The organism is Leminorella grimontii (genome assembly GCF_039789245.1).
In the GTDB taxonomy this organism is placed as follows: Bacteria; Pseudomonadota; Gammaproteobacteria; order Enterobacterales; family Enterobacteriaceae; genus Leminorella; species Leminorella grimontii.
Window position 1 is genome coordinate 3,152,672 of record NZ_CP146357.1, and the last position, 115,343, is coordinate 3,268,014.

Genomic DNA, 115,343 nt, shown 5'->3' on the forward strand with positions numbered 1-115,343 from the left:
TGAAGGCCTGGCCGTTGCCGGCCCGGTTTATGCCGCTACCGGCTCGAAGTCGTCCGCTCTGCTGTGGGCCGGGCTGTCCGGCGTAGCGGAAATCGTCGGCGGCCTGTTTGCCTTTTTCCTGCTGGGGCCGAACGTTTCGCCGATTATCATGGCCGCAATAATGTCCGCCGTTGCGGGCATCATGGTCGCCCTGTCGGTCGATGAGCTAATGCCGCTGGCCAAGGAAATCGATCCCAACAATAACCCAAGCTACGGCATCCTTTGCGGCATGTCGGTCATGGGCCTTAGCCTGATGATGCTGCAGATCTGGACGATATAGAAGATAACTCAGGGGTATAGATAGACAAAAAGCCGCAGCTGCGGCTTTTTGTATTTACAGCGCTCGCTTACCCTGCCTTTTTGGCATGCAGCGCGATATAGGCCACCAGGTCTTCAATCGTTACGACCGGCATGTTGTGCTTTTTACCAAACTCAACCACCTGCGAACCGTTAGCCATGCTGCCGTCGTCGTTGGTAAGCTCACACAGAACGCCCGCGGGCTTAAAGCCGGCCAGCGTTACCAGGTCGATAGTCGCTTCAGTATGGCCGCGACGGGTCAACACGCCGCCAGGACGAGCGCACAGCGGGAACATGTGGCCCGGGCTGTGCAGGCTGGCCGGGGTCGCGTCGTCGGCAATCGCTGCTTTGATAGTCGTTACGCGGTCTTTGGCGGAAACGCCGGTAGTGACGCCTTCAGCGGCTTCAATGCTGATAGTGAACGCAGTTTGATAACGGCTGGAGTTGGCCGGCACCATCATCGGCAGCTTCAGGCGATCGCGCGTCTGTTCGTCAATGCAAAGGCACACGATGCCGCTGCCGTGGCGAATGGTCAGCGCCATTTGCTCAACGGTCATGGTTTGTGCGGCAAAAATCATGTCGCCTTCGTTTTCGCGGTTCTCGTCGTCAAGCACCATGACGCCGCGGCTTTCGCGCAGCGCGGCCAGCGCCGTTTCAACGCGCTCAATCGGAGTACCAAATTCGGAAAGTAGAGTCTGATTCATGGTAAAAATAACCTCTTAAAAATTGTGGATTACCAGAATCAGGGCAGCTTAGGAAGTCGGCAAATAGCCGAAATAACGAGAGGCAAGCGAACGCTTGACCCGTTACCGTTACTCTCTCCCATCCGGACTATAACCGTCGGCCCCGGAATTACACCGAGTCTGCTGACCTTTGGTTTGAATGAGCCAGGCTATACCAAACCAAAGCGCTCGCGGGCTTCCATAAAATCGACATTCTATGGTTTACCGCCGGTGGGGACTTTCACCCCGCCCTGAGAATAAGCGAAGCTACTATAGCGCTTATCACAGGCAGGAGCAACGTTTGCGAAAACGCAGACACCGAATCAGTAAATGGTTATACTCACATCAGGCCGCGTCCCGCCGCCGTTGAACGCTGAGAAAAGAGACGCCATCAACTTCATAAAGGATAGCCCGATGATCGATCCGCAAAAAATTGAACAAATCGCCAAGCAGATTCACGAGTCCATGCCGAAAGGCATTCGCGAACTGGGCGATGAAGTCGAAAAGAAAATCCGTCAGGGACTACAAAACCAGCTCGCCAAGCTGGACGTGGTAAGCCGTGAAGAGTTCGATATTCAAACTCAGGTGCTGTTAAGAACCCGCGAAAAGCTAACCGCGCTGGAAAAGCGCCTTGCGGAACTGGAAGCAAAAAGCCGCGAAGAGTAACGCCTTTTTCGACGCCTAGCGAAGTCCTGCTCCGTTAGGCGTTCTTACGTTCGAAAGCCTTCTTGCCTCTCGGTAGAACAAGCCAGAGCGCCGCAAATACCGCTACCGCATACAGCACCTTCCAGCCAATCATCGCTAAAAGCAACAGGCACAGCACGCTGCCAAGTATCGACATCAGCCTGGCTCGCCCCTTCAAAAGCCGACAGCCCGACAGCATGCACAGCAGATAGATAAAGACGAAGATGCCGTTGGCATAAACGATAAGGGCATCCAGAGGAAGCGCCAGCCAATGCGCCAGCAGAGAAGAAACCAGACAGCACGCCAGAACGACCGTTAAAGCATTGAGCGGGGAGTGCGAGCGGGAAAGCTGCGCCAACCAGGCCTTGGGGCGATGCTCATAGCTCTGCGACCACACCAGCCGGGCGAAGCTCTGGGTGTAGATATTCAGGCTGGCGAAGCAGGCCAAATAGCCAATAATGCAGGCAATCCACAGCCCGTGGCTGCCGAACAGCTTCACCACGATAGACGGTAGCGACGCCGCGGCGGCCATCTCGCCGCCAAACGCGCCGAACGCCAGCACCGCCACGGTGCATCCCCAGTACACTGCGCCCGCCAGCAGCAGGCCAATAAGCAGCGCTCGGGGGAAGTCCCGCTCGGGGTGACGAAACTCCGCCGCAAGGTGAGCAAACGCCTCAAGCCCAACGAAGCACCAGAACATCACCGCCAGAGCGTCAAACAGAGCCCCGCCGGACATCGACGCGGGCGCCGGCCAGGCGACGGTGGTCGGCGTAATGCCGCCGCGCCACCAGATGGCGACAATCATCGCCACGATCAAAACGGCAATCAGCACCTGGACGTTGGCGCTCGAGCCAGCGCTACGCATGCCGAGCAGCCAGATTATCAGAAGCGTAGCTACCTGCACCATCAGCAGGCCGAACTCGCTAAAACCAAAGGCCGCCTGCCAGAAGCCGGAGGCTATTTGCAGCGCAGCGGGCAGGCCGACGGGAATGACGGACAAAAACAGCCATCCGGTCACCTTGGCCATGTGCGGGCCAAACGCCAGGCTGACGAAATGCGCCGCGCCGCCGGCGTTAGGAAAGTGACGCCCCAAAGAGGCAAACGCGATGGCAATCGGAAATACCAAAACGATCAGAATCGGCCACGCCCACAGGCTGCCTCCGCCGGCGACCTGCGCCGCCAGCGCCGGAACGGCGAACACGCCGGTCCCCAGTAAAGACGTAGACAGTAGCCCGATACCCTGAACCAGCCCCAGTTCCTGCTTTAATCCGCTCATATCGTGGCGTACTAACCGCGCTCCCTGATAGTTTTAATAATGTTGCTGGTCGAACATCCATCCTCAAAGTTCAACACCCGAACGTCACCGCCTGCGGCCCAAACCTCTTTGCTGCCGGCAATGTCTTCCGGCCTGTAGTCGCCGCCCTTCACTAGCAGGTCGGGAAGAACGTCGGCGATCAGACGCTGCGGCGTATCCTCTTCAAAAGAGACCACCCAGTCAACGGACTCCAGGGCGGCCAAGACGATCATTCGCTGCGCCAGCGGGTTGACCGGCCTGGTCTCCCCTTTAAGCCTGCGGGTCGACGCATCGCTGTTAACCGCGACAATGAGCCTGTCCCCCAGCTTGCGGGCGTTAGCCAAATAGGAAACGTGCCCGGCGTGCAGAATGTCAAAACAGCCGTTGGTCATCACCACTCTTTCGCCGCGGCGGCGGGCGTTAGCGACCGCCTGCTTAAGCTGGGCCTCGTCCATAACGCCAAAGCCGGTGTCGGCGCGGCCGCGGATCGCGTTTTCTAACTCAATAGGGGAAACGGTCGACGTCCCCAGCTTGCCGACTACCACGCCGGCCGCCGCATTGGCCATAAAGCAGGCCTCTTCCAGAGAAAGCCCGGAAGCCAGGCTGGCGGCAAGTACGCCGATAACCGTATCGCCGGCGCCGGTAACGTCATACACTTCCTGCGCCTGCGTCGGCAGGTGGAACGGCTCTTTCCCCGGCTGCAAAAGCGTCATGCCGTTTTCCGAGCGGGTAACCAGCAGCGCGCTGAAATCAAACCGAGCAATCAGCTCCATACCGCGCGCCACCAGCTCTTCTTCGCTCTTGCAGTGCCCTACCACCGCCTCAAACTCCGACAGGTTCGGCGTCAGCAGCGTCGCGCCGCGATAGCGTTCAAAATCAGAACCCTTCGGATCGATAAGCACCGGCACGCCCGCCTTGCGTCCCAGAGCAATCAGTGACTGGACGCAGTTCAGCGCGCCTTTGGCGTAGTCCGAAAGCACCAGTGCGCCCAGCTTGGGCAGCGCCTGCTGCACGCGATCGAGCATCGGCTGAGGGTCTACGTTCTCAAACCCTTCTTCAAAGTCCAGACGCAAAAGCTGCTGGTTGCGCGACAGCACGCGAAGCTTAGTGATGGTTGGGCACGAGGGCACCGTGACAAAGTCGCAGCGCACGTTGACGTCGCTCAGGCGCGTGCTCAGCACACGGGCCGCTTCGTCCATCCCGGTTAGCCCCACCAGGCGGGAACCGCCGCCCAGCGCCGCAATATTCATCGCCACGTTCGCCGCGCCTCCGGGCCGGTCTTCCACCGTATTCACCTTAACGACCGGTACCGGCGCTTCCGGCGATATGCGGCTGGTCGGCCCGTGCCAATAGCGGTCAAGCATAACGTCGCCCACCACCATAACGTTGGCGCGACTAAAATCGGGTAACATGACTTTCATCCCAAACTCCAAAAACGAGGACAGCGTGAATGGCAAAAGTTTATCATAACCTCGCCTAACGCTGCGCTTCTTTAATTATTTGAACGCGTCATGCTTAGATTCCGGGTGCGCCTAAACAATAATCAATTTGGCCCAAAATAGGCATTAAATGAAAATATAGTTACACTAAGCGGACTGTTTTCAATAAACTTTCGTTATGGCAAAGAATCACGTTCACCCACACTTTACTCACGACCTTTTGCATCCGCGCTACTGGACTCTGTGGCTGGGCATCGGTGCGCTATACGCCGTTACGCTATTGCCCTATCCGGTTATCAACGCCTTAGGCAGAAGAATTGGTCGTCTAGCTATGCGCCTGATGAAGCGAAGAAAGGCAATTTCGCGTCGTAATCTTGAGCTTTGTTTCCCTGACGACAGCGAGTCACAGCGGGAAGAATGGCTGATTCGAAACTTTGAATCGACGGGCATGGCCATTTTAGAAACCGGCATGGCCTGGTTTTGGCCAGACTGGCGCATTAAGCGCTGGAGCAAAGTTCAGGGCTACGACTACCTGCTGAAAGCAGCGCAGGAAAAGCGCGGCGGCATCGTTATCGGCATCCACTTTCTCACGCTGGAGCTGGGGGCGCGAATTATCGGCCTTTATACGCCAGGCGTCGGCGTTTACCGCCCGCACGACAACCGTCTGATGGACTGGCTGCAAACCTGGGGCAGGCTGCGCTCCAACAAATATATGCTCGACAGGCGCGACATTAAGGGCATGATCCGCTCGCTAAAGCAGGGCGAGCTGCTGTGGTACGCGCCGGATCACGACTACGGCCCGCGCAACAGCGTATTTGCGCCGTTTTTCGCCGTTGAAAAAGCGGCCACCACGATCGGCACCAGCATTCTGATGCGCGCGGCAAATCCGCAGCTCATTCCCTTTACGCCAATGAGAAATCGCGACAACAGCGGCTATACGGTGGTTATTGACGCGCCGCTGGAAGGCTTCCCGATGGACGACCAAACGGCAGCGGCGGCCTTTATGAATCAGGCGATTGAAAAGCAGATCGCCATCGCGCCAGAGCAGTACATGTGGCTTCACCGCAGGTTCAAAACGCGCCCGGAGGGCGAGCCTTCGCTGTATAAGTGCGCCTGACTACCAGGGGACGGATACCGTCCCTCTGCCTGTTTCCGCCTAAAAACGGTACCTGACGGCCAACGACGCGGACGTGTCGCTATATCCATCGTCGCCCAACCGCTGTCCTATATTTCCCCATAAATCCCATCGGGCGCTCAATGCGCCCTTGACGCCGACTTTTAGCTCGCCAACGTTGCGATCGCCCTGCTGCCGAACCGCTACGCCGTCCAAGGCTACCGCCGTCGGTTTTCGGTTATACAACCAGTTGGCCTCGACATAGGCGGTAAACCGCGCCGCATCGCCTCTATCCTCACGGCTTACGCCTCGGCGAGAAAGCTCGACGCCGACCCGCGTCTGGAGCGCATCATCGTTCAGGCTCTTAACGACGGTGCCATTACTCTCCGTATGGTCGTCGGCCTTAATGCCGCTCCACACTGCCTGAAGCTGAGGCGTCAGCGCCAGCTCGCCGGTTGCGCTTTCGCTAACGACGTAGCGATAGCCGGATTCCACCGACGCGCTGTAGCCGTTAATGTTATAGCGCTCATCGGATAACCCCTGACCGCCCACGCTGGCCTTGAACCAGCTATACTGCAGCCAGGCGTCAAGGTAAGCCCCGCGCTGCGCTGCGGCGTTCTGCCGCCAGGTGCTGTAAATGCCGGTTGAATAACCGTTCAGCGAACCTTTGGCGTCATAGCCGCTCATCGTCGATCCGGTACTGCTGCTGGTATGGCCGTACCCCGCCATTATGCCGCCGGACAGGCTGCCTTCACCACCGACCGGCAAGGAAAACAGGTCGCCGCCGCCCTGAACGACATAGCGATTAGTCTGAGTTCGCAACTGCCCGCTATCATCGCGAGAACGCGTATGGCCGCCAACCTGCCGTAGCCACATGCCGCCGTTTTTCTCACCGATGTTTCTATCCGTCAGGCGAAGCGCAAACAGCGTACCGGCGGCTGCGGCGTTAGCCACATAGCTTCCTGCTTCCGGCCTGACGACGGCGTCTTGCTGATTAAGAACCGAACGCAAATACCAGTTTCTGTCGTTCTCGCTCGGCGTTCCCCGATAGAGAAAGTAGTCATAGGCACCGGCCACGGGGCGATTGGCCAACGTAAAGACGCCGTCCGACTTCCCTGCGACGGATACAATCTGGATGCCGTTAACCGTATGTCCGCCCTTTCCCCCCGCGTTATTCACCACAACCGACGTGCTGCCGCCGCTGTCGCCTAAAATAACCAGCCGGTCGGTCGCCGAATCGTCGCCCGCCAGCGCCGCGCTCAGCGCTAACGCACCGCCTTCGCCAAGGTAGTTGCCTTTCACTATCAGGCGGCTGTCGGGGTCTACGCTCGCCATCACAATCCGGCCCGCGTTATTTAAATCACCGCCGACGGTAAAGCTGCCGGTTTGCCGATCGGCAAATTCAGGCAGCGCATCGGCCACCGCCAGCGTCCCTCGGTTGTTAACGCTGCCGTTCACCTGCCCGTAGCCACCGAGCGTTGCACCGGCCAAAACGTCTATCTTGCGGCTGTCCAGCGTAACGTCGGGATGGCCGTCGTCGCCGACAATCAGCGTCCCTTCGCTGACCGTGGTGTCGCCCTGATAAGACTGGCTTTGGCTGAACGTTAGCGCCCCGGTGCCCATCTTATTTACTACGCCTTCGCCGCTGACAGCGCCAAGATACCGTACGTCGTCAGCGCGATTGAAGGTCAGTATGCCGTGGTTGACGATATTTCCGGCGACGCTGCCGCTATTGCCGCCGGCGCCCAGCCGCAGCTCGCCGCCGTTAATGACGGTATCGCCGCTGTAAGTGTTGTTGCCGGTAAGGGTAAGCAGATTGCTTCCCGCCTGCGTTACCTGCCCGCTGCCGCTAATCGTACCGCCGTAGGTCAAATCGCTGCTGCGATTAAAAACCAGCGCCGCGTCGTTGACGATGTCGCCGATGACGCCGCCCGTCGAGCCGCCTTCGCCGAGCTGAAGAACGCCTTCAGCTACCGTAGTCGTTCCGACAAAGTCGTCGTCTGCGCTTAAAATCAGCGTACCGTCGCCGGTCTTTTTCAAACTACCCAACCCGCTAATTTGGCCGGAAAACAGCGTCGTTCCCCCTTCGTTGTGCTGCGTCAACAGCCCTTGACCGAGGATTATCCGCCCGGAACCGTTCAGTTGATGGATAAGCTGATCGGCTTCGCCGGTTATCAGCATAGCGCCGTCACTAATTTGCACCCGCGCGCTGTCGGCAACGGCATTTTCTGCCTCCAGCCGCAAAATGCCGCCCTGAATCAGGGTGTCGCCGGTATACTGGTTTTGCTTTGACAGCACCAGTGTGCCCTGCCCGGCCTTGGTCAAAGACTTACCGTCCCAGCCCGTGGCGCCGTTTTCCGCGACGTCCAGCAGCACGACGCCCAGATTAAAAAACTCCCGCTGGTCGCTTAGCGTAAAGGTGCCGTGCGCCTTTTCCGGCGTGCTGGTATAGCCTTCATACCAGGTCAGGCTCAGGCCGATATCGTAGTTCTGCCGAAGAGGATCTACGCCGCCGGTAAACGTCACGTAGTCAACCGGCGACGCTGCGCCGCCCATGCTGATGGAGGAAAAGTCGCCGGACAGCCGTCCCGGCGCGGAGGTGCCTATCACCTGAAACGCCGCCCGTCCCATACTCGCCACGTTGTTGGTTGGCGATAGAGAAAGCACGCCCAAAACAAACGTCGAGTCGCTCCCCAACGCGGCCGAATTGGCGCTGATAATAGGTTGAGAGACGCCGGAATTACCGTCGGCCAAAAGGCTTAATTGGCCGTTCATCGTAAACTGGCCGCCAACGTCCAGGCGGGCGCTTCCCTCTATCGAAGTCGTCGCGCCGCTTTGGGTAACGACGTCGCTAATAACGGAGAATTCTCCCTGCTGGGCAAACGCCAGCTCGCCGGAGTTAACCTCCACGCGGCCCATGGAGGAGTTATCCCCGGTCAACATTGCGGCAGCGCTGCCGTCCTGAATCAGCGTTCCGCCGCCGGCAAACGTATTGCCCATGGAGCCGGGAGAGAGAAAGCTCAGCGTTAGCGTGGCATCGTTTGTGACTACGCCGCTACCCAGTGCGTTTGCGCCGTTAAGAATAAGCGCGCCGCCATTAATCCACGTTCCGCCGCTATAGTCGCTGTCGCCTGAAAGCGTTAGCGCCCACGTCCCCTCTTTAATAAATGCCCCGGTTCCGGAGATTGCACCGGCAAACAGCGCATCCGTACGCGCGTCCACCGTTAGCGTAGCGCTGCCTAAAACAACGCCGCCGCTCCCGGTCAAATCGCCTATGCGCTGGGAAAAGCCGTTCAGATTCAGCGCGCCGTCACCGTCGATAGACACGTCGGAGCCACCGAGCGCGTTCGCAATGCCGGTTTCCACCGTTCCCTGATTAATCAGCGTTGGCCCACCGTAGGCGTTCACCTGAGAAAGCACCAGCGTTCCCGCCCCCTCTTTAGTTAACGTTTTGCCGTCCCAGCCGCTGGCAAAGACGCCGCTGCGGTCGCCCAAGGCGACGTCGACGTTAAAACGATCCGCGGCGTTCGCCAGCGTAAAAATGCCGTTGCCGTTTTGCTCATCGGCAAGCCAGGTCAACTCAAAGCCCACGCTGTAGTCCTGTCCGTTAGCGCTCTTTCCTCCATAAAGCAGAACGTAGTCAACGCTGCTGTTCGCGCCGCCCAGATTAACGGAAGCGAAATCGCCGCTGATGCCGCCCGCGGCGGCAGTATGAATCAGGGTGTATTGCGTCGACGTTAGCGCACTGGCGGTATTCGGCACGTTAGGCCCCAAACCGGTCACGTTTAACGCGCCGTCGAGGCTAGCGATATTGGCGTTAATCAGCGGATCGGCGCTGCCTAAAGCCAGATTTAGCGTTGAGCCGGACGACTGGGTAAATTGCCCGTTCACCGCCAGCGACGCCGTATCGGACAGGCGGGTGGCCGCACCCGAGGCGGTCATATAGTTGCCGGCGGTGGTAAAGACGCCGCTTTGCGCTAACGCCAGCTCACCGCCTAAAACGCTTAAGTTTTGTACGCCGGAACCTGCTCCGGTCAACGACAGCGAACCGGTACCCGCTTTAGTAAACGTGCCGTCGCCGCTGAGGGTTCCGGTTACCGTATTCGTTGACGACGTCGTCACTATCCCGCCCTGGCTGCCAACAGTCACGTTATGGTTCAGGCTGAAAGAGTCCAGCAGCGACAGCGTCGCATTGGCATGGTTTAGGGTGACGTCGCCGGCGTCATTGCCAAGGCTCTCGCTGCGCCCTATCGCCAGCGTCCCCGCGTTGATTAGCGTTCCGCCGCTGTAGGTGTTCACTCCCGTTAGCGTAATCAGCCCGTCGCCGGTTTTCTCTAACGCATAGCCGCTACCGCCGTCGCCAATCGTTCCGCTAATAGTGCCGGTATAGCCGGAAAATACCGCCGTCACGCGCGCATCGCCGGTCATCGTCACCGGGCCGGTGACATTCGGGCCGCTGTCGAGGCGCAAAGCGCCGAGTCGACCGAATCCCGGATCGTCCCACCCTTGTCCTTCAATATACAGGGCGCTGCTAAAGTTCCCTGAACTGCCGAACCACAGCGTGCTGTTGTTTTCTACAAAATAGTGCGCCAGGGGCGCCGGGCTGGACGAACCGATGCGCAGGCGCACGTTGTTGCCGACGACGATGTTGCCGTAAAACTCGCTGTCGCCGTTACTAAACGAATAGTAGGACTCGCCCCTTACGCCGGTGCCTTTAAACAATAAAACGCCGCTGCCGAAGACGCGATCCGTTAAGTCCAGAGCGCCGTCAGAACGGAAGAAAGAGACGACGCCGTCAGCCTGAATGTGCGCCTGCTGTAAATCCCCCACGATCCCGCCGTCGCCTATTTGAAGCTCTGCGCCCAAGGCAACCTCCACGTTGCCGCTATTTGCATTCAGATTCCCCGTCAGCGTCAGCTTTCCCTGATTAACGGAAATGGAGGGAGATGAATTTCCCATATACACATCTCCCGCCAGAGTCCATGCCAGTCCGTTCATTTCTAATGACGAAAAGCCCGAAATCACGCTGCTTACGCCGCCGATACTGCCGCTTCCCGCCAAAACGATGCGGTTACCGGTCCCGCTGCTGTTGACGTCGCCGACAACCGTAGCGCCGTCGTCCAACAGCAACAGGTTGTTATTACCGCTGATATCAACGGCGGTTCCCGCCGTTCCTAATATCATTCCCTGATTAATGACCGTATGGCCGCTGGAAGCGATATGTACGCCGGCGTTTCCGGCAATGATGCCGCTACTTTGGTTAGTAAACGTAGAAGCGGTATCGGTCGTTATCTCAAGCCCCACGCCCGACCCCTCAATGCGTCCCGCATTGCTTAACGAATAGCCGCCGGACGAAAACAAAATCCCGGTGCTGCCAACAATGGAGCCTCCCGCCTCATTAACGATTGAACCGCCGTTAAGCAGGGCTATACCGACGCCGCCGGCCGAAATGCTGCCGCTGTTGGTAATTTGCGCCCCATTGTTGGTTGCTGAAAGCAGGTGAATGCCGTCTGCTGCGGCAACCACGCTGCCCTGAACGTTCAATTGCCAATTTTGCGAGCTATCGCCGTCAATGCCGTTGCCTGCAGCGGTCTGGATGAGTGAACCGTTCGGCAGCACAAAGTCAAACTCGCCGGGAGCGAACGACTGAAGCGTAATCGTGGAGGAAGAAGAAGGAAGCGCTGTTTCAGCACCAACGAGAGGCGAAGCAAAGCCGATTGAAATCAGCACCGCCAGCGCTAAAGGCGATACTGCGAAAGCCGCTGATAAATCGGTCCTGTTTATACGTTTTTTACCTTCATAACTATGCCGCATTGTTTATCCAGAGATAAAAAGCTCCATATATGAAGCGTAGATACAATGAGGGGGTTTTCAAACGGCGGCAGATAAAAAAGCGAAGCCCGAATAGAGAGTTAGTTTTTTGTTGATAAAAAAGCCTCTGATTACAGAGGCTCATTTTGGAAAGGTTATAAAACGCTTTTCACCTCGCTAGGCTAAGCGAATGCAGGTGCCCTTTTCTTCGCGAACGATCGCCAAGGCGTCCTTCAGCGCACCGATAAACGCCTTTTTGCCCGTCTTCTCCACGAACTCAATGGCCGCTTCGGCTTTCGGCCCCATGGCGCCGTCCGGCGCGGCGAAAGGCCTCAGCTCGTCAGGCGTAACCTGGCGCAGCGCTTTGGCCTGCGGCGTGCCCCAGTCCTGATAAACCGCATCGGCGTCGGTCAGGATCATCAGGTACTCCGCGTTCAGCTCACGCGCTAGTAGGGAAGCGACCAAGTCTTTGTCGATCACCGCCTCAACGCCCCTGTATCCCTCTTCCCCTTCAATCATGGGAATACCGCCGCCGCCGCAGCAGATAACAATATGTCGCTTATCGAGCAGCAGCCTGATGGCTTCGCTATCCTGAATGCTTTGCGGCGCAGGAGAAGGCACAACCCGACGCAGGTAGTTGCCGTCAAGCTTCATCTGCCAGCCGTACTGGCGCTCAAGATCCTTCTGGCGCTCCGGCTCGTAGACCGGGCCAATATACTTGCTGGGCGTGTCGAAGGCAGGATCGTTTTTATCGACCACGACGCGCGTCAATATCGTCGATACCGGGCGCGCATTCGCATTTTGCGACAGCCGCTGCGCCAGCATATAGCCGATCATGCCCTGACTTTCCGCGCCGAGAATGTCCAGTGGATAAGACGGCACCGCTTCATACGCCAGGTTTTGCAGCGCCAGTAGCCCAACCTGCGGCCCGTTGCCGTGCACAATCACAATGCGATAGTGTTCGGCCAGCTCGCCTATTGCGCTGGCTATCTTAGCGATACTTTTATACTGATTATCGGCGGAGAGTACTTCTCCCCGCTGGAGTAACGCGTTACCCCCTAAAGCAATCACTAGTGTTTTCATTTGAGTGCTCTTTTTATAAGTCCGTTTTGTTGAGAAAGGCATAACATCAGCCAATTGATAAACAATCCTAATCAAGCTCAGCGGATATTCCGGCCGAAAATACACTGTGCTAATATAGCCACCGTGCTCGGCCGGAAGGGCGCCTGTATTAAGCTTGGGTGTGCGGCGGGCCTAGCCCTCCTACGGGCCGTTATGAAGCCCTTCGGGTTTCACCCATCAGTGCCAGCGCAAGCGCTGTTCAAACTGGCTTTGCCGGTTTGTCGTTGGCTTACGCCAAGTCGACCCCAACGGACAACGCCTTTAGGCGTTGAACAACACAACGTGTTGGCCCGTAGGGCGAGCGAAGCGAGTAACCCTCTCCCGCCGTTTGACGCCGTAAATCATTTAGAACCTATTTAGCTAAAAACTAGCCTTCCTATTTCACCGAACTCTCTATCAGCCCACTCAGAGTGATAGAGAGTCTAAGGACAAGCCGCTTACGCCTTGATGTTCATCTTCTCGGCCAGCGCTTCGAGCGCCTTCTCGAAGCAGGCTAACGGCGCGCGTACGGTGCCGGCGCCAATCTGGCCTACGCCCGCTTCGCGGTGGGCGATGCCGGTGTTGATAAGCGGCGTAATGCCGGTTTCAACAACGCGAAGCACGTCCAGACCGATACAGGCGCCCTGGAAATCCCAGGTAGGAATTTGCAGCATTCCATTACGCTCGAGGTAGATTTCGCCCATTTCTTCCGTCACCTCCAGCGCGGCGCTAATTCCGCCGCCGGCGCCGACAAACCGGGTAACGCCCGGAGCGGCAACCATGGCCGCGCCGCCGATGCCGAAGGTTTCCGTAATGGCGCTATCGCCGATGTCCGGGTTGGCGTCCGCCTGGCTGTACCCGGTAAAGAACAGGCCTTCCGGGGTATTAACCGGCGCGGTGAACCAGCGATCGCCTAATCCGCTAACCTTGATGCCGAAGTTTTCGCCGTTGCGCGTCATCACCGTCACGACGCTGCCTGCTTCTATTTGTGCGCCCGCGTCCATTGCGGCCTTACAGTAGGCCATCGCCAGATTGAGGAAGAACTGGTCCGTCACGCTCAGGAACTGCATCACTTCCGCCAGCTGCGCTTTTTCGCGCGCAAGCAGGGTGATTTTCGGCGCCAGGGTGCGCATCAGCAGCGCCGAAGCGGCGATGTTACGCTGGTGGAATTCGTCGCCCATCGTAATGGCCTGCGCCATCACTGCGGTGAGGTCAATCCCGCCTTCAATCGCCTGCAGCGCTTCGCTGAGCACCGGCGCCAGCGTATCGCGCATCCAGCGAAGGCGAGCCTGTACCTCTTCGTTGTAGGCGCCAAAGCGCATTACCTTACCGATGCCTTCGTTCAGGTTGCAGTAGGAGCGGTTGCCGTGAACCTTGTTCTCCACCACCAGCATCGGCATATTGGCTGAAGTAATGCCGCCCATCGGCCCTACCGCGTCGACGCTGTGGCAGGGTAAAAACTCAACGCCGCCGCCGTTTAGCAGGCTCAGCGCCTCTTCCTCGGTTTTTGCCCAGCCTTCAAACAGGCAGGCGCTGATGCAGGCGCCGCGCACCGGGCCGCTCATTGCCGCCCAAGTAACCGGCGGGCCCGCGTGCAGCAGCTTGCGGCCTTCCTGCAGAGTAGGAATAACCTGCTTTGCCGGCTTTACGTCCAGCCAATGGGGACGCGCTTCTTTGATACGCTCGATGACCGCTGCGTTAGCTTCTTGAATAGATGCGTACATAAAAAAGACCTCTTATTGCATTTGTTTTAATAGGTTGGCCAGCTTGCGGTTACCGCCAGCGATAGGGGCCCACTGGTAGTGCACAACGGGTACGCCGGCAGACTGCAAATCTTCGGCAAAGCTACGCAGTCCGGCGTTAATGACGGCCACGCCGTTTAACAACGGCGCCGACTCATCGGCCTGACGATTCCCTTCGGACTCGATAAGACCGTGGCTCAGCATGGCGGCCTCCGGCAGGGTATCGACGACGGCAATTCCCGCCGCCCGCAGCGCCTCGATTTGCGCCGATCTGACCTGAGGATCCTGTTCGGTCCCGGTTACCGTCGCGATAACGGCCAGAGGATTCGCTTCCCCACGGCGATCGCGGGCCTTGTTCACCGCGTCAACCAGAGAGCCGGTTGGGTCCTGCTGTGCGCCATAGCCAATTACAACGTCCAGCAGAAGAACGCCGACGTCGGGGCGATTCGACAGATTGACGATTTCCTGATTGCGGGTTGAGGGGTCGATCATCGGGTGAGGTTTGCCCTGCGTGTAGAAGTCATCGCCCAGGTCGATAATCTTATGCCCGTCGGCGTCCAGCATCGTGCCGCGATCGTGTTTACTGTCGACCTCAGCGCCAAGGCGCTCGGCCAGCAGCATGGCCACCTCAACGGCCAGCGTGCCGCCGGTATACAGCCCGACGATCTTTTTACCCTTCACGGCAGGAAGGCTTTCCGCCTGCTCCTGAACGCGGGCCAGCGCGGCCGCCAGGCGCGCCGCTTCGTCCAGCGTATCGGCCAGATAAACGTTGCCATCGCGCGTCTCGCCGTGCTTAACGCCCAAAAACAGCGTAACGATGGGCTTGTTGATTTGCTTCATCGCGCTGAATACGCGCTGTCGCACGGCTTCGGCCGGCGGTTTGGAAACGAACAGCAGCACTTTGCTTTGCTCGTCCTTGGCCAGCATGTCCAGCGCGGTCAAAGCGCTGATGCCGCCGACGTCGGCGGAAAGGTCGCGACCACCCAGACCTATCGCATGGCTAATGCCTTGCCCGGCCAGCGCAATCTGAGAGGCCAGCTCCTGAATCCCGGTGCCCGACGCGCCGATAATGCCGATCCGCCCCTTAGGCAAAACGTTGGCAAACGCCAGCGGCGCGCCGGCGATCATCGCCGTTCCGCAGTCCGGCCCCATGACGATAAGCCCTTTATCGCGCGCTTTGGTTTTCAGCGCGACTTCCTGCTCGATAGACACGTTATCGGAGAAAATCATCACGCTTTTGCCGCGATCCAGCGCCTTGTCGGCCAGCTCGGCGGCGTATTCGCCGGCAATGGAAATCAGCAGCAGGTTCGCGTCGGGCAGCTTTTGCTCCGCGCTGTCCCAGCGGCGCGCTTTTAGGAGAGACTTGCCGCCCTTCTGCCCTTGCGCAATCGCAGCCAGCGCTTCGTCCAGCTGTTCGCTGACGTACTGCGTCAACGCGCCGTCGCCGTTGTCCTCAGCCTTGATGGCCACGCAGATGTCGTTCGGCGTCGCTTCATCGAACATCGCGTGCCAGAAGCCGGTATTGGTCAATAACGACTTGTTGGCCGGCGTCCCCATCATTACGGAAACTTCATCAACGCGAGGAAGCTCGCTTAACTTCCGGGATATCAGCATCAGGCTGACCGAGTCCTGAAAACTGCCCTTTTTTATAAAAGCATGGATCATAGATAGGCCCTTTATCGTAAACTAAAACATGAACCCAATATTTTCTGCATACGTCATCCAGAGGTATAAACAGGAATAGGTTTTTATTCTAATTAATAGCTTGGAATTAATTCCCCCACAGGAAAAACCAAAACGCTTAATAAAAATTAAAACCCATTACGCGACAGAAAAAATTCAAACCTGCGACAACTCACTAAGTTGGCTAAAAAGCTATATAAAAAAACCGCTCATCAAAGTGAGAGCGGTCACACTTCGGTTATTATAAAAAAAATGTATCAAATCAGTAGCCGATTATTTAATTAACTAAGAGGAATCCATTTATTAAGTTATTTTAATAATCCCACATTCATTTAATGAATTTTTTTTCCAATTCCGTAACGCCAATGTTGATCACATTATTTCACTCTTTTTATCGCAATTATCGGCACAGCGTTTTTTACCATGCAAAAGGATGACCCTGTAATGAGAATCTCCCGACAGAAGCTTCATCAGTTGATAAAAAACAAAATTGCCGCCGCCGGGCTCTCGCCTGAACACGCGGATACGGTTGCGGACGTTCTCGTACACGCTGACGCGAGAGGCATACATTCCCACGGCGCGGTTCGCGTCGAATACTACGCCGAGCGCATCAGCAAGGGGGGAACCAACGGCGCTCCCCACTTTACGTTTGAGAAAACCGGCCCCTGCAGCGGCACCTTTGACGGAGACAACGGCGCCGGGCACGTAGCGGCCAAGCTTGCAATGGAACGCGCCATTGAAATGGCTCAAGAACAGGGCGTGGCCGTCGTGGGGGCCCGTAGAATCGGCCACAGCGGCGCGCTGTCCTACTACGTTCAGCAGGCAGCAAGGGCCGGCATGATTGGCGTTTCCGTATGCCAGTCCGATCCGATGGTCGTTCCCTTCGGCGGCGCAGAAGCCTACTTCGGCACCAACCCTATCGCCTTTGCCGCACCGGGGGAAAACGACGATATCATCACCTTTGATATGGCGACTACCGTACAGGCATGGGGAAAAATACTGGATGCGCGCGCTCGCCGAGTCGCCATTCCCGAAAGCTGGGCCGTCGACGGTCAGGGCGTTCCCACAACCGATCCCATGGAGGTCAAAGGGCTGCTGCCGGTGGCTGGCCCCAAGGGTTACGGCCTGATGATGATGGTTGACGTGCTGTCCGGCATCCTGCTGGGCCTTCCCTTCGGCAAGCACGTCAGCTCGATGTATCACGACCTTTCCCAAGGCCGGGAACTGGGGCAGCTGCACGTGGTTATCAACCCGGCGTACTTTACTTCGGCTGACGCATTTAGAAGCCACATCAGCCAGATGATGAGGGAACTGAACGCCGTGAAGGCCGCGCCGGGTACGGAGAAAGTGCTTTACCCCGGCCAAAACTGTGACATCGCCGAGCGAGAAAGCGATATTCACGGCATTGAGATTGTTGACGATATCTATGAATACCTGATATCTGACGCACTTTATAAAAATTCTTACGACCACAAAGATCCGTTTGCTTCATAACGCAATGCGAAGGTTAACCCCATTATTATTGCGGTTATTTTAAACGGTTAATATTAATTAACGGACATCGTCGAAAATATGGCCTAAAAAAAGCAGTGATAAAAAATTCTGGCCTCGATAAAAAATCAATAGCAAGGAGTTCAACGCCATCATCACAAGAAAATATTCTCCCAACGGGAGAGTGGGCGCAAAAACGAAAGAAATAATTAGCTTTTAAAGAACATTTAAGAATAGTGTGGTTATATAAATATCGTTGAGGATTCATTATGGATAACGAAGTAAAAAAAGAGCTTTTCCCCTATTGGATTAGGCTCGTCATAATATTTTTTCTCGGCTGGATCGCAATCTATGCGGGCCGTTCTGTATTAAACCCCATCATGCCCCTGATTCAGGCCGAATTCGGCCTGTCAAAGGGCAACCTCGGACTTATCAGCAGTCTCTTTTTCCTTACCTATACCGTGCTTCAAATTCCAGCCGGTATCTACGGAGACAAAATCGGCCGAAAGAAGATCATGGTTCCCGGCTTTATGCTGTTTGCAGCCTTTATCGCTTCCGTCAGCATCTCTCCAAGCTTCATCATTTTCATCATCTTTTGGATGATGACCGGCGCGGCTCAGGGAGCGTACTACGGCCCGCAGTACGCACTGTCCTCTGAAGCTATCCCGAAGAAGTGGATTACGCTTGGCAGCGCCGTCATCGGCAGCGGCATGTCGTTCGGCATCGCGTTAGGCTACTACCTGTCGAGCACCATGGTAGACAGTTTCCACACGTCCTGGAAAATGCCGTTTTTGGCGATTGCAGTACCTATTTTTATCGTTGCTCTGCTGATGCTGTTCTTTATCCGTGAAAACGCACAGCCAAAAGGTCCTCAGGCCGCGACGGCCCCCAAAAGCGACTTCCGCTTTACGGATCTGTTCAAAAACCGCAACCTGATCATGGCCTATATCACCATTTTCTGTTCGATATACGGCTTCTTCGTCATCATCACCTGGCTGCCCTACTACCTGCAAAAAGAGCGCGGGATGGACATCGTTCACGCGGCCAGCATCGCGTCGATCGTTCCGTGGATTTCCATTATCGGCACGCTGATTTGCAGCTACGCCTCCGACAAGCTGGGTCGCAGAAAGCCGGTGGTGCTGTTTATGATGCCGCTGTCGCTTTTAGCCATCTTCGGCATCGTTTATTCCAGCTCTGAAGCCGTGCTTATTGCCGTGCTTATCCTGTACGGGTTTATCGGCAAAATCAGCCTCAACCCGGTGCTGGTGGCTCTCGTCGCGGACAACGCCCCGAGAGCGGCGCTGAGTACCGCCTTCGGCCTGTATAACTTCTTCGGCATGGCGGCGTCTATCTTTGCCCCGGTCGTTACCGGCTTTATCGCAGACAGCACCGGCAGCCTCAACGCTGGTTTCTACTTCGCGGCCGTAGTGACCGTGGTCGGGATTATCGCCATGCTGTTCGTTAAAGAAGGGGAAAAGCAGGCCTAAGCTGCTTATGCCGCCAAGCCACGATGCGCCCGACGCCGCTTATCGAGTCTGGGCGCATCGCAGCAGGCGGAAAAGATAACGTATGCAAGGCAATCATTACGATGACTCAGCTTTCCACTCTGGCTTATAGCCACGCGGCGCCCCACGCGTCGGGTTTGGCTACCTGCATCGGCGTTTACAGCAAGGCAATCAACCTGCTGACCGAAAGCGGCGGGCTTCTGACGCTTCATGACGCTACTCACGGCCTGAGCCCCGCGGGTTGGCTATTGGCAGACGCGGATTTCCATACGATAAGTAGAAAGATACAGCCCCAGTCCATCGTCCGCTTAAGCGCTGAAGGGCTGGAATCTGACGGATTTCTCCTAAGGCGCGCCGGGCGTCGGCTAAACTTGCGATTAAACGCCTCCGCCATGCCGCTACACGCCGAACGCCTACGGAGCGTCCTATGTCATCTTCCTAAGGAAACCGGCCTCTACGGCCCCCTTCACCGCCTCGCCACCGCTCCGCTTAGCGCCGAGCTAAAGCGCATAGTCGCACTGTTTTCACAATCGCTGTGCGGCCAACGGGTAGACTGGAGTTCCTATATCGGCATGGGGCCAGGGCTGACGCCCAGCAGCGACGACGTGCTGGTCGGCATGCTGGCGGCAGCCTACGGCTATACGCCCAGCGCGCACGCGCTGCGCCGCTGCCCGCTCTTCGCCCACGCTCAGCCGCTAGAACGGCTGACGACCCACGTCAGCTGCGCCTATTTGCATCACGCCGGCAAGGGCTATTTTTCAACGCCGCTGCGGCGTGCGGTGTTCGCACTGCGGCAAAATGGCAGGGATATGGCTGCCGTTGCCCGGCTGCTGTCGCACGGCCACACGTCGGGAGCGGATACGCTATTGGGCGTCTGGCTGGGCGCGACGGCGATTGAACAGCTGCCCTCCGGTTTTTCCCTCTAAGGCTGCCCTTGGGCAGCGCTAATGGGGCTGTCGATTCGGTATAAAAAATCCTGAACGATAGGGCTTCGCTCTTCAAACAGCGACACGATCTGCTGAGTAACCTTCCCCATCGTCGCATCTTTCCAAGCCAGACACAGCGGTGAGGGCTGGCGATAGTGGGGCACGTCGCGCTGAATAAGGCTACCGTCATCCAAATAGGGCTGGCACAGCGCCTTGGGTAAAAAACCGACCCCCAACCCGCGCAGGTGGCAGGCCAGCTTGGTATGAAGGTTCGGCACTTTGATATCCCTCTGCCCCGGAAGCAGCCAGGCAACCCGCTTGGGCAAATTGCGCGACGTATCTTCGATATTAATCGCCGGGTAGGCGCGCAGCTGGTCTTCCGTCAGGCTGCCGGTCACTTTTGCCAAAGGGTGATGAGGGGCGATAACAAACACCCAGTTCAGCTCGCCGAGCTGTAAAATGTTGATGCCGTTATCCAGAGACTCCCAGCCGGTGGCGCCGATGGCGATTTGATAGCCGTCATTAAGCAGCGTATCCCAAACGCCCATATACACCTGACGGGAAATCTGAACCTGAGTAAACGGGAAAAGCTGGTTCAGATGGCTCAAAAGCTCCGCCGCCGCCACCGGGCTGTACAACAGGTTGTTCACCACAATGTTGACCTGACGCTCAACCCCGTCGTTAATCTGGCGCAGCTCTTCCGACATGCCTTCCAGCCAGGTATTCCAGCGGTAGCACTGGGCCAGCAGGTACTCTCCGGCGGAGGTCAGCGAGACGGAGCGCGTAGTGCGGTGAAACAGCGGCGTTCCAACCCGTTCCTCCAGCATTTTGATGCGGTAGCCGATGGCCGCAGGCGTCTTGTGCATCGCTTCGGCGGCTTTAGAAAAGCTGGCGCTCTCTGCGACGTTGATAAAAGAACGGATAGTTTCCCGATCGAGCATCGTTACCTCGGCTCATGGATGGCTACGCCGCTTAGAACGCCTGATAAAGATCAGATACCGAGCAAAGCGCCGCAGCCCGTGATTAACTGGAACCTGCTATTGTATCCTGATATAAAAATGACGCGGTGATCCGCGTCATAAATCGAAATTAACCTTATGAATAAAAAGGGATTTGTATTACCTATGGCTGTATTACCTATCGTTTTCTAACAAATTTCAAAAACTACATGGCTCCCGGAAGCTCCTGCCGCCTGATAAAACGCTTTCAAATCGCAGAAGTTTTGCCAAAGGTAATCATAAAGTTCCTTTTCAACTTCACCTTCGCGCAACGGATAGACTTCATCCGCCATCATCGCGTCAAAATCAAACCTGTCGGTAAAAGCCCCGCTGTCAATCGCGGCAAGCCCATCGGCAGCCGCTTTTACCTGTAGAGGCGTCAATATCGCTGCCATTGTTGCCCTTTCCACGTGCTCTACCTCATCACAGAGCGGGATGACATAGCCAAGCGGAGGTTCCCCATCCGCAATATCCCCGGTCAGCAAATAGTGAATAAGCTCCCAGCTTTTATCAATGTCGCAGTCGACCGCGTCATAGGGGAAATCGTCACCGTCGCGATAACGCTCGACTTCTTCTTCCGTCATTTTTTTAAATAAGCCAATCATGCCCATTGTATTATCCTTATACCGCGGCCTTACTACGTTAACGCAACATATTGTGGACGCGCGTTAAAACCACTCGCCTTGCAAATACCCCTTAAGCTCGCCCTCCGGCGATTCGCTTGCGCGGGTGACTCTCAGCTCTGAGTTTTTATCCACAAAGGTAAATGCTTCCTCCGGCAGCACGTCCCGCAAGGCGTAGCCCATGAGAGGATGCCAAAACGCCAAGTCCTCAGCCCCAGAGCACAGCCTGCCTCGATAGGTATAGTTGGAAAACGAATCGCTGTCCTCAATCAAAAAGTGCTCCTTATCGATATATCCCGTATAGACAGGCGGCCTTCCGTCCTCACAGGGCTTATCGCCGTAGCGAATGACCCACGGCTCACCGCTGCTTACGGCGAACACGACTTCTTTTTTCAGTTGGCGATAAACATCCGCTCGAGCCGTTTTCCACTCCGGGCTGCCGACGTTTTTTTCCACCCAGTCGGCGGCGCTTATCAGTTCCGACGGCGCAAGCAGCCTGAACGCCTTACCGCTTTCTTTTCCCGTACCCGTAACCTGCCAGGCGTGCCCTTCATGGGCCAGTTCAAGATAATACGAAGGCAGCTTTACGCCCAGGCGGGCCTGTGCTTTGGCTATCTCTTGTGGCGAGAAGTCGGCGTCCACCATTTTAACGGCCAGCCCCGCTCCGTGACGGTTGAGCTGCGCTACCGTTTTCTGCCAGACGTCATAGAATTCCGCCATCGTTTTGGCTTTCGCCATCTCTTTTTTCAAGAAATTATTCGGCAACAGCGCGCCGCCGCCCGTTACGGTGAGCGAAGCGCCGCCTTCCATCAGCGCCTCGCCGGAGATTTTATAGGGGACAATCGTCGTTATCGGCGGCAGTGCGACTTCGTTGGTCGGCGTATCGGCATCGACCTTGAGGCTGAAGGCGCTTCCGTTCAGTTCCAAAATAAGCGTTTCTCTCACCTGATCGTCGCCCAGCCCGTTGGCCACGTAGACACCCTCATGGTGCTCCTCGGTCGCCGTCGGCACATCCCGTGAATCCCAGCGCTGCAACACGTTGTACCAGATGTAGGCCATACCCGAGCCGACGATAAAAAACAGGCACAGCGCGGCGCCTATCAGGATATTTTTTTGCGTTTTAGTCATTTGATTCAATCAATTCCGTGTGATTATTTTTAAACTACTCAGGTCGGCGTATCGACCTCGTCCCATTCTGCGTCTTCAAATCGCACCAGCCAGTTCAGGGCATGGTGGCGTTCGCTGATGACGCTGCCGGACAGGTTGGCGGGAACGACCTCCCCTTGCTGCCCCGCCTCGCGGATAGCCCAGTGCAGGCGATAGCACAAATCCAACGCGTCTAAAATTTCATCCGCCGGGCGAAGCCGAGCGGCGTCGATAAAGCTTTGCGTATCTTCGGCCAGAATAAGGTCCGTTACCCCATCAACGTCGCAAATCTCGGTCGGCAGGGAAAGTTTGTCTATCTTGCCTAAGCTCCACAACAGCAGCGCCAGAGCTTCGTAGCGCCACACCGCGTTGATGACGTCCTGCTCCTGCGGAGACGGCTCCGCCATAAAGCGCGCCTCTTCGGGGCTTAACAGCGATGCGGCGAGCGGCAGGCGAGAATAAATATTCTCAATATTATCGCCTTCGTCCTGAGAAAGACTTAACGCCCGCGCCGCGACGGACAGCAAAGCCACGCAGCGCTCGGCCACCTCTTTCGCCGAACGCAGCACCGCTTCGCCCTCCCCCATCACCGGCGGCAGTGAATTGGCGACGCGCACGCCCAACTTCTGGCAGTATGCGTCATTACTCGCCTTTCGGGCCAACGCGTCAGCAGGATAGGGCACCGAGCCGGTAATATCGCCCTCCCCTGGGGTCGCCAACAGCTCGCCCTCAGGAGATATCACCGAGCCGTCATTACAAAAACAGATGCCGTTCACCTGGCGCATCCAGTCGAAAAACGCGTCCGTATTCTCTTCTTCAATCTCTAGACTGAACTGGGTTTGAACGCGGCCAATGTGCTGCAGCAGGTGATACAGGTGAGCCGTCATCTGACTGCCGCTTTTCTCATAAACATAGCCCTGAAATCCGTTTAAATGCGGCTTAAGCTCGGGGTCAGAGCGATCGCGACGATGGTTGAGACGATGCGGGAAAGCGGGCGCCGACGGCGTATGCAGCGTGGAGTAGACGTTGAGTAGGAGCGCCATAGAAATAAGTCCTTTTAAACTGAATTCCGCTATTGGTGGAAATAACCCGGCGTTAAACCGCGTAACTTTACTGGAAATACCTTAATGAGTTTCGCTGAAAAATGCTTTCCATATCGATCCTCAACAGACAGTCGTTCGCGATGCGGATAAACGCCATTCCGTCCTCATCGACAGTTTCTACCGCTGCGCGAATAAGCAGTAATTCATTTTCAATACAAAAGCCCGCTTGAATTCAGGAAAGAAAGCATCGGAGCGCTTTATTGCAGACTTCGCAATGGGTTAATAGAGAGACTCATTGAAATGCCCTATAACCACTGGCAGTATGTGCGAGAATATCATTTCATCAAGGACGATTACTATGACAAAACGAACTAAAGCTCCCTTTTCTATGCTGCTGCTTATGGGGCTTTTCACGCTTGCAGGCTGCGGCCAAGACGAAAGCGCTACCAGCAATAATCCAACGCTGTCCTCCGAGCGCGCCGCTTTCCAGACCAATATTATCAACACCAGCTTTGTTGGTGACGGCGTGCCGGCCACTCCCCCTAAAGAGATCTTTAACCTGATAAGCTACCCGGCAAAAGATGGCCAGATGGCAGCCTACGTCACGCCCAACCCTCAAGACGGTAAAAAGCATCCGGCGGTTATCTGGCTTATCGGCGGCTATGGTGGAATCGGCAACGATGACTTTTTCTGGCAGCCGCAGCCCAGAGACAACGACCAAACCGGCAGCGCCTTCCGTAAGGCGGGGCTCGTTATGATGGTGCCAAGCTTTAGGGCTGAAAACGCTAACCCAGGCCGCTACGAAATGTTCTATGGCGAGCTGGACGATCTGGAATCGGCCCGCGCCTGGCTGGCCCAGCAACCGTATGTCGACTCGCAGCGCATCTATTTAGTCGGCCACAGTACCGGCGGCACCAGGGCGCTACTGGCCAGTGAGCTTTCCTCGGCTTATCGCGCAGTATTTTCCCTCGGCGGCATTCCCGATTTGAAAAAGCGAATAGAGGGAGGGCGTATGATGGTCAACGTTCCTTTCGATCAACGTAACGCTCAGGAGTTCAAACTGCGTTCGCCGCAGTTCTTTGTCACCTCCATCACCACGCCAACCTTCTATTTTGAAGGGCAGGAATATTACTGGAGCGAGTTTGACGATATGGGCGACGTCGCTAAGCGGAAAAACGTTCCGTTCTACACATACATGCTGCGCGGCGGCGATCACTTCAACATTATTTCGCCCGTAACGGAAGCTATTGCAGAAAAGATCCTCGCCGACGGCGGAGAGAAGACCAATATTACCTTCGATAAAGCAGACATTAGCCGCATCGAAAAAAATATTGGCCGGTAGTTTTTAATAGCCCCGGGAAACTGGGGCTATAGCACAGGGGGAAGATCCTCTTCTCCCTAAACCACCGCCGTCAGCTTTATTGGTGGAAATAGATCCCCATACGCTCCTGCGGTACGGTAATTTCCCAGCGAGAGCCGACAACAGGCGAAAATGCCTCTTTCGTATCTAGCATCAACAGACAGTCGTTCGCGACGCGGATAAACGCCATTCCATCTTCATCGACGGCTTCTACCGCTGCGCGAATAAGCAGTAACTCATTTTCAATACAAAAACCAAGCCACTCCCCATCATATGGGCGACAGCTGTCGCAGGATAGCGGCCAGTCAACGTCAAACTCCACGTAAAAAACGCCGTTCGGCAAGGGTTCGGCTCCGCCTCGCCAATAGCCGACGCCTTCGCCATAGGGGGAATCAAAGGTGATAAGAACGCCTTTTTCATTCTGCGCAATCGTCCTAACGGCGACATTCATTCTTCGTACTCGTTGTTATGAACAACGGTTGTAGCACTCGACGACGGCAATATCCCTACCACCACACCCTGAGCAATAAACCCACCTTCCCACAGGCGAAACGTCGTTCCCACACGCACATGGTGAAAAACCTCATCGGGTGAAAGAAAGATCATCGGCACCGCATGAACGGTCTCTCCCAAAAACGCGCCGCGCCCGAGTTCATCAAACAATATCCGGCAATCGTAGCCGTGGGAGGAAAGCGCCTCAACGCTCTCGAAAAAGACCGGGCAGCCGTAGCGTATCGCCGGGATATCTCCTTTTCTTCCGCTTTCGGACGCGGGAAAAAATCGGATATTCGCAATAAGCCTGTTCACACTGAGCCCTCTGTCAACGTCCCTACTCCCCAAGCCACCGCCGCCAGCTCTCTTTAACCTGCGTCCGCTCAGGGATAAAGGCGTCCATCGCGACTTTTCCGGACGTTTCCTGCAGCGCCAGACGGTGGATTTCGTCACGCATCGTCACGTAGGCGCGGGTCAGGGCCATCGCCTCTTCCTCATCCATAATTCCGTGGTTCGCCATCAGCTCGAAGATCCTGACGTTGTCCGACCAGCGGGTCAGCTTTGGCGTGTCGTGGGCATAGCGCAGCACCAGATACTGGGCGATAAACTCGATATCGGTAATGCCGCCTTCGTCGGCCTTCAAATCGAAAAGATCCGCTGACTTGCCGCCCAGATGGACGCGCATCTTCTCGCGCATTTCCCGCACGTCCCGCTTGAGCGTTTCCTCATCGCGCGCAAGGCAAAGCGTCTCGTGGCGAACGCGGTCGAACGCCGCTTGCAACTGAGCATCGCCATAGACCAGCCGGCTGCGCACCAGCGCCTGATGTTCCCAGGTCCAGGCTTCGCTGCGCTGATACTCTTCAAACGCCGCCAGCGTCGTCACCAGCAGGCCCGATTCGCCGGAGGGCCGCAGCCGGGCATCGACCTCATACAGAATGCCCGACGCCATGCGGGCGCTGAACAGGTGCATAATACGCTGCGCCAGCCGCAGGTAGAACTGTCGACCGTCGATGCTGCGCGGGCCGTCCGTCGCCACGTTGTCCGGGCAGTCGTTAAGAAAAACCAGATCCAAATCGGAGCTGTAGCCCAGTTCGATGCCGCCCAGCTTGCCGTAGCCTATCACCGCAAACCCTAGTCCGTCTCTCTCCTGCAGGTGCGTCGGCTGGCCGTAGCGAGCCGTCATCTGGAACCACGCCTGCCTGACGACGGCGCCAATAATGGCTTCAGCCAGGTAGGTGAGGTGATCGCTGACCTTCATCACCGGCAGCGCGCCGGCGATATCTGCCGCCGCGGTGCGCAAAATGTGGGTCTGCTTAAACTGGCGCAGCGCTTCCAGCCGCTGCTCTTCGTCCTCTTCCGGCACGCGCAGCAAAAACTGCCGCAGCTCGTCGCGGTAAGCGCTCAGCGGGATGGCCTGATACAGGGAACTGACGTCCAGCAGCTCGTCAAGCAGGATCGGGTAGTTCGCCAGCTGCTGCGCCACCATCGGCGACGCCGCGCACAGGCGAATCAGGTGCGTCATGGCCGACGGGTATTCAACCAGCAGCTCCAGATAGGTGGTGCGCGTCACGATGCAGGCAATCAGGTGAGTCAGCCGCGGCAGCAGGCTATCGGCGTCGTCCCGCTGGCAGACTTCCGCCAGCAGCCTTGGCATCAGGCGATCCAGCACGTCCCTTCCGCGCTGGCCGACGGCTCGCTTGTCCAGATCGTGGCGAAACGCGTTCAGGTGTTCGCCGACGCCCCGCTGCGCCTCACCGCCAAGCTTCGGCATCAGAGACGCAAGCTCTTCCTCGCTCAGCTCGTCTTGCCAGAGCGTGACATACCCCTGAGCGCTCCGCTCCTCTTCCCCCTCAGACGCGTCCTCGCCGATAAGCGAGCTAAACACTTCGCGCACCGCCTGCGTATGCCGATCCAGCACGCTCATCATCTCGGCCCAGTCGCTGCACCCCATGCCGTAGGCCAGCCGTGCGCGGTTTAGCTCATCGGTCGGCAGAGTTTGAGTTTGCTTATCGTCAATCGCCTGCAGCAGGTTCTCCAAGCGGCGCAGGTAAAGGTAGCTATCCCTGAGCGCATCGGCCTGCTCTCTCGACAGCAGCTCGAGCTCGGCGATGGCCTCAAGGGTCGGCAGCAGCGCGTTCCCCTGCAGTTTGGGCTCCCGCCCTCCCCGAATAAGCTGAAAAACCTGAGTAATAAACTCGATTTCCCGAATGCCGCCCGCGCCGAGCTTAATATTGTCGGCCAGGCCGCGACGGCGGACTTCGCGGGCGATCATGCCCTTCATGCCGCGCAAAGACTGAATCACGCTAAAATCGATATAGCGACGGAACACGAACGGGCGCAGCATCCGCTTAAGCTCTTCGGCGTAGGCTTCCCCCGCGTCTCCCAGCACGCGGGCCTTGACCATCGCGTAGCGCTCCCAGTCGCGCCCCTGCTCCTGATAGTAGTCTTCCAGCGCGCTAAAGCTGAACACCAGCGGGCCGCCGTCGCCGAACGGGCGCAGGCGCATGTCGACGCGATAGACAAACCCTTCCATCGTCACCTGATCCAGCGCCTTAATCAGGCGTTGGCCAAGGCGAGTGAAGAACTGAACGTTGTCGAGCTCGCGACGCCCGCCTCGGGTCTCCCCGTTTTCCGGGTAAGCAAAGATAAGATCGATGTCGGAAGAGAAGTTAAGCTCGCCGCCGCCCAGCTTTCCCATCCCCAGGATCAGCAGCGGCTGCGCTTCTCCCTGCGCGTTGACCGGCGTGCCCCATTCGCGGCAGCACTGCGCGTAAAGCCAGTCCCGCGCGCCAATAATAAGCGTTTCGGCCAGTTCGCTCAGCTGTGCCAGCGTCTTTTGCGTAGAGCACAGCGACAGGCTTTGTGCCCAGGAAATGCGCATCAGCATTTGGCGACGAAACAGGCGCAGCGTTCGCATCAGGGACGCTTCGTCCGTCACCTCAGCCATCGCGGCCCCAAGCCACTCAAGGTAGCGCTCCAAGCCGTCATCCTGCGGCGCAATGCGGTACAGCTCATTCAGCCAGTCTGGTCGGAACGTCAGGCTTTCGCTGACAAAGTCGCTCAATGCCAGCGCGACGCCGTCTTCCGGCGTGAGGTTCGGCAGTTCAGACGACAGCGCCAAAAGCGCCTCTTGCCGCTTCAGGCGCTGCGTTTCAAGTAATGGAGGAAGCGATTGCATGGCATTTCCTTAATTAAAAAGGGGCTCAGGCGCGCCCGTCGCCGCTTAACCAAAATCCAGGCTGCGCCAGCGCCCGGAGCCGATGCGCTTCGCGATCGCCCGCACCGTCATAAAGCAGCTGCCAGGCGTCGATATAGCCCGCCGCCGCGTCGGGATAAGCGCCGGACAAAAGCCAAAACGCGATAATCATGCGTTCAAGGCGAGGCTTACGGTCTTTGTATTCGTCCGGCGTCAGCGGCGCGCAAAACGCCTCTTTAAGCTCGGCGCGACAGCGAGACAGCATCACGTCGGCAAAGCGCTTGAAGGAACCGTTCAGTTTTTTCTCGTCGCGCTCGTCGATAAACGCGCGCCACCGTTGGCCGAGCATCCAGTCCATCAGCTCAAGCTTCAGCGCCAAATAGCCTTCGCCATAGCAGACGTCGCTGGCCGCATGGCGAGCCGACAGCCTCTCTTCCAGCGCCAGCAGCCGCTCTCTGAGCGCGCTCGACGCCTTGCGCGGGATCATGCCGCCCACCAGCGCTATCGCCTGCCGAACGGCCACCAGCGCGCGCCTGACTTCCTGCTGCGCGTTTGCGTGCCCTTCAAACCAGCTGGCTTCGTTGCGCTGCCAGTGAGCAAGGGCCCACTCCAGAGCGGCGCAAAAACCCTGTTCAACCGTCGCTCTCGCCGGGAGCGCCAAAAGGCCAAACGGCGCCGGCATCAGCTCGGCGCTCCCTTGCGAAAGCCGGTATCCTCGCGCCGCCTTACTCAGGCTACCCAAACGAACGCCGGTCGCAGACGCCAGCCTTTTCGCCAGCGCTAAAACGTCCTCAACGCGCCCCGCTTTCAGCTCCATCTCCAACTCACAGATAGGCTCTCGCTGTTCACCGGCCCGAACTTCTCCGAGATCCAGCGCGACCTCAATCTGGCTTTCGCCTTCATTCACCAGCCAGGCTTCGCGGGTAAAGTCTGTAGTAAACAGCGCGCCCAGCACGCCCTCAAGCCCGGATGCGCTTATTCCTTCAGGCCACGCGCTTTCGGGCAGCAGGCCTATCTCCAAGCGTTCACTCTTTAACGGAACGTTATGCTCCGCCCGATGAGAAACGCCGCCGACATGACTGCCGCCGGACTTCAGCGTCATTTCAAAGCGCCCGTCGTTTCCCCGAACTCGCAGCCCTACCCGATGGCGGCGCAGCAGGCCGTCGGCGGTGTCATAATAGGTGTTGGACAAACGCAGCGTTTCGCGGCTCTGCACGGGCCAGCCCGCAACAAGGACTTTCAGCGCCTCAACGGTCGTCGGTTCGACGATAAACTTCAGTTCGACTTCAATACTCATAGGCCCATTTCCACTGCCGTCACGGCATGCTTATACCCGTCATGCAACTCGAAATATTTAGGGTATATATTTAAACGATGCTTTCAGTGTAACAATTTCCACCGTTTTTCAGGAGAATAACCGCCACAGGAAAGTGATTAATCCTATTTACGCGGTTAACCGGGTTTTACATTTGCACCGCGCCCCTGAAATCTCTACTATCCATAGCTATGTTATTTCGCAACAGAAGATAAAAAAATACTGACGATGCTTAAATTCAAACGATTCTCGACGCTTCTGCTGATATCGCTCAGCATCGCCTCTTTCGGCGCCGCGGCGGCCGAAGTTCGCTATATTTCGGACGACCTTATCACCTACCTGCGCGGCGGCCCATCAGACAACCATCGGATCACCGGCGCGATTAACGCGGGTGAAAAAGTCCAGTTGGTTAGCGTCAACAACGACACCAAGTACGCACAAATTACCGACGCCAAAGGCCGCACCGCCTGGCTTCCCCTGTCGCAGTTGAGCACTGAGCCCAGCCTGAGCGAAAAGGTGCCGGCACTTGAGCAGCAGGTCAAAGATCTCACCGACAAGCTTGCCAATATCGATAACAGCTGGAACCAGCGCACTGCCGAAATGCAGCAAAAGGTCTCCAGCAGCGACGGTATCATTAATGAACTAAAGCAGGAAAACCAAAAGCTGAAGGAAGAGTTGGCGGCCGCACGCAAAAGCGTCAGCGACATCAGCCTACAGCTTGACGACAAACAGCGCACCATTATTCAGCAGTGGTTCATGTACGGCGGCGGCGTCGCCGGGCTGGGCCTGCTGTTAGGACTGGTTCTACCGTACCTGATCCCGCGTCGCAAGAAAGACCGCTGGATGAACTAAACGCAGAATGCTTGTCGAAAACGATAGTAACGCCGGTGCCCTTTGGCCGGCGTTTTTATTCAATGTCTGAATACGCTCTTCGCGCGGAGGCGATGTGAAAACCTATCTCGTTGGCGGTGCCGTCCGCGATGCTCTGTTGGGACTGCCCGTTCATGAACGCGACTGGGTGGTAGTCGGCGCTACGCCCGAACAAATGCTGGCGCTAGGCTATCAGCAGGTGGGAAAGGACTTTCCGGTCTTTCTGCACCCCGATACGCACGATGAACACGCGCTGGCCCGCACCGAGCGCAAAACCGGTGCAGGCTATACCGGCTTTAGCTGCTACAGCGCGCCGGACGTCACGCTGGAACAGGATCTGCTTCGCCGCGATCTCACCATCAACGCTATCGCGCAGGACGCAGACGGCGCCCTTATCGATCCCTACCACGGGGAGCGCGATATTGAGCAAAGGGTGCTGCGTCACGTCTCGCTCGCCTTTAGGGAAGACCCCGTGCGCGTACTGCGCGCGGCCCGCTTTGCCGCGCGTTTTGCGCCGTTGGGCTTCACTATCGCGCCAGAAACGCTGCAGTTGATGAAAGAGATCGTCGACGCCGGTGAAATCGCCCACCTTACGCCCGAACGGGTCTGGAAAGAGACGGAAAAGGCGCTGAAAACCGATGCGCCCCAGACGTTTTTCCAGACGCTGCGCGACTGCGGCGCGCTGGCGGTGCTGTTCCCCGAACTGGACGCCCTGTTTGGCGTTCCCGCGCCGGAGAAGTGGCACCCGGAAATAGACACCGGCGTCCACGTTTTGATGGTGCTTGAGATGGCTGCGCGCCTAAGTAAGGACGTCGACGTGCGCTTTTCCGCACTCCTGCACGACGTGGGCAAGGGGCTGACGCCGCCGAACCTTTGGCCTCACCATCCCGGCCACGGCACGACGGGGATCCGGCTGGTGGAAGACATCTGCCAGCGCTATCGAATTCCCAACGCGACGCGCGAACTGGCTCGACTGGTGTCTGAATTTCACGATCGGATCCACTCCGTCTACAGGCTGTCTCCGGAGGCATTGCTCGAGCTGTTTGATACCGTGGACGTCTGGCGCAAGCCGCAGCGCTTAGAGCAGCTTCTGCTCGTTAGCGAAGCCGACTACCGGGGGCGTACAGGGTGGCAGGAGAAGCCCTATCCGCAGGCGGACTATCTCAACGAAGCCTATCGCGTGGCCTGTGCCGTCAGCGTAAAAGAGATCGTCGCGGCGGGATTTAGCGGTATCGCGATAAAAGACGAATTAACCCAACGGCGCATCGCTGCGCTCCGCGCCTGGATAGACAGCCAACCGCCCATTCAGGCATAAGTAAACAAGTTCGGCTATCCTTACGAATGATAGAGATTAAATGGATTGTGTCTCGTCCTGCTTGCATGCCGTTCCCAACATTGGGAAGCGGCAGCGCAGACAGCGTAAATTTATTTAACCTTATCGGTAGGTGCCGCCATGAATCCTTTGTACCCAACAACGCTCCTCGCAGGCCTTGTCCTGAGCGCTTATGCCTTCGCTACACAGCCCGCCAACTACGACACGCGCTTTCTTCTGTCGGCGCACGTTCCTGAAAGCGCGACCATTACCGATGCTCAGGGCGTCCCCGTCACTGAAATCGCATTGAGCTTAACCCCTTCCGGCAGCCAACACGCCGCGCCCGCAACGCTATCGGCCGATACTCTGGCGGTAAAACCGCTGCGCATATGGAGCAACAGCACCGAAGCCGAACGAGTAAGGATCACCATAGACGATGGTCAATCGGCCACGGGCCAACGCTTTTCGCTCAATGGCTATGGGCGCAATGGGCCTGAGAAAATGGAATATACCGTGTCGACGGTCGACGATTCCGGGAAAAAAACCTTTCTCTACAGCGGCGCACAGCACGACTACACGCTGACGCCCATGAGCACTCATGCGGAAAAAAGCATTGCCTTCGTTTTTGAATCGTCGCGCGCCTATGGCGGCTATACGCCGGGAAACTATAGCGGCATCGCTTACGCCAGCGTCGCCGTCCTGCCCTGACAGGCCCTATGCCCGGCGCACGTTCGCGTCGCCGGGCATAGAGCGCATTTAGAAAAACACAAAGTAAATCACGCCCGCCACGAAGAAGCGATAGATAGCGAACGGAATAAAGGAAAAGCGCTTAATCAGGCTCAGGAAGGTTTTAATCGCCGCCAGCGCGACCAAAAATGCGGTGACAAAGCCCACGGCGAACATCGGCAGATCGCTCCACGCCAGATGCCCAATGCTCTTGTACATCACCAGAATGGTTGCCCCCAGCATCATCGGCACCGCCAGGATGAACGAAAACTCCGACGCGGCGTAGCGGCTGACGCCAATCAGCATGCCGCCGGAAATAGTCGCGCCGGAGCGGGAAAATCCGGGCCATAGCGCCAGACACTGAAAGCAGCCGATAATGAAAGCCTGACGGTAGTTCACGTCGTCCAGCCCTTCCGCTCTCGGCTTTTTAGGCTTGAGCAGCTCGGCGGCGATCAGCAACAGGCCGCCCGCAATCAGCGCATACATCACGGTTTTCGCGCCGAAAAGATGTTCTTTAATGCTGTCGTGAAGCGCAAAACCGGCCACCACAGCGGGCAGCATGCCGAGAATAATATGGATAAGCGTCAGGCGGCCTGTTCCCCTTCCTTCATGAGGCACCTCTTTTTTACCGAAGTGGATGCCGATAAGCCCAAACATCCGGCGCCAAAACACCACGACGACGGCCAGAATAGAACCCAGTTGAATCACCACTTCAAACGTTGACGCCGTATCGCCGGAGAAGCCCAGGTACTCGCCAACGATGATCATATGCCCCGTAGAAGAGACCGGCAGAAACTCGGTTAGCCCCTCAACAACGCCAAGAATAAACGCGACGACGAGATCGTGTAAGCCATCCATCAAAAAAACACCTTATGAAAGAAAAAAGACAAAAAAAGGGGCCTTTCAAAAAAGACCCGTGAACGTTTTATCCGTCAATCTCTGACAGGCCGCCGGGCAGTTAGTTCAAGCGATGCGCGCTTCGCGCGAGCCGCGTTCAATCACGACGCCAACGCTTGCCGCTCTCGCGACCGCGCCCGGCTTGTCGAGGCGAATTCTAACCCAGGGAATGGAAAAACGGTGCATTAAAAGTTTTGCCACCTCTTCCGCTACGCGCTCAATCAGCGCAAAGCGGCCTCCCTCAATCAGCTCAACCACCGCATCGCTGACCTCAGCATAGTTTAAACAGTCAGCGACGTCGTCGCTGGCCGCCGCTTTTTTATTGTCCCAGCCCATTTCGATATCGAGCACCAAACGCTGCGTAATGGTCTGTTCCCAATCATAAACGCCAATGGTAGTAAACGTTTCAAGTCGTTCTATAAAGACGGTATCCATGATTTGACTCTCTGTTTTTTCAATTAAGACGTACCACTTCTTATCGAATGTGCGTATTATCCACAGTTATCAGGAGTAAAACGACAACCGTAATATGAGGAGCGAATTTATGAGTGCTATCGCGCTTGGCATGATCATTATCGCTTATCTGTGCGGCTCGATTTCCAGCGCAGTGCTGGTGTGCCGAATCGCAAAGCTGCCCGACCCTCGGGAAAACGGCTCCGGCAACCCCGGAGCGACCAACGTTTTGCGCATCGGCGGCAAAGGCGCTGCGGCCGCCGTACTTATTTTCGACGTGCTCAAGGGGATGCTCCCCGTCTGGGCCGCCTACAAGCTGGACCTTCCCCCGTTTTCACTAGGGCTGGTGGCTATCGCTGCCTGTCTGGGACACATCTACCCCATCTTTTTCCACTTTAAAGGCGGTAAGGGCGTTGCCACTGCCTTCGGCGCCATCGCGCCCATCGGCTGGGATATCACCGGCCTGATGACCGGCACCTGGCTTCTCACTCTACTGCTTAGCGGCTACTCCTCGCTGGGCGCGATTATTAGCGCGCTGATAGCGCCGTTTTACGTGTGGTGGTTCAAACCCCAGTTCACCTTTCCCGTCGCGATGCTCTCCTGCCTGGTGCTTATTCGCCACCACGACAACATTCAGCGCCTGTGGCGCGGGCAGGAAAGTAAAATTTGGGACAGGTTCCGCAAAAAGAAAAACGGCGACGCGTCTGATAAAGACGAATCGCCGGAATAACCATTCTCAAGCCGCCGCAACCGGCGGCAGCTGGTCCAACGGCCAGCGCGGGCGGACGATGACCGGAAGGCTGGCGTGCTCTCCCGCCTTCAGCCTGACCATGCCTGCATAAGCAATCATTGCGCCGTTATCGGTACAAAATTCCGGACGCGCGTAAAACACTTCTCCGCCTCGCGCGGCCATCATCTCCGCCAGCTTTTTACGCAGCGTGCGGTTGGCGCTGACGCCGCCCGCCATCACCAATCGGGTAAAGCCGGTTTCATCCAGCGCGCGGCGGCACTTAATCGCTAGCGTGTCCACCACCGCGTCTTCAAACGCTCGGGCGATGTCCGCCTTGCTTTGCTCATCGTCTCCCGACTGGCGAACGGTGTTGGCAGCATAGGTTTTCAGGCCGGAAAAGCTGAAGTCCAGCCCCGGACGGTCGGTCATGGGCCGAGGAAAAGTAAAGCGACCGGCGGTTCCCGCCTGCGCCATTTTAGACAGCATCGGGCCGCCCGGATAGTCGAGCCCCAGCAGCTTAGCGGTTTTGTCGAACGCTTCGCCCGCCGCGTCGTCAATGGACTCTCCCAGCAGGCTATACTGCCCGACGCCCGTCACGCTGATGAGCTGAGTATGCCCGCCGGAAACCAGCAGCGCCACGAAGGGAAACTCGGGCGGATTGTCTTCCAACATCGGAGCCAGCAGGTGCCCTTCCATATGATGCACCGCCACCGCAGGCACGTTCCAGGCCATCGCCAGCGACCGACCGATGGTCGCGCCGACCAGCAGCGCGCCGATAAGCCCCGGCCCCGCCGTATAGGCCACGCCGTCAATATCCGCCGGGGTAAGCCCAGCCTGCTTCATCGCGGCCTGGATCAGCGGCACCGTTTTGCGCACGTGATCGCGCGAGGCCAGCTCAGGGACAACGCCGCCGTAGTCGGCGTGCAGCTTGACCTGGCTATAGAGCTGGTCGGCCAAAAGCCCCCGCTCGTCATCATAAATGGCGACGCCGGTTTCATCACACGACGTTTCAATTCCCAAAATGCGCATAGCTCATTAACCCGCAAGACTTCAAAAAAACAGCGACGATCATAGCATAAGGAGCGGAGGACTTAACGGCAGCTTGTGTAAAAATGCTACTTGATAGCGACAGCCGCCTACCGATTCCGCTAAACTACGCGCCAAACGTGCTAAAACACGCTGAAAGACGCCCGTCCAAGCAGTTGCAATTTGAAGTATGACGGGTATACGCTTTTCGGCGCCCGTTCCATTCCAAACAACCACTTGATCGAGACTGAAATGACGAAAGCCTACAGAGTGAACCGCAAAATCGCCTCTCTGGCCCTATTGAGTACGCTGGTCATTGCCGGCTGTAGCTCGACGGATCCCAACGCGAACCTTCCCGCTGCGGCAAAAACGACCGCCGGCGCAGAACAAGGCGCGATGTACACAGTAAGCAGCGCTGGCCCGGCAATGTCGATATCCGCTGGGCAAAACAACGGCAGCTACCTCAACGCACGCCGCTCGCTCGTCAACGGCAAGCTCCCCGACAGGCAGTCAATTCAGCTAAACGACTGGGTGAACTTCTTCCCTTATAGCTACCCGCAGCCTCAGGGGCGCATCCCCTTCTCGGCTTCAAGCGAAATCGCCAACACGCCGTGGAATTCAGAAACCAAGCTGCTGCGCGTCGTAGTAAAAGCAGACGATATTCAGGCAGCAGAGCGCCGTTCAGCCAATATCGTCGTTCTGGTCAATCCGGATGACACCGATCTTTCGCTGGTAAGGCTAAGCCTGACCAAGCTGGTAAATCAGCTGACGCCGCAAGACAGCCTGGCGATTCTGACCTACGCCGGCGACAACGGCATCCTGCTGGCGCCGACGCCCGGCAGCAGCAAGGATAAAATGCTGTCCGCTATCGACAATATTAAAAGCGGCCGGGCCGGTAAGGGCAGCGAATCGCGCCTTGCGCAAGCCTACCAGTTAGCGAAAGAACACTACGTCGCCAACGGCGTTAACCGCGTGATTCTGGCGGGCGGCAGCGGCTTTAACGCTGGCTTCAAAAACGTGATGCAGGCGCAGAGCTTCTTCTCCGACGCTCAGACTGCGGATATTTCCTTAACGACGCTGGGCTTCGCGGTTAACCGCTTTGCGCCTTCCGCGCTGGCGGAGCTGGCGACTATCGGCCACGGCGTCTACGGCTACATCGACAACGAGCGCGATGCGGAAAAAACCTGGGCCGAGCAGCTTCGTTCAACCCAAACGCCGGTAGCCAAAAATTTCCTCATGACGGTGGAATTTAACCCGAGCTTCGTAAAAGCCTATCGCCTGCTGGGTTATCAGCCGACGAACGCGACAGACGAAGGCCAAGGCGTTGTCGTTACCGGGCAAGCCCTGACCGCGCTGTATGAAGTGGTTCCGGCCGGCAGCAACGGCGGTTGGGAAGGCGAAACCTTTACGCCTAACGCCAATACCTATCTGCGTCCGACGCAGGAAATGGCCATGGTACACCTGCGCTATCAGCAGCCTACCGAACAGAGCGCCCCGCAGCGCATTGAGCTGCCGGTACCCAGCTCGCAGATGAGTACCTCGCTGATGCAAAGCAGCAAAGACTTCCGCTTTGCCGCTGCGGTAGCCGCGTTCGCGCAGCAACTGAAGTATAACGGCGCAGCTACCGGCCAGTTCACGCTGGACGATACGCTGAAGCTGGCCAAAGCAGGTAAAGACGACGACAGGTTCGAGCTGCGCGGCGAATTTATCCAGCTGGTGGAAAAAGCGCAGGAAGCCCTGCCGAAAAATTCGCCAATCAAAGGCCAAAGCCAGAACTAGAATAAATAAAAACCTTGCCGATTCGAACGGCGCAACGGTGAGAGAATCCGCATCGGGGGTTTACAAACACCCCCGGTTCGAAGTAGAATTCCGCACCATTTTGAATATCGCTGGTGATAACGTCAGCAGCAAACCGATTTCTTATTGAGGTGAAAGGTACATGCCGGTAATTAAAGTACGTGAAAACGAGCCGTTCGACGTTGCGTTACGTCGCTTCAAGCGTTCCTGTGAAAAAGCGGGCATCCTGGCAGAAGTTCGCAGCCGCGAATTCTACGAGAAGCCGACCACAGAGCGTAAGCGCGCTAAAGCGTCTGCAGTAAAGCGTCACGCCAAGAAACTGGCTCGCGAAAACGCACGCCGCACCCGCCTGTACTAATGCATTCCGGCTTTCTGCCGGGCACGCGTTGACCGCGCAGGTTGGTGTCGCATCGGTCGTTATTGCGAGACTTGTCGCGAAACGTAGCCGCACTTCCTTAAGGAAGGCCAGCTAACCGACTGCAAGCATGCCGTGCTTTCCATAAGGAAGCGCGGCTTGTTCTCATTTATGGACTTACGATTTTGAGGCTGAATGGCTGGACGAATCCCACGCGTGTTTATCAATGACCTGCTTGCCAGAACCGACATCGTCGACCTTATCGACGCTCGGGTAAAGCTGAAAAAGCAGGGCAAGAACTATCACGCCTGCTGTCCATTCCATAATGAGAAAACCCCTTCTTTTACCGTTAACGGCGAAAAGCAGTTTTATCACTGTTTCGGCTGTGGAGCCCACGGCAACGCCATTGATTTTTTGATGAACTTTGACCGACTGGAGTTTGTCGAAAGTATTGAAGAACTGGCCGCCATGCACAGCCTCGAGGTTCCCTATGAGGCAGGAAGCGGCACCAGCCAGCTAGAGCGCCACCAGCGGCAAAATCTTTATCAGCTGATGGACCCTCTGGCAACGTTTTATCAGGAAGCGCTCAAGCTTCCTCAGTCCCAAAACGCGCGCGACTATTTGGCCCAGCGCGGCCTGAGCGATGAGGTTATCTCGCGTTTCGCCATCGGCTTTGCGCCGTCGGGTTGGGACAACGTACTTAAGCGCTTTGGCCGTGCGCAGGAAAGTCGTGAGCTTTTAAGCAACGCCGGCATGCTGGTGACCAACGACAACGGCCGCACCTATGACCGCTTTCGCGAGCGCGTCATGTTCCCCATCCGCGACAAGCGCGGGCGGGTGATTGCCTTCGGCGGGCGCATTTTGGGCAGCGGTACGCCCAAGTATCTGAACTCGCCGGAAACGGAAATTTTCCATAAGGGCCGCCAGCTGTACGGCCTTTATGAAGCCCAGCTCAGCCACCCCCAGCTCAACAGGCTATTGGTGGTGGAAGGCTATATGGACGTCGTCGCGCTGGCCCAGTACGGCATCGACTACGCCGTAGCCTCGCTGGGGACGTCGACGACGGCGGAGCACATTCAGCTGATGTTCCGCTATACCGACAGCGTGATTTGCTGTTACGACGGCGACAATGCAGGGAGAGAGGCTGCCTGGCGAGCGCTGGAAACGGCCCTGCCCTATTTGAACGATGGCCGTCAGCTGCGCTTTATGTTCCTGCCGGAAGGCGAAGACCCGGATACGCTGGTGCGTAAAGAGGGCAAAGAGGCGTTTGAACGGCGCATGGAGCTGGCACAGCCCTTATCGACGTTTTTATTCGACACGCTGCTGCCGCAGGTGGACCTCAGCACCCCGGACGGGCGTGCTAAACTTAGTACACTGGCGTTGCCCCTTATCGGTAAAGTGCCTGGCGAAACGCTCCGCCTCTATCTACGCCAAGAGCTTGGTATGAAGCTCGGCATTCTGGACGACGCGCAGCTTGAAAAGCTGATGCCCAAGCAGTTGGATACGGAGCAGACAAAGCAGATGCCGCAGCTCAAACGCACCACCATGCGTCTGCTGATCGGGCTTTTGATTCAGCGCCCGCAAATGGCGACGCTGGTGCCGTCAACCGATGGGCTTGAGCAGTCGGAACTGGCCGGCGTGCCGCTGTTTATCGAACTGGTGAAAACCTGCCTGTCCCAGCCGGGGCTGACGACGGGGCAGCTTCTGGAGCTTTATCGAGGCAATAAGTTTAGCCAGCAGCTTGAAATGCTGGCCATGTGGAACCACATGATCGTTGAAGAGATGATCGAAGACACGTTTTTAGATTCTTTAGCTAAACTATATGACTCCATACTGGAGCAGCGGCTGGAAACGCTGATCGCCCGCGACAGAACCCACGGTCTGACGGCGGAAGAACGAAAAGAACTTTGGTCGTTGAACGTCGCTCTGGCAAAAAAGAGCTAGGTTCAGCGAACGTAATACCCTGAATGATTCAGGTTGCACGACGGGTATACAGCATTAACGGCTTAAGTGCCGCATAGAGCAGGAAGCGAATCCTGCGTTGAAGCTGTTTAAGGCCGCAGCTGATAAAAACGGCCCAATCGCTTATGATGACCGGCTTAGCCGATAAAAACTTACTACTCTGAAGTGTGGATACCGTCTTATGGAGCAAAACCCGCAGTCACAGCTTAAGCTTCTTGTTACCCTAGGCAAGGAGCAGGGCTATTTAACCTACGCTCAGGTTAACGATCACCTGCCGGAAGATATCATCGACTCCGATCAGATCGAAGATATCATCCAGATGATCAACGACATGGGCATTCAGGTTATGGAAATCGCGCCTGATGCCGACGATCTCATGCTCGCTGAAAACACGGCGGATACCGACGAAGATGCAGCAGAAGCCGCCGCTCAGGTGCTTTCCAGCGTAGAATCCGAAATCGGGCGCACCACCGATCCCGTTCGTATGTACATGCGCGAAATGGGAACCGTTGAGCTGCTTACCCGCGAAGGCGAAATCGACATCGCCAAGCGCATTGAAGAAGGTATCAACCAGGTTCAGTGCTCCGTCGCCGAATATCCGGAGGCTATCACCTATCTGCTTGAGCAGTACGATCGCGTAGAAACCGGTGAAACCCGTCTGTCGGACCTCATCACTGCCTTCATCGATCCCAACGCGGATGAACTTGGCCCGGCCGCTACCCACGTCGGTTCTGAGCTGTCCAGCGAAGAGCAGGACGATGACGACAGCGATGATGACGATGAAGACGGCGAAGATTCTGATTCCGACTCTGATGAAGACATCGGCATCGATCCGGAAATGGCGCGCGAGAAGTTCGCCGAGCTGCGCGACCAGTATGAAGCGACCCGCAAGGCTATCAAAGCCCACGGCCGCAGCAATGCGAAGGCGCAGGAAGAGATAGTCAAGCTTTCTGACGTATTCAAACAGTTCCGCCTGGTGCCCAAGCAGTTTGACTATTTAGTCAACAACATGCGTCAGATGATGGACCGCGTGCGCACTCAGGAGCGCCTGATCCTCAAGCTGTGCGTTGAGCAGAGCAAGATGCCGAAGAAGAACTTCGTCAACATGTTCGCCGGCAACGAAACTAACCTTGAATGGTTCAATGGCGCGGTCGCCATGGGCAAACCGTGGTCTGAAAAGCTCAAAGAGGTTGGCGAAGAGGTCGAACGCAGCATTCAGAAGCTGCAGATGATTGAAGAAGAGACCGGATTAACCATCGAGCAGGTCAAGGACATCAACCGCCGCATGTCTATCGGTGAAGCCAAGGCTCGCCGTGCGAAGAAAGAGATGGTTGAAGCCAACCTGCGTCTGGTTATCTCTATTGCCAAGAAGTACACCAACCGTGGGCTGCAGTTCCTCGACCTGATTCAGGAAGGCAACATCGGCCTGATGAAGGCGGTAGACAAGTTTGAATACCGCCGCGGCTACAAGTTCTCGACCTATGCCACCTGGTGGATCCGTCAGGCCATCACGCGTTCGATTGCCGATCAGGCGCGCACCATCCGTATTCCGGTGCACATGATCGAGACAATCAACAAGCTTAACCGCATCTCTCGCCAAATGCTGCAGGAAATGGGCCGCGAGCCGCTGCCGGAAGAGCTGGCCGAGCGCATGATGATGCCGGAAGACAAGATCCGCAAAGTGCTGAAGATCGCCAAAGAGCCTATCTCCATGGAGACGCCGATCGGCGACGACGAAGATTCGCATCTGGGCGACTTCATCGAGGACACCACCCTCGAGCTGCCGCTGGACTCCGCGACGTCCGAGAGCCTGCGCTCGGCCACCCACGAAGTGCTGGCCGGCCTTACCGCTCGCGAAGCGAAGGTGCTGCGCATGCGCTTTGGTATCGACATGAACACCGACCACACGCTGGAAGAGGTAGGCAAGCAGTTTGACGTTACTCGTGAGCGTATTCGTCAAATTGAAGCGAAAGCGCTGCGCAAGCTGCGTCATCCGAGCCGCTCAGAAGTCCTGCGCAGCTTCTTGGACGACTAAGCGACCGCGCTCTCGCACTTTGTTAATACAAAGGCCTCCAGCTCGCTGGGGGCTTTTTTTATCTATTAAGGAAGTTAGTTTATGCAACAGGGAAACTACACGCTCGACGCGCTGCAGCAGTCGGTGCGGGCCGGCAAGCGCTTCAAGTACCTCTATTTCTGGGGCCACCGCCCTTCCCCCAGCGGCGCGGTAACCGCCTCCTGCTTTAGCCAGTGGTGGCCGTCGCCGTTTGAGGTCGACGGCGTCACCTACGCCAGCGCCGAACACTGGATGATGGCGGGCAAGGCCAGGCTGTTTGGTGACGAAGCTATTCTGCCCCGCATTCTGAACGCCAAATCACCGGCAGAGGCAAAAAAGTTCGGCAGGCAGGTAACGGGCTTTAATCAACAGGTTTGGGAAGCGCGCTGCTTTGAGATGGTGTGCGAAGGCAACTTCCACAAGTTCAGCCAGCACCCGGCGCTGGGCGCGTTTCTCGTCGGCACTCGCACGCGCGTGCTGGTTGAGGCCAGCCCCGTCGACCGCATTTGGGGGATCGGCCTGGCTCAGGACGATGAACGCGCCGCTAACCCTCTGCGGTGGAACGGCACTAACCTGCTCGGCTTCGCGCTGATGGCGGTCAGGGACAGGCTTGCGGGCATTGATGCAACAACTAGATAAATCAGTTGCACAGAAAACCCGCAGGCAAACGCGGCAAGTGTAGATTTTTCACCGGGTTTTACCGTATAATCGCCGCCTACTGGCCCCTTAGCTCAGTGGTTAGAGCAGGCGACTCATAATCGCTTGGTCCCCCGTTCAAGCCGGGGAGGGGCCACCAGATTTTAGACCTGCGTTTACGCAGGTTTTTTTATATTCCCTACTACTTTTTATCAGCCAAATAGAATCTATATTGCCCCTGCCAACCTTGTGTTTTTGAGGTGGTGAAGAATATCCCGCCAGTATACGTACGCTCCTGATATAGCGTCACCAATAAGCTATTATTATCTTTCCGAAGGACCGCCATATTGAAAACACCAACGGTCGTTTCATACATGGGATACGTATATCTATGTTTTATAACCAATCGCCCATTCTCGCAATAATATGAAATAATAAAATTTTTCAGCAAGCGGCCATTGTCTAGAGCAAACGTTACATTCACACCTTCTTCATCAACTTTTAGTACAAGAGGCGTTTTTATTCCTAACGTGGAAATATCTATAGCGTCACCGGTACGTTCATCGAAAAGAAAGTAATCATTAATTAATGATGCCAAATTATCGGCGTCATAAAGAGAACGACCAACTGGCTTACTTATTATCGTACCCTGGCGTAAAAACTCCCCATCAACTACCGGACACTGTACCAGCTCATGAAGTAAAGGCTTTTCAGGATTAATGCCGTCTACCGAAACGCTACAGCCTGAGAGGAGCAGCAGGCACAGCGTAAGAGACGACTTTATACTCCAGCCAAATTTAAGTGGAAACACAGCTGCTATCATCCCTAAATTTACTATGTTGTTTAAGTAATGAACCCGCTAGAGTGAATATCAGTAACTCAGAGCAACTAGCTGCCCGGGCTTTTTCAAGAAAAGAATAAAGTGTTCACTATTAAATAACCGATAAAATCTCACCGCCAGCGCTCTGACATAGTCAGCATGTTTTTCTTTAGGGATATTGCCGTAGCGCATATCCAGAAAGTAGGGATCGTCATCAATATAAGCGAAGTCATCATATACTCGGTTCCAATGCCAGACCACCTTATTTATCGATGAACTATCACACTCTAAATACCAACCTGAAAAATATTTAGCCACTTCAAACCATAGCTCTTCATCGGAATTGGCAAAAGCAATCTTCTTAAAAGCCCTACGCACGTAATAATAATCGGCCTCATCCCTCTCTGGGATTGAAACCCCAACTTCCCTTAAGTACGCATAAAAATAGCGTGAAACGTCATACCAGTCTAATTCGGGATCCAGCCCAAAAGAAGCCAATATCAGTAAGTTCTCAGACGCGTTTCCCTTTATCACCTGCTGCTCGGCCCAGTCGGTATATTCACGAAGATGGATATCTTGTATATCTCGCACCGCCATGCCGCACAGGTCTTTTAAATCGATTAAACATACATCCATAATTAAACCATTCGCCGCTGTCTTAGGGCCCAAAGCACCTAAGGTTCCCTTTTCCAAACAGTGACATCGCTCGACGTTGCGCACACCAGAAATTCACCACACCAGGAAAAACCGACGGCGCGAATATAATCCGAAATAAACCGGACGCACCCTTCTTGAAAAGAGGAAATAAGCGCCGCTTTTCCCGGAGGGCAAAGGATAACGTCTTCAACGGGCCAGTCAGGAGCAACTCTTTCCAGCGACTCACCGTAGCGGTTAACAAAAGGCAATCCACCGCCACACAGCCCGGAAATATGAATGAACTCGTCTTCAACGCGACCTATCCCTTGGCAAACCAGATTAACGGGATCGTACCAATCGCCATATTCTTCATAGTCGCGGGCAATCTTTTCGCCCGTCATGCAATTGATCAGGCCGCGCCCCGAAGAGGAAATAACAAGCAGATCGTTGGTTCTTTTTGAAAACCCAACTTCGGTTAATCCGCCAACGGCTATCGTCGTATGCCTTTTCCACCCGCCAGGGCTCTCGGCAATCGTTATATTTTTTAAGATGTCCAATACCCGTAGGCGGTTTTCATTTTGGATAGTTATACGGTTCAACGAGTTCTCCCGATGTTTGATTGAGGATTAGGACATTTTCTCTTTCTGCAAATAGTTTTTCCTACTATAAATACAGAGAAAGATAGCCGATCACCTTATTTCGCCAACGCTGCTAATACGTGAACCGGATCGTTTTCTATTGCTTTTAGCAGCGCTTTCGCCGCCCCAACCGGCTCACGCCGTCCCTGTTCCCAATTCCTTAACGTGCCAACGTTAACGTCAATTAACGCAGCAAAACGCGGCTGGCTTAATCCGGTCATTCGACGAATTTCTTTAACGTGCACAGCGGTAACAACGGTGACTCGTGATGGAGAACGCTCTCCATCAATAATTTCATTCATCTGAACCATGCTTTCAGTCAAACGAGAAAATAACTTTTTATCCATATTTACCACCTTTCATTTAGCTGCCGTAGAGCCCTTTTCTCAACAACGCTTAGATCGTCCTTCACGCCTTTTCTATAAATCAACAGCATCCGCATCTGTGAATCACTCACTTTATAGTAATAAATTATGCGAACGCCGCTGCGCTTCCCTTCGCCTCTTACCAACCATCGGACTTTACGCAGTCCACCCGTACCTTGGATCACGTCTCCTGCTACTGGATTTTCCGCTAAAAACTGCTGAAGATACAGATAGCTATCGTCCGTTAATAGAATTTTACAGTCTTCAGTAAAGATTGGTGTTTCAACAAAAATCATCGTCCTTAATGCCTTCATTATTTAATATATATAGCAAGACACAGTACGTCAATGACGTACTATTTCTTCGCATTTGAATTACTAAAAAAATTAAAATAGACCGCTTGAGAAAACGCGCTGATTTATAGAGCTCGTGGAGAAAAATTAAGCCTCTATATGTGCCCCACATTATGTAGTGGAATGGAATATGAGTTTGGCGCAATGCCTGGCGGCAACCGCGTCGGCGCACGAATCATATCTAAAACAGCATTCGTGCCGAGAATTCTCATTATTCAATGTTCGCCGCACACGGCAGCTCATAACGATCGGGCAATTCCAGCTCAATACCGTCGATCTGACTGAAACGTTGGTGAACCCAGCTACCGAATCCTTTTTGTGATTGAACCTAATGTCTGACGCAGAATATAACAGGCCTCTTCTTCTATCGAGTTGCCATGACGAGCCGCTGCTACGCGCAAGCTTTCCGCTAGTTCACCGTCGAGATTATGAATCGTGATAGTTGTCGTAAGCTTCCCTTTTTAATTGCATTACTATCATCCATCCCTTAGCTGACGATTTACGGCTCTTTTTTATCAACCCTACGCTTTATCCCAAGCAGCTTCATAAAATCAGCAAACAGCGCTTCCTGCACGTCAAACAGAAGCCATTTCCCGTCATGGTACGCCGTGGCCGCATCAAATTTTTCTACGATTACGGCAGAAAATTCCCCGCGCAGCGCCTCAAATTTCGCCTGTTCCGGCTTGCCGAAAACCACCATAAAGCCGAGCGCTTCCTCATTGAAAAGCAGTGAACATATCGTCTTGCTCCCTTTGCGGAACTTCAGCTCATAGGTCCATTCCTTTCCGCCGGTATGCCAGACTCTATCCAGAGAGTAGCGACTTTCAATTTCTGCAATCAGCCGTTTTTGGTTCAAAAATAAGAGCTCTCTAAGCAAATTTTTCAGTACTTGCTCGCTGGGTGTTTCTATAACCATGATGCCTCCTGTTAAGCCATCTCTACACGAACTGTAATCCTTTCAGATGGCTATCTTAACCCTTAGCTAAAATTAAGCAGTGCAGAAATCCAACAACTGCGGCGCTGATAGCAAAGTACTTTTCTAATTACAAACGCGCTCATCCCTCTTTGCGATCCCCCTCGATTTTCCCTCATCTCCCCATTGCCGACTTTACTGTATAAATATACTGTGGCGTTGCGTTCGGCCTTTGCCGTTCGCTATACCCCAAATAAGTAAAGTTTATGACGGGTATAAAAAGCCGAAACCCCGCGGTGCGCAAACACCAACGGGGTTTCTAACCACAATGTTATACGAGGTAACACCATGGCTGTTTTGAAGCTTATCCAAACTCGTCCGCAATTTATACGCTCGTTAAGATCTTTTTTCCGATCCATCTCGAAAAGATCGATCTTTCTCCGCCCCGCCGTCGCTTCCTTCCTATTTAAGGAGATGGAGCCATGCTGAGCTACGTCAATACCCGAACCGAAGATCCGCTGGAGCTTATCGAGCAGTGTCTGGCGCTGGCCGGCGCCGTTATCAGTATCGATAACGCGGCGGTCAAAGAGTCGCTGCAAATGATCCTGCACGAGAAAGTGAGCGCACTGTTTTGCGCGCTGTATGAAAAAGACGTGCCCGAGCCAGCCTAATCGCGCATTTAGAAAAGAAAAGGGGGCAATACTGCCCCCGCATGGCCCGCCATCGGCCAGTCACAGCTCAATCGAACGTTTCCAAAGCAGAAAACGATCGCCACCTCCAGAGGAGGTGGCTTAGGGTTGATATAAATAACGCCCAAGATGGCTACACTTCAAACGATCGACACCTCCAGCCGCTTCCCTAACGCCAGCAGCGCTTTTTCAATAGTATCGATCTTGGTGGCGTGATTTAGATTCACGATGCGCTGCATTTCCTGCGGACGCGTGTTCATACGGCGAGCAAGCTCGGCTTGGGACGTGCCGCTTTCCAGCATGGCGTTAAGCAGCAGCACCTTGATCGCTACGCCTGCCGGTACGTCTACCCATTCGTCGTCATCCTCAATCGGCGTTGGCATCGGCACCGGACGTTCGTCTTCAAAATAGAAGTCAAAAGCGACGATTAGCGCATCGTGCGCCATCTCCAGCGCCTCTTCACGGCTATCGCCACAGGTCAGCGCTTCAGGGATATCCGGAAACGAAACCATATAGTTACTACCGTCTCTTTCAATATCAACACGATATCGCATGATTTTCCTTAATTTCCTCAATGCGCTACTGAACGTTCTTCAAACCAAGCTGTTTAACGATAGCTCTTCTCAATCTGTCATAAATCTCTCTCGCCGGGTGCCTCGGCATCACGGACTGTCGGCCGTTCAAATAGACTTTCAGATGGTTTGTTCCATCCTTAAACCATGCCCCCTGTTCCTCTAGCCAGCGTTTGAATTCGCTCTGCTTCACGCTAATGCTATCCCACCCGTCAAATATAAACATTTTTGTTTAATTCCACCCGCTTTAAATAAACATTTATGATTATTTTAAAGCGCCCCTTTCATTCCGTTTGATTAACAGTATCGGTGCGCCAAAGAGGCTTCAACGCTCAAAAGAAGGTTTACATCAGCTGGTCAGAAAAGGCCGCAAACGGAGTGAAAAAAGAAAGAAGGAAAACAAAAAAATGGGGTGCTTTACTCAAAATAGTGATAACGATTTATGCCGAAGAGGGGATTCAGCGCAAGCGACTAAAACCCACCTTTCGCCTATTCCTTTCCAAATTACCGCTTGAACCGCGTCTCGTAATTCGCATGCTTCAACGAAAACGCCCGGAGCACATAGTTCTTCGGCTCGCTTGGCTTAGCTTCATGGCGCTTCCCTACGGCTGAAAAGAGGGCGCTCTTATACAAGCCGTCAGATGAAAGACCGAAAAAGGAAAGCACGGGCCGTCCAAAACGGAGCCGGCCCGCGAAGTCACGAAGAAAAAAGCTACTTCCACGCAAAGTGGAACAGCGCCTCGTCCGGCATCGTCATAATCTGCCGAACCTTCCCCGCCTTGTATTCAAGATAAGCATCGTAGCCTTCGCTTCCCTCTTCGACCGCCTGCCAGGTCGAAACCTGTGAGCGGAACTCGTCGTCAAGCACCGACTTATCGGGCCAGACAACCAGCGTTTTGCCGCGATAGCCGATTTCAAACAGGAAGCTGCCCACTAATGAAGCGGGAGCATCGGCTTCCGGATGGCTCAGCGTCGGGTTTTGCAGGCAGCGCCCATCTCGCACCGCGTGGGACACCATCTCTACGCAGTCGAGAATGCCGGGGCCGGGGAAGCCGACCTGCCAGTACAGCTCACGGCGGCGCACTGGCTCCTGCGGCGACAGCTGGCTGAAGGTAAACCGGCACAGGCGAATCATCAGCGCCGAGGCGATAACGTTCTCTTTAGTGGCGTATTTCAGCAGGTCTTCCCGCGTTAAAACAATGTCGCCGTCTCTGTCGTGGACGGTTACGCTACACGCTTGCATTGGTTAACGCTCCATGGCCTGAGGGATAACAATAGCGCCGATATCCGGCGAGTTGCGCATCATATCGTTGTCTAACATGAAGCGAACGTCGTCTTTCATGCTGTCGATATCGCCCTGATTCATCCGCTGGGTAAAGTGTGAGCCGTCAAACAGACTTTGCGCATCCTCAACGCTGATGCCCTGTACCTTGGCGCCCAGCGCAATGGCCTCAGCCTTGTGCTCTTCAATCCACTTGCCCGCTTCGTCGTGAGCCGCTACCGCGGCCTTAATCCAGTCCGGGTGATTTTTCACTACCGCTTCGCTGGACGCCATCACCAGCTTCGGCACCACCAGTCCGTCAGCCGTCGTCAGCACCTTAGCGCCTTCCTGCTCGGCCTTAATCACGGACGTCGCCGCCAGCAGCGCGGCGTCAACCTGGCCGCTCTGAAGCGCAGCGAATGCCTGCGGAATGTCCATCTGTACAAACTGTACGTCTTTCATGGTCAAGCCGTTTTTCACCAGCGCGGCGACCAGCGTCTGGTGCAGCACGGTACCCTTCGGCCCGGCGACCTTCTTGCCCTTCAGGTCGGCAATCGACGTCACGCCGCCCTTTTTCGCAACAATGGCGAACGTGCCCGTCGGGCGGGAGACGCCGGCGATAATCTTGACCGCATTACCTTCACCGTTCGCCATCAGTACCGAAGAGGTGTTCATGACCCCAGCCACGTCCAGATCGCCGCTGGCTAACGCCTGAGCCTGCTTGGCGCCGGAGGTGATTTCATGCCACTTGACCGTCACGCCGAGCTTCTCGGCCTGCTTTTCTAAAAGCCCCTGCTCTTTCATCACCATCATTTGCAGGTTGAACGGCGCCTTGACGTAGCTGATGTCGATAGTCTTGTCGGAAGCATGAGCCTGGCTCAGGCCAAGCAGCAGCGCGAGCGCGCCGGTTAATACCGTCTTTTTCATTATCATTCCTTGGTTTCAATCGGTTGTAGGTAGTTAAGGATCTGTCTTTTTAATTCAGTCGGATATCCGCTCTCTGCGCGAATAAACTCCGCAGAGATCCGCCCCTGATTCATTACCAGAATGCGGTCGCCGATGGTTATCGCCTCGTGAATGTCGTGAGTGACGAACAGGCAGCTCGTCCTCTGCCCATTAATCAAGCCGCTCAGCATGTGCTGCTGTTCGGCGCGGGTAATGGCGTCCAGCGCGGCGAAAGGCTCATCCATCAGCAGCACTCTGGGGCGTTGCAGCAGCGCCCGGGCAATCCCTACCCGCTGGGCCATTCCGCCGGACAGCGACGCGGGCATCATATCCCGTACGCCGCTTAGCTGAACCTTCGCCAGCGCGTCGTCAATAGCCGCGCGCTTATTCGAACGCCAAAAGGGCTGCGCCAGCGCCAAGTTTTCCGCCACAGTTAGCCACGGCAGCAGCCTAGGCTCCTGAAACACCATGGCGCAGTCGGCGGGCGATACGTTAACCGAGCCGCCGTCAGGGGAAATAAGCCCGCCCAGAATGCGCAGCAGCGTCGACTTACCGCAGCCGGAAGGCCCCAGCAGGCAGGTTATCTCGCCTTCGGGCAGAGAAAGGGAGACGTCTTCCAGCACCGCTCGCGCGCCGTAGCGTTTGCTAATCGCCGTGAGCCCCCGCATCATCGGACCACCTCCGGGAAGCGCCACGCTAACCTTCTGGCCATCGCCTGATAAAACAGCGTATCCAGCAACCAGCCAATGAGCCCGATGGTCAAAATCCCCACCATCACCGCGTCGGTACGCATCATTTCCTGAGAGTCGACTATTAGATAGCCGAGCCCGCTGGCGGCGGCAATGAGTTCCGCGCCAATAAGCGCCCGCCAACTGTAGCCGAAGGCCAGACGAACGCCCGTCACAGCGGACGGCACGGCGCTGGGGATAACGATGAAAAACAGGTAGCGAACGGACGACAGGTTCAGCGCCACCGCCAGCTCGCGGTGCTCCGGCGACACGCGGCGCAGGCCGTCCCGAGTATTAAGAAAAATGGGAAAGATAGACGCCAGCACGATAATCGACAGCTGGGTGGCTTCGCCAATTCCCAACCACAGGATCAGCAGCGGCGTCATCGCCAAAGGCGGGATCATGCGAAACAGCGCCAGCGGCGCGGACAGCAGCTGTTCAAACCAGGAAAAGCGCGCCACCAGCCCCGCCAGCAGCATGCCCAACGTACAGCTGATGAGAAACCCTTCAAACACGCGCTTAAGGGAGGTCGCAATGTGCAAAGGCAGCGCTCCCGAACGCCACATGTCGGCGGCAGAATGGAGCACCGTCAGAGGCGGCGGCAGCAGGTAGGCTGAAATCACGCCCGAACTCGCCAAAAGCTGCCAGTACACTACCACCAGCAGCGGCGTCAGAAGCGGTCTAAAATAGCGCATCACAGCAGCCGAACGGCGTCCTGAGCGCTTACGGTGAGCAACACGTTGGCTAGCTGATACTTGGCGTCCGTCCATCCGCACAGAGCTTCTTCGGTGGCATCCGCCCGCTTGCTGGCGCGCCCCATGGCTAAAAACGATTCCGGCGGCTGGCCGACGGCCGGCGCCAGCTCAACGCTTTTCCCACGATAGCTGAATTTAAAATAAAAGCTGCCAGCAATGCCCTTCTGCGCAGCGGGGTGAACGTAGTCAACGTCCAGCGTGAAGCGCCCTTCGCTCACCATGCGGCTCACCAGCTCAAATCCGTCCCTCGCGCCCAAGCCGGGAAAGGCGGTAAACAGTGACAGTTCGCGCCGTTCAAGCAGTTCGCCGTCCTCGGTTAGCAACGCAATGGCGCGTTGCAATAAGCGAAAGCCAAGCACTACGCCGCCCACCGCGTCATAGCCGTGGTAGTTGAAGGCGTCTTGAAGAGTAAAGGCAATCGGTTGATCACTGTCCGCGACGATTAACGTCGGCGAAACCCAGTCAGAATGGGGGATAAGGCGAGGATTGGCAATCACGGGAACTCCTTGGGTTCTGCTTTTTGTTATCCCGTGATTTTAGGCATAAATACAAATGATATCAATTCTCATTTATGTTTATAAAGTGTTACCAATGCGTTTTAAATGTGTTGTATCTGAGACAATATCGGAGGGGGAAATACGAGGGATCAGATAACCGTCATTTCGAGCGCATTCACCGGGCAGGCAAACGCACATTCGCCGCAGCCGTCGCACTTCTCGGCATCAATGGTCGGCGCCAGTGAACTTTGCCAGACGATAGCGGATTTTTGGCAGCGCCGACGGCAGGTGTCGCAGTACATATAGCGGTTCTGGCAGGTGTGCTGCACCAAGGGCCGCCCGTTGAGGCGAAACGTCCCTTCCAAAAGCGCGCCCTGCCCACAGGCCTTCACGCACTCGCCGCAGCGCGAGCAGTAGTTGGCGATAAAATCGAGCGCCGGGTAGCCGCCGTTCATGACGATAAGGGATTCAGGGCAGGCGGTTACGCAGTCGCCGCAGCCGTTGCACTGTTGGCGAAACAGCGCTTCGCCCACTGCGCCCGGCGGGCGAATCACGTCGGCCTTTATCTCGAGCTTCCGCGCCTCTTGTTCGACCGCATCCTGCGCGCCCTTAAACAGCCCGCGCAGCAGGCCGCGTCGGCTCACCTCGCGGTGTTCCATATAGGCACGATAAAAGCGTTCGTCTTTAGACAAAGGGGAAACTCCAGAGAATAGGGCTACGGTCTCGATTATACGCCACCTTTCAGCCTGGCTAAAAGGGCATATCGTGGGGTGGATTAACGGCCGGGGGTTTCCCGGCCGTCGAGCCTTAAAGGGCGACCGCCCAAAGGTTATAGAACGCGATGCGGGAAAGCAGTTCGCCAACCACTACGCCGCAGGCGCACAGCGCCAGAGCCGCTTTGGCGCTCTCGCTTTTCACCAGCGCGACGGCTGCGGCAGCAATGCCTAACGCCAGGAAGAACGCCTGAACGGCCCACAGCGTCGTTTGCGCGCCGGAAAGCGCAGGGTCGGCGTCGGTAACGAAGCTCAGATAGCCGGGCTTGGCCAGCAGGCTTAAGACAGCCCCCACCAACAGCGCGAAGCCGCCGACTTTACGCACGCCCGCCAGCAGCGCACAGGCGCCGCCGCCGACCAGCACGGTCATCCACATCTGCCACGCCGTGTGCGGCGTATTCCAGCTGCCGACCGTCGCCAGCTGATACACCTGCGTCATCGACCAGACAAACGCCAGCCCGACGACGATGGTCAGCACGTTGAACAGCGTCGCAAGCGCCGCGCTCTTTTTCACGTAGAAGAAGAACAGCGTGCAGAAAGCCAGGCCGATAAAGGCACCGCCGAGCACGATCTCGTTGCTCATCGGCGAGCGGCCGACGCCCGCCAGCATGTTGAACATGCGAAACAGCTGCCCGAGGTGAAACGTACTGCACGCAAGCCCAACGGCCATCAGGATAAACGCCAGCAGGTTGGCGCGCTTAAGCCCTTCCCAGTCGGACAGTTTTAAACGGTAGCTAATGAAGGCCAGCAGGAAAAGGCCCACCGCGCTTTGCCCCAGCACGGTGAAAAAGACTAACGGGAGTTCATGCATGTTACACCTCCGCCGGGTTCTGGATGCGGCCAGACTTATCGCCGCACGGTTTTGCATCTCGATGCGCTTTGATAACCAGGTTTGGCCCGGTCAATCCCGGATCCGGCAGTGGAGCCACCGCGTTTTCATCGCCGTACTTCTCGCGCAGCACGCCGATTTCATCGAAGTCCAGCGCCCGCTGCGGGCAGGACTCGACGCAAACCGGCTTTTTGCCCTCGGCGACGCGCTGATAGCAGCCGTCGCACTTGGACATCACCTTCTTCTCGGCGTCAAACTGCGGTGCGCCGTAGGGGCAGCGCATCTCGCAGTAGCGGCAGCCTACGCAGATCTCCTGGTTGACCACCACCAGCCCGTCCTCTTCCCGCTTGTGCATCGCCCCGGTCGGGCAGCCTTCCACACAGGTAGGCGCCGCGCAGTGGTTGCAGGCGATGGAAAGGTAGTAGCTGAACACGTTTTGCGTCCACAGGTTGCCTTCCTTTGCCCAGCTGCCGCCGCCGTATTCGTACACGCGGCGGAATTTTGGCCCCAGAGGCAAGTCCTTCTCATCTTTACAGCTCACCTGACAGGTTTTGCAGCCGGTGCACTTGGAGCTGTCTACAAAAAAACCATATTGTTTCATCACGATCTCCTTACGCCAGCTTTACTTCAACCAGGTTGGTGTGCTGCGGGTTGCCCTTCGCCAGAGGCGACGGCCGCTGCGTAGTCAGGGTGTTAATACAGCCCCCGACGTCCAGCCCCTGCTCATTCACGTCGCGCCACGCTCCCTGAGGAACGGCGACGACGCCCGGTAAAACGCGCTGCGTGACTTTAGCCGCAATGCGGATGCGGCCGCGATCGTTGAAAATTTCCACCATGTCGCCGTGCTTCAGCCCGCGCGCTTCAGCGTCGATTGGGTTGATCCATGCCATGTGCGGCACCGCCTCGCGCAGCATCGCCACCGAATAGTAGGTCGAGTGCGCGTGGCCCTTGTCATGGAAGCCGGTCATCTGCAGCGGATAGGTCTTCTGCTTCTCTTTATCGCTAACGCCCTCATAGGTTTCGCAATACTCAGGCACCGCCGGGATGCGGTCGCCTTCCGGCAGCTCCCAGGTCGCAGCGATTTCAGCCAAGCGCTCGGAGTAGATTTCTATCTTGCCCGACGGCGTTTTCAACGGATTGGCCTGAGGATCGTCGCGGAAATCCTTCAGCGCGATGAACTTGCTGCTGTCCGCCAGCGCTCTGTCGATAACGCCCCTGTCGTTGGTTTCGGCAAAGGTCGGCAGCGACGGGTTCTTCTCGCGCATTTTGTTGTAGCAGTACTCAATCCACTGCTCGTGAGTGCGCCCTTCGGTAAACTTGTCGCGGATGCCCAGCTTCTCCGCCACTTCGGCCAACACGTCATAGGACTGACGGCACTCCCACAGCGGTTCGATGGTGTTTTGCATGCGGGTGAAGTAGTGGTATGCGCCGCTGGCATAGGAGTTGTCGATCAAATCGTTGGACTCGACGTAGGTGACGTCCGGCAGCAGCAGATCGGCGTACTTGGCGGTCGCCGTCATGTGGTTTTCCCACACCAGAATAAATTCACACAGGGATTCATCCTGCAGGATTTTGTGGGTCTTATTCAGGTCAGAGTGCTGGTTCATCGGCACGTTGCCCGCATAGTTCCACAGGAATTTGATGCCGACCTCGAGCCGATCTTTGCCCTTAACGTGGGCATTCTTGGCCGTCATCTCCGTTGGGCGAGCGATCGCATCGGTCCACATAAAGCAGGGGATCACGGTTTTCACCGGGTTGGGGATGCTAAAGCCCGGCACGCTGTACTTCACGTTGCCGCCCCAGCCGCCGGTGTTAGTTCCCGGACGACCGATCTGACCGGTCATAATCGGCACCATCATGACGGCTCGGGAAGCCTGTTCGCCGTTTGCCGTACGCTGTAAGCCCCAGCCCTGAGAAATCCAGGCCGCCCTGGCGGTGGCGATTTCCCGCGCCAGCTGCTTGATGCGAACCGCTGAAATGCCAGTGATGCCGCTTGCCCACTCGGGCGTCTTGGCTACGCCGTCCGGCCCGTTGCCCAGCAGGTAGTCTTTATAGGAGGCGTTCTTCGGCGCAGACGCCGGCAGCGTCGTTTCGTCCCAGCCGATGCAGTATTCCTTCAAAAACGCTTCGTCGGCCAGCCCTTCCTGAATCAGGGTATAGCCGATGCCCGCCACCAGCGCGCCGTCGGTGCCGGGGCGGATAGGTATCCACTCGGCGTCAAGGGTGGTAACGCTGTCGGTTCTGCGCGGATCGATAATAATCACGCGGGCGTTGCTCTGCTTTAAGGCGTTCAGCGTTTCATAAAACTGGCCGCCGCCCGACATGCGGGTTTCCCCCAGGTTGTGGCCGAACATCACTACCAGATCGGAGTTTTTGATTTCCGACAGCAGGCTTTCGGGCGCGCCGCCGTAGACGTAGGGGAAGATGTGGTTAATCTGCGCCGTAGAGTAGGTGCCGTGCTGCTCCAGGAAGCCGCCGTACAGGTTCAGCAGGCGCTTACAGGCGTTACGTCCCTGCAGGTTGGCGCCGGTAGAGCCGGAGCCATACTGATAGTAGATAGCTTCGTTGCCGTATTTCTCAACGGTGTACTTTAATTTCTCGGCCAAAAGCGTGGTGGCTTCGTCCCAGCTGATGCGCTTGAACTTGCCTTCTCCGCGCTTGCCGGTACGCAGCATCGGATATTTGACGCGATCGGGGTTGTAGGTTTTCCAGCGGATGGAGCGCCCGCGCAGGCAGGGGCGAATGTGGTGTTCGCCGAACTTGGCGTCGTCAAACGTAGTTTCAGAGGCGACTTTGACAATCACACCGTCTTTAACGTGAACCTTCAGCGGACAGCGGCTGCCGCAGTTCACCAGACAGGCGCTGTATTTGATCTTTTCATCGGACTGCGCCCCGGCAGCGTCCGGCGCAGGCTGTGCATTTACTGCAAACGGCAGCGTTATCGATCCTGCAACCGCCGCCGCACCGCTTGCTGCCGCAGAGGCTTTGAGAAAGCCGCGCCGCGTCACCTCACCGGGGTGAACATACTTGTTTTTGCTCATCGACATTACCCTCATGGTAATAACATTAAGAAATATAAAGACTTTTATTTTTTATATTAACCTTAATAATACCTTTGTAGTTTGAACTACCATACTGATCTACATCAACCAAAAGGGGTATATCGCTTGTAGTTTCTTAATCTGAACCGCTGTGCCGCATAATTTCCATCAATTCCCATTAATTATATGAAGTTACAAAAAACCACTCTTTCCAGAAAGCACTTTTTCAAGCGGAAAATAGGCGCAATAAGTTGCTCTTTTGCGTCTAATTGTCGTTTTTTCTTATCACGGCGGCATAATCGCCAATCATCATATTTATTCACTAAGAGAGAAAAAGGCCCCGACCGCTGTGATACAGGGGCCGAGGCCTTTTTAGCTACTGAATAAAAAAGCGACTAGAACTGAATTTTTATCCCCAGAGAGCCGCCATAGCCGTCAACGTCGGAAGAGGCATCTTTTTGATACTTCACGTCGCCGTATACGGAAACGCGGTCCGATAAATCTGCGCTGACGCCGGTACCGATGCGCCACCAGGTTTCGGTAAAGTCGGTTTTCATTTTGACATCGGCGACGCGAACGTCTGGCGAATCGGTCAGGTTATGCACCACGTCCATCGTGACGTAGGGCTTAACGCCCTGCATTTCCTTAACGATACGAAGCCCGCCGCGCGCTCGCGCGCTGTTTTCGGCTACGCCACTGACGCTGCTTACGTCATCGCTAAACCCGTCCAGATTTAAATACTGATACATCAACTGCGCCTGTGGCTCCACGCTCCAGCCGTTGCCGAGCGCAAATGCATGACCTGCTTCAATAGAAGCCACTGCGCCGTAGCCGTTTTGTTTCGCATTACGATCGCTGCTGTAGTCGTTGCGATAATAGGTACCCTGCCCCGTCAGGTCGAGGTATGCCCCGTTTTCCATCGACATCGAGTAGTAAGCGCCAAGCCCGTATCCGTTGCTGTCAACCTTCCCGGTATGGGCCGACAGCTCGGAAGAGAGTCGGCGCACGCTGTCGCGCGCGTCGGTGCGCTGGTGGCCCAGCGTCATCATCACGCCGCCGACGGTTCGTACTCCAGAAGCGCTGACGCTCTCATAGACGTCGGCGCCAAGTTGAGCAAACCAGGTATCGGTTTTGTAGCCAAAGCGGCCTGACTCATTCTCAACGTGCTGGCCGCTGATGCGCCCCCAGGCGCCGTCTTTTCGCCGTACGACGCTGTCGCCGCGACGCTCGTGGAACGTGCCTACCGTATCAAACCCATACTGTTGGTTCAGATACGGCGCGACCGCGTAGCCTGCGACTTCCGGACGATACAAAATTTGCGGCTTTGGCTTAGGCTCCGTTACGTTCGGATCGGGATCCGGCGTCGGCGGCGTTACGTCGAGGTAAGAGCGCAGATACCAGTCGTTATCATCGACTGAGCCGCCCTGATACAAAAGGTACTGATAGGCGCCTGCGCTTACCGTGTTGCCGAGCGTGAAGCCGCCGGTCGAACCGCCGTCAATTTGCACCACCTGAATGCCGTCACCGGTCGTCAACGCGCCCAGCCCGCCGGCGTTGTTGATAACCAGCGTGTGGTTCCCGCTGGCGTCGCCGGTAATATGCACCCTGTCGCTTTGGCTATTTGCATCGCCGTCATTCAGTACGGCATTCAGCACAAAGGTAGCGCCGCTGCCCGCAAGCGCCCCCATCGTCAACGTTTTAAACGCGCCGGCAGCGGGCGCATCGAACGCAATCGTAGACGAGTTTGCCGTCAGGCTGCCGATGAGAGAATCTTCTTGCATCACCCAGCGGCTGTCGTTCATCGTCAGCGCAAAGTCGCTCTGCGTCGCGCCGTTCCAACGCGTGCCGTTACTCAGGGTGGCGTCAAGCTGGCTGCCGTCCGTCACGGAGATATTGCCGTTCAAAACGGAAGAATCGGCCAGCAGGCGAGCGTTGGACGCACCGTCAACGTTGAGAACAGAGCCCGTACCGACGCTGACTTCGCTGCCGATAAGCGCAATTTCGCCGTTTTGGGAGGCATAAATCGTTATTGCATCAAACTTGTCGCTCATGATGCGACTGTTTTTCAGGCTAATACCGCCGCTGTCGCCGTTCTCCATCATTTGGACTACGCCCGACGCATACTCTCCCTTCGCGTGGATAAACACGCCGTCGCCCTCGACCCGATTATTATCACCGATGGTGGTTAATCCATGGGAGCCGCTCCCTTCGGTATCAATGGATACGGTCTCCAAATTCAGCACGGTTTCATTCAAGCCGCCGAGCGTTGACGAAAACGTACCGTAGCTGTCGTTGCCTTTCGTTACGATCGAACTTTGCTTAATGCTGATTCGAGGGCCGTCATAGTTTTCTGCCCCTGAGGTTCCATAGGACTGAAGCATCACGCCAGTGGCTGAATCTCCCTCCATGGTAATACGACTCCCGGTCAACAGAGCTGAGGAGCCGTCTCTTACCAGCGCTCCGTAGCTCCCCTGGCCGGTCATATGGATAGTGGTATCGTTCGCCTCAACGACGCCATTGGGAGAAAAGACGGCGCTTGATATCGAAGTACCGACGTGAATACCATAAGCCGTCTTGCCCGTAGCGCTTATGGTTACTCCATCAAGCGTCACTTTGCTTGCCCCAGACGTCACCACGCCGTTGGCGGAATCGCCGTCCAGCTTAATCATCAGCCCGGAGGCGTCAATCTGCGCGCCGTCTCCTTTTGCATGCAGTGCAACCAGGTTTCCTGACTGAGACGTTATCGAGCCACCGGCTATCGTTGCGGTTGCGTTCTCTTCTGCCCGCACGCCGTCGGCGAGCAAGGCATCCATGATGATATGGCTATCGGTCACTTTTACCGACGCACCGTTCCCTTTAACCAAGACGCCGCTGGTGCGATCGTTAACGGAAGACGCCGATGCGCCGCTGGTGATAGTAACGTTATTAAGCTCAACGTCAGTGCTGCCGTTAACCAGCACGCCCTGTGCATCCTCTCCCGAGACGCCGATGTTCACGTTGGTTAGCGTGACCGACGCGCCTTGTTCTATCAGCGCCCCGTGCGCACCTTTGCCGGTGGTCGTGATTTTTCCACCGTTCATATCCATATGCCCTAAATAAGCATACAGGCCTGCGGCGGCGTCGCCTTGCGTCGAGATTTCCGTGTCAGTTACCGTCAGGCTATTGCCGAACATCGCCAAACCAAAAGCGGCGAGCCCCTGCGTTTTTATCGTGGAGTTTTTCACGCTTGCAGAGCTGCCGGCGGCAACGCTAATCGCCACGGAGTAGTCGCCCAACGTCTGTACGTCGGCGTTGCTGATATCCAGGCTGGACGCTGCGCCAAACACGCCTTCGCTCCACGCGCCTTCGGTCACTATTTTCGTGCCGCTGAGCGTCATGTCGCCGTTTTTTATAGCGACGCCGCCGCTGCCGGAAGCCGCGCCTCCCGTAGATACGATAACGCCGTCGGTTAACGTCACGCTGCCGCCGTCACCGAAAATACCGTAACCCTGCGCGGTAATGTCAGTATCGACGAAGTCCAGCGCGCCGCCGTTCTCAACGAATCCACCGTAGGTAGAGTCACCGGTAACCGTAATCGTGGCGCCGTTGGCGCTGACCTGCGCATGACTTCCTGATGCGACGACGGCGCCGCTATTAGAAAGTCCGCTTACGGTAACCGTATCGCCAGGCTGTAGAATTTTATGCTCGCCCGCGGAGGCTAAGAACGGGGAAGTGTAGTCCACCGCGTAGACGCCAGGCACGGCGAAGCTAGAAACGATGGCCAAACCGGCAAGCGCCAGTCGACGACGAGGGGATGAGGATTTCTTTCTACCACGGCCGAACTCGGAGGTGACAGTCCAGCCAACGGCATGATTCCAAACAATATTATAGATACGATTCAAAGCGGCATTCCATACGGTTCAACAACACTTTGAATTATGGAATGACAAAATCCCCCTTTCCGTAGGAGTATATGAATCATCCATAATTCAATAAGAATATAATCAACACCAAGATATTAAACAACTCATTAAAATAAAACAAATACTCAAACACCCTGGTGATTAAAAATAGAACAAAAGCGTTATAACAATTAGAAATATAAATTAAATTCAATAAAATAAAATATATAAAACAAACAACAAAAACATGTTAAATAAAAATTTATAAAGAATAATAACGGTTGTTATAAATAACAATAATGTATTTAATCAGAAGAGCATAAATAAAAGGCTAGTCCGTAAAGCAATAAATTATGCCTGTCGTTCAACTCGTCGGTTGCCAGTAAGCGCCAAATAACCTAAAAATAAAGATATCCCCAAGCCTTTGCCGGAGGGCGCCATGTTTCAGTTTGAACAGCTCATAGACGGAATAAAGCGTAAAAAAGAGACCCTCTTTCTACAGTATGGCCGCCTTCCCAACGACAGGATGCTTATCGTAATGAGAAAGGACGATATGCACGAGCTGTTTAAGCTTCATTATCAGAACCGCCATTCTCCCCACCTGACCCTGTCGCCCGGCTACATGCTCAAGATTATGGATATCAAGGTCATCACGGCGCCGGAAGAGGTCATGAAAGACAGGCTGTTTATGTTAACCATTGTTATTTAAAGAAAAGAGAATCCCAAAAGAAACATTATCAATGCGCTAAGGCTTTCCATACATACCCGTAAACAATAACAGGTATACGCCGACGTGCATTCGTGCGATGCTAGTCTATGCTCAAGGAGAGCGTGTTGAAACTTGATTTTTCATCAGAGAAAGGGAACCACAATGGGAAATATTCTACAGCTTCTTGCTGATATTATTAGTATTGTCAGCATTTTCATCATCGCCTATGGCGCAATTGTCTCCATCGTCGCTTTCATTCGCAATGAACTTAAGTCCCACAGCGGCGCGATTAACGATCTCAGACCGATTCGCGCAACGTTGGGTTCTTATCTGCTGCTCGGGTTGGAAATACTCATTGCCGCGCTGATTTTGAAGGCTATCCTTGAACCTTCCTACAGCGCACTTATCGTTTTGGGCTCTATCGTCGCCATTCGCCTGCTGCTCTCGTTTTTCCTCAATCGGGAAATTGCCGACTTAGTCGCACAGGCTCAGCCAGCCCCCGTAGTTGAAAAAGAGGCCGTTCAGGAAAAGCTGAACGTCGAAATCGGGCGCGAAGAAACCAAACACGCACACTGATGCTTTATCTTATAAATAGCAAAGGGCGGTGATACCGCCCTTTTTTCGTCCCAGCCGCGCTAATCTCGCCGCTTCCCCGTGGCCTCGCGAACAAGCTTCAGCGTAATCACTCCCAGGCCGGCGACGCCGGCAATCAGCAGTCCCCACAGCAGCCAGGTTTGCCAGCGAGCAGACGCCTCGGCGGCAGACTCCGCCGTCAGTCGCGATTCGCCGCCCAGCGTCACGGTTGGTCCGACTTCGGCTGTGTACAGACTCTCGATTCCGCTTTTCGGCATGACCGTATAGGGGATCAGGGTTCCTATCTCCACTGATGCGGACGGCGCAATTTTAGCGCCCCAGGTCAAGAGATAGGGAGGATTGCCCTGGGCGTTAAAAATAACCTCAACGCGCTCGCGTTCGCCCTTCACTTCCGGAGGCGCTTCGCCCCAGCTTCCGCTGACGGCCTTAATGCGAACGCTCTGCACCATCATTTTATTGAGCGGCAGCGAATCGGAAATCCGATAGCCGTCAGCACTTTCAAGGCGATAAATCGCCGCATGCGCCAAAGGACGCCATTCCCCTTCTGCGGTAGAACGATACTCAATGCTGACCGGCAAAACGGTATTGTTTTGCGCGGGGACCACGGACAGCGTCGACAGCGGCTGCGGGTGCTTGAGCTGATACACCACTTCGTTTTTTGACGCCTTCTCAACGCCAAACGGCACGTCTAACGTCTGAGCGTCCGAGTGCTTAATGACCGAAACGGCCTGCGCTTTATTAAGGGTCGGCAGCGCGTTTTGACCTTCTGCGTTCACCACCACCAGCCAGTAGCGATCGTCTCGGCTGCTGTAGTTGTTATCAATATCGATATGGTTGAGGAGCAGGCGATCGTCGCCGGACAGCAAGTCCATCAGCGGCGCATCGGTCGCCCTAGGCCTCCAGTTTTTCAGATCCCGACTGCCATAAACGGAAACCTTGGCCTGCCAGTTAGCGGCAGACTTATTCCAGTCGAGCGTAATCTGCTCAAAGCCATCCCCCTCTCTCGGCGGCTGCGCGCCGTCGGCTTTCAGCAGATAGGTTACGCCCATTGCCCGCTGTTCTGCGCCGGGGTGGAGAGTAACTTCAATACCGTCGGCAGACTTCAGGACCACTTTACCCTCGCTGCCGTTTTCATTGGCCTTATTCGCTGTCGCCTGTAGAGGGAATACCTTCAGCGACAGCTCATAGCGTTCCGTCTTCTCCAAGGACAGCGGCTCCAGCGTAAACGTTACCGCCTGCCCGGTATGGTTAAACACCCGAACGTCGCGAAGATCGCTCCAGGCCGTTTCGGAATAAACCCTGTCCGGCAGCGACAGGCGATAAAACGGCGCCGACGCCGGGGTGGAAAGCTGTGCGCCCTGATAAAAATCCTGTGGCGTCAGCGCTGGCTCTTCGGCGCTTGCCGGCAGCGTCGCCAGCAGCCCGACGGCTGCGGCCCATAATCCATATTTAACTGCTTTCATTTTTAGCCACGCTTTCATGATGTCTGAGTCTGCTCCCGCTTCGCCGTTTGGCGAGGCGGCAACGGTGAAAAATAACCGACGACCAGCAGCAGCCCGGCGACACCCAGGAAGGCGATCGCCCGAGCCAGTCCGCCGCCCTGCGCGCTGTCCACCAGGAAGAGTTTAACAATAACAACGCCCAGCACGCCCGCGCCGGAGAACCACAGCGGGCGACTGGCGCTGCGTGCGGCGTAAACCATCCCTACCAACGCCACCAGCGTCCAGATGATGGCGAACGTCGCCTGAATCAGGCGGGAACCCCACAGCGTATCAGGCCACCAGGCAACCTGCGCATAGTAAGACAGCGCCCGCAGGAGCATGCCGTTAATCCACCAGACGGCTAAGCCGCCTGCGATCCACGATGCCGTTTGGCTTATTTGCTCCCTTTTCCCGCTCCAGCCGGCCAGAGGCGCAATCTCACTCATACGGGACGTCAAAGCCTTCATCCAGATATAGGCCGCAACGATCCCAAGCCACGCGGCCTCTTCCAACGGGTTAAACAGCGGCAGATAGCGCCAGAACGGCAGTTGGCCGTCCATAAAGTTACCGCACGCCAACAGCACCAGCATTCCCAGCGCCAGAGGAGAAACGCCGAGCCAATAAACTTCGCCGAAGGCTTTTATCGGCCACAGCCCGCGGCGAGAAAGCCACCACAGCGCCAGAGTCGGCAGAGAAAGCGCGATAACCCGCAGGCCAAAGCGCCATTCGTCCATCCCCCAGGCAAGCCCGTCAATTTGCCAGAACGCTTCACAGCCGACGAGCGCCAGCACCAGCCAGAACAGCGTCAAATGCCCCCCCTTTTCCAGCATGGAAGGGAGTAAAGTCGGAGCGTCGCGCTTGAGCAGCCAGCCCATGACGACAATCGCCGCCGCCCAGCACAGGTTCCAGAATCCCGCGGCTAGCGGGTGGGGGTCATAGGACAGCTGCAATGCCAACGCAATCCCGGCTATCGGCCACAGCAGCCAGGCGGCCTGACGCAGCTCCGGCCAGTCAAACCTGCGCCCGGCCCAGCGCCAGACCAGTACCGACAGGCTAAAGCCCAGCAGATAAGCCAGTGGGCGCATGGAGATAAACAGGTAGTCGTAGGCGTAATCGTAGCCATAAACATAAATCGACAGCTCGAAGAGCCACCAGCACCAAACAAGAATGCCGACGGCCAGCATAGAAAGGCTAATCGGTTTCCACGGCATCGTCTCAGGCCGGTAGCGTCGCCAAAGCCCCGCGGATACCAGCAGGCTTAAGGACACAATAGCCAGCCCCAGCAGCAGAGAAATGCCGCCAAAAGGAGCGTCCATATAAGCGGTACACTGGGATATCAAACCCAACGCCACAAGCCCGGTGCCGCTGAACGTCAGCCCTCTCTGCCTTTGCAACAGGCCGCACCACAGGATGGCAACCCCTTCCAACGACCAGGCCAGCGCCGTCCACTGCGCTGACAGCGCCAAGGGGATAGCCAGCGTGACGAAGCCGCCGCCCAGCGCCAGATAGCCGATAGCAATGCGCTTTCCCTCTTCGGGGAAGCGCTTGAGCGTCCACCACGCGACGACGAGATAAAGCAGTCCGAAGCCAAGCGCTGAAAACGCCGCGCCAAACGCCCAGTGTTCGGTCATCGCATACTGCATCGCGAACCCTACCAGCGGCGGGCCGAAGACCAGCGGCGCATCGACGGCCATATGCTGCTTGAGGCGATGCTTCATTGCAAACAGTTCGGCCAGCAGGCTGAACAGGACAAGGTTCGCTATCAGAAATAGCTGACAGGAGACGTAGTACTCGGGACGATAGTATTCTGCGCCCCACAGGCCCGCGACGCCGAAGGTAAAGGCGAATCCGACCAGGTTGAGCGCTCGCCACGACTGCCAGAGGCTGATAGCCAGAATGCCGCAGGAAATCAGCAGATAGTAAGAGAACAGCGCCACGTGGCTGCCGCCGCCGGTAGACAGCAGCACCGGCGCCAGATAGCCGCCGATGCTGGCAAGCATCGCCAAACTTAGCGCCCGCTGCAGCACGGCCAACGCTACGCTGGCGGCGCAGATGACCAGCATCAGCCCAAAGGCGAAGGTGTGAGGGACGAGAGCGTATAGCCGGAAGGCGGCAAAAGTGGTGATATAAAGCGCCCCGATGGCGCCCCCCTGCAAAATCAGCGCATAAAGCGCCTGCTTGTGGCGCAGGCGCCAGCCTAGCCCAAGCAACACTACGCTCACCAGCGCCGCGCTGGCTAAGCGAAGCTCAATGGGGAACATGTCCCGCTCGATGGTATATTTCAGCAAATAGGCGATGCCGAAAAACAGCAGCAAAATGCCCAGCTTCGCTACCGGGTTCTCTTTAAACAGCCAGTGAATAGCGGAGCTGAAGGGATCGGGAGCCTGAGGCTTAACGTCGCCAGATGCGCGTGCTGACGCGGGCTTTGGCGAGCCAGATTCTGAATGAACATCAACTTTTGGTACAGGTTTAACGACCGGCTCAGCCTTCGCCATCGGCTTTGCCAAGGTTTCCGTCGATGTCGAAGCCTTGGTCGATACGCTCTCAACGACGTCCTGCTTTGCGACGCGGGCGGCAATGGGCTCCAAGACAGAAACGAGTACAGGCGGCGCTTCGGTTTCAACTGTTTCAATAACCGGCGCTGGAGATGGAGAAGCGGTGCTTTCACTCGCCTGCTCAACCGCCCGCGGTGCGGCTTTAGGCGTAGCGGCATCGCCTGCCGTAAGCGACGCCAGCGTTTTATTTAGCGCGTCTACCTGTTTCTTCAGTCGGCTAACCTCATCCAGCGCTTGGCGGCCCCGACTTAAGGCAATAAGCGCCATGATTGGCGCGCCTAGAATCGCCAATACGATGAGTAAACCAAGAAGAACTAATCCATCCATAGGGCGTTATCCTGAATCTAAGAGAAATTCAGTGTTACAGGAAACCCCCATCGCGTCTACCGGCGTTTGAGCATATTTGCTTATGCGCCCACCTCTAGAATTGTAAGTATTTATAAAATGGCACAGTTAACGTAAAGCGGCTTAATCTTCGCCCGTATGGCTAAATCCACCCTCGGGTACGCCTTCCCGCCAGTAGTTCACCAGATAAATTTGGTCGCGGGCCAGCTCGCCTTTATCAATCAGGCTACGGCGAAGCGCCTTTGCCGAAGAGCACTCCATACCGCCCCAAACCAAGGGCTCAGCGCCCGCAGGAAACGCCGTCGACGCGGCGGCGTCAATTAGCGCGCTCTCATCCCCGTCGCGTCGAATAAGCCAAACCACCTCTATGCCCTTGGGAGAATTCAGCGCCATAATTTCGCTTTCACCCGCCACCTCAATCACCGCCTTGCCCTTGGCATCTCTTGGCAGCACCTCTTCCAGCGAATAGGCTACCGCGGGCAGCGCCGAGCGGTCCGCAACGAAGAGCGTCCACTGGCCACGATAGGCTATACGGCCGCCCGGCCCCCAAATGCCGATTTTATCTCCGGCTTTGGCGCACCTTGCCCAGTCTGAGGCGACGCCGCCTTCGTGGCTGACCAAATCGATAGTCAGCCGCTGATTTTCTTTATCGTAATGGCGCAGGCTATAGGTACGAACCGTGGGGCGCTCCCCTTCAGGCCAAACGAGCCGCCCGAGCTTGGGGTCAAACTCAGGCCAAAGCAGATAGGCAGCGTCTTTGGGTGGAATAATCAGCTTGAGGTGGGGGCCGATAATCGAACGGTCTACGGTCAGCGTCTCTAGCTCAGCGCCGCCGAGAATAACCCGACGGAAACCGTCGTTAAGCGCATAGGCGTCAATAACGCACAGCTCGCGCTGGCCTTCCGCGCGCTTGGGCGGGCATGAGTTGATTGGGCGGGATGACATGGCGTGGCGTCTCTCTGTTCATAAATCGTCAGTGAAACGCCATGATAATTAATAATCATTATCATTTGCAAACGAGAAAACGGAAAAGGCCGCACAGCGCAGCCGAGCACCGTTGCTAAGAAGCGGTTTTTGTCCCTTTTCCTACCGGCAGGCTGACGATAACCAGCGCCAAAATAACGCAGAGGATGCCCGCCGCTTCAAACTGGTTTGGGCGCTCGCCCAAAAGCCCCCAGGACAGCAGCGCGCCGCAAATTGGCACCGCCAGCGATCCCATACCCGCAACCGACGCGGGGAGGTTTTTTAAAATAAACATCCACAGCGCCCAGGCAACGGCCGTTCCCAGCACGGCGTTATACAGCAGGCCGCCCCACAGGTAGGGGTGCCACTCGATCGGTCTGCCGTGCGTCGCCAGAGCGATAGCGGTAAGCACTAAGGAGCCCCACACCATCTGCCAGGTCGTCAGCGACAGCAGGTCGGTCTGATAGCGCAGGTACAGGCGCTTGGCGTAGATAACGCTCGCGCCCCACAGCAGGCCGGAGCACAAGGCTAATAAAGAGCCGACGATGCCGCTGTTCATCCTCCAGGGCTGGAGTATCAGCACCATGCCGCAAACCGCAATGCCGGTCGCCAGATACTGCAGCTTTCTCAATCGCTCTTTTAAGAACAGCGCCGCCAGCAGGATCACCCAAAAGGGCATGGTATAGGTCAAAATGGCCACCTTCCCCGCGCCGCCGCTCACCAGCGCCCACTGCGAAAAGCCCACCATACCGGCCGTTTGCAGCAGGCCGAGGATAAACGTCGGCAGCAGCGGCGGCGGCTTCATGCCGCGGTTACGAACCTTAAGCACCAGCAAAAGCAAGGCGGCGCCGAGCGTGCAGCGCATGGCCGCGAAGTCAAACGCGCCGGCGTACGGCAGCACGGACTTCATGACTATCCATCCGTAGCTCCAAATACAGGTCAGGCAGACCAGAGCGATAAGCGCGGGAAAGTTAAGCTTCAAGGGAAGACATCCATTTAAAAAGGAAGACGAACTAGCGCGAAGCTTCTCCCTCGCGCCTGGCCAGCTCTATAACGCCCTCAACGGCGGCCCGCGCCTGCGGGCTGTTGTGCCAGCAGGTTGAGCCCATCATTTGGGCAATCTGTTTAGTCACCTGCTCCGTTTCGGCCGCGGCCAACTGCGACAGAGAAGAAAAACCGATTTGTTCCAGGCGCGAAATCACCGTAGGGCCAACGCCCTTTACCGCCAGCATGAGAGACTTCTCTTGTTCGGAAAACATCGCGCCCTCCATATAAGGCCACGGTCATAGAAGACAGGCTTGAAGCCAGAAAGCTTAAGCCATCTGGGCGATAAAGCAAGGGGTTGCCCCGGTAATAACGCTTAACGTCCGTGACGATAGCGCCGATGCCTTTCTGCCATTTTCGTGAGTTACATCAAAAGTTTTCCTTAACTGACAATTGTTCAATATTATATCATATGAACAATATTACTCACGCGGGCGCAGACCGGCCTATACTCACTTCCAGAGGAAAGTAATGAAAAAGACGCTTATCGGCACCAGTTGGAAAATGAACAAAACGCTGGCTGAGGCGATGGCATTCTGCCAAACGCTGGAGACCTTTATCCCCACGCTGTCAGAGCGTATTCAGCCCTTTATTATTCCTCCGTTCACCTGCGTACGCGACGTGTCGACCTATATGGCGACCAACAGCGTCCGCTGCCTGACCGGCGTACAGAACATGCACTACGAAGACCGCGGCGCGTTTACCGGAGAGATATCTCCGCTGATGGTCAAGGATACCGGCGCGCTGCTGGTGGAAATGGGCCACTCGGAGCGCAGGGAGTTCTTCGGCGAAACCGATCTGACGGTGCAAAAGAAGGCGAGCGCAGCGCTCCGACACGGGCTCCGCCCGCTTATCTGCATCGGCGACAGCGCACAGGACGTCGCCTGGGGCGCGTCGGCGGAGACGGTCGTCAAGCAGATGAAGGCCGCGCTGTTTGGCGTCACGCCGATGCAGGCGGAGCAGGTTATTATTGCCTATGAGCCCATTTGGGCCATCGGCGAAGGCGGCACGCCGGCTACGCCCGAGCAGGCTCAGGCGGTGCACCGTCGCCTGAGGGTTGCGCTGGTTGAAATCTACGGCGCGGAAACCGCCGAGCGCATTCCTCTGCTGTACGGCGGCAGCGTCAATCCGGAAAATGCCGTCCCCCTGCTGGCCTGTCAGGACATTGACGGCCTGTTTATCGGCCGTTCCGCATGGCAGGCCGAAGGCTTCTGCAACATTCTGCGCCTGGCGGAGGGGTATTTGACGGCTTGAGGTTGAGGCTAAAAGAGAGAAGCGCGCCGGAAGTTCGGCGCGCTTAAACTATAGACAAACACCTTTAATCAGCTTCCGTGTATATTCCGTCCGAAAATACAACTTGCTTATATCACTATCGTGCTCGGCCGGAAGGTCGCCTGTATTAGCTTTGAGTGTGCAGCGGGCATAGCCTTCCTAGGGGCCGTTATGAAGCCCTTTGGGCTTCCCCCTAAAGGGCCAGCGCAAGCGCTGTTTGACTCTGTAAGTCGTAAAACATCAGCCGTTAGTGTTGCTCATCAGCCTAACCGCAGAGAGGTTACACGCCAATGACATCCTATCTTAACAGTCTCTGAATCCCCGCCAGAGACCGCGTCAACACAGCCCGGCTATCCTCCAGCGGCGCGAGCTCTTCGCTGCGGATCGGCCAGCTGTCCGGCTGGCGGTGCATGCGAAGCGGGATCTCCAAACTACAGGGAATGCCGCGATCGGCCAGCGCCGGGAGGATGGCGCCATAGTCAATCACGCCGTCGCCGATCGCCGGGAACCAGAACTCGCCGTTTCGCATCTCAACGTCTTTGATGTGGAAGTGCTCCGCATAGGGCAGCATCGCCAGCGTCTGTTCCACCGGGTCGAGCTCCGGCGCCAGCGACAGCATGTTGCCGGGGTCGATGTTCAGCGCAACGGCCGGATGGCCAATCTCTTCCAGCAGACGAATGCCGTCCTCAGCGCTGGTGAACGCGTCGTAGTTGGGGTCTCCGCCGTTTTCCAGACAGATAACGCAGCCGCTGTCCGCCGCTTCCGGCGCAATCTGCCTCAGGTTCTTAATCATCTGCTCGCGCTCAGGCAGCTGCGTGGTACAGGCGTTCAGACAGCGAACTCCCAGCATGTGGGCGAAGCGGATGCGCAGGCGAAACTTTTCCACCGTATCCGCGCCGGCCAGATTCATGGTGCAGCCCAGCGCTACCGTCGACAGCCCGTTCTCCTGCATCAGCTCCTTAACCCGGTTCGCGCTGGCGGTAGAAAACAGCATAGGGTTCAGGTTGCCGACGTAACCTTCGTTATAGGCCAGCTCCAGATAGCGATAGCCGGTCTGTGCAATAACCGCAAAAGCGTGCGCCAGATCGTGACCGTCAAACATGGCGGTGTTCACCGCCAGTTGGGTAAGCGTCTTACTCATAAAGATTCCTTACTGTTTGTCTCACCGTTCGTGCGGCTGCCCGTACGACTGCCCGTACGATAATAACGGCGCGCGTTGTCGCAAAATAGCTTTTGCTGTTCGTCGTAGGGCCGCTTCGCCACCGCCTCTTTAAAGCCGGAGAAGATGGTGTCAAAGCTGCCGCACAGGCTGTCTACCGGGAAGTTGCTGGCAAACATCGCCCGATCGGCGCCGAAAATGGCCACCGCTTCGTTAATAATCCAGCGGTTGTCCTCAATATTCCAAGGTATGCCCTTAAGGCCAATGCCTGAAATCTTCACCACCGCATTCGGCACTTCTGCAAAATCCGCCATCGCCTTATGCCAGCCGGCCAATCCTTCCGGCGAACGATCTGACGGCAGCCCGGTGTGATTGAGAATAATCAGCGTATTGGGGAAATCACGCGCCAGGCGCTTGGCTTCATGCAGGTTCCACCACGGGGTTTGCAGGTCAAAGTGCAGGCCGTTTTTTTCAAGCTCCGCGTACCCTCTTCGCCAGCGCTCGTCGCTCATCAGCGTCCGCTGCCCGGCAGCCGCCTCCTCCGGGGTCGCCGCGCCGCCGGGCTTGTGGCGCACGCTGCGCACCAGCCGATAGCCCGCCTGCGCCTTCAGCAAGGCGGGCGCATCGTCGGCATCCAGCCAAGCCTGCGCCACCACCGCGTTGGGAACGCCGAAGCGCTCCGCGACCGTATGAATATAGGCCGTTTCGCCCATTGGGTCTTTCGGGTCCCACTCTGCGTCGATGTAGACCGTCTCCACTACGTTATGCTTTTCGGCATCCTTGAAGTAGTCCGGCGGTAAATACTCGCGCTTGATGGACGCGTAGTCGCCGTAGCGGAAGGGAATCATCACGTCGTCCGCCAGCCAGGGATGAGGGTTAATCGCCGGCTGCCAGAAGTGATGGTGAGCGTCCACTATAGGGCCGTTGTAATATTCTGTGCTCATTACCGTTCTCCTTTCACTTCACGATTACGCGCTTTTAATCGTTTTCGCGCCAATCAGGCAGGTTCCCAAGACGTACACGCCGGCACAGCAGGCGAAGAAGACCAGCACGCCGTTAAACCCGCCGGTCGCTTCGACAATAACGCCCACTAAAATCGGCACCGCGATGCCGCCAACGCTGCCCGCCATGTTCATCGTTCCGCCCAGAACGCCAACGCGGCTTTTCGGCGCCAGCAAGGCCGGGAAGCTCCAGTAAATGCTGCCCCACATCAGGAAAAACGCCGCAACGGAGAGCATGACCACCGCCACCGTCGGGCTTCCCAGATAGGGCAGCGACGCAAACGCCATCAGCATGATAACGCCGGAGAACGCCAGCAGGCCCTTCAGCGCCGCCATGTGCTTCATGCCGCGCTTAACCAGCATGTCAAACAGGAAACCGCCGCACAGCGATCCAACCACGCCGCACATGAAAATGATGAACGTCGCGTTACCGATGCTGTGCAAATTAAATCCTCTTGCCTGCGCCAGGTAGCTCGGCCCCCAGGTCAGCAGGCCAAAGAAGGTCATTGCCCAGGCTGCGCGTCCAACCAGAATGGCAATCAGAGAACGCCAGGGTACGCCAAGCCCGGAAACCGGCGCTTCGTCCTCTTTGGCGCTGCTGTTCTTCACGACCTGATTTTGCGTAATCAGGCCTAGCTCCGCCTGATTCACCGCCGGGTGCTCCGCCGGGTTGTCGCGCAGGTAATACCAAGCGAGCCAGCCCAGTAAGATGGTCGCTACGCCCGCAATGGCGAACACCAAACGCCACGACCCCAGCGAAGCTATCATGTAGGCGATGATAATCCCGCCCAGCGCCGCGCCCAGCGGCCCGCCGCAGTCCATCAGCACCGCGCCGCGGCCCCGCTCTTCGGAAGAAAGCCACAGGGAGTTCATTTTACCGCCGGCAGGGAACAGCGGCGCTTCCGCCGCGCCCAGAGCCATGCGGGTGAACAGCAGCGAAATGCCGCCGGTAGAGAACGCGGCCAGCGTCTGGAATACGCCCCAGAAAACGGTGGAGCCGGTGATGATTCTGCGCGGCCCGAATTTATCAATAAGCCAACCGCCGGGGATCTGCAGCAGCGCATAGGCCCAGAAGAAGCTGCTGAGAATCAGCCCCTGCATGGTCGGCGACAGGTTGAACTCCTTGGCGATGGTCGGCATACCGATGGAAAGCGAGATTCGGTCAATAAGGTTAATCACCACCAAGATAAAAATAATGCCGAATATGGTCCAGCGCACGCGCGTGGGCCTTGCGTTTGTAGAACACTGGGATGCAGGCGTTCCCTGGGCCGTAGGCTGCCCAGTAGGCGTTGATTGAGTTGTCATGTCGTCCCCTATCATCGTGAATACGAAACGTGCCGTATTTCACGGATATCAATTATTAATATTGTTGTTGATAAGAGCCCTCGGACCAGCGTCATCGGGCTCTTCGGGTTACTTCGATATAATAGGATTAATTAAACGGCGCTTTAGGTTTACGCCTAAACGCCTTCCGCCATATAGGTCAGGATAAGCGACATGGATACCGCGCCTGGATCGACGTGCCCCAGTGAACGCTCACCCAGCGTTTTCGCCCGGCCAAACACCGCGACCTGATCCTTGGTTGAATCGGCCCCCTGTCTGGCCGCTTCCGCGATCTGCGGCAGCGCTTCGTTCAGCGGCATATCGCCCAGCGCGTTGGCCTTTTCCACCGCCGCCGTCAGCGCGTCAACCATGGTTTTATCGCCTTTTTTAGCGCCGCCGCGCTGGAAGACCGCATTCAGTCCTTCGGTCAAAAAGCGCGCCAACACCGGCGTAGTGAGCGCAGGCTCACCGGCTACGGCCTTGCCGCCGGCGCGGAACATGGTGCCAAAGATAGCGCCGGACGCCCCGCCCATGCTGGACATCAGGCGCGTGCCGATTTGCAGCAGCAGCGCGCCGACGTCGTCAGGATTGCAGCTGTCGCCGTCAAGCAGGGTCACGACGGCGGCAAAGCCGCGCTTCATACCCAGGCCGTGATCGCCGTCGCCAATCACCTGATCCAAACGAGTCAGCTCCGGCTCGGATGCGACCATCTTTTCCGCCGTCGCGCGCATCAGATTGCGGGTCGTAGTTAAGTCCATCATGTTATTTTCTCCAGGCAAAGCTGTGGCAAGGTGCGTCGTAAAGCGCTTGAAGTTCGTCATCAAGCTTGAACAGCGTAATTGAATAGCCGGACATTTCCTGAGACGTGCAGTAGCTACCGATCAGCGTATCGTGAATAATGATGCCCTTTTCGGTCAGCATCTCATTGGCCTTGCGGTTGGCAATCAGCAGCTCGGTCACCGTAGAACCGCCCAGATTGTTTATCAGCAACGCTACGCGGTCGCCGGCCACGAACGGCAGGTCGGCGCAGAGGCGCTCGATGATTTCAGCCACAATCTCGTCGGCCCGCGCCATCTTCTGGCGGCGTACGCCCTGTTCGCCGTGGATGCCCATGCCGAGCTCCAGTTCGTCGTCAGCCAGCTCAAAGTTGAAGCCGTCGTTCAGCGGCAGCGAACAGGCCGACAGCGCAACGCCCATCGAGCGCGTGTTGTCGTTGGCCTTGACCGCCAGACGATGAACCTCATCCAGGCTCTTCATCTGTTCGGCGGCCGCGCCTGCAATCTTCAGCACCATCATGTCGCCCGCCACGCCGCGGCGATCGCCCATCTTGGCGATAGCGATGTCGTCGTTGACGCGGATTGTCCGCGATGGGATCCCCTCTTCTTCCAACAGCTCGGCTGCGATGTCAAAGTTCATGTTGTCGCCGGCATAGTTGCCGTAGACGAACAGCACGCCCTTGCCCCGCTCGGCAGCCTGAACGCCCGCCATGATGATATCGGGCGAAGGCGAGGTGAAGATCTCGCCCAGCGCAGAGGCATCGGCGAGCCCTTGCCCTACGTAGCCGGCAAACATGGGTTCATGGCCGCTGCCGCCGCCGATAAGAACGACGACCTTTCCGTCGGGGATCTCATCGCGAACGACGGCGCTAAAACCGTCAACCCGCTTCATTGTGCCGTGGCAGGCGGCAATCAGGCCGTCCAACTGCTCTTCCGGCACGTCGCGGGGATCGTTCAAGAGTTTTTTGGGTTTTCTTATACTCATGGAAATAGTCGTCCTCTACGTTTGCCCCACTTAGCGGGCGTTCTTTGCCATATTGATAGTGATGTTCAGCGCATTTTCATACGCCAACGGCGACGCCACGTTCTGGCCATAAATGTTATAGGCCGTACCGTGGTTCGCGGTTGCAATAGGGATAGGAATACCGCCCTGTACCGTTACGCCGCGCTCAAAGCCCAGCATCTTCAGGGCTGAGGCGAACTGGTCGTGGTACATCGAGACGACGCCGTCAAGCTTCATGTCCTGAACCGCCTTAAGCGTCGTATCCGCAGGGAACGGCCCGTAGACGTCGATACCCTTCTCGCGCGCCTTTTCCATCGCAGGCTTGATGATTTTGATCTCTTCGTCGCCGAACAGGCCGCCTTCTCCGCCGTGCGGGTTCAGCGCCTGAACCGCAATCTTCGGCTTGGCCACGCCGGCCTGAAGCAGCGTGCGCTGCAAAAGCTCGATACAGTCAAGCACGCTGTCGACGCTCAGGTTGGCGACGATGTCCTTAAACGGAATGTGGGACGTGACGCGGCTGGCCCAGATGCCGTCCACCACGTTCAGCTCGCAGGCGAAGTCCCTAAAGTCGGTCAGTTCGGCAAACCAGTGCAGCTCGTCGCGATACTTCAGGCCGCCTTTGTGCATAGCCTGCTTGTTCAGCGGCGCAAAGCAGATCCCGGTGGTATAGCCGGCCTGGGTCATGTCCACTGCCTTTTTCAGCGTCTCAAGCATGTAAACGCCGCTCTGTTCGGTCGCTACGCCGTATTCAAACGGCGCCGGATGGCTGTTTTTATGATGGAACAGCACCGGTACGCCCGGCTTGAAGGTGACCTTGGCGATGTCGTCAGCTTCTTCATACGGGAAGCGCAGGCCGGCGATCGCCATGCCTTTTTCTAGCTCATCCCGATCGGCAATAATCGCGATATTGGCCTTGTTACGGTTCTCTTCTTTGGATAACACTTTCGCGACCAGCTCAGGGCCTACGCCCGCCGGATCGCCGAGAACTAATGCAATGGATGGAATCGTCATAATCACTACCTACCTTTTGTTAAAATCGAATCAGACTGTTTTTCTGGCGCCTACATAGGCCTGTCCAGAACTCGGCACCTGCAACGGTTTGTCCGGACGCATGAAGAAAGTCAGGAATATGCCTACAACAAGCAGCACGACGGAACCGTAGAAAGGCAGGCTCCAGTTGCCGGTTTTGTCGATAATGATGCCGAAAACGATGGGCGAAATAATGCCCGCGACGGCGGAACCGGCGTTCATCAGGCCGCTGGCGATCCCCACGTATTTCGGCGTAATGTCCATCGGCACGGCCCAGATAGGCCCAATGGTCAGCTCAAGGCAGAAGAACGCCACGCTCAGGCATATCGTCATAATGAGCAGAGAATGAGTGTTAATAACCGGGATCAGCAGAAGCAGTACGGTGATAAAGCTGAAAATAATGATGTTGCGGCGCGCAGTGACCAAGTTGCCGGTCATCTTCAGCACTTTGTCGCTGATTACGCCGCCGACCGTATTACCCACCACGCCGGACAGGAACACGCCGGCGGTAAACAGCGCCGATGACTTCAGGTCCATGTCGCGACCGTGCATAAAGAAGGTGGGCAGCCAGGTGAAAAACAGCCAGCTGGTCCAGCCGTAGCAGAAATAGACGCCCATCGTCGGCCCCATCCGCTTTAACAGAGGCCCCCACGGTGTAGGTTCCGCTTTGACCTTCAGATCCTTCTTCTCATAAACCGGTACGCCTTCAAGCTCTTCTTCGGTCATACCGCTGTGATCGCGCGGGTCGTCCTTAAACGATACGATCCAGGATATCAGCCAGACGAACGTGACAACGCCAAGGCCGATAAACGCGCCGCGCCAGGACCAAAAGGCCACTAATACAACGATGATGGGCGGCGTAATCGCATTGCCCAAACGAGAAAATGAGTGCGTAATGCCCTGCACGAAGCCACGCTGCTGCGGTTTGAACCAGTAGGTGATCGCCCGCGCCTGAGAAGGCAGCGCCGCGCCTTCGCCTACGCCTAACAACAACCGAGCAAGGAACAAAGAGACGAAACCGCCGACGAAGCCGGTCAACACGGTAGCAATAACCCAGATAACGCCGCAGAAAATGATCATGCGGCGTGCTCCCAGACGGTCAACGAACCAGCCGCCGATGATTTGAAAAACGGCATAGGTATAGGCAAACGCAGAGAAAATAACGCCGAGCTCTGTGTTGCTAAGGCCCAGTTCATCTTTAATCAGACCCGCGGTGGCGGCCAAGTTTACGCGGTCTACGTACATGAGGAATGACATTGCGCAAAACAGCGCAAGTATCTTGGTTCTGGCTTTTATTTGTAACATTTTCGTCCCCTGCACCAGCGCTGGTTTGCCGGCAAGAATGTCAATTGGTTACGCATATCCGCAGCAGTCAAATATTCCCTTTTAAACGTTAATACTCCAATTTCATCAAGCGCTACAGGCTTTGACGATTAACGCGCCGTCGAGAGATGCTTTTGTTTTATCGTTCTGTTTCAACCGTGTATTATTGTTAGCCGCCAATAATACAAAAGAACAAATGACAAACTTTTGTTCATCTATATCAGCAAAAAACCAGAAATAAAAAAAGACAGGGGATCGCATTAATCGCGCTTTTACCTCTAATTATTCTATTTTCGTGAACTGAATCGCTTCGGCTCTCTATATAAAAAGAACACAAATAGAACAAATGAAAATTCACACTTCACCCTGCATAACAAATGTTCTAATATGAACGGGATAGGTTCATCCGTTTAATAGCGTTTAGGAATAAAGAATAATAACAACGCTTTTTAACATCCGTTTTTGAACTAAAAGGCATAACTCAATGGAAAAACAACGAGTTCCACAAGACAACGAACTGCTGACTGAGATCGCCGTAGCCTACTATCAGGATGAGATGACGCAGGAAGAAATTGCGCAAAAATTCGGTATATCAAGAATTAAAGTTGGGCGCCTGCTTAAGCGCGCCAAAAATGAAGGCATCGTCGAGATCACCGTTCGCTATCACCCGGTGTACAGCACGCGCCTGGAACAACAGCTGATTGAACATTTTGGCCTCAAGCGCGCGCTTATTGCGCTGGACTACCAGGATGAAGACGAACAGCGCCGTCAGGTCGCTTCGCTGGTTTCAAACTATCTGGCCACCAACCTGAAAGACAACACCGTGCTGGCCGTAGGCCAAGGGCGAAACATCGCCGCCGTGGCGGATCACGTCAGCATCGTACCGGAAAGAAACTGTAAGTTTATCTGCGGCATTGGCGGCACCCACCGCCCGGGCGATGCCATTAACGCTGACCACGTCAGCCGCCGCATGGCGAAAAAGTTCGGCGGCACCAGCGAAACCCTGTACGCGCCGGCCTACGTAGAGAACCGTGCGCTGAAAGAAGCCTTCATGCAAAACGGCACCATCAAGGAAACGCTGGACCGCGCCCGTAAGGCGGACATCGCGCTGGTGGGCATCGGCGACATGAATGAAAACAGCTACATGGTTAAGCTCGGCTGGTTTACGCCGCAGGAAATCGTCGACGCCAGCCTCCATCAGGGCGTAACCGGAGAAATTGGCGGATACGACTTCTTTAACGCTCAGGGGCAGCCGGCCAATACGGTGATGAACAACCGGGTTATCGGCCTGAGCACTGAAGAGCTTCGCCAAATCCCCTGCGTTATCGCCATTGCGTCTGAAAGCACCAAGGCGCTGGCAATCCTCGGCGCGCTGCGCACGGGCGCAATCGACATTATCGCCACCAGCGCAGCCAACGCGCGCACCATTCTGAACATGCTGCAGCAGCCTTAACGCGTTATCTACTTAGATCGATTGATGACGTCCGTCGTTTCGACCTCAGGGGCCTTTATGGCCCCTTTCGTTTACCCGAAAGCATCGATTGTTCACACCAGTCTCATTTATTCATTTTCACCTTAAAAATCGCTTACCTCCCTAAAAAATCGCCCTATCGCCTTCGTTTAACTTCGTTATGCTCGCCTCATTTTGGATAAAAAACGCCCCAAACCGAACAAAAGTTTATTGACTTAACATATGAAAAAAACGAACATGCAACAAAAGAACGATGAATGAACTTTTGAAACCACGCTAATCCGGGCCGCCGGAAACATACACCAGACGCTTTCTTCCGACCTTAGCCAGTCGGTGGGAGCGCCAAAGCGGCACAGGGGCGACACAGAATTACAGTTAAATTTTGTCAATGAGGTGATATATGCTTCCTATAGCCATCGGCTGTGACGATGCGGCAATTGAGATGAAAAACCACATCGCCGCGTTTCTTAAACAAAAGGGAATCGAAGTCGTCGACTACAGCTGCGATAAGCACAGCGAACCGACAATGTATCCGGACATTGCCGTCGAAGTTGCGCGGGCGATTAAGGCGGGCAAACACGAGCGCGGCATCCTTATTTGCGGAACCGGCATCGGCATGAGTATTTCCGCCAACAAAGTACCCGGCATTCGCGCGGCGCAGTGCCACGATACCTATTCAGCTGAACGCGCGCGAAAGAGCAACAACGCACAGATTATCTCTCTTGGCGCTCGCGTTATTGGCGTTGAACTGGCTAAAACCATCGTTAGCGCATGGCTGGAATCTGAGTTCGACGGCGGCAACTCTGCGCCTAAGGTAGAAAGAATCGGCTACTACGAACAACATCTATCCCCTAAATAATTCGAGTTGCATGACAAAACGCTGATGGCGTTTTGAACAGCGCTTGCGCTGGCCCTGAAAGGGTGAGGCCTTTAGGCCGAATCACGCGGCAAGCGAAGGAATCCCGATGAGCTTACATAAGTAAGTGATTCGGGTGAGTGACAAATCTGTCCGGAACAGATTTGAACGCCGTATGCGGCGGCCCGTAAGGGCGAGGCCCATGGATGGGCCGAGTATTTGCAGCCAACGCACATGCAGCTTGAAGTATGACGGGGATACAGCAAAAATAACGCCATATACCCCGGTTCCTCTCTCTCCGGGGGAGCCGGTTAAGGGGCCCGCTCACGCGGGCCCGTTTGGGGATACCCGCTCATCGTCAGAATGGGGCTTGCCAGGTTTTAGTCTGAACGAGGAGGGGATGAATAGAACGATAAAGGACCCCTTATGAACCAGCTTGAAGCACTAAAACAGTTAACTACCGTGGTGGCCGACAGCGGCGACCTTGAGTCTATCCGCCACTTTTCACCTCAGGATGCGACCACCAATCCTTCGCTTATTTTAAAAGCGGCGGAGCTGCCCCAATACCAGTACCTGATTGACGCCGCTATTCGAGACGCCAAGGCTCAGGGCGGAGATAAAGAAACGCAGCTGATTAACGCCAGCGACCGCCTGGCGGTCTATATCGGCGCAGAGATCGTCAAAACTATCCCTGGGCGCATCTCAACCGAAGTTGACGCCAGGCTCTCCTTCGATCGCGGCATGTGCGTCGCCAAAGCGCGTAAGCTCATCTCGCTTTATGAAAAGGCGGGCATCGACAAATCCCGCATTCTCATTAAGCTTGCCGCCACCTGGGCGGGCATTCGCGCCGCAGAGGAGCTGGAGAAAGAAGGCATCAACTGCAACCTGACGCTGCTGTTCTCCTTTGCGCAGGCCCGCGCCTGTGCGGAAGCCGGCGTGTTTTTGATTTCACCTTTCGTCGGCCGCATCTACGACTGGTACCAAAGCCGTCAGCCGTCTGCGGAATATCAGGCCGACAGCGATCCGGGCGTGGTGTCCGTTCGCAATATCTACAATTACTATAAGCAGCATCGCTACGCGACCGTCATTATGGGCGCCAGCTTCCGCCGCACCGAACAGATCCTTGCTTTGGCAGGGTGCGATCGCTTGACCATTTCGCCCGCACTGTTAAAGCAGCTGCAGGAGTCTGACGCACCGGTCGAGCGTAAGCTTTCCCCGACGAACGACGTACAAAACCGCCCTAACCCGATGACCGAAGCCGAGTTCAACTGGCAGCACAATCAGGACGCAATGGCGGTAGAAAAACTTGCTGAAGGCATCCGCCTGTTCGCCGCCGATCAGGAAAAGCTGGAAAAAATGCTGCTTGCTCGTCTGTAATCAGTCAATATACATTCAGGCTATGCCCAAAGACGGGGGCGGGCAGATTCATTGCTCGTCCTCGTTTTGTTAATTCAGACGCCAGAATTTGAATACCAAAATTAAATGCCGAACTTAAATGCCGAACTTAAATGGAGAATATGATGCCTTCTCAAAAAGAACTCGCTAATGCCATCCGCGCCCTGAGTATGGACGCCGTGCAGAAAGCCAAATCCGGCCACCCGGGGGCGCCCATGGGGATGGCCGACATCGCCGAAGTCCTCTGGCGCGGATTCCTCCGCCACAGTCCAACCAACCCCAACTGGGTGAACCGCGACCGCTTCGTGCTCTCCAACGGCCACGGCTCCATGCTGATTTACAGCCTGCTGCACCTCTCCGGCTATGACCTCTCTATCGAAGACCTCAAGCAGTTCCGCCAGCTTCACTCCCGCACTCCGGGCCACCCGGAGTACGGCTATGCGCCGGGCGTAGAGACCACCACCGGCCCGCTGGGCCAGGGTATCTGTAACGCCGTCGGGATGGCGATTGCCGAGAAGACGCTGGCGGCGCAGTTCAACCGCCCCGGCCACGACGTGGTTGACCATTACACCTATACCTTCATGGGCGACGGCTGCATGATGGAAGGCGTTTCCCACGAAGCCTGCTCTCTGGCCGGTACGCTCAAGCTGGGCAAACTGATTGCCTTCTACGACGACAACGGCATTTCTATCGACGGCCACGTCGAGGGCTGGTTTACCGACGACACGGCGATGCGCTTTGAGGCCTACGGCTGGCACGTGGTGCGCGACGTCGACGGCCACAATCCGGACGCTATCCGCCGCGCGGTTGAAGCGGCGCAGAAGGAAACCGGCAAGCCTTCCCTGCTGATGTGCAAAACGGTGATTGGCTTCGGCTCGCCGAACAAGGCCGGTACGCACGATAGCCACGGCGCGCCGCTGGGCGATGCTGAAGTCGCCGCCACTCGTGAAGCGCTGGGCTGGAACCACGCGCCGTTTGACATCCCGGCGGACGTGTACGCCGCCTGGGACGCAAAAGAAGCGGGCAAAGCGCGCGAGCAGGCGTGGGATGAGAAGTTTGCAGCTTATGCCAAAGCGCATCCTGAACTGGCGGCTGAATTCCGCCGCCGTACCGCCGGCGAGCTGCCGGCCAACTGGGAAAGCGAAGCGAAAGCGTTTATCGAGAAGCTGCAGGCCAACCCTGCCTCTATCGCCAGCCGCAAGGCGTCCCAGAACGCGCTGGAAGCGTTCGGCAAGGTGCTGCCGGAGTTTCTGGGCGGCTCGGCCGACCTGGCGCCGAGCAACCTGACGATATGGTCCGGTTCGAAGTCCATCGTAGAGGACGCGGCGGGCAACTACATTCACTACGGCGTGCGTGAGTTCGGCATGTCGGCCATCATGAACGGCATTGCGCTGCACGGCGGGTTTATCCCCTACGGCGCGACCTTCCTGATGTTTATGGAATATGCGCGCAACGCGGTGCGCATGGCGGCGCTGATGAAAATCCGCAGCCTGTTTGTTTACACCCACGACTCGATTGGCCTGGGCGAAGACGGCCCGACTCACCAGCCGGTAGAGCAAATGGCCAGCCTGCGCCTGACGCCGAACATGCGCACCTGGCGCCCGTGCGACCAGGTGGAATCGGCCATTGCGTGGAAGGCGGCGCTGGAGCGTAAGGACGGCCCGAGCGCGCTGATATTCTCCCGCCAGAACCTGGCGCAGCAGCCGCGTACGGCCAAGCAGTTGGAAGACGCGGCCCGCGGCGGCTACGTGCTGAAGGGCTGTGAAGGCGCGCCGGAGCTGCTGCTGATTGCTACCGGTTCAGAAGTGAGCCTGGCGGTGGACGCGGCCGAGAAGCTAACGGCGGAAGGCCGTCGCGTGCAGGTGGTATCAATGCCGTGTACCGAAGCGTTTGACGCTCAGGACGCCGCGTACCGCGAATCGGTGCTGCCGTCGGCGGTGACGGCGCGCGTAGCCATCGAAGCGGGCATTGCGGACTTCTGGTACAAGTACGTGGGCCTCAATGGCCGCATCGTCGGCATGCGCTCGTTCGGCGAATCCGCCCCGGCGGAGCAGCTGTTTGCCGAGTTCGGCTTTACGGTGGACAACGTGCTGACTCAGGCAAGAGAGCTTTTGAAGTAAAGCCGTTGAAATAACGCTGTAGACGCTCCCGGCGCCTTTTTCGGCCGCTGGGAGCGTTATCTTTATTCCATTTTTTGCTATACAACGCATCCTTCCACTGTAATATAAATCCCTTACTTCAACGCGACGAAGATAGCAGCATCGGGAGTTTCGTCATGAGCTATGCCCTGACCCTGGCCATCGTGGCCTTCGGCGGCGCCGTCGGCGCCGTCAGCCGTTTCCAGATAACCAACTGGTTTTCCCAGTGGTTCGGTACCGCTTTCCCCTATGCGACGCTCACGGTCAACGTCATCGGTTCTTTGATTATGGGCTTGCTCATGGCCGCGCTGACGCAGGGCTCTCTTATTGCCCCCCACTGGCGACCGCTTATCGGCGTTGGATTTCTCGGTGCGCTAACGACGTTTTCTACCTTTTCTTTCGACACGCTGGCGCTGTTTACCCAAGGCGAATGGCTTAAGGCCGCAGCCAACATCGTCGCAAACGTCGCGCTGTGCCTGCTTGCCGTCTACATCGGCTATCAGTGCTTGAACAAAGCTGTCTAAAACTTATCCACAGGCGGTGCTTAAAAGCGCCGCTGAATCCCACCGTTTTTTTGGTCTTTATCAAAAACGCCGCTTGGCAACGGTGTTATCCTGCGCCGTCGCCTCTGTAAAGAAATTAAAAGATAATTAATAAACGCGCCGAATGCCGTTTTTTATCTGTTGCGGCAAAATGAACTTTGATACAGTGCTGGCACCGTTTTTCCCTCTTTAAGCCGCTTGGTGAAGAAGAAAATCCGTCGGGTAGCCCCCAATACCGACCTCAGGCTAGGCTACACTGATAAACAATACTTAAGTATCACGATAAAATTATCCACAGATGCGCTAACGTTCACGGATTTGGAAGAGTTAAGCGCCGCTGTTTTACGTAAATGTTCGCCCGATTTGATGAACGGCGATTGGTAGTAAACCGTTTTACCCAGGTAGACGCCCCGGTAACACCGATGTTTTAGGAATATGAAATGGATGTAATACATACGCTTTGGCAAGCGCTCTGGCACCATGATGTCGCCATGCTGACAAATCCTTCTCTGGTCTGGACGCTGTACGCCATTCTGTTCACTATCTTACTGCTAGAGAACGGCGTACTGCCCGCGGCGTTTTTACCCGGCGACAGCCTGCTGCTGCTGGTTGGCGTTTTAGTCGCCAAAGGCGCAATCAACTATCCTATTGCGCTGGTTGTCCTGACCGCGGGCGCAAGCATCGGAAGCTGGATCGGGTTCCTTCAGGGGCGCTGGCTCGGCAATACCAAAGTGGTGCAGAACTGGCTTTCTCATATACCGCCCCATTATCACCAACGCGCCCACAATCTGTTTCATCGCCACGGCCTGGCCGCACTGTTTATCGGCCGCTTTCTGGCGTTTGTCCGTACCCTTCTGCCAACGCTTGCCGGCATTTCCGGCCTAAGCGGCAACCGCTTCCAGTTCTTCAACTGGATGAGCGCCTTCCTGTGGGTATTCATTTTAACGGCTCTCGGCTACGGGCTTGGCAGCTCCAAGCTGTTTGCGCAATATGAAAGCCAGCTGATGAAGTGCCTCGTTCTGCTGCCGATCGTGCTGTTGGTCGTTGGCCTTGTTGGCTCCGTTATCGTGATTTGGCGTAAAAAGAGAGGCCAGGCAGCCAGCAGCAAATAACTCAAGATTTAAGCATTTTTAGCGGCGCCTCTCGGCGCCGTTTTGTTTTTTATTGTAAAAAAGCGCAAAGCTCCCCTTTTGGGTTAATAAACCCGCAATTTCATCTTTAACAACCAACAAGAATCGACTATGGTTAAAAAGCACGTTTCACTTTTAAACAAAGGAGGTATCTCATGGCTAAGCAAACAGAAAGCACTTCCGAGCCGCTAAAAGAAGAGCTTCAGAGTCTGGTCACTACGCTGGAGGAAACCCTTCAGTCCACTACCGATAAGTCCAGTGCAGAAGTGGAAAAGCTTTATACGAAAGCAGAAGGTCTGCTGAAAGAAGCACGCGCCCGCCTGAGCGAAACCGGCGGTAAAATTGCCTCTCAGACAAAAGAGGTGGCTGGCAAAGCCGATGACTACGTTCACGAAAAGCCCTGGGCCGGAGTCGGTATCGGCGCTGCCGTAGGGCTGGTGATCGGCGTTCTGTTAGCGCGTCGCTAAGGCTTTTCCATGTCAAACGCAACGACTTCTCAGGGCCCCGGTCGCGGCGCCCTGAGCGTTGTACAGCGCATTTTTACTCTGCTTATCGGCATTGCGCAGACGCGTCTGGAATTGGCCGCAGTTGAGCTTGAGGAAGAGAAGGCCCATCTGGTCCAGCTGTTGATTATGGCGGGGCTTACTCTGCTGTTCACCGGCTTTTGCCTGATGGGGCTCTTTATTCTGGTTTGTCTGGCTATCGATCCTGCCTATCGGGTCGTGACGCTTATCTCCATTACCGGCATTCTTTTCTGCCTGGCGCTGGGCGTTGGCTTTTGGACGCTCGCTAAGGCGCGCCGCTCTACGTTCTTAAAAGAAACGCGCGCCCAACTGAGCCTCGATCGCAGCCGTCTGGAAAAAGGCCAATGAACGAACGCGCTCTACAAAGGCATCTAAAAAAAGCGCAGCTGCTGCAGCGTATCGAGCAGCAGCGCGAACTGCTTGCCGACGAGCGGCAAAACTGGCTGAACAGCACCCAAACGCTGGACGGCGGCTGGCAAATGGCCCGCCGTCATCCGATTATTGTAAGCGCAAGCATCACCCTGCTTACCGTTTATGCGCTGCGAAATCCGCGCAAGCTCTGGCGTAAAGGCCAGTGGGCGCTGCTTGCCTGCCGAGGGGTACGCTACGTTAACCAAATGCTTCGCGCCTCATAGCCATTTTTATAAAACAGTAAATCTGACGCTATTCTCATAAAATAGCGAAATCCCCTTTCTAAATATCCATCAATCCCCCACTAAGCCTAAATCACAGCCATCATTTCCTTTATCAAATTTATTGAATAAATCGTGCAATTCTTCTTGCTAACAACGCTTCCAATCCTGGACTACGATTAACCCCGTAAACAACTGTGAGCTTATTCACAGATTAAGTGAAAAAACCAAAACGTAATTTTTTATTCAGGAGTCGTAAGCATCATGAAAAACCTAACCCATCTGGCATTACTGGTCGCCCGTATTTTAATGCCGATTCTGTTTATCGTTGCCGGCTACGGCAAGCTGGGCGATGCCTACGCGGGCACGCAGCAGTATATGATGTCGATGGGTGTCCCGGGCTTTATGCTGCCGCTGGTTATTCTACTGGAGCTCGGCGGCGGTCTGGCCATTCTGTTCGGCTTCCTGACCCGTACGACGGCGCTTTTCACCGCATTCTTCACGCTGATGACCGCGCTGATTTTCCACATAGACTTCTCTCAGGGAGCTAACTCACTGATGTTCATGAAAAACATGACCATCGCCGGCGGCTACATTCTGCTGGCGGTCACCGGTCCCGGCGCCTGGAGCATCGACGGTTTTCTGAAGAAAAAGTGGTAAGCCCTTTTTAACGCCGAACCGCGCCATCGTTTACGGCGCGGTTCGCAATGAACTCAAGAGACAACCGCAGGAGGTTACTATGGGACAGCTCGTTAACGGTATCTGGCAAGACGTTTGGTACGATACCTCCTCAACTCAGGGGCGCTTCAAGCGTATGCCTTCTCAGTTTCGCAACTGGGTCACTGCCGACGGCCAACCGGGCCCGACCGGCGCAGGAGGGTTCAAAGCCGAACCGGGGCGCTACCACCTGTACGTTTCCCTCGCCTGCCCTTGGGCTCACCGTACGCTTGTCGTGCGCAAGCTAAAGGGACTGGAGGAAGCCATCGGCGTAAGCGTCGTTCACCCTCTGATGTTGGAAAACGGCTGGACGTTCGGCACGGACTTCGCCGGCGCGACCGGCGATACGCTGTTTGGTTTGGAATACCTGTACCAGCTCTACCTGAAGGCCGACGCCAGCTATACCGGGCGCGTTACCGTACCGGTACTGTGGGATAAGCAAACAAACACCATTGTTAACAATGAGTCATCGGAAATCATCCGCATGTTCAACGACGCGTTTGACGGCGTCGGTGCGCGGGAAGGCCACTACTATCCTACCGAGCTGCGCGAACAAATCGACGAGCTGAACGCGTGGATTTACCCGACTGTTAACAATGGCGTTTACAAAGCGGGATTCGCCACGTCGCAGGATGCCTATACGGAAGCCGTTACTGCGCTGTTTACCTCGCTGGATACGCTGGAAGAAAGGCTAAGCCAAAGCCGCTTTCTGACCGGAGAAAAGCTAACGGAAGCCGACATTCGCCTGTGGACGACGCTTCTGCGCTTCGATCCGGTGTACGTCACTCACTTTAAGTGCGACAAAAAGCGCATCAGCGACTATCCGAACCTTTATGGCTTTCTGCGGGATATTTATCAGTTGCCCGGCGTGGCGGAAACGGTGAGCCTTGACCACATTCGCCACCACTATTACCGCAGCCATAAGACCATTAACCCGACGGGCGTTATCTCCATCGGGCCAGAACAAGACCTTGACGCGCCGACGTCGCGCAGGGCGCGCACTGAAAGACAATAAAATAAGACAATAAAATAAGGAGCCAACGATGAATGCATCATTTCGCCAAATCGCCGCCGTCTTCCCCGCTATGCCGACGCAGGACGGCGCAGGCGTCAGCCTGAAACGCGCGTTAGGGCAAAGCGACCGGCAGAGAATGGACCCTTATCTGATGATGGACGTCTTTTTCTCTAGCGATCCTAAAGACTATCTGGCCGGTTTCCCAAGCCACCCTCACCGCGGCTTTGAAACCATTACCTACATGCTTGAGGGCAATATGCTGCATGAGGACCACGCAGGGCATCGGGGCGAATTGAAAACCGGCGGCATTCAATGGATGACCGCAGGAAAAGGCATTATTCACTCAGAGATGCCCCAGCAGGTGGACGGCGCCATGCGCGGCTTTCAGATTTGGCTAAACCTGCCCAGCGCTGAAAAAATGAAGGCGCCCGCCTACCAGAACATCGAAGCGGCGAACCTGCCTAAAGTTCCGCTGGCTCAGGGCGGAGAAATCACACTTATCGCAGGCCAGCTTGAGCTGGGCGGAATGCGCTATCAAAGCCCGGTGCAGGCGTCAGCCACCCGCCCGCTGATTGCCGATATTCGCCTTGAGGCAGGGGAAACGGTCGAACTGCCGATATCCGAAGAGCTCAACGCCCTGTTGTTTCTCTTTGAGGGCGAAGCGGAGGTTGAGGGGAAAAAGCTGAACTTCGACCAAAGCGCCCTGCTCACCGCAGGCAACGCCCTGCGCCTGAAAGCCGGTGAACGCGGCGGGCGGGCGATGCTGTTGGCGGGTAAACCGCTCAACGAGCCGGTCGTTCAGTACGGTCCGTTCGTGATGAACAGCGTCGAAGAGATCCGCCAGGCGATCGACGATTACAACAGCGGCCGCTTTGTCGGCTAATTCCGCAGGGCGACTTTCGGGTGAAAGTCGCCCTGCGTTTATCCTTTCTGTCGGCTGGACCAGGCGACGGCCAGAATAATCAACGCCCCGCCAAACGCCGTTCGCAGCGTAGGCTGTTCATGAAACAGCGGCCAAGCAATGGCGATAGCGTATACCGGCTCCAGAGCGATAATCATCGCCGAAGTGCGAGCGTTAATCACTCGCAGCGCGTTAATAAACAGGCTATAGGAAAGGCCCGTACATAAAAGCCCCAGACAGGCAATCCACAGCCAGTCCAGCCACGGCGTCTGCGACACATCGCCAATAGCGAACGGCAGCAGGCACAGCATCACGGACAGGCTCTCCCACCAGTTGACCTGTACGCCCGAAAGCGTCGCCGCCACCTTCCGATTACCGATGGTCAGCAGGGCGTAAGTCAGGCCGGAAAGAACGCCCCAAAGAAGCCCCTGAGTCGCACCGGCGGTAAAGTTAACCTCGGGCGTAACCAGCACCAGCCCTAAAGAAACCAGCGCAATCAGGATATATTCCGTCCTCGTCAACGGCTCGCGAAACAGCAGGCTTTCAAACAGCGCGACAAAGGCGGGAAAGGCCGCAAAGCCGAGCGTCGCTACCGCCACGCCGCCCACCTTAATGCCCACGAAGAAGGTCAGCCAGTGTGCCGCCAGCAGAGTTCCCAATGCCATCAGGTAGACAATCCGCCTGACGCCAAGCCCTTTCCAGGGAGAGCGCCCCTCTTTCAGCAGCATCGCTGACAGCGCCAACAGACCTGCCGCCGCCCGGCCGAACACCAGCACGGCAACGCCCGCTACAATCAGTTTGCCAAAAATACCCGACAGGCCAAACAGCACCGCCGCGACGTGCATTTGCAACAGAGCGCTACGGCGCGTCATGTTCTACTATCCTTACCCCAAAGTATAGAAAGATGGCTCAGTCTGCGTTGCTTTCTCGCACGACAAACAGCTTAGGTATTTCCCGCAGCAGCCATGCCTTCGCCTTACCGATTTGATCGCGACGCCAGGCCATGATGATATCGACCCGGCTGCCGGGATCGTCGCCGATAACCTTCAGCCTGCCGGCCTCCAGATCTTCCCGAATATTGTCTAGCGGCATCGTGGCGATCCCCAGCCCCGCCAGCAGGGCTCGGCGCTTATCTTCCATAGAGCTGACCGTAAGCCGATGCTGTTTTTCCAACAGCTTAACGGTCACCAGCGGCCGGTCCTTTGCCGTATCCGCAATGGCGATGCCGCGATACTTCAGCCGGGTGGCCTCTTCCAACGGCGATGCTTCCTGATGAATAGGGTGATCCGGCGCGGCAACGTAGAAACTGGTGACGGTATACAGCGGGGCAGAGTTGATTTCCGACGACTGGCGAAGGTAGTCCGACGGGCCGATAACGATATCCGCGCGCCCCTGCTCCAGCCGCTCCCACGCGCCTGCCAGCACTTCCGTCGTGATGCTCATCTGGGTATCGGACTTCTCCGCCAGACGCTCAACCAAAGGAAACAGTCGATAGGCGGGAGCCAGCACTTCGACAACGATGTTGATATGAGTTTCCCAACCGCGGGACAGCGCCATAGCGTCGGTCGTCAGTTTGTCTGCCGCTTCAAGAAGAACGCGCCCCCGCTCCAGCAGCAGGCGGCCTACGGGCGTAAACTTGGTCCGGTGCCCGGAGCGGTCAAACAGCAGCACGTCCATCTCTTCTTCAAGCTTTTGCATGGTATAGCTTAACGCCGAGGGTACTCTTCCCAGTTCTTCCGCCGCGGCGGCAAAGCTGCGCCGGCGTTCGATGGCGTCCATCACTCGTAATGCTTCAAGCGTCAGCGCTTTGTCTTTGTTCATCGCTTTTTGCCAAACGGTTGATAATAGGGTGGCGTCAGACTAACGTGTTGGCTGCCGGGCGTCCAGTCGCCTACTCGATATATTTGGACCATCGCCACTCAGCGTTGATACCGCTCTGCCATTAGTTTTCATCCTCGAAAAGTATTTCTGTCCCTATATAACAAATAGCCATTTGACTCCTTTTCCCCTATCCGATATTTTTCGTATCCCTATAGCCTTATGCTGAGGCTAACGTTTACTATCAAGGAAGATATATGATTATTTGGGGCAGCAAGTCCAGGGAAAAGGTCGAGTCGCAGGGAGAGTTTCACTGTCCAAACTGCGACGGTGAAAAAAGAAACTATAGCCAAATCAAGGTGTCGAGCTACTTCACGCTCTACTTCATTCCGCTTTTCCCTACCGAAACGCTGGGCAGATACGTTAAGTGCCAAACGTGTGAAACCAACTATAACGAAGACGTGCTGGAATACGTGCCGCCTACCGCGCGGGAAAAGCTGCAGTATGAAATCTATCAGGATCTGATTTCAGGCATGCCGGCCCAGATGATTATTCGTAAGCTTCGCAATCAGGACTGGACGCCCCAAGAGGCGGAAGAAATCGTCTATTCCGTTACCGACAGGAACCATCGGGTTTGCCCGAACTGTCATTTTGATTTCCATGAGCAGGTTGAAAACTGCTCCAGCTGCGGTGCCGATCTGCCGCAAGCGCAGGCAGCCCAGCGTAGAGAAACGATCCTTTAAGCCATTTATGGCGCCTTGCCGCGCCTTCGGTCGACGATCCCATCAAGATCGTCGATTGGGCCAAAGCCTTCGCGACACAAACACAGGATCAAAAGCGATAATGGAGCTTAAATTCAGTCTGGACAGCAGTGACATCCGCACTATGGCGGAAAAAGCCGATCTCAAAGCGCAGGCTAACTATGACGCTCGGTTAAAGAAGATCGATACAGTTTGGCACAGGGCTATTCCACTATTGTTTAAGTATGCTATTCCGCTGTTCGCCATCATCGTTTTTTATTGCCTGCCTGAATGGGGCATCGTTGCGCCGAGAACCGGTTCGCCGCTCAGCGCAATCATTGCGCTAGTTATCGTTATTGCGCTTTATGCCGTACTCTGGCGTCGCTATGGAAACGCCTGCGTTCAATACCTCATCGCGCGCCATTCCCAATCACGCGTCAGAGCGGCCATTCGGCATCAAACGCTCCGCGTGACTAAGAGCGCCACGCTAAAAAGCCTGTCGAAGTTTGAAGGGCTGCACCGCGTACGTCTTGAAAACAGCGTGCTGACGTTTACCAGCCCGGCCAATAAAGCGAGCGCGATTGCGGTGACCAAAATTGCCTACGTACGTGAAAAAGAGGCGTTCTACCAAATCGCAACCGAGTTAAACAAAAAGCTGGGACTGTGCTATGTCATTGCGAAGAAAAGCAAAGCGATGGATGAAGATGAGTACCAGGAGGCGTTGAAACAGATTTTGGCCGCTATCCGCCTGAATGCGCCAAACTGCCGTTTCGAAGAGCATTCTGCCATACCGACGCCATAAATCATTGCACACTTGTTAACTCACGCTAATTAACATCAAACAAAACGCAACGAACGTGGCTAAACTCTGGCGGCTACAGCGCGATGAACGGGACAAAGAGTGAAATAAAGGACGATTTATTTCATGCTAAAAAATATAGCACGTTATGTTAACGGATGATTATGAGGCGCTCAGAGATTCAGGTAGAATCGATTCACCGCGCACAGCAGGAATCACGTATCCACTCCGTTTCCGTTCGTGAAAGCGTCAGCTTCTCTCCTTGTAGAACAACGAAGAACAACAAGTTTCTGGTAATACGGCTATTAATCTGATTTCAGACTACTATCTTGCTGTGCGGTGGAATATTTTTAGCATCCAGAATAAGCCAAACCACGCGACTTAAAAGAGACAAGAGCTTAACTCACGCTGTTTATCGGAACCGTATACTCTAAGCATAGCGATAACAATATTTAAACCATGAAGAAACAATCCATCATCACGCTGCTGTTCATTATCGCCGTTATTGCGCTGGCCGTTTTGTTTCGCGCCCACAATCAGTACGTGCTTTTACAGGGAGAAGTCGACGCGCCGGAAGTGCTCGTCACCTCAAAAGCGAAGGGGCGCGTCGTTGAGCGCTACTTCGAGCGCGGTGACGACGTTAAGGCCGGCCAGCTGCTGATGAAGCTCGACAGCCCGGAGCTGGACGCTCAGGTGAAGTCTCTGGAAGCCGCTCGCGATCAGGCCAAAGCCAGGCTGGATGAATCACTGCACGGCACTCGCGAAGAGAGCATCCGTAATCTTCAAGCCTCGCTGGCGCAGGCTCAGGCCACCTACAAAAACGCCGAAAAGGACTACCAGCGCAACCGCAGCGTGGCGTCCCAAGGCTATGTGTCAGCCTCTATGCTTGACGCCTCTTTGAAGGCCCGCGATACGGCGCTGCATCAGGTAAACGCGGCAAAGGCGCTGCTGGACGAAGCCCAGCACGGCGACCGCTCGGAGCAGCGCGCAGCCTTCACCGCGGCGCTGAATCAGGCGCAGGAGAACCTGACCCAGGTGAAGATTCAGCAGGAAGACCTGCTGGTCAAAGCGCCGGTTGACGGTGAGATAGGCACTATCCCCGCTGAGCTTGGCGAACTGCTCAACGCCGCCAGCCCGCTAATGACCGTCATTCGCCTGCCTGACGCCTACTTCGTCTACAACCTGCGTGAAGACATTCTGGCCCACGTGCGTAAAGGCGACAAAGTGATGCTTCAAGTACCGGCGCTGAATAATCTTCAGGTCGAGGCGGAAGTCCGCTTTATTTCACCGATGGGCGACTTCGCTACCAAACGGGCGACGCGAGCAACCGGCGACTTCGACCTGAAAACCTTTGAGGTCCGCCTCTATCCGACCAAACCTGTCGACGGGCTGCGTCCCGGAATGAGCGCCTTATGGAAATGGGAAGACTAAGGGCGCGTTGGCGCTGCTTTCACCGTTCCTTCCACGTTGAAGCGCAGGCGGCGTCCCGCAGTATCGTCGTGCATTGGCTGATGTGGATCTTTCCGCTGCTGCTGTTCACCCTTATCTGCGCCAACTTTTCGGCCGGCACGATGCTGGATTTGCCGGTCGCCGTAGTGGATAACGATCACTCGACGCTGTCGCGCAAGCTCGTTCGGGCGCTGGACGCGGGATCTCACGCGCAGGTTCATCAATATAGCGACGATCTGGAGCAGGCGACTATCGCCCTGCGCTCGGCCGAGGTCTATGGCCTGCTCTACATTCCCCACAACTTTGAGGCCGACGTGCTGGCAGGCCGCCAGCCGAGCACGGTGCTTTACTATAACGGCCTGTTTTACGGCGCGGGGCTCTATTCAACGCAGGATTTTCCCGGGCTGACGTCTGAGCTGAATCAGACCTATTCGGCCATCGTCGCCACCGCTATCGGCCATCCGCTTCCCCCACTGGCACAGGTCAGCCTCTCTTACGAGAGCCTGTTTAACGCCAGCGGCAACTTTATCTATTACCAGCTGTTTGCCGCCACGGTTCATATCCTCCAGCTGTTCGTCGTTACCTGTACGATTTACGTTTTAAGCCGCCGTAAAATCCTGCTCAACGCTCGTCCTTTTGGGCTGGCGGTGCTTGGAAAGCTTGCACCCTACACCATCGGCTACACCATTTTGCTGATGGTGGAAATCGCCGCTCTGGCGCTCTATTCCGGCGCGCGCATCAACGGCAACCCGCTGTTCATGCTGGCTATCGGCTTTTTCTACATTATGGCGGCGCAGAGCATCGGGCTTTTGCTGTTCACCTTTACGAAAGACATCATCAGCGCCTACTCGCTAATTGGCCTGCTGGTGGGGATCGCCATGACCTATTCCGGCACCGCCGTGCCGGAGCTGTCCATGCCGCTTATTGCCCAGATAATCGCCAACATTGAACCGCTAACCCACGCGCTGTACGCCCTGTTCGACGTCTTCCTGCGGGGGTTCCCGGCGTCGTCCCTGTTCTACGTCTGCGGCCTGCTGCTTATTTATCCGCTGCTCACCGCGCTTTTGGTACGCAAACGCCTGCCCAAGCGCCTACAGGGGAGTGACATTCGCTGATGTTCAAAGCCTATTTTCGCGGTTTCATGATGATCATGACGCGCCTGCTGGAAAAACCGATGTGGATGCTGCTGCTCTGCTCGCTGTGCATCATGAGCCTGGTGTATGCCAATCAGACCGTATGGGATCTGCCCGTCGCGGTCGTCGACCTTGACCACAGCGCAGCCAGCAGAATAGTGACGCGCAGCCTTGACGCCAGCGCCAAGATTGCCGTTATCGGCTATGGCGACGTTGAAAGCGCTAAGCGCGACCTGATGAACCGCAAGCTGTTTGCCATGGTCGTGCTGCCGCACAACATGGAAAAGCGCATTCTTCACGGCGAAAACGTCACCATACCCGCCTACGGCGACGCCACCAGCCGGTTGGCCAACGGCCAGATAGAGCGGGACGTAGTTGCCGCCTATCGAACCATGTCGCTTTCTTACAATCAGGACATCCTGATGAATAACGGCTTTACGCCGGCGCAGATAGAACGCATTCTCTTACCCATTGATGCGCAGACCGTCGACCTGTTCAACCCCGGCGTCAGCTTTGCCGCCATTACATTTCCCGGCCTGATGGTGATGCTGCTCCAGCACTCGCTGCTGATTGCCGGCACGCGGACCAGCATCGTGCTGCACACGCTGCCGCAGGGCAAGCCGCCGCTGCCGGTCTATCTTGGCTGCCTGTCGGCGCTTATTCCGATTTGGATGTTTCTCTCCATTGTGCTGTTCGTCGCCTGGCCGATGGTGCTGGGCTATCGGCAAACCGCGCCGATCCCCGAGCTGCTGCTGTTAACGTTCCCCTTCCTGCTCGCCACGTTAGGGCTCGCCAAACTTATTACCGAATGCCTGCGCAACGTCGAGCTGGTTTACCTGACGCTGGCGCTGGTTACGACGCCGGTATTCTATATTTCCGGCACTATCTGGCCGCTGCAGTCCATGCCGAAGTGGGTATGGTTCATCTCCCACCTGCTGCCCTCTACCTGGGCAACCAAAATGATCGCCAGCGTTAACCAGATGGGGCTTTCCATTAGCGAAGTGGGGTTTGACGTCGTGATGCTGCTGGTGCTGGGCGTGACCTATGCGGCCATTGGATGGTTTGTCGGGGCGCTGAGGGATGGAAGATTAAGAAAGAGGAGCAAAAGAGCGCACGGAGTATAGGTTATACATTAAGAGCGTCTCTTTTTCTTAGATAGTAGAGGAAATTCCCTACTATCTAAAATTAAAATACGCTAATGACGCGCACCGCCACTATTCGTTATAAAGCTCAAACGCTTTTTTTATCAAAGGAATTGATGCCCTCATAATTTGCATATCCTCCCCCTCAATTTTATATTCCCCCTGCCTATTAGACGGAGTGTTATAACTTACCATTACAACTGACTTTTCTTTAATCTGGCTAATAAACTCTGAGGCCTGTTTACCATAGATAATGGAATAAGTATTGTCCGGTTTAATATCTTTCCCATCGATGCTTAAATTCACTATTTGAAAAACGGAGTTTTTCCCCATGCTGATAAGGTAACCAGAAGGAATATTTGCCTTCTCAATCTGAGAAGTATACTGAAGATAAAAACGATCGCCATTACCCTCAACGAAGCAAACATGGCCGCTACGGCCGGCTTCACAGGAAAACTCCCAACCAAATGGATTACCTACACTGCCTATTACATCCTTTCCAGTATGGCTCACTCGGTACTGAACGCCGTCAATCTTGCCATTTTCCCGAGCAACGATCTCAACTACGCCCTCATTATCATAGTCAGGATAAATACTGCACTCCATTTGTCCCTCTGGAAAAAGAGGTCGCTGGCTAAAAGCTGGAGGTTCAGACTTAACGGAGGAACCTTCCAGTTTTTTTATATTCTGATTAATTTTAAAAGAATTACAATTAAACTGCCGTACATAATCTTGACTTTTAATCCATGCAGTCTCATCGCCAGTTAAATCACGAAACTTGGGTTCGGCATAACGCTCGTCCGCTATCGCATTAGCAGACATCATCATTAATAATATTCCCGTACCAGAAATAGATATTTTTATTGCATTCCTGTTCATATAGTTAGCATCCCATTTAGCCTTATAAAAAACTTATTATATACGGAAAGCCGCTAAACTAAATAAAACAATGCGTGTAATTACTTCTCTTTTTATATAAGAAAACGGGCGCTTTCGCGCCCGTCGAATTGTGGTTATTACAAACTAGGTAAAAACGTCGTAAACACCGGGAAGAACGTAACCAGCAGCAGTACGGCAAGCAGTGCAAGGAACATCGGCCACACTTCCCGAATAAACTCGGATATCTTCACCCCGGTGATGGAGGTTGCGACAAACATCACCGTCCCCATCGGCGGCGTCAGGCAGCCGATAGCCAGATTCAGTATCATCACCAGACCAAAGTGGATCGGGTCGATGTTCATCAGCTTCACCGTCGGCATCAGCAGCGGAACCAGTACGATAATCGCCGCGTTGCCTTCAATGAACATACCGAGCACCAGCAGCACCAGGTTGACGATCATCAGGAACACGTACGGGTTATCGGAAATGTTGGTCATCGTTTCCGCGACGTCTTGAGCAATCTGCTCGTTGGTCAGCACCCAGGCCAGCGCGGAACAGGTCATGATGATAAGCATGACGCCTGCGGTAGAGCGCGCCGTCTCAAGCACGGAGGCGATGATGTCCCGAAGCTTCATTTCGCGATAAAACAGCGTGCCGACTACGATAACGTAGATAACGGCCACCGCACCGGCTTCCGTCGGCGTAAAGATGCCCAGACGGATCCCGCCGATGATAACCAATATTAGCAGCAGCGCGGAAATGGCGCCTTTGCCCGTTTCCCAAAGCTCAGCGAAGGTCGGGCCGCGGGTGCGCGCCGGCTTATAGCCGCGCTTTTTAGCGATAAGATATACGGTCGTCATCAGCGCAACGCAGCACATCAGGCCGGGGATGATGGCCGCCATAAACATTTTGCCAACCGATACGTCAGCAACGAAGGCATAGATAATCAGCGCGATTCCGGGCGGAATAATTGGCGTAATCAGAGATCCGGCCGCCGTGATCGCCGCAGAGAAGCCGCGGTTGTAGCCCAGCTTGGTCATCTCCGGCACCAGCATCTTACACAGCATGGCGCAGTCGGCCAGGTTGGATGCCGAGATGCCGCCCATCATGGTGCTCAAAAGAACGTTAGACTGCGCCAGACCGCCCGGATAATGGCCTGAAAGCACTTCGGTGAACTTCAGCATCCGCCGGGTAATACCGGTATAGTTCAGCAGGTTGCCCAACAGAATAAAGAACGGGATCGCCAGCAGCGTGACGTTCTCGCCTGAACCGATAATCCGCTGCACCGCGATAAGCGGCGAAATGTCGCCTGCGGTAAAAAAGTAGGTCAGAAGCGCAACCAGTACGCTGGTAAAAATAGGAACGTTAATTAAGAAACAAAAGAGTAATACAATACACGCGGCGGCTACTGACATAACGTATCCCCATTTATCAGCTTTTTAATATCCTGATAGAGGTGCTGAAGGCAGAACAACACCATCACAAACGCGCCGATCGGTACGGCGATATCGATATAGAAATAGGAAATGGCCAGAATCGACGTCAGCTTGTCTTCCGCAATCTCAGCCAGCTCGTAACCCAAATAGCCAAAGATCGCCAGCGCTACGATAGAAATCAGATCGGTAATAATCGCGAAGAGCGCCTGCCCTCTCGGCGGCAACATTGACGTAAAGGCGTCAATGCTGACGTGCATACGCTTACGCATGGCGGACGCTGCGCCCAGCATGATCATCCAGATATAGCAGACGATCAGAACTTCCTCTCCCCACACCAGAGGATCGTTTAACAGCCAGCGCATGAACACCGCAACAACGGTGATACCGACGATACCAATAACGGCCAAAGCCGCCAGCGCATCGGTAATTTTTCCTAACACCCTGAACATAAGACACCCCTCATAACTTCCAGACTCACTGGACGCGTTATGATTGTTTTAGTTGGTGGTAAAGGGGGCCGCGATGCCGATTCCCAACAGTTCCGCGGCCCCATACTAACTTATTGCTTATTAATGATTTCTTGCGTTTTATCGTACAGGCCCGGCGTCCACTCGGGGAACTTGCCGTAGAAAGGCTTGGACGTTTCTTTAAACAGGTTGCGGTCTACTTCAACCACCGTCACGCCCTCTTTCTTCATTTTCTCAATGGTTTCCTGCTCCTGCTTCAGCACCAGATCGGTCAGGAACGCACCTGCCTGATCGCCGGATTCAACCAGCGCGGTCTGAATTTCAGGCGGCAGCTTCTTGAAGGTTTTGCTGCCCATCACCAGGTTGGTGACGTTCTCTACGTGGCCGGTCAGGATAAGGAACTTGGCGACTTCATAGTGCTTTTGGCCATACAGCACCGGGATCGGGTTCTCTGCGCCGTCGATCACCTTCAGGTTCAGCGCGGTGTACACTTCAGCCAGCGGCAGAGGCGTAGGCGTCGCGCCCATGGCCTTGATGCCTTCAATCTGAATGCGGTTGTTAGGAACGCGGATCTTCAGGCCTTTCAAATCTTCAGGCGTCTTCACCATCTTGTTGGTCAGCATGTGGCGCGTACCGTACAGCCAGTCTTTGGTGACGATGTGCAGGCCCTTGGCGTCCAGCTTGTTTTCTAAGTCCTTGTACCAGTCAGAGGCGTTCAGCTTGTAGATATCCTTATAGCTGCTGCCCAGATAGGGGCCGAACATGATGCCGAAGTCCGGCACGTAGTCGGAGAAAAATGCGCCGTCCGCCAGCGTGATAACCGGGCTGCCCAGCTTCATCTGTTCAATAACGTCTTTTTTAGAGCCCAGCTGGGAGCTTGGATAAGGTACCAGTTCACCCTGACCGTTGGTTTTTTCGTTAAACAGCTTGGCCCACTCGCGGATCGCCAAATCGAACGGCTCTCCCGGGTTATTTTCATAAGCCACTTTCAGCGTGTACTTAGCCGCGGCAAGCGCGGAACCGCTGAAGCTGGCGACGGCGAGGGTTGCGCCGAGCGCCATTGCTAAGAGTTTTTTGCCTTTGGTGTTAAACAATTTCATTATTATCGTTCTCCAGATCCGGAGGCCTGCCGCGGCGGGCCTCTTTGCGTTGGCCGCCGTCTGAACGACGGCGGATTCAGGGTGGTACAGAAGCGCCCGTTTTACGGGGCACGATTAAGACACGGTTTAATCTTAATTCAAGCGTTCAATAACGCTCTTGATACCTTGCTCACTAAAACGAACCAGCGTCCCGCTCACCGCATCCGTCAGGCCGGGAAGTTGATTAAGATCGCTTTCCCACAGATCTGACATCGCCAGCACGTTTTGCACCAGCTCGCGAGGATCGGCGTCATACAGCGGCTTCCACGCTTCAAAACGTTCAAGCAGATGGCGATCGTCCGACAGTGGAATCGTCTCGCCCCGGAATTCTCCGCGGTAAAAGAGGATAAGCGCAGCCAATGCGGCGGCGATGTGTACCGGCGGCTTGCCAAAGCGATGGCTGTAGGTCAACAGCTGAGGCAGCAGGCGCGTCTTAAACTTGGTTAGCGAATTAAGCGAAATGGCCTGCAGCTCATGGCGAATATAGGGGTTATTGAAGCGAGCGATAACGTCTTTAGCAAACTGCTGCAGCTCTGACGGCTCTAAAGAGAGCGTCGGGATCACCTCCTGATTCAGCAGCCGATTAATAAACGAAGAAATCACCGGATCGGCCATAGACTCGCCCACGGTGCGCAAACCGGCGAGATAGGCAACCGGCACCATCGCGGTATGCGCGCCGTTCAGAATGCTGACCTTGCGCTCTTTGTAGGGCTTGATGTCGTCCACGATGTGGATATTCAGGGCGACCTGGTCAAGCTTCAGCTTTTCTCTCAGCCACTGCGGCCCCTGAATAACGAACAGATAGAAGTATTCCGCCGTCACCATAAAGCGATCGCGATAGCCGAACTCCTGCTCCAGCTTCTCGATTTCTGCGTGAGGATAACCGGTAACAATGCGGTCAACCAGCGTAGAGCAGAAGGTGTTGTTCTGATTAACCCAGCCGATAAACGCATCGCCCAGCTGCCAGCGGCGGGCGTAGGCCAGCACGTATTCTTTCAGCTTCTCGCCGTTGTAGTCGATAAGCTCGCAGGGAACGATAATCAGCCCCTTGTCGCTCGCGCCGTTAAAGTGGGTAAAGCGGTGGTGCAAAAAGCGCGTCAGCTTGGCGGGGAAGGTCGCCGGCGGGCAGTCGTCATAGCTGTCGCTATCGCTATAGCAGATGCCGGCTTCAGTGGTGTTAGAGAAAATCCACTCAAGTTCAGGATTCTCGGCGCAGGCCAGATAGTCGCCAAACTCTTTATAAACGGCAATTTCCCGATTGATAGAGCTAATCAGGCGCGGCTCGGCAACCGGCTGTCCCTGTTCATTAAGGCCGCGAATGACGGCGGTATAAAGTCCGTCCTGCTCATCAAGCTTGGGCTGCGGCGTATCAATTGGGCGCACAACGGTAATACCGCTGTTGAAGTCGGTTTTTTCATTCAGAATATCGACCATCCAGTCGATAAAAGCGCGTAGAAAGTTACCTTCGCCAAACTGAACGATTTTCTCCGGGTAGCGGGCCTTGGGGAAATCCTGCCGATTTAAGTTACGCTGCATCTCTCAATCCTTCCTTATTCTTTTTTATACCCGCCACGCTTCAAGCCGCTATAGGCGTTTTGTCATGCGACTCAAATTATTCTGGGTAAATATAATCAAGTTTATTTTATTTGCTGTTGGGCAAGGACACCTGATGGGTGAAGAGTAGATGGAGCGATCCGGGTTTGAGATTTTCTTGTTTCAAGATCGTGCGATAGATTTTGTTTTGCTGTTTTTAATCCGCTTTTATTTGTTAAAAAACAGCCAATGGGATGGAAAATAGTTAATGAGTCGATAAGAGAAAACTATAAGGCGGCGCGCCCTATCGCTCGCTAAAATGGATGCTGAAACGTTACAACCAACTGAAAATAAAACGATTAAACTCTCTAAATCGACGATAGATGCCTCCTAACCCCGCTGAAAACAAGTAAAAATGCTACACAAATCCTCCATTGCCTTTACAACTTCTTTTTACCGACAAAAGGAATATTCGATGTTTTTAAATTGATAAAATCCAGAAAAGCGAGCTAGAATATTTTCGTTGGGCAAGGAAGTGACGTCTATATTCATTCCTTGTTGAGGCTTTGTTTAAATGAAAACGCATATTCTTATCCACCCAGCCGATTCCGTCGTGCTGGCCCTTCAGCCGCTAGCCAAGGGGACGTCGCTGGAGGTGGGCGGCCAGACGCTGGTTTTACAAGAAGATATCGATAAAGGTGGGAAAATCGCGCTGTTTGCAATTAACGTCGGCGATCCCATCATTAAGTACGGCAGCCCCATCGGCGAAGCCATCGCCCCTATCGGCGCAGGCGAGCTGGTGCACACCCACAATCTGAAAACGCTACTGAAAGACGGGCTCAGCTATGAATACGCGCCCGAGTTCCCTCACGTTCAGGTCTCACTGCCGGAAGTGAACATTCAGGCCTATCCGCGGGCAAACGGCGATATCGGTATTCGTAACGAACTTTGGGTGATCCCAACCGTCGGCTGCGTTAACGCCATCGCCAGGCAGATTATCGAACGATTCAAAGCCGAAGTCGGCACCGAGGGCATTGACGGCGTCTATCTGTTTACCCACCCCTACGGCTGCTCTCAGCTTGGCGACGATCACGAAAATACCCGCCGCATTCTGGCCGACATGGTGCATCATCCAAACGCAGGCGGTGCGCTGGTTATCGGGCTAGGCTGCGAGAACAACCAGGTCGATGCCTTCCGGGAGCTTGTCGGCGACGTGGATGCACAGCGCGTCCACTATATGATAGCCCAGCAGGAAAACGACGAGGTCGAAGCGGGGCTTAGCCACCTGAAAGACATTTACCGGACGATGAAAAACGACCGCAGAGAGGCCGTCTCCATCGGCAAACTTCGCGTCGGCCTCGAGTGCGGCGGCTCCGACGGTCTTTCCGGCGTTACCGCTAACCCACTGCTGGGGAAGTTCTCCGACTACCTGATTTCTTTCGGCGGCAGCAGCGTGCTGACCGAAGTACCGGAAATGTTCGGCGCAGAGCACATCCTGTTCTCCCGCTGCCGCGATCGGGAGACGTTTGAGCAGGCGGTGAAGATGGTCAACGACTTCAAGCGCTACTTTATCGACCACCGTCAGCCCATTTACGAAAACCCTTCGCCGGGCAACAAGAAGGGCGGCATTTCCACGCTGGAGGACAAGTCTCTCGGCTGCACCCAAAAGGCAGGAGACTCACCGGTCGTCGACATCCTGAACTACGGCGACAGGCTGAAAAAGCCGGGGCTTAGCCTGCTCAGCGCGCCCGGCAACGACGCCGTCGCGACCTCCGCATTGGCCGCCGCCGGCTGCCATATGGTGCTGTTCAGCACCGGGCGGGGAACCCCCTACGGCGGATTCGTGCCAACGGTCAAAATCGCCACCAACAGCGATTTGGCCCAGCGCAAGCCGCACTGGATAGACTTCGACGCGGGCCAGCTGGTGTATGATAAAACCATGGAAGACACGCTCGCCGAGTTCGTTGAGCTTATCCGCCAAATCGCCAGCGGCGAACGCCTCGCTCGCAATGAGAAAAACGACTTTAGGGAGCTTGCGATCTTTAAAAGCGGCGTAACGCTTTAACAGCGTATTTGGTTACCCTAACGGAAAAGCGTTGCGCCTGAGGTATTAGGGCGCGACGCTATTCTTACGCCGGCTTTCTGGATGTATGCAGCAGCCGCAGAATGCGCACTTCGCCTGGCTTTGTCGCGTACACAATGACAAACGGCAGCCGGGCCAGCGCCAGCCTGCGCCCATATGGACGATCGGTTTCCACGCCCATGTGGGGGTTCGCCTTCAGCAGGTCGACGGCCTCGTAAAACCGCTTATCCGTTGCGTCCGCAACGCGCAAACCGGCCTCTTTGTACAAATATAGCCAGATATCCTCTCTGTCCTGCTGCGCCCGGCGTTCCCAAAAAACGGCGCAGGTCACCGTTCGCCCCGTTCGGCCAGCGCTCTCAGTTCTGCCATTTTCCGCGTCATTTCCTCATCGTCAATGAACTGCCCTTGCCCTGCGTCATAGCGTGCAAAGGCCTCCTGAACCTGATTTTCCAACCAGACTTCATGCGCATTGCTCTGAAGCTTACGCTCCTCTTCGGCCAGCTCCTCCGCCCTGCGGCGAAGAAGATCGGTCAGGCTGGTCTGCTGCCGCTCGGCGGCCTTCATGGCCAGGCGCTTGGTCTCTTCATCAATGCGAAAATGGATCGTGCTGTTCATCCAGACCGCCTCTTTTTGTGGTGTCAAACGTGGTGTCAAATAGATTCCCATCAGTATAGCTTCGCCTCCTTTTCGTTGCAGCATGAATTTGAAAGGCTTAGCGCACTTCTTTTATGCACCAAGCCCTGAAAGAAATTAGAGCTTAAAAGAGAGCGGGCTGCCCTACCGTTTTTCAAAACCGTATTGAAAATGCGGGATATTTCCCTAAGAAAAGTAACGTTCAGGCCATGAACACAAAAAAAAGAGAGCTGTGCCGCAAACATGGAGAAAAAACGAAAAGCATACGCTTTCCGCCCGATGGGGATATTGAGCGTGAAGAACCGGTCGCCAGGCCAAAACGGCCGACGCTACACGTTTTGTTGACGAATAGAGCGAATCATGGAGTGCTTGGCCGTATCCAAGTGCCTTCTCAGCTCATTCATGGCGCTGAGATCGTTGCGGCTTATCATGGCGCTCAAAATGGCCATGTGTTCCTCAATCCCAAGAATGTTGCGCTCTTTCAGGTCCCGCTCGTCCCACTGATAGTGGAAGTGGAAAATAACGGTAATCACCTCAATCGACTGATTGAAGAAGGGATTTTCAGCCGCAGATAGAATCAGGCCGTGCAGCTCATGATCGAGCTGGGAGAACTTGCGATAGTCGAACATCACCGTCTCTCTCAACTGGCGGTGGCGATAGAGCAGGTCTCTGGCCAGAACCCACCGGGTATCGCTTTCCGGCAGGTTCATAAAGCGGTTCAGCGCGTGGGTTTCCAGCAGCTCGCGAAGTTCAAACAGCTTTTCAGCGTAGTTTTGATCAAACTTCATCATGCTCCACTGGCCGCGGCGCTGGTTCTCCATCAGATTATAGCGGGAGAAACGCAGAAGAAATTCGCGCACGATAGTCGGACTAACGTTGGCCTGCTTGGCCAGCTGCTGTTCGGTAAAGGTGCTGCCCGGCTTGAGCTCGCGCTGTTGGATCATCTTATAAAACGCGCGCTCAAAGATGGCCAGCTGCTCCTGCGGCATCTCGGCGATGGTGTCAAAGCCGTCTTCATCCTCCGGCTGGCGCACTATCGCATAGTCGTTGCCGACCTTCTCCAAGATGCCCCGCTCCTGCAAATAGTCCAGCGTGTGGCGCACCGTGGTGCGGCTGATGCTGTACATATCCGCCAGGGTCGACTGTGACGGCAGCGGTGAGCCAATATGCCCATTGCCGATAGCGTCAATAAACTGATTAATTACGTTCTGCCGCAGGTTTTGCGTTCGTGCCATTCCCTCTTCCCGCCTCTGCTTTTTTCCGCTTTAAAAACCAATTTAGTACCGAATAAACGTTATTAGGTCACAAAAGAGAATAAATTAAAACCAGAAATCCGATTTTTTAACTAAAAAGACAGAATAAAAACCGAGGATACCATCAACATGAAAACACTAATTTGTCAGGAACCCACCAAACTGGTTTATCAGCAGCGCGAAGTTCCCTCTCCCGCCGCCGGTGAAGCGGTTATTAAAATCAACGCGGTAGGCATCTGCGGCACCGACATCCACGCCTGGTCAGGCAAGCAGCCGTTTTTCAGCTATCCGCGCGTGCTGGGGCATGAAATCTGCGGTGAAGTGACTACGCTTGGCGCCGGCGTTAATCAGTTTAAGGTCGGGCAGCGCGTTGCCGTCATGCCCTATCTCTCCTGCGGCAAGTGCGGCGCCTGCCAGAGCGGCCGGACAAACTGCTGTGAGAACATCTCCGTTATCGGCGTCCATCAGGACGGCGGATTCTGTGAATATTTAAGCGTGCCGGTCAGCAACCTGCTTGCCGTTGACGGCGTCGATCCCATCGCCGCCGCGCTGATTGAGCCTTTCGCCATTAGCGCCCACGCCGTTCGCCGCGCCGCGCTCGCGGCGGGTGAACACGTGCTGGTGGTTGGCGCAGGCCCTATCGGCCTGGGCGTTGCGGCAATTGCCAAAGCCGATGGCGCTAAGGTCATCGTCGCCGACACCAGCCCGGAACGCCGTGCCCACGTGACGGAGCAACTGGGCGTTGCGGTCATCGATCCTGCCAGTGCCTCTTTTGAGGCAGACCTTCGCGCCCAGTTCGACGGCATGCTGGCGGCCAAGGTCATCGACGCAACGGGCAACCAGTTTGCGATGAACAACACCGTAAACCTGATCCGCCACGGCGGCACCATCGTCTTCGTCGGCCTGTTCAAAGGCGATCTTTCCTTCTCCGATCCGGAGTTCCACAAGAAAGAGACCACGATGATGGGCAGCCGCAACGCAACGAAAGAAGACTTCGCCAAGGTTGGCCGACTGATGAGCGAAGGCAAGCTTAGCGCGAACATGATGCTGACCCACCGCTTCAACTTCGACACCATCGGAGAAAGCTACGAGCAGGACGTCGTCAACAACCGCCAGCTGTTGAAAGGCGTTATCGAGTTTAACTAATCCTTCTGCTTTTTTTGCATGAAAAAGCCGACGCCGCAGGGCGCCGGCTTTCTTCTTAACACGCTATTGGCCGACTCTAAGCGCCTGTACGTCAGGTGAGTCTATCGGTACGGAAACGTCGACCGCATGCCCTGAGTCCGTCCCTATGTACGGTTTCAACGCCGTTAACATATAGGGGAACATATAGCGCAGGTCGCCATTTTCGTTGTTACTCACCGCCTGTGCGTCCCACAGCGGCTTCACCGTCTTGTCTTTCGCATAGGCCGCTGCGTCTATGGCCTGAAGACGAAGCCATTTGCTGTAGACCGTAAACTGATACACCATCGGTTCGTAGAGCGGATAGTTCCACATCGGATAGTAATAGCCGAACCCGGGCGCATACACCGGTCCCCGCATAGGATATACCGGCATGTTGACTATCTGGGTTTGCGTCTGCGGCGGACCCACGTGATAGCTAAGCGCGATCAACATCTTCGCGTCAGAGGGCTTTTTCACGGCCACGTAACCCTGCTCTCTCAGCACGTCCGATACCTGACGCGCATACTCGACAAAGCCAAGATCGCTTTCAATCGGCCGGTAGTCGTCAGACACAATAGTAAACGTCTTATCCCCCACGTAAGCGTTCTTCGCCGTAATGGAGCTTACCTGTACGCTCTCCGTACTGGCGCAGCCTGAGAGCGCGCCGACCAACAGAAAAACCGCTATCGTTCGCCAAGACATTGTCTACCTACCTTTTTATCAGGGAAGCTATTTATTTAGACAGCAACGCTATAGTTCAGGTTTCATTAAAAACGACCGCTTTTTATCAGAAAGCGTGCGCTATATGGCGCCAAAAAGGAAACACCAAACGCTCCCCGGCGTAAAGATAAAAAATTTCTTTTGATTATCATCAATATATAATTTCAAATTCACCGTATATTTTCCTTTAACAACCGTTCTGAGCTAATGATGTAAATGGCTAAACGCCGTTAACGGTTTCCCCCTATGCGGGACTATTTTTATATTGGGAATTTCATATGCGGCAGGTTCCGACATTTTTTACTCGACGTACGGCAGCGTTCCTTTTTCCGGCTTCGCTGATTTTATATGAACTGGCGGCCTATCTGACCACCGACCTTATTCAGCCGGGCATTATTAACGTCGTGCGGGACCTTCGCGCTGACGTCAGCCTCGCGCCCGCCTCAATCAGCATGTATATGGCGGGCGGCATGGCGCTACAGTGGCTGCTGGGACCGCTGTCGGACCGAGTGGGCCGCCGCCCCGTTCTACTGACCGGCGCGCTGATTTTCACTCTGGCCTGTTGCGCTACGCTGTTTGCATCATCAATGGAGCAATTTCTAACCGCCCGTTTCATTCAAGGCACCAGCATGTGCTTTATTGCGACCGTTGGCTACGTAACCGTTCAGGAGTCTTTCGACAAGACACAGGCCATCAAGCTGATGGCGCTTATTACCTCGATTGTTCTGATCGCGCCGATCGTTGGCCCGCTGGCAGGGGCAGCGTTAATGCACATCGTCGACTGGAGAGCGCTGTTCGCGATTGTGACGCTGATGGGATTTATCGCCTGGTTAGGGCTTTTGTTCAATATGCCGGAAACGCTGCCGAAAGAGAGAGCGCCGTTTAGCATGACCGGCGTACTGCGAAACTTTCGCGACACGTTCCACAACCGCATTTTTCGCATTGGCGCAGCGACGATTTCCCTCAACTACGTTCCACTCATGATCTGGGTAGCCGTATCGCCGGCAATTTTGATTGAAAGCGGCGGCCTGACGCCCGCCGAATTTGCCTGGACTCAGACCCCCGTGTTCGGCGCGATTATCATAGCCAACGTGATTGTGGCGAAATTCATTAAGGACCCTTCCGCGCCGAGCTTTATCCGTCGCGCCATTCCGATTCAGCTTTTGGGGCTGGGGACGCTGATTATTGGCAACCTTCTGTCCCCTCACGTTTGGCTATGGTCAGTGGCAGGCACGACGCTGTATGCCTTCGGCATCGGGCTCATTTTCTCGTCACTGTTTCGCTTTACGCTGCTGTCAAACGAGTTACCGAAAGGCACGGTCTCAGCGGCGCTAAACATCGTGGTGCTAAGCGTCAGCGCAGCGACAATAGAAATTGCCCGCTGGCTGTGGTTTGAGGCAGGCGGCAGGCTTCCCTTCCATCTGTTGGCCGTCGTCGCTGGAGGGCTTGCGGTGCTGTTTTTAACGATGCTGCTGCGGTGCGTGCAGGATCTGTCGCCGATTGAAAAAGAGGGTGAGGGTGAAGCCTAAGCCAAGCGAAGGATATAGCTGCCTTGGCTGCGGATGCCCCAAACGGGAAGCCGCACCCAAAACGCTATACCCTTCATGATTTGTCAAAACCTTCGATTAGTCTTCCGGTAGGTCAATGCGATAAAACGCCTTTGCATTGCGCCAGAAGAAGGCCTCTCGCTGCTGGGGGCTAAAGCCGGAGAAAATCTCAGACATGTTGTTGACCAGCTCCCGGTACGACAGCTGCAGCCCGGCTACCGGGAAGTTGCTGGCGAACATACAGCGTTCGATGCCGAACATCTCTACGGTTTCCAACACCACGCCGCGGTTGCCTTCAATCGTCCAGGGGCGGTCCTGTACGCCAAGCTCCGAGACCTTCACGTGGACGTTGGGGCAGGCGGCCAAAGCCCGCATGCCCTGTCGCCACGCATCAAGCCCCTGCGGCGAGCGGTCCCACGGGAATCCCATATGGTTAAGCACGATAGGCACGTTGGGATAAATGCGTGCGACTTCGGCAGCCTCTTCCAAGTGCCAGTACGGCACGCGCAGGTCCCACGACAGGCCGTATTTCTCCAAAAGGCCAAAGCCCTTCAGCCATTTTTCGTCCTGCATGCTGCAGCTTGCGCCCCTAATCGTATGCGCCAATTCTGGCCGTTTGGCGGTTACGGGCTTGCTGCGAATGCCTCGCACCAGCGGGAAGTGTAAATGCTGATTCAGGATCTCTTCGCCGTCGTCACGATGAAACCAGATGTGGGCAACCACTGCGTTAGGAAAGCCGGCGCGCGCCGCCTGTTCGTGCACCCAGCGGGTTTCCGCCACTTCGTTGCTATAGTCGTGGTCCGCCTCACAGTGAACCGTCGCCAGCACGCGGTGGCCCGCGCTGTCCGCGGCGTAATCTTCCGGCAGGTAGTTGCGCATCAGCGAGCGATAGTCGCCGACGAAAGTGCCGGGCTCATAGGTCGCCAGCCAGGGATAGTGGTTCTTGCTCAGATCCCAAAGGTGGTGGTGAGCGTCAATCAGCGTCAGTCCGTTAGACTTCACTTCAATGCCCATTCTTTCGTGTAGGGTTTTCACGGTTGTTCCCCCTTCTTTTCCGCAGGTTAACGCGATTCGACTTCAGGCTCGGCGCCTATCTGCTCAGCCGTCTTTTCACCGGCTTTCGGCGTCACCGACGCTAACGCTACCCCGCAGAAGAACAGCGCGGCGGCCATAATGCCGAATCCGGCCATCGTCGTTCCCGTCAGGTCAATCAGCCAGCCCACGACATAAGGGCCGACAAATCCGCCTAAGTTGCCTATACCGCCAATCAGGCCAAGCGACAGCGCCAGAATGTCTGAACGCAGAATAAGCGGCGGCAGCGCAAAAAAGGCACCGTGGATATACAGCCCGGAGGCAACGATGCATAGGAAAACAAACTGTATGACGGGCGATGGGAAAAGCTGTCCGCACAAAAGCGCCACGGCGGTGATCGTCAAAGGCAGCGCGGCGGACGACTTACGCAGCCCGATTTTATCGGTGCGCACGGCGATAATAATCATACCGATAAGGCCGACCAGATAAGGGATCGCTGTCAGGATACCGACCATTGCGGGCGATGAGCCGGAGGTATTGGCGATAACCTGCGGCAGCCACATGGTAAAACCGTAGAAACCGGCGCAGTAAAGAAACCAGGCGACGATAAGCGTCAGCACCTTACCGTTGCGAAATACGTCGCGATAGCGGGCCGAATCCTGACTAATGACCGCCGAACTTTTCTTCTGCGCTTCGTCTTTGGCAATCGCCTCAACGATATAGCTACGCTCACCGGGCTCCATCCACCACACTTTGGCCGGCGAATCCGCCACCATGATGTACCAGACGATGGCCCAAATAATGGGCGGGAAGCCTTCAATAATCAGCACGGTCCGCCAGCTAAAGTGCTCAAGCAGGAAGCCCGTAATCGGTGCGGCGATAATGGCGGAAATAGGGATACACATCAGCCAAAAGCCGTTCGCTCTCGCCTTTTCACGCTGAGGGAACCACTTTAACAACAGCACCAGCGTCGCGGGTTGAACGCCGCCTTCAAAAACGCCCAGAACGAATCTGGCAAGCAGCAGCTCGTTCGTACTCTGCACCATTCCGGTCCAGATAGCGGCAACGCCCCACAGCAGCATGAGAAGAAAGATCGTCTTTTTGGCGCTCCAGCGCTCGGCCAACAGCGCCGCTGGCACCTGCAGCAGCAAATAGCCAAGAAAGAAAATGCCCGAAGCCATGCCCTTGGTACTGTTGGTCAAATGCAGGTCTTGGCCAATATAGGGCAAGATGAACGACAGGTTGGTTCTGTCAAGAAAAGCCAGCATGTACATAATGCTAGCGATGGGAATAAACAGCAGCCAGCGCCGCCCGATCCCTTGATATTGCATGGTCATAACGTTACGTCCCTCTCCACATCAGTTGAACACGCCGTCTTTTTATTTTGAACTTTTGAACAAAACAATAACAATTGATTATTCGTGGATACTATGCCCGTTATGTAATAAGCGCTAATCCCCTTTTAAGAAAATGTGAATAGAGTCAAAAATAGTCACTCAAATAAAAATTAATCGTATGATTTAAAAGAAAATAAAAATAATATCTTTTGGGTGGTTTCCAGAATTTTTCTAATTTTCCATAGAGGGAAAACGTCAAGGAAGGCTAAAAAAGAACAAACAAATATTTTATAACTGAGCTTTTGATACAGAAATTCGAGATGCCCCTATAAATAACGCGGACTTAAGCTGCTTGCGGCTCTGTTTCAAACGTTCAATAATATAAAAGCCTCGTCCTATCGTTCTTTCGCGATAGGGCCATCCGCTCTTGTTTCATTCCGTTTTCAACCATAAGGCCATCAACATATGAAAAGGCGTAGTTTTCTTAAAAGCGCGGCGCTGCTGTCTACCGCAGGGCTGGTTGCCCCCGTTATGGCTAACGGCGTCAGCGCAAAGGCGCATGAATCTCAACCGTTAGAAGGACGCCGCCGCTTTACCCTGACGCAGACCTATCGCCTCCAGCCACCGGAAGGATCTGAGGGCGTCGTGAAGCTTTGGATCCCGGTGGTTGAAGATACGCCTTTTCAGCAGCTTCTCTCTTTGAAATTCAGCGGCAACTATCAGGACGCGTTCATCACCACCAACAACCACTACGGCGCTAAAACCCTCTTCGCCACCTGGCCCAATGCCAAAGGCAAAATGGAAATGACGGTGGAAATGGTGATTGAAACACAGGACTGGGAGCCGTTGAAAAACGACGCGTTGGCCCACTGGCGCGCGCCGAAAGAGGTTCAATTCCCCAACGACGTGGAATACTACTTAAAGCCTACCGCCCACATGCCAACCGCCGGCATCGTTAAAGAGACGTCGGATAAAATCGTCGGCCAAGAAACCGATCCGCTGAAAAAAGCGCGCCTGATTTATAACTGGGTAAGCGCCAACATGTTCCGCGATAACGACGTTATCGGCTGCGGCACCGGCGACGTCGCGACCATTCTTGAAAGCGGCAAGCTGGGCGGCAAGTGTACCGATATCAACTCCGTATTCGTAGCGCTAGCCCGCGCGGCAGGCATTCCGGCACGCGAAATGTTCGGCATCCGATTGGGTAAATCCGTCAAGCTGGCGCAGTACTCAAAAACCGCGTTCGGCAGCGCCAATGAGCAAGGCGTATCGGGCGTTAGCGGCGGCCAACACTGCCGCGCCATGTTCTACTTGGCGGGCTTCGGCTGGCTGCCGGCCGACCCGGCGGACGTCACGAAAATGCGCCTGACGGAGAAAAAAGAGCACAGCGATCCGGCCGTGCAGGCGGTGAACGACTACCTGTTCGGCAACTGGGAAATGAACTGGGTGGGCTTTAACGTCGGCCGCGACTTTGACCTCTTCCCCGCAGCGGAACAGGCGCCGATTAACAACTTTGGCTACCCTTACGCGGAAGTCGACGGCGACCCGGTCAACTACTACGACCCGAAAGCGTTCAGCTATGACTACAGCTCAGCCGAACAGCGCTAAGGGCTTTATGGCCACGCTGGCCGCCGCCGCAATTGCCGCGGTGGCGTCCAGCCTGTGCTGCATAGGGCCGCTGATTTATCTGGTATTCGGCGTCTCCGCCGCTGGCCTGTCCGGCGTGGAGAGGCTCGGCTTTTTGCAATACCCGATGCTGGCGCTGTCTTCCGTACTTATCGTGATGGGATTCTGGCGGCTCTATTTTTCTAAACGCCCCTTTTGCAGCGGGCGCGTTAGCCGAACGCAAATGCTGTGGGCCTATTGGATTGCGCTTCCCGTGGTGCTGTTTTTTCAGCTTTATCCCTTTGTTCTTCCCTGGTTACTGGAGATGTTGGAGTGAAACGTTTACTGTTTCTGGCGCTGATGCTGCTCTCCCCCGCCCTTTGGGCTAACAACGTTCAGGTCACGCTGGACGTCACGGGCATGACCTGCCCGCTGTGCGTTACGTCAATCAATCAGGCGCTGAGAAAAACCGACGGCGTCATCAAGGCGAAAGCCTCGCTTAAAACCCGGCAGGCCGAGGTTATCGTTCCGGAAGGCTTCAATACCGATGAGCTTTTAAAGGCGATTGAGAAAACGGGCTATAAGGGGACGGTGCTGAAAGTGGAAAAGCAGCCGTAGGATAAGGTTGAGAACATTGTAAAACGGGCCGCTATCAACGGCCCGTTTCTTTTAGCTTAGCGAGTAATCGACTTAAACTCTCTGGTGGTCGCCGTTAGCGCCACTTCCGTCGGCAGCCGCTCCATTGAGCTTGCGCCGTAGAAACCGTGGCAGTCCGGGCAGTGCTGCATGATGTATTTTGCATCTTCCGGCGTGGCGATAGGCCCGCCGTGGCACAAAACGATCACGTCTTCACGTACCGATTTGGCCGCCTTCGCCCAGTCGTTAATCAGCGGTACGCAGTCTGCAAGCGTTAGCGCCGTTTCCGCACCGATGTTGCCGCCGGTGGTCAGGCCCATGTGGGGAACGATAATGTCCGCGCCCGCTTTGGTCATATCGATGGCGTTCTGCGCACTGAACACGTACGGCGTGGTCAAAAGGCCCTTCTCGTGCGCCTTGCGGATCATATCAACTTCAAGCCCGTAGCCCATCCCCGTCTCTTCCAGATTGGCGCGGAAGTTGCCGTCAATCAGCCCGACGGTCGGGAAGTTCTGTACGCCGGCAAAACCGATGGCGGCGACGTCGTCCAGGAACTTATCGAACTGGCAGAACGGGTCGGTGCCGTTAACGCCCGCCAACACAGGCGTATGCTTAACGACCGGCAATACCTCTCGCGCCATGTCCATCACTATCTCGTTAGCGTTGCCGTAGGCAAGAAGGCCGGCCAGAGAACCGCGCCCCGCCATCCGATAGCGCCCGGAGTTATAGATAACGATAAGGTCGATGCCGCCCGCTTCTTCACACTTGGCGGACAGCCCGGTTCCCGCACCGCCGCCGATAATCGGCTCTTTGCGCGCAATCATGTCGTGAAATTTTTTTAAAAGCGCTTCGCGTGTTGTAGACATGCTTAATTCTCCCTAACGGTGAAACAGTTGAATAAATTCGGCGACCGCGCGTTCCGTGAACGCCCGATCGTTAACGTTGTGAGGCAGTTTAATAATCCGGCGTTTGTCGGTTTGAACCACGGTCGACTCCAGCGCCTCAATAAAGGCCCGGTTGGCCTCCGGCAGCCAGAACGGCCCGCCCGGGCTGTCGATAGCAGAAAAGCCGCCTTCGGGGATCAGAAACAGCACGTCGCCCCGGTACTGATTGAGCTTTTCGCCGATCCACTCGCCCATCTTGCGGTTCTCTTCCGACGTGGTACGCATCAGCGTCACCTGCGGGTTATGGTGGTAAAACAGGCGGTCGGCATATTTTTCAGGCACCGTATCGGGGCTGCCGAAGTTGACCATGTCCAACGCGCCGCAGGACATCACGCAGGGGATCCCGGCGTTTGCTACGGCGTCAAAACGCTCCTTTGAACACGCCAAAACGCCGCCGAAAAGATAGTCGCAGACCTCGGTGGTCGTAATATCGAGCACGCCGTTGAGCAGCCCGCCGTCTACCAGCTTTTCCATCGCTCTACCGCCGCTGCCCGTCGCGTGGAATACCAGGCAGTCGAATTCGCCTTCCAGCTGCTCGGTAATCTGCTGAATGCAGGGCGTCGTTACGCCAAACATGGTTAATCCGATGGCGGGTTTATCTTCAACGCTCTCTTCTTCATAGAACTTGACCGCGCCGGCAATCTGGTTAGCGGCATTTTTCAATACCTTACGAGAAATGCGGTTTAGGCCCGCTACGTCGGTGACGGAATACATCATGGCGATGTCGCTGGCGCCGATATAGTGCGATACGTCGCCGGAGGCCATAGTCGACACCATAAGCTTGGGCGTACCGACCGGCAGCGCCTGCATGGCGGGCGTCACCAGCGCCGTTCCTCCTGAACCGCCCAGCCCCAGCAGCGCGGCGACGTCGTCTCGTTGGCCGAGAAAGCGCTCAAACGCAACGGCCATTTCAGTAATCGCCCTGCCGCGATCGCCGCAAAATACGGCCTGAGGGCCCTGCGGATGGCAGGCAGCGACGGTTGCCGCGCTGACGTCGGCGCCGTAGTTCGCATTTGCATCCTTGGTTGACAGGTCAACCGCCAACGCTTCCAGACCGGCTTTTTTTATCAGATCGCGTACGTAAAACGCCTCAGCGCCTTTAGTGTCCAGCGTTGTTGCAACATAGATACGGCCTTTTTCTCTTTCCATCTCTATCTCCCATCGCCATCATTGAACGTTTTTCAACCCAAATGAGATTTGAGTTTCATTTTGACTATATTAACCACAATTACGGACAAAGCGCCATGCCATTAGCGCAGGGAATATCAGAAATGGAATCTGGCTCCCAAAAAATATGCGCAGTGCCGTAAGTAAATGAACAGACAGATATTAATAAAAATATCGGCAGGAAAATACTACTGTCGCACTCAGGAGCAAACGAAAATAAGAGAAGGAAATGATTAAGAAAATGAACAAGCTATG

106 protein-coding genes, 1 tRNA gene, 1 pseudogene and 1 riboswitch (1 of these 109 cut by a window edge) are annotated in these 115,343 nt (G+C 55.6%); of the genes and pseudogenes, 44 read left to right on the forward strand and 64 right to left on the reverse strand.

The genetic code is table 11. The features are described 5' to 3' along the window. On the forward strand, positions 1–319 hold the end of the coding sequence (gene zupT, locus V8L73_RS14560; protein WP_347253324.1) for a zinc transporter ZupT. It extends 446 nt beyond the left edge of the window; only the last 319 of its 765 coding nucleotides appear in the window; the start codon falls outside the window, past its left edge; its stop codon occupies positions 317–319. 67 nt (positions 320–386) lie between these two features. Here zupT and ribB read toward each other — a convergent pair whose 3' ends face one another. Beyond that, entirely contained in the window at positions 387–1,040 is a 654-nt protein-coding gene (gene ribB / locus V8L73_RS14565; protein WP_347253325.1) for a 3,4-dihydroxy-2-butanone-4-phosphate synthase, read from the reverse strand. Positions 1,041–1,146: 106 nt separating this feature from the next. Continuing rightward, positions 1,147–1,321: riboswitch (FMN riboswitch) on the reverse strand. Between the two features lie 151 nt (positions 1,322–1,472). On the opposite strand from ribB, the gene ubiK reads away from it, so the two are divergent. After that, positions 1,473–1,724 (forward strand): ubiquinone biosynthesis accessory factor UbiK, encoded by a 252-nt coding sequence (gene ubiK / locus V8L73_RS14570; RefSeq protein WP_027274992.1) that lies wholly within the window; start codon positions 1,473–1,475, stop codon positions 1,722–1,724. 34 nt (positions 1,725–1,758) lie between these two features. Here ubiK and yjeH read toward each other — a convergent pair whose 3' ends face one another. Together yjeH and hldE are read right to left on the reverse strand one after the other, a co-directional pair. Next, the gene (yjeH, locus tag V8L73_RS14575; RefSeq protein ID WP_347253326.1) at positions 1,759–3,018 is read right to left on the reverse strand and encodes an L-methionine/branched-chain amino acid transporter; all 1,260 of its coding nucleotides are present in this window, start codon (positions 3,016–3,018) and stop codon (positions 1,759–1,761) included. An 11-nt stretch (positions 3,019–3,029) separates the two neighbouring features. Next, entirely contained in the window at positions 3,030–4,457 is a 1,428-nt protein-coding gene (gene hldE, locus V8L73_RS14580) for a bifunctional D-glycero-beta-D-manno-heptose-7-phosphate kinase/D-glycero-beta-D-manno-heptose 1-phosphate adenylyltransferase HldE (protein ID WP_027274994.1), read from the reverse strand. Between the two features lie 196 nt (positions 4,458–4,653). On the opposite strand from hldE, the gene V8L73_RS14585 reads away from it, so the two are divergent. Beyond that, a complete protein-coding gene (locus tag V8L73_RS14585; protein ID WP_347253327.1) occupies positions 4,654–5,592 on the forward strand; it encodes a Kdo(2)-lipid IV(A) acyltransferase in 939 nt (312 codons plus the stop codon). Positions 5,593–5,631: 39 nt separating this feature from the next. Here the strand turns inward: V8L73_RS14585 and V8L73_RS14590 are convergent, their stop codons facing one another. From V8L73_RS14590 to fdrA, 4 genes are all read right to left on the reverse strand, one after another. Next, positions 5,632–11,403 (reverse strand): autotransporter outer membrane beta-barrel domain-containing protein, encoded by a 5,772-nt coding sequence (locus V8L73_RS14590; RefSeq protein WP_347253328.1) that lies wholly within the window; start codon positions 11,401–11,403, stop codon positions 5,632–5,634. Positions 11,404–11,577: 174 nt separating this feature from the next. Beyond that, on the reverse strand, positions 11,578–12,483 hold the full coding sequence (locus tag V8L73_RS14595; RefSeq protein WP_027274997.1) for a carbamate kinase: 906 nt from the start codon (positions 12,481–12,483) through the stop codon (positions 11,578–11,580). Positions 12,484–12,959: 476 nt separating this feature from the next. Continuing rightward, a complete protein-coding gene (locus V8L73_RS14600) occupies positions 12,960–14,225 on the reverse strand; it encodes a DUF1116 domain-containing protein (protein WP_027274998.1) in 1,266 nt (421 codons plus the stop codon). Positions 14,226–14,237: 12 nt separating this feature from the next. Continuing rightward, entirely contained in the window at positions 14,238–15,908 is a 1,671-nt protein-coding gene (gene fdrA / locus V8L73_RS14605) for an acyl-CoA synthetase FdrA (RefSeq protein WP_347253329.1), read from the reverse strand. A 462-nt stretch (positions 15,909–16,370) separates the two neighbouring features. On the opposite strand from fdrA, the gene allD reads away from it, so the two are divergent. From allD to V8L73_RS14620, 3 genes are all read left to right on the forward strand, one after another. Next, positions 16,371–17,420, forward strand: coding sequence for an ureidoglycolate dehydrogenase (gene allD / locus V8L73_RS14610; RefSeq protein ID WP_347253330.1), 1,050 nt, complete (start codon positions 16,371–16,373; stop codon positions 17,418–17,420). Between the two features lie 266 nt (positions 17,421–17,686). After that, complete coding sequence (locus V8L73_RS14615; RefSeq protein WP_027275001.1) at positions 17,687–18,904, forward strand: MFS transporter; 1,218 nt, start codon at positions 17,687–17,689, stop codon at positions 18,902–18,904. Between the two features lie 101 nt (positions 18,905–19,005). Further along, the gene (locus V8L73_RS14620) at positions 19,006–19,848 is read left to right on the forward strand and encodes a DUF2877 domain-containing protein (RefSeq protein WP_347253331.1); all 843 of its coding nucleotides are present in this window, start codon (positions 19,006–19,008) and stop codon (positions 19,846–19,848) included. On the opposite strand, the gene allS is transcribed toward V8L73_RS14620, so the two are convergent. From allS to V8L73_RS14640, 4 genes are all read right to left on the reverse strand, one after another. Next, positions 19,845–20,789, reverse strand: a complete 945-nt coding sequence (gene allS / locus V8L73_RS14625) for an HTH-type transcriptional activator AllS (protein WP_027275003.1) — start codon at positions 20,787–20,789, stop codon at positions 19,845–19,847. The genes V8L73_RS14620 and allS overlap by 4 nt on opposite strands. A gap of 206 nt (positions 20,790–20,995) precedes the next feature. Continuing rightward, entirely contained in the window at positions 20,996–21,457 is a 462-nt protein-coding gene (locus V8L73_RS14630; protein WP_347253332.1) for a YfbM family protein, read from the reverse strand. A 57-nt stretch (positions 21,458–21,514) separates the two neighbouring features. Then, positions 21,515–22,597: an SMI1/KNR4 family protein gene (locus V8L73_RS14635; protein WP_347253333.1), complete on the reverse strand. Its 1,083-nt coding sequence runs from the start codon at positions 22,595–22,597 to the stop codon at positions 21,515–21,517. A 38-nt stretch (positions 22,598–22,635) separates the two neighbouring features. After that, the gene (locus V8L73_RS14640) at positions 22,636–23,658 is read right to left on the reverse strand and encodes a DUF4272 domain-containing protein (protein ID WP_347253334.1); all 1,023 of its coding nucleotides are present in this window, start codon (positions 23,656–23,658) and stop codon (positions 22,636–22,638) included. Positions 23,659–24,016: 358 nt separating this feature from the next. On the opposite strand from V8L73_RS14640, the gene V8L73_RS14645 reads away from it, so the two are divergent. Further along, entirely contained in the window at positions 24,017–25,000 is a 984-nt protein-coding gene (locus V8L73_RS14645; protein WP_347253335.1) for an alpha/beta hydrolase family protein, read from the forward strand. 76 nt (positions 25,001–25,076) lie between these two features. Here the strand turns inward: V8L73_RS14645 and V8L73_RS14650 are convergent, their stop codons facing one another. The 4 genes from V8L73_RS14650 to V8L73_RS14665 are packed head-to-tail and all read right to left on the reverse strand — an operon-like array spanning position 25,077 to position 30,003. Then, a complete protein-coding gene (locus V8L73_RS14650; protein ID WP_261832570.1) occupies positions 25,077–25,469 on the reverse strand; it encodes a hypothetical protein in 393 nt (130 codons plus the stop codon). Further along, complete coding sequence (locus V8L73_RS14655) at positions 25,466–25,825, reverse strand: hypothetical protein (RefSeq protein ID WP_347253336.1); 360 nt, start codon at positions 25,823–25,825, stop codon at positions 25,466–25,468. Before V8L73_RS14655 ends, V8L73_RS14650 begins: the two co-directional genes overlap by 4 nt. Positions 25,826–25,847: 22 nt before the next feature. Beyond that, positions 25,848–28,688, reverse strand: coding sequence for a bifunctional [glutamate--ammonia ligase]-adenylyl-L-tyrosine phosphorylase/[glutamate--ammonia-ligase] adenylyltransferase (gene glnE, locus V8L73_RS14660; RefSeq protein WP_422655591.1), 2,841 nt, complete (start codon positions 28,686–28,688; stop codon positions 25,848–25,850). Positions 28,689–28,713: 25 nt separating this feature from the next. Further along, positions 28,714–30,003 carry an inorganic triphosphatase gene (locus V8L73_RS14665; RefSeq protein WP_347253337.1) on the reverse strand — a complete coding sequence of 430 codons (1,290 nt, stop codon included), beginning with the start codon at positions 30,001–30,003 and terminating at the stop codon, positions 28,714–28,716. A gap of 246 nt (positions 30,004–30,249) precedes the next feature. Between V8L73_RS14665 and V8L73_RS14670 the strand changes: the two genes are divergently transcribed. The 3 genes from V8L73_RS14670 to V8L73_RS14680 all read left to right on the forward strand — a co-directional run bounded on the left by V8L73_RS14670 (position 30,250) and on the right by V8L73_RS14680 (position 32,911). Then, on the forward strand, positions 30,250–30,873 hold the full coding sequence (locus tag V8L73_RS14670; protein ID WP_261832574.1) for a TIGR04211 family SH3 domain-containing protein: 624 nt from the start codon (positions 30,250–30,252) through the stop codon (positions 30,871–30,873). 94 nt (positions 30,874–30,967) lie between these two features. Next, the gene (locus tag V8L73_RS14675) at positions 30,968–32,206 is read left to right on the forward strand and encodes a multifunctional CCA addition/repair protein (protein WP_347253338.1); all 1,239 of its coding nucleotides are present in this window, start codon (positions 30,968–30,970) and stop codon (positions 32,204–32,206) included. Between the two features lie 138 nt (positions 32,207–32,344). Further along, positions 32,345–32,911, forward strand: a complete 567-nt coding sequence (locus V8L73_RS14680; RefSeq protein ID WP_027275012.1) for a hypothetical protein — start codon at positions 32,345–32,347, stop codon at positions 32,909–32,911. Between the two features lie 48 nt (positions 32,912–32,959). Here V8L73_RS14680 and bacA read toward each other — a convergent pair. Both bacA and folB read right to left on the reverse strand, forming a co-directional pair. Beyond that, a pseudogene (bacA, locus tag V8L73_RS14685) lies at positions 32,960–33,858 on the reverse strand (undecaprenyl-diphosphate phosphatase). Between the two features lie 34 nt (positions 33,859–33,892). Next, positions 33,893–34,261 carry a bifunctional dihydroneopterin aldolase/7,8-dihydroneopterin epimerase gene (folB, locus tag V8L73_RS14690; protein ID WP_027275014.1) on the reverse strand — a complete coding sequence of 123 codons (369 nt, stop codon included), beginning with the start codon at positions 34,259–34,261 and terminating at the stop codon, positions 33,893–33,895. Between the two features lie 109 nt (positions 34,262–34,370). Between folB and plsY the strand changes: the two genes are divergently transcribed. Further along, positions 34,371–35,009 (forward strand): glycerol-3-phosphate 1-O-acyltransferase PlsY, encoded by a 639-nt coding sequence (plsY, locus tag V8L73_RS14695; protein WP_027275015.1) that lies wholly within the window; start codon positions 34,371–34,373, stop codon positions 35,007–35,009. A gap of 6 nt (positions 35,010–35,015) precedes the next feature. Here the strand turns inward: plsY and tsaD are convergent, their stop codons facing one another. Further along, positions 35,016–36,038 carry a tRNA (adenosine(37)-N6)-threonylcarbamoyltransferase complex transferase subunit TsaD gene (tsaD, locus tag V8L73_RS14700; RefSeq protein WP_027275016.1) on the reverse strand — a complete coding sequence of 341 codons (1,023 nt, stop codon included), beginning with the start codon at positions 36,036–36,038 and terminating at the stop codon, positions 35,016–35,018. A gap of 249 nt (positions 36,039–36,287) precedes the next feature. Between tsaD and V8L73_RS14705 the strand changes: the two genes are divergently transcribed. The 6 genes from V8L73_RS14705 (at position 36,288) to V8L73_RS14730 (ending at position 42,998) form a co-directional block, all read left to right on the forward strand. After that, entirely contained in the window at positions 36,288–37,814 is a 1,527-nt protein-coding gene (locus V8L73_RS14705) for a vWA domain-containing protein (RefSeq protein ID WP_261832579.1), read from the forward strand. Between the two features lie 160 nt (positions 37,815–37,974). Further along, positions 37,975–38,190, forward strand: a complete 216-nt coding sequence (gene rpsU, locus V8L73_RS14710; protein WP_027275017.1) for a 30S ribosomal protein S21 — start codon at positions 37,975–37,977, stop codon at positions 38,188–38,190. Positions 38,191–38,382: 192 nt separating this feature from the next. Next, positions 38,383–40,131, forward strand: coding sequence for a DNA primase (gene dnaG, locus V8L73_RS14715; protein WP_027275018.1), 1,749 nt, complete (start codon positions 38,383–38,385; stop codon positions 40,129–40,131). A 199-nt stretch (positions 40,132–40,330) separates the two neighbouring features. Next, a complete protein-coding gene (gene rpoD, locus V8L73_RS14720) occupies positions 40,331–42,184 on the forward strand; it encodes an RNA polymerase sigma factor RpoD (RefSeq protein WP_027275019.1) in 1,854 nt (617 codons plus the stop codon). A gap of 81 nt (positions 42,185–42,265) precedes the next feature. After that, the gene (locus tag V8L73_RS14725) at positions 42,266–42,841 is read left to right on the forward strand and encodes an NADAR family protein (protein WP_347253339.1); all 576 of its coding nucleotides are present in this window, start codon (positions 42,266–42,268) and stop codon (positions 42,839–42,841) included. An 81-nt stretch (positions 42,842–42,922) separates the two neighbouring features. After that, positions 42,923–42,998 (forward strand) — tRNA-Ile (locus V8L73_RS14730). A gap of 42 nt (positions 42,999–43,040) precedes the next feature. Here the strand turns inward: V8L73_RS14730 and V8L73_RS14735 are convergent. The 7 genes from V8L73_RS14735 to V8L73_RS14760 all read right to left on the reverse strand — a co-directional run bounded on the left by V8L73_RS14735 (position 43,041) and on the right by V8L73_RS14760 (position 46,566). Continuing rightward, complete coding sequence (locus V8L73_RS14735; protein ID WP_347253340.1) at positions 43,041–43,649, reverse strand: hypothetical protein; 609 nt, start codon at positions 43,647–43,649, stop codon at positions 43,041–43,043. A 60-nt stretch (positions 43,650–43,709) separates the two neighbouring features. Then, the gene (locus V8L73_RS14740; RefSeq protein WP_347253341.1) at positions 43,710–44,351 is read right to left on the reverse strand and encodes a hypothetical protein; all 642 of its coding nucleotides are present in this window, start codon (positions 44,349–44,351) and stop codon (positions 43,710–43,712) included. Beyond that, positions 44,333–44,893 (reverse strand): hypothetical protein, encoded by a 561-nt coding sequence (locus tag V8L73_RS14745; RefSeq protein ID WP_347253342.1) that lies wholly within the window; start codon positions 44,891–44,893, stop codon positions 44,333–44,335. The genes V8L73_RS14740 and V8L73_RS14745 overlap by 19 nt, the downstream gene beginning before the upstream one ends. A 95-nt stretch (positions 44,894–44,988) precedes the next feature. Beyond that, a complete protein-coding gene (locus V8L73_RS14750; protein WP_027275024.1) occupies positions 44,989–45,279 on the reverse strand; it encodes a helix-turn-helix domain-containing protein in 291 nt (96 codons plus the stop codon). Positions 45,280–45,281: 2 nt separating this feature from the next. Further along, the gene (locus V8L73_RS14755; protein WP_347253343.1) at positions 45,282–45,593 is read right to left on the reverse strand and encodes a type II toxin-antitoxin system RelE/ParE family toxin; all 312 of its coding nucleotides are present in this window, start codon (positions 45,591–45,593) and stop codon (positions 45,282–45,284) included. A 359-nt stretch (positions 45,594–45,952) separates the two neighbouring features. Continuing rightward, positions 45,953–46,051, reverse strand: coding sequence for a hypothetical protein (locus V8L73_RS19910; RefSeq protein ID WP_422655592.1), 99 nt, complete (start codon positions 46,049–46,051; stop codon positions 45,953–45,955). A gap of 98 nt (positions 46,052–46,149) precedes the next feature. Beyond that, positions 46,150–46,566, reverse strand: coding sequence for a DUF3788 domain-containing protein (locus V8L73_RS14760; protein ID WP_347253344.1), 417 nt, complete (start codon positions 46,564–46,566; stop codon positions 46,150–46,152). A 479-nt stretch (positions 46,567–47,045) separates the two neighbouring features. Here V8L73_RS14760 and V8L73_RS14765 point away from each other — a divergent pair, with 479 nt between their 5' ends. After that, positions 47,046–47,234, forward strand: a complete 189-nt coding sequence (locus V8L73_RS14765) for a hypothetical protein (protein ID WP_261832587.1) — start codon at positions 47,046–47,048, stop codon at positions 47,232–47,234. A gap of 158 nt (positions 47,235–47,392) precedes the next feature. On the opposite strand, the gene V8L73_RS14770 is transcribed toward V8L73_RS14765, so the two are convergent. The 12 genes from V8L73_RS14770 to V8L73_RS14825 all read right to left on the reverse strand — a co-directional run bounded on the left by V8L73_RS14770 (position 47,393) and on the right by V8L73_RS14825 (position 60,534). After that, positions 47,393–47,806: a type II toxin-antitoxin system HicB family antitoxin gene (locus tag V8L73_RS14770; RefSeq protein WP_347253345.1), complete on the reverse strand. Its 414-nt coding sequence runs from the start codon at positions 47,804–47,806 to the stop codon at positions 47,393–47,395. A gap of 25 nt (positions 47,807–47,831) precedes the next feature. Continuing rightward, complete coding sequence (locus tag V8L73_RS14775; RefSeq protein WP_347254829.1) at positions 47,832–48,017, reverse strand: mRNA interferase; 186 nt, start codon at positions 48,015–48,017, stop codon at positions 47,832–47,834. A gap of 519 nt (positions 48,018–48,536) precedes the next feature. Next, on the reverse strand, positions 48,537–49,067 hold the full coding sequence (locus V8L73_RS14780) for a hypothetical protein (RefSeq protein WP_027275032.1): 531 nt from the start codon (positions 49,065–49,067) through the stop codon (positions 48,537–48,539). Between the two features lie 3 nt (positions 49,068–49,070). Next, a complete protein-coding gene (locus V8L73_RS14785; RefSeq protein ID WP_027275033.1) occupies positions 49,071–50,012 on the reverse strand; it encodes an ABC transporter substrate-binding protein in 942 nt (313 codons plus the stop codon). 2 nt (positions 50,013–50,014) lie between these two features. Beyond that, positions 50,015–50,701 (reverse strand): ABC transporter ATP-binding protein, encoded by a 687-nt coding sequence (locus V8L73_RS14790; protein ID WP_347253346.1) that lies wholly within the window; start codon positions 50,699–50,701, stop codon positions 50,015–50,017. Continuing rightward, the gene (locus V8L73_RS14795; protein WP_347253347.1) at positions 50,698–51,453 is read right to left on the reverse strand and encodes an ABC transporter permease; all 756 of its coding nucleotides are present in this window, start codon (positions 51,451–51,453) and stop codon (positions 50,698–50,700) included. The genes V8L73_RS14790 and V8L73_RS14795 overlap by 4 nt, the downstream gene beginning before the upstream one ends. Beyond that, positions 51,453–52,010: a hypothetical protein gene (locus tag V8L73_RS14800; RefSeq protein ID WP_347253348.1), complete on the reverse strand. Its 558-nt coding sequence runs from the start codon at positions 52,008–52,010 to the stop codon at positions 51,453–51,455. The genes V8L73_RS14795 and V8L73_RS14800 overlap by 1 nt, the downstream gene beginning before the upstream one ends. Before the next feature lie 149 nt (positions 52,011–52,159). Further along, a complete protein-coding gene (locus tag V8L73_RS14805) occupies positions 52,160–52,702 on the reverse strand; it encodes a 4Fe-4S binding protein (protein WP_027275037.1) in 543 nt (180 codons plus the stop codon). Positions 52,703–52,817: 115 nt separating this feature from the next. Continuing rightward, complete coding sequence (locus V8L73_RS14810; RefSeq protein ID WP_027275038.1) at positions 52,818–53,594, reverse strand: dimethyl sulfoxide reductase anchor subunit family protein; 777 nt, start codon at positions 53,592–53,594, stop codon at positions 52,818–52,820. Position 53,595: 1 nt separating this feature from the next. Continuing rightward, positions 53,596–54,213: a DMSO/selenate family reductase complex B subunit gene (locus tag V8L73_RS14815; protein WP_027275039.1), complete on the reverse strand. Its 618-nt coding sequence runs from the start codon at positions 54,211–54,213 to the stop codon at positions 53,596–53,598. 10 nt (positions 54,214–54,223) lie between these two features. Beyond that, complete coding sequence (locus V8L73_RS14820; protein WP_347253349.1) at positions 54,224–56,653, reverse strand: DMSO/selenate family reductase complex A subunit; 2,430 nt, start codon at positions 56,651–56,653, stop codon at positions 54,224–54,226. Positions 56,654–57,048: 395 nt separating this feature from the next. Beyond that, on the reverse strand, positions 57,049–60,534 hold the full coding sequence (locus tag V8L73_RS14825) for an autotransporter outer membrane beta-barrel domain-containing protein (RefSeq protein WP_347253350.1): 3,486 nt from the start codon (positions 60,532–60,534) through the stop codon (positions 57,049–57,051). 439 nt (positions 60,535–60,973) lie between these two features. On the opposite strand from V8L73_RS14825, the gene V8L73_RS14830 reads away from it, so the two are divergent. Continuing rightward, positions 60,974–61,243 (forward strand): hypothetical protein, encoded by a 270-nt coding sequence (locus tag V8L73_RS14830; protein WP_027275042.1) that lies wholly within the window; start codon positions 60,974–60,976, stop codon positions 61,241–61,243. 162 nt (positions 61,244–61,405) lie between these two features. After that, on the forward strand, positions 61,406–61,819 hold the full coding sequence (locus V8L73_RS14835) for a DUF1622 domain-containing protein (RefSeq protein WP_071783390.1): 414 nt from the start codon (positions 61,406–61,408) through the stop codon (positions 61,817–61,819). Between the two features lie 59 nt (positions 61,820–61,878). On the opposite strand, the gene V8L73_RS14840 is transcribed toward V8L73_RS14835, so the two are convergent. The 5 genes from V8L73_RS14840 to V8L73_RS14860 all read right to left on the reverse strand — a co-directional run bounded on the left by V8L73_RS14840 (position 61,879) and on the right by V8L73_RS14860 (position 68,440). Next, entirely contained in the window at positions 61,879–63,300 is a 1,422-nt protein-coding gene (locus V8L73_RS14840) for a DUF3999 domain-containing protein (RefSeq protein WP_347253351.1), read from the reverse strand. 14 nt (positions 63,301–63,314) lie between these two features. Beyond that, the gene (locus V8L73_RS14845) at positions 63,315–66,200 is read right to left on the reverse strand and encodes a DUF2339 domain-containing protein (protein ID WP_347253352.1); all 2,886 of its coding nucleotides are present in this window, start codon (positions 66,198–66,200) and stop codon (positions 63,315–63,317) included. A gap of 141 nt (positions 66,201–66,341) precedes the next feature. Beyond that, positions 66,342–67,163: a siderophore-interacting protein gene (locus V8L73_RS14850; protein ID WP_347253353.1), complete on the reverse strand. Its 822-nt coding sequence runs from the start codon at positions 67,161–67,163 to the stop codon at positions 66,342–66,344. Between the two features lie 115 nt (positions 67,164–67,278). After that, on the reverse strand, positions 67,279–68,163 hold the full coding sequence (locus V8L73_RS14855) for a DMT family transporter (RefSeq protein ID WP_261832595.1): 885 nt from the start codon (positions 68,161–68,163) through the stop codon (positions 67,279–67,281). 31 nt (positions 68,164–68,194) lie between these two features. Continuing rightward, the gene (locus tag V8L73_RS14860; RefSeq protein WP_261832596.1) at positions 68,195–68,440 is read right to left on the reverse strand and encodes a helix-hairpin-helix domain-containing protein; all 246 of its coding nucleotides are present in this window, start codon (positions 68,438–68,440) and stop codon (positions 68,195–68,197) included. 256 nt (positions 68,441–68,696) lie between these two features. Between V8L73_RS14860 and V8L73_RS14865 the strand changes: the two genes are divergently transcribed. Further along, entirely contained in the window at positions 68,697–69,479 is a 783-nt protein-coding gene (locus V8L73_RS14865; RefSeq protein ID WP_027275047.1) for a triose-phosphate isomerase, read from the forward strand. 316 nt (positions 69,480–69,795) lie between these two features. Here the strand turns inward: V8L73_RS14865 and V8L73_RS14870 are convergent, their stop codons facing one another. The 7 genes from V8L73_RS14870 to V8L73_RS14900 form a co-directional block, all read right to left on the reverse strand. Continuing rightward, positions 69,796–70,638, reverse strand: coding sequence for a sugar phosphate isomerase/epimerase family protein (locus V8L73_RS14870; RefSeq protein ID WP_347253354.1), 843 nt, complete (start codon positions 70,636–70,638; stop codon positions 69,796–69,798). After that, positions 70,635–71,600 (reverse strand): amidohydrolase family protein, encoded by a 966-nt coding sequence (locus V8L73_RS14875; protein ID WP_347253355.1) that lies wholly within the window; start codon positions 71,598–71,600, stop codon positions 70,635–70,637. The genes V8L73_RS14870 and V8L73_RS14875 overlap by 4 nt, the downstream gene beginning before the upstream one ends. A gap of 24 nt (positions 71,601–71,624) precedes the next feature. Continuing rightward, on the reverse strand, positions 71,625–72,962 hold the full coding sequence (locus V8L73_RS14880; RefSeq protein WP_347253356.1) for an MFS transporter: 1,338 nt from the start codon (positions 72,960–72,962) through the stop codon (positions 71,625–71,627). A gap of 155 nt (positions 72,963–73,117) precedes the next feature. Further along, positions 73,118–73,741 carry a dihydroxyacetone kinase subunit DhaL gene (gene dhaL / locus V8L73_RS14885; RefSeq protein ID WP_245614596.1) on the reverse strand — a complete coding sequence of 208 codons (624 nt, stop codon included), beginning with the start codon at positions 73,739–73,741 and terminating at the stop codon, positions 73,118–73,120. 1 nt (position 73,742) lies between these two features. Further along, complete coding sequence (locus V8L73_RS14890; protein ID WP_081650791.1) at positions 73,743–74,741, reverse strand: dihydroxyacetone kinase subunit DhaK; 999 nt, start codon at positions 74,739–74,741, stop codon at positions 73,743–73,745. A gap of 30 nt (positions 74,742–74,771) precedes the next feature. Next, positions 74,772–75,770 carry a 4-hydroxythreonine-4-phosphate dehydrogenase PdxA gene (locus tag V8L73_RS14895; protein ID WP_261832601.1) on the reverse strand — a complete coding sequence of 333 codons (999 nt, stop codon included), beginning with the start codon at positions 75,768–75,770 and terminating at the stop codon, positions 74,772–74,774. A 30-nt stretch (positions 75,771–75,800) separates the two neighbouring features. Next, a complete protein-coding gene (locus tag V8L73_RS14900; RefSeq protein WP_261832602.1) occupies positions 75,801–77,093 on the reverse strand; it encodes an MFS transporter in 1,293 nt (430 codons plus the stop codon). A 502-nt stretch (positions 77,094–77,595) separates the two neighbouring features. Here V8L73_RS14900 and V8L73_RS14905 point away from each other — a divergent pair. The 12 genes from V8L73_RS14905 (at position 77,596) to V8L73_RS14960 (ending at position 88,414) form a co-directional block, all read left to right on the forward strand. Then, entirely contained in the window at positions 77,596–78,564 is a 969-nt protein-coding gene (locus V8L73_RS14905; RefSeq protein WP_027275054.1) for a sugar-binding transcriptional regulator, read from the forward strand. Positions 78,565–78,982: 418 nt separating this feature from the next. After that, positions 78,983–79,441 carry a ribose 5-phosphate isomerase B gene (gene rpiB, locus V8L73_RS14910; RefSeq protein WP_261832603.1) on the forward strand — a complete coding sequence of 153 codons (459 nt, stop codon included), beginning with the start codon at positions 78,983–78,985 and terminating at the stop codon, positions 79,439–79,441. A gap of 423 nt (positions 79,442–79,864) precedes the next feature. Continuing rightward, the gene (tal, locus tag V8L73_RS14915; protein ID WP_027275056.1) at positions 79,865–80,815 is read left to right on the forward strand and encodes a transaldolase; all 951 of its coding nucleotides are present in this window, start codon (positions 79,865–79,867) and stop codon (positions 80,813–80,815) included. 143 nt (positions 80,816–80,958) lie between these two features. Next, positions 80,959–82,953, forward strand: a complete 1,995-nt coding sequence (tkt, locus tag V8L73_RS14920) for a transketolase (protein ID WP_134389179.1) — start codon at positions 80,959–80,961, stop codon at positions 82,951–82,953. 155 nt (positions 82,954–83,108) lie between these two features. Further along, the gene (gene crcB, locus V8L73_RS14925) at positions 83,109–83,495 is read left to right on the forward strand and encodes a fluoride efflux transporter CrcB (protein ID WP_347253357.1); all 387 of its coding nucleotides are present in this window, start codon (positions 83,109–83,111) and stop codon (positions 83,493–83,495) included. Positions 83,496–83,953: 458 nt separating this feature from the next. Further along, complete coding sequence (locus tag V8L73_RS14930; RefSeq protein ID WP_027274946.1) at positions 83,954–84,625, forward strand: DedA family protein; 672 nt, start codon at positions 83,954–83,956, stop codon at positions 84,623–84,625. 173 nt (positions 84,626–84,798) lie between these two features. Continuing rightward, positions 84,799–85,110 carry a DUF883 family protein gene (locus V8L73_RS14935; RefSeq protein WP_027274945.1) on the forward strand — a complete coding sequence of 104 codons (312 nt, stop codon included), beginning with the start codon at positions 84,799–84,801 and terminating at the stop codon, positions 85,108–85,110. 9 nt (positions 85,111–85,119) lie between these two features. Then, entirely contained in the window at positions 85,120–85,515 is a 396-nt protein-coding gene (locus V8L73_RS14940; protein ID WP_347253358.1) for a phage holin family protein, read from the forward strand. Further along, positions 85,512–85,802: a YqjK-like family protein gene (locus V8L73_RS14945; protein WP_051155729.1), complete on the forward strand. Its 291-nt coding sequence runs from the start codon at positions 85,512–85,514 to the stop codon at positions 85,800–85,802. The genes V8L73_RS14940 and V8L73_RS14945 overlap by 4 nt, the downstream gene beginning before the upstream one ends. A gap of 261 nt (positions 85,803–86,063) precedes the next feature. After that, positions 86,064–86,459 (forward strand): DoxX family protein, encoded by a 396-nt coding sequence (locus V8L73_RS14950; protein WP_027274943.1) that lies wholly within the window; start codon positions 86,064–86,066, stop codon positions 86,457–86,459. Positions 86,460–86,538: 79 nt separating this feature from the next. Beyond that, positions 86,539–87,531 carry a glutathione S-transferase family protein gene (locus tag V8L73_RS14955; protein ID WP_347253359.1) on the forward strand — a complete coding sequence of 331 codons (993 nt, stop codon included), beginning with the start codon at positions 86,539–86,541 and terminating at the stop codon, positions 87,529–87,531. A gap of 28 nt (positions 87,532–87,559) precedes the next feature. Beyond that, entirely contained in the window at positions 87,560–88,414 is an 855-nt protein-coding gene (locus V8L73_RS14960) for a pirin family protein (protein WP_347253360.1), read from the forward strand. 38 nt (positions 88,415–88,452) lie between these two features. On the opposite strand, the gene V8L73_RS14965 is transcribed toward V8L73_RS14960, so the two are convergent. Further along, a complete protein-coding gene (locus V8L73_RS14965) occupies positions 88,453–89,304 on the reverse strand; it encodes a DMT family transporter (protein ID WP_261832056.1) in 852 nt (283 codons plus the stop codon). A 37-nt stretch (positions 89,305–89,341) separates the two neighbouring features. Continuing rightward, positions 89,342–90,253, reverse strand: coding sequence for a LysR family transcriptional regulator (locus V8L73_RS14970; protein WP_261832055.1), 912 nt, complete (start codon positions 90,251–90,253; stop codon positions 89,342–89,344). Positions 90,254–90,507: 254 nt separating this feature from the next. Here V8L73_RS14970 and V8L73_RS14975 point away from each other — a divergent pair, with 254 nt between their 5' ends. The 5 genes from V8L73_RS14975 (at position 90,508) to V8L73_RS14995 (ending at position 95,495) form a co-directional block, all read left to right on the forward strand. After that, the gene (locus tag V8L73_RS14975) at positions 90,508–90,993 is read left to right on the forward strand and encodes a zinc-ribbon domain-containing protein (RefSeq protein WP_347253361.1); all 486 of its coding nucleotides are present in this window, start codon (positions 90,508–90,510) and stop codon (positions 90,991–90,993) included. A gap of 100 nt (positions 90,994–91,093) precedes the next feature. Next, positions 91,094–91,792, forward strand: coding sequence for a hypothetical protein (locus tag V8L73_RS14980; RefSeq protein WP_347253362.1), 699 nt, complete (start codon positions 91,094–91,096; stop codon positions 91,790–91,792). A 456-nt stretch (positions 91,793–92,248) separates the two neighbouring features. Continuing rightward, positions 92,249–93,220 (forward strand): HlyD family secretion protein, encoded by a 972-nt coding sequence (locus V8L73_RS14985; RefSeq protein ID WP_027274936.1) that lies wholly within the window; start codon positions 92,249–92,251, stop codon positions 93,218–93,220. After that, complete coding sequence (locus tag V8L73_RS14990) at positions 93,202–94,353, forward strand: ABC transporter permease (protein ID WP_027274935.1); 1,152 nt, start codon at positions 93,202–93,204, stop codon at positions 94,351–94,353. Before V8L73_RS14985 ends, V8L73_RS14990 begins: the two co-directional genes overlap by 19 nt. After that, the gene (locus tag V8L73_RS14995; protein WP_347253363.1) at positions 94,353–95,495 is read left to right on the forward strand and encodes an ABC transporter permease; all 1,143 of its coding nucleotides are present in this window, start codon (positions 94,353–94,355) and stop codon (positions 95,493–95,495) included. The genes V8L73_RS14990 and V8L73_RS14995 overlap by 1 nt, the downstream gene beginning before the upstream one ends. Positions 95,496–95,585: 90 nt before the next feature. Here V8L73_RS14995 and V8L73_RS15000 read toward each other — a convergent pair whose 3' ends face one another. The 5 genes from V8L73_RS15000 to V8L73_RS15020 all read right to left on the reverse strand — a co-directional run bounded on the left by V8L73_RS15000 (position 95,586) and on the right by V8L73_RS15020 (position 100,970). Continuing rightward, on the reverse strand, positions 95,586–96,392 hold the full coding sequence (locus tag V8L73_RS15000) for a hypothetical protein (RefSeq protein ID WP_134389181.1): 807 nt from the start codon (positions 96,390–96,392) through the stop codon (positions 95,586–95,588). Between the two features lie 137 nt (positions 96,393–96,529). Beyond that, positions 96,530–97,807, reverse strand: coding sequence for a TRAP transporter large permease (locus V8L73_RS15005; RefSeq protein ID WP_027274932.1), 1,278 nt, complete (start codon positions 97,805–97,807; stop codon positions 96,530–96,532). Next, the gene (locus V8L73_RS15010) at positions 97,798–98,277 is read right to left on the reverse strand and encodes a TRAP transporter small permease (RefSeq protein ID WP_027274931.1); all 480 of its coding nucleotides are present in this window, start codon (positions 98,275–98,277) and stop codon (positions 97,798–97,800) included. Before V8L73_RS15010 ends, V8L73_RS15005 begins: the two co-directional genes overlap by 10 nt. Positions 98,278–98,387: 110 nt before the next feature. Further along, entirely contained in the window at positions 98,388–99,395 is a 1,008-nt protein-coding gene (locus tag V8L73_RS15015) for a C4-dicarboxylate TRAP transporter substrate-binding protein (RefSeq protein WP_027274930.1), read from the reverse strand. A 132-nt stretch (positions 99,396–99,527) separates the two neighbouring features. Continuing rightward, on the reverse strand, positions 99,528–100,970 hold the full coding sequence (locus tag V8L73_RS15020) for a tagaturonate reductase (protein WP_261832051.1): 1,443 nt from the start codon (positions 100,968–100,970) through the stop codon (positions 99,528–99,530). Positions 100,971–101,541: 571 nt separating this feature from the next. Between V8L73_RS15020 and V8L73_RS15025 the strand changes: the two genes are divergently transcribed. Then, positions 101,542–103,032, forward strand: a complete 1,491-nt coding sequence (locus V8L73_RS15025; protein WP_347253364.1) for an altronate dehydratase family protein — start codon at positions 101,542–101,544, stop codon at positions 103,030–103,032. Positions 103,033–103,096: 64 nt separating this feature from the next. Here V8L73_RS15025 and V8L73_RS15030 read toward each other — a convergent pair whose 3' ends face one another. The 3 genes from V8L73_RS15030 to V8L73_RS15040 form a co-directional block, all read right to left on the reverse strand. Beyond that, complete coding sequence (locus V8L73_RS15030) at positions 103,097–103,381, reverse strand: type II toxin-antitoxin system RelE/ParE family toxin (RefSeq protein WP_347253365.1); 285 nt, start codon at positions 103,379–103,381, stop codon at positions 103,097–103,099. Beyond that, entirely contained in the window at positions 103,378–103,665 is a 288-nt protein-coding gene (locus V8L73_RS15035) for a hypothetical protein (RefSeq protein ID WP_027274926.1), read from the reverse strand. Before V8L73_RS15035 ends, V8L73_RS15030 begins: the two co-directional genes overlap by 4 nt. Before the next feature lie 347 nt (positions 103,666–104,012). Further along, complete coding sequence (locus V8L73_RS15040; protein ID WP_027274925.1) at positions 104,013–104,918, reverse strand: GntR family transcriptional regulator; 906 nt, start codon at positions 104,916–104,918, stop codon at positions 104,013–104,015. Positions 104,919–105,065: 147 nt separating this feature from the next. On the opposite strand from V8L73_RS15040, the gene V8L73_RS15045 reads away from it, so the two are divergent. Next, complete coding sequence (locus V8L73_RS15045) at positions 105,066–106,082, forward strand: zinc-binding alcohol dehydrogenase family protein (RefSeq protein ID WP_027274924.1); 1,017 nt, start codon at positions 105,066–105,068, stop codon at positions 106,080–106,082. Positions 106,083–106,145: 63 nt separating this feature from the next. On the opposite strand, the gene V8L73_RS15050 is transcribed toward V8L73_RS15045, so the two are convergent. Continuing rightward, positions 106,146–106,802 carry a hypothetical protein gene (locus tag V8L73_RS15050; RefSeq protein WP_027274923.1) on the reverse strand — a complete coding sequence of 219 codons (657 nt, stop codon included), beginning with the start codon at positions 106,800–106,802 and terminating at the stop codon, positions 106,146–106,148. A gap of 296 nt (positions 106,803–107,098) precedes the next feature. Here V8L73_RS15050 and V8L73_RS15055 point away from each other — a divergent pair, with 296 nt between their 5' ends. Then, positions 107,099–108,349 carry an MFS transporter gene (locus tag V8L73_RS15055; RefSeq protein ID WP_373876169.1) on the forward strand — a complete coding sequence of 417 codons (1,251 nt, stop codon included), beginning with the start codon at positions 107,099–107,101 and terminating at the stop codon, positions 108,347–108,349. A 96-nt stretch (positions 108,350–108,445) separates the two neighbouring features. Here V8L73_RS15055 and V8L73_RS15060 read toward each other — a convergent pair whose 3' ends face one another. Together V8L73_RS15060 and V8L73_RS15065 are read right to left on the reverse strand one after the other, a co-directional pair. Continuing rightward, positions 108,446–109,402, reverse strand: a complete 957-nt coding sequence (locus V8L73_RS15060) for an amidohydrolase family protein (protein WP_211218905.1) — start codon at positions 109,400–109,402, stop codon at positions 108,446–108,448. A 26-nt stretch (positions 109,403–109,428) separates the two neighbouring features. Further along, positions 109,429–110,736: an MFS transporter gene (locus tag V8L73_RS15065; RefSeq protein WP_051155728.1), complete on the reverse strand. Its 1,308-nt coding sequence runs from the start codon at positions 110,734–110,736 to the stop codon at positions 109,429–109,431. A 465-nt stretch (positions 110,737–111,201) separates the two neighbouring features. Between V8L73_RS15065 and V8L73_RS15070 the strand changes: the two genes are divergently transcribed. From V8L73_RS15070 to V8L73_RS15080, 3 genes are read left to right on the forward strand one after another with little or no spacing between them, the layout of a single operon-like run. Continuing rightward, positions 111,202–112,344, forward strand: coding sequence for a transglutaminase-like domain-containing protein (locus V8L73_RS15070; RefSeq protein ID WP_027274919.1), 1,143 nt, complete (start codon positions 111,202–111,204; stop codon positions 112,342–112,344). Then, positions 112,316–112,678, forward strand: coding sequence for a membrane protein (locus V8L73_RS15075; RefSeq protein ID WP_027274918.1), 363 nt, complete (start codon positions 112,316–112,318; stop codon positions 112,676–112,678). The genes V8L73_RS15070 and V8L73_RS15075 overlap by 29 nt, the downstream gene beginning before the upstream one ends. Positions 112,679–112,701: 23 nt before the next feature. Beyond that, entirely contained in the window at positions 112,702–112,959 is a 258-nt protein-coding gene (locus V8L73_RS15080; RefSeq protein ID WP_134389275.1) for a heavy-metal-associated domain-containing protein, read from the forward strand. A 56-nt stretch (positions 112,960–113,015) separates the two neighbouring features. On the opposite strand, the gene V8L73_RS15085 is transcribed toward V8L73_RS15080, so the two are convergent. Next, on the reverse strand, positions 113,016–113,843 hold the full coding sequence (locus tag V8L73_RS15085) for a phosphoenolpyruvate hydrolase family protein (RefSeq protein ID WP_027274916.1): 828 nt from the start codon (positions 113,841–113,843) through the stop codon (positions 113,016–113,018). 12 nt (positions 113,844–113,855) lie between these two features. Then, positions 113,856–115,070 carry a Tm-1-like ATP-binding domain-containing protein gene (locus V8L73_RS15090; protein ID WP_347253366.1) on the reverse strand — a complete coding sequence of 405 codons (1,215 nt, stop codon included), beginning with the start codon at positions 115,068–115,070 and terminating at the stop codon, positions 113,856–113,858. Positions 115,071–115,343 lie beyond the last annotated feature (273 nt).

Coding starts and splice junctions, on each gene's coding strand:
- ribB (WP_347253325.1), bottom strand. CDS start 1,040: ATGAATCAGACTCTACTTTCCGAATTTGGTACTCCGATTGAGCGCGTT.
- ubiK (WP_027274992.1), top strand. CDS start 1,473: ATGATCGATCCGCAAAAAATTGAACAAATCGCCAAGCAGATTCACGAG.
- yjeH (WP_347253326.1), bottom strand. CDS start 3,018: ATGAGCGGATTAAAGCAGGAACTGGGGCTGGTTCAGGGTATCGGGCTA.
- hldE (WP_027274994.1), bottom strand. CDS start 4,457: ATGAAAGTCATGTTACCCGATTTTAGTCGCGCCAACGTTATGGTGGTG.
- V8L73_RS14585 (WP_347253327.1), top strand. CDS start 4,654: ATGGCAAAGAATCACGTTCACCCACACTTTACTCACGACCTTTTGCAT.
- V8L73_RS14590 (WP_347253328.1), bottom strand. CDS start 11,403: ATGCGGCATAGTTATGAAGGTAAAAAACGTATAAACAGGACCGATTTA.
- V8L73_RS14595 (WP_027274997.1), bottom strand. CDS start 12,483: ATGAAAACACTAGTGATTGCTTTAGGGGGTAACGCGTTACTCCAGCGG.
- V8L73_RS14600 (WP_027274998.1), bottom strand. CDS start 14,225: ATGTACGCATCTATTCAAGAAGCTAACGCAGCGGTCATCGAGCGTATC.
- fdrA (WP_347253329.1), bottom strand. CDS start 15,908: ATGATCCATGCTTTTATAAAAAAGGGCAGTTTTCAGGACTCGGTCAGC.
- allD (WP_347253330.1), top strand. CDS start 16,371: ATGAGAATCTCCCGACAGAAGCTTCATCAGTTGATAAAAAACAAAATT.
- V8L73_RS14615 (WP_027275001.1), top strand. CDS start 17,687: ATGGATAACGAAGTAAAAAAAGAGCTTTTCCCCTATTGGATTAGGCTC.
- V8L73_RS14620 (WP_347253331.1), top strand. CDS start 19,006: ATGACTCAGCTTTCCACTCTGGCTTATAGCCACGCGGCGCCCCACGCG.
- allS (WP_027275003.1), bottom strand. CDS start 20,789: ATGCTCGATCGGGAAACTATCCGTTCTTTTATCAACGTCGCAGAGAGC.
- V8L73_RS14630 (WP_347253332.1), bottom strand. CDS start 21,457: ATGGGCATGATTGGCTTATTTAAAAAAATGACGGAAGAAGAAGTCGAG.
- V8L73_RS14635 (WP_347253333.1), bottom strand. CDS start 22,597: ATGACTAAAACGCAAAAAAATATCCTGATAGGCGCCGCGCTGTGCCTG.
- V8L73_RS14640 (WP_347253334.1), bottom strand. CDS start 23,658: ATGGCGCTCCTACTCAACGTCTACTCCACGCTGCATACGCCGTCGGCG.
- V8L73_RS14645 (WP_347253335.1), top strand. CDS start 24,017: ATGACAAAACGAACTAAAGCTCCCTTTTCTATGCTGCTGCTTATGGGG.
- V8L73_RS14650 (WP_261832570.1), bottom strand. CDS start 25,469: ATGAATGTCGCCGTTAGGACGATTGCGCAGAATGAAAAAGGCGTTCTT.
- glnE (WP_422655591.1), bottom strand. CDS start 28,688: ATGCAATCGCTTCCTCCATTACTTGAAACGCAGCGCCTGAAGCGGCAA.
- V8L73_RS14665 (WP_347253337.1), bottom strand. CDS start 30,003: ATGAGTATTGAAGTCGAACTGAAGTTTATCGTCGAACCGACGACCGTT.
- V8L73_RS14670 (WP_261832574.1), top strand. CDS start 30,250: ATGCTTAAATTCAAACGATTCTCGACGCTTCTGCTGATATCGCTCAGC.
- V8L73_RS14680 (WP_027275012.1), top strand. CDS start 32,345: ATGAATCCTTTGTACCCAACAACGCTCCTCGCAGGCCTTGTCCTGAGC.
- folB (WP_027275014.1), bottom strand. CDS start 34,261: ATGGATACCGTCTTTATAGAACGACTTGAAACGTTTACTACCATTGGC.
- plsY (WP_027275015.1), top strand. CDS start 34,371: ATGAGTGCTATCGCGCTTGGCATGATCATTATCGCTTATCTGTGCGGC.
- tsaD (WP_027275016.1), bottom strand. CDS start 36,038: ATGCGCATTTTGGGAATTGAAACGTCGTGTGATGAAACCGGCGTCGCC.
- V8L73_RS14705 (WP_261832579.1), top strand. CDS start 36,288: ATGACGAAAGCCTACAGAGTGAACCGCAAAATCGCCTCTCTGGCCCTA.
- rpsU (WP_027275017.1), top strand. CDS start 37,975: ATGCCGGTAATTAAAGTACGTGAAAACGAGCCGTTCGACGTTGCGTTA.
- dnaG (WP_027275018.1), top strand. CDS start 38,383: ATGGCTGGACGAATCCCACGCGTGTTTATCAATGACCTGCTTGCCAGA.
- rpoD (WP_027275019.1), top strand. CDS start 40,331: ATGGAGCAAAACCCGCAGTCACAGCTTAAGCTTCTTGTTACCCTAGGC.
- V8L73_RS14725 (WP_347253339.1), top strand. CDS start 42,266: ATGCAACAGGGAAACTACACGCTCGACGCGCTGCAGCAGTCGGTGCGG.
- V8L73_RS14750 (WP_027275024.1), bottom strand. CDS start 45,279: ATGGATAAAAAGTTATTTTCTCGTTTGACTGAAAGCATGGTTCAGATG.
- V8L73_RS14755 (WP_347253343.1), bottom strand. CDS start 45,593: ATGATTTTTGTTGAAACACCAATCTTTACTGAAGACTGTAAAATTCTA.
- V8L73_RS14760 (WP_347253344.1), bottom strand. CDS start 46,566: ATGGTTATAGAAACACCCAGCGAGCAAGTACTGAAAAATTTGCTTAGA.
- V8L73_RS14765 (WP_261832587.1), top strand. CDS start 47,046: ATGCTGAGCTACGTCAATACCCGAACCGAAGATCCGCTGGAGCTTATC.
- V8L73_RS14770 (WP_347253345.1), bottom strand. CDS start 47,806: ATGCGATATCGTGTTGATATTGAAAGAGACGGTAGTAACTATATGGTT.
- V8L73_RS14780 (WP_027275032.1), bottom strand. CDS start 49,067: ATGCAAGCGTGTAGCGTAACCGTCCACGACAGAGACGGCGACATTGTT.
- V8L73_RS14785 (WP_027275033.1), bottom strand. CDS start 50,012: ATGAAAAAGACGGTATTAACCGGCGCGCTCGCGCTGCTGCTTGGCCTG.
- V8L73_RS14790 (WP_347253346.1), bottom strand. CDS start 50,701: ATGATGCGGGGGCTCACGGCGATTAGCAAACGCTACGGCGCGCGAGCG.
- V8L73_RS14795 (WP_347253347.1), bottom strand. CDS start 51,453: ATGCGCTATTTTAGACCGCTTCTGACGCCGCTGCTGGTGGTAGTGTAC.
- V8L73_RS14810 (WP_027275038.1), bottom strand. CDS start 53,594: ATGCATGAACTCCCGTTAGTCTTTTTCACCGTGCTGGGGCAAAGCGCG.
- V8L73_RS14815 (WP_027275039.1), bottom strand. CDS start 54,213: ATGAAACAATATGGTTTTTTTGTAGACAGCTCCAAGTGCACCGGCTGC.
- V8L73_RS14820 (WP_347253349.1), bottom strand. CDS start 56,653: ATGAGCAAAAACAAGTATGTTCACCCCGGTGAGGTGACGCGGCGCGGC.
- V8L73_RS14830 (WP_027275042.1), top strand. CDS start 60,974: ATGTTTCAGTTTGAACAGCTCATAGACGGAATAAAGCGTAAAAAAGAG.
- V8L73_RS14835 (WP_071783390.1), top strand. CDS start 61,406: ATGGGAAATATTCTACAGCTTCTTGCTGATATTATTAGTATTGTCAGC.
- V8L73_RS14840 (WP_347253351.1), bottom strand. CDS start 63,300: ATGAAAGCAGTTAAATATGGATTATGGGCCGCAGCCGTCGGGCTGCTG.
- V8L73_RS14845 (WP_347253352.1), bottom strand. CDS start 66,200: ATGGATGGATTAGTTCTTCTTGGTTTACTCATCGTATTGGCGATTCTA.
- V8L73_RS14850 (WP_347253353.1), bottom strand. CDS start 67,163: ATGTCATCCCGCCCAATCAACTCATGCCCGCCCAAGCGCGCGGAAGGC.
- V8L73_RS14860 (WP_261832596.1), bottom strand. CDS start 68,440: ATGTTTTCCGAACAAGAGAAGTCTCTCATGCTGGCGGTAAAGGGCGTT.
- V8L73_RS14865 (WP_027275047.1), top strand. CDS start 68,697: ATGAAAAAGACGCTTATCGGCACCAGTTGGAAAATGAACAAAACGCTG.
- V8L73_RS14870 (WP_347253354.1), bottom strand. CDS start 70,638: ATGAGTAAGACGCTTACCCAACTGGCGGTGAACACCGCCATGTTTGAC.
- V8L73_RS14875 (WP_347253355.1), bottom strand. CDS start 71,600: ATGAGCACAGAATATTACAACGGCCCTATAGTGGACGCTCACCATCAC.
- V8L73_RS14880 (WP_347253356.1), bottom strand. CDS start 72,962: ATGACAACTCAATCAACGCCTACTGGGCAGCCTACGGCCCAGGGAACG.
- dhaL (WP_245614596.1), bottom strand. CDS start 73,741: ATGATGGACTTAACTACGACCCGCAATCTGATGCGCGCGACGGCGGAA.
- V8L73_RS14890 (WP_081650791.1), bottom strand. CDS start 74,741: ATGAGTATAAGAAAACCCAAAAAACTCTTGAACGATCCCCGCGACGTG.
- V8L73_RS14895 (WP_261832601.1), bottom strand. CDS start 75,770: ATGACGATTCCATCCATTGCATTAGTTCTCGGCGATCCGGCGGGCGTA.
- V8L73_RS14900 (WP_261832602.1), bottom strand. CDS start 77,093: ATGTTACAAATAAAAGCCAGAACCAAGATACTTGCGCTGTTTTGCGCA.
- V8L73_RS14905 (WP_027275054.1), top strand. CDS start 77,596: ATGGAAAAACAACGAGTTCCACAAGACAACGAACTGCTGACTGAGATC.
- rpiB (WP_261832603.1), top strand. CDS start 78,983: ATGCTTCCTATAGCCATCGGCTGTGACGATGCGGCAATTGAGATGAAA.
- tal (WP_027275056.1), top strand. CDS start 79,865: ATGAACCAGCTTGAAGCACTAAAACAGTTAACTACCGTGGTGGCCGAC.
- tkt (WP_134389179.1), top strand. CDS start 80,959: ATGCCTTCTCAAAAAGAACTCGCTAATGCCATCCGCGCCCTGAGTATG.
- crcB (WP_347253357.1), top strand. CDS start 83,109: ATGAGCTATGCCCTGACCCTGGCCATCGTGGCCTTCGGCGGCGCCGTC.
- V8L73_RS14930 (WP_027274946.1), top strand. CDS start 83,954: ATGGATGTAATACATACGCTTTGGCAAGCGCTCTGGCACCATGATGTC.
- V8L73_RS14935 (WP_027274945.1), top strand. CDS start 84,799: ATGGCTAAGCAAACAGAAAGCACTTCCGAGCCGCTAAAAGAAGAGCTT.
- V8L73_RS14940 (WP_347253358.1), top strand. CDS start 85,120: ATGTCAAACGCAACGACTTCTCAGGGCCCCGGTCGCGGCGCCCTGAGC.
- V8L73_RS14945 (WP_051155729.1), top strand. CDS start 85,512: ATGAACGAACGCGCTCTACAAAGGCATCTAAAAAAAGCGCAGCTGCTG.
- V8L73_RS14950 (WP_027274943.1), top strand. CDS start 86,064: ATGAAAAACCTAACCCATCTGGCATTACTGGTCGCCCGTATTTTAATG.
- V8L73_RS14955 (WP_347253359.1), top strand. CDS start 86,539: ATGGGACAGCTCGTTAACGGTATCTGGCAAGACGTTTGGTACGATACC.
- V8L73_RS14960 (WP_347253360.1), top strand. CDS start 87,560: ATGAATGCATCATTTCGCCAAATCGCCGCCGTCTTCCCCGCTATGCCG.
- V8L73_RS14965 (WP_261832056.1), bottom strand. CDS start 89,304: ATGACGCGCCGTAGCGCTCTGTTGCAAATGCACGTCGCGGCGGTGCTG.
- V8L73_RS14970 (WP_261832055.1), bottom strand. CDS start 90,253: ATGAACAAAGACAAAGCGCTGACGCTTGAAGCATTACGAGTGATGGAC.
- V8L73_RS14975 (WP_347253361.1), top strand. CDS start 90,508: ATGATTATTTGGGGCAGCAAGTCCAGGGAAAAGGTCGAGTCGCAGGGA.
- V8L73_RS14980 (WP_347253362.1), top strand. CDS start 91,094: ATGGAGCTTAAATTCAGTCTGGACAGCAGTGACATCCGCACTATGGCG.
- V8L73_RS14985 (WP_027274936.1), top strand. CDS start 92,249: ATGAAGAAACAATCCATCATCACGCTGCTGTTCATTATCGCCGTTATT.
- V8L73_RS14990 (WP_027274935.1), top strand. CDS start 93,202: ATGGAAATGGGAAGACTAAGGGCGCGTTGGCGCTGCTTTCACCGTTCC.
- V8L73_RS14995 (WP_347253363.1), top strand. CDS start 94,353: ATGTTCAAAGCCTATTTTCGCGGTTTCATGATGATCATGACGCGCCTG.
- V8L73_RS15000 (WP_134389181.1), bottom strand. CDS start 96,392: ATGAACAGGAATGCAATAAAAATATCTATTTCTGGTACGGGAATATTA.
- V8L73_RS15005 (WP_027274932.1), bottom strand. CDS start 97,807: ATGTCAGTAGCCGCCGCGTGTATTGTATTACTCTTTTGTTTCTTAATT.
- V8L73_RS15010 (WP_027274931.1), bottom strand. CDS start 98,277: ATGTTCAGGGTGTTAGGAAAAATTACCGATGCGCTGGCGGCTTTGGCC.
- V8L73_RS15015 (WP_027274930.1), bottom strand. CDS start 99,395: ATGAAATTGTTTAACACCAAAGGCAAAAAACTCTTAGCAATGGCGCTC.
- V8L73_RS15020 (WP_261832051.1), bottom strand. CDS start 100,970: ATGCAGCGTAACTTAAATCGGCAGGATTTCCCCAAGGCCCGCTACCCG.
- V8L73_RS15025 (WP_347253364.1), top strand. CDS start 101,542: ATGAAAACGCATATTCTTATCCACCCAGCCGATTCCGTCGTGCTGGCC.
- V8L73_RS15035 (WP_027274926.1), bottom strand. CDS start 103,665: ATGAACAGCACGATCCATTTTCGCATTGATGAAGAGACCAAGCGCCTG.
- V8L73_RS15040 (WP_027274925.1), bottom strand. CDS start 104,918: ATGGCACGAACGCAAAACCTGCGGCAGAACGTAATTAATCAGTTTATT.
- V8L73_RS15045 (WP_027274924.1), top strand. CDS start 105,066: ATGAAAACACTAATTTGTCAGGAACCCACCAAACTGGTTTATCAGCAG.
- V8L73_RS15050 (WP_027274923.1), bottom strand. CDS start 106,802: ATGTCTTGGCGAACGATAGCGGTTTTTCTGTTGGTCGGCGCGCTCTCA.
- V8L73_RS15055 (WP_373876169.1), top strand. CDS start 107,099: ATGCGGCAGGTTCCGACATTTTTTACTCGACGTACGGCAGCGTTCCTT.
- V8L73_RS15065 (WP_051155728.1), bottom strand. CDS start 110,736: ATGACCATGCAATATCAAGGGATCGGGCGGCGCTGGCTGCTGTTTATT.
- V8L73_RS15070 (WP_027274919.1), top strand. CDS start 111,202: ATGAAAAGGCGTAGTTTTCTTAAAAGCGCGGCGCTGCTGTCTACCGCA.
- V8L73_RS15075 (WP_027274918.1), top strand. CDS start 112,316: ATGACTACAGCTCAGCCGAACAGCGCTAAGGGCTTTATGGCCACGCTG.
- V8L73_RS15080 (WP_134389275.1), top strand. CDS start 112,702: ATGCTGCTCTCCCCCGCCCTTTGGGCTAACAACGTTCAGGTCACGCTG.
- V8L73_RS15085 (WP_027274916.1), bottom strand. CDS start 113,843: ATGTCTACAACACGCGAAGCGCTTTTAAAAAAATTTCACGACATGATT.
- V8L73_RS15090 (WP_347253366.1), bottom strand. CDS start 115,070: ATGGAAAGAGAAAAAGGCCGTATCTATGTTGCAACAACGCTGGACACT.